The organism is Actinokineospora spheciospongiae, assembly GCF_003182415.1.
GTDB classification, from domain to species: Bacteria; Actinomycetota; Actinomycetes; order Mycobacteriales; family Pseudonocardiaceae; genus Actinokineospora; species Actinokineospora spheciospongiae.
In genome coordinates this window covers 55111-167864 of the sequence record NZ_QHCP01000009.1, presented here as the reverse complement: position 1 = coordinate 167864, position 112754 = coordinate 55111, and the positions used below count along the sequence as shown (strand labels likewise).

The window sequence follows — 112754 nt, the reverse complement described above, 5'->3', positions numbered from 1 at the left end:
GATGCCGCGCAGCGCGTAGTGCAGTTCCACGGCGGGCGCCCACTGCTCGGTCGCGGCGGGGTCGGCGGCGGGCGCGGTCAGGCTGCCCAGGTCCAGGGAGTCCTCGGCGCGCACCGTGTAGGACCAGGCGTCCAGCGGCACGGTGGCCAGGTTGGTGAAGTACTCCTGCTGCGCGGCCAGGAACGCGGGTTCGGCGGCGGGGTCGAGGGTGGCGGTGAAGGCGGCCTGGTCGCGGCGCAGCAGCGCGTCGGCCCGCCTGCCCAGCAGCTCGGCGACGGCGTCGGCGCGGCGGGCGTCGGCGGCGCCCGCGGCGGGCTGCACGGCCCCCATGGGCCTGCCCTGGCCCGCCTGTCCGCGCTGGTCGGCGGGGTGTTCGGGCAGTGCGACGACGGCGACGCCGAACAGGGCGGTCGCGGCCACCGCCGCGGCCAGCCAGCCCCGCACCCGCTCCCTGCGCACGGGGCCGATCGTAGGGGAGAACGGAACCGGGACCGGAGCCAACAGGCTCCGGTCCCGGTCGGTGCTCATCCGGCTGGGTGAAACAGCCGGGGGTCGATCGGCGGTGGGGTCACCCCACGATGCGCTTGGCACCCAGGTAGTCGCGGCCGCCACCGTCGATGCTGTCGGTCTTCACCGGCACCCCGGAGGTGGACGCGTGCACGATCTTGCCGCCGCCGATGTACATCGCGACGTGGTGGATCGAGCCGACGCTGCCGCCGTAGAACAGCAGGTCGCCGGGCTGCAGCTCGCTGCGCGAGACCGACTTGCCGTAGCCGTACTGCGCGCGGCTGGAGTGCGGCAGGCTCACGCCCGCCGCCCGGTAGGCGTAGAGGACCAGGCCGGAGCAGTCGAAGCTGCCCGGGCCCTCGGCACCCCACACGTACGGCTTGCCGCGCTGCGCGAGCGCCACGTCCATGGCCTTGCCCGCCGAGCCGGAGGGCGCCAGGTACACGCCGTCGTCGACCGGGCCGACCAGGTCGGACTTGTCCTTGGCCGAGAGCCTGCTGCGGGCCTGGTCCAGCGTGGTGAGCTGGGCCTTGAGGTCCTGCTGGGTCTTGGTGATGTCCGCGGTGAGCTTCTCCGCGGCGGCCTTGGCCTCCGCGGCGCGGCGCTGGCCGTCCTCGGCGAGCTTGCGCGCGTCGGTGGCGGTGGCGACGGCCCTGGTGTACTTGTCCAGGGCGTCCTGGTTGTCGCTGGCCAGCACGTTGAGCGCGGAGGCCCGCTCCAGGAAGTCGTCGGCCGAGGAGCCGGTGAGCAGCGCGGAGATCTTGTTGAACCGGGCGCCCTGGAAGGAGGCGCTGGCCAGCGCGTCGACCTGGCCGCGGAACTGCTCCTCGAGCGCCTTGGCCTGCTTCTCCGTCTCCGCGGCCATGGCCACGTCGGCGTTGGCCTTGTCGAAGTCGGCGTTGCGGGCCTGCAGGTCCGTCTGGGCCTTGAGCAGGTCCTCGTTCACCTGCTCCGCGCGCTTGGCGACGTCGTTGTACTGCTGCAGCGCCTCCGAGGCCGTGGTCGGCGGGGCGGGGGGCTGCGCGGGTTGGGCCAGAGCGGGGGTCGGGGAGAAGGTCACGACGGCTACGACCGCCGCGACGCTCATGGCGCCACGCACTGCACGTTTGAGTCGATGCGACGACACGGTCGCGCGTACTCCTTCGTCCGTTTTACCGCCGACGGGCCGCCGGTGCCGGGCCTGGAGATCGCACCCAGTCCTGTCGGGGGCGAGCGGGATTGCCGCTCACTTCCGAATCACTCGACGACCCCACCGTGGGGGAATCCGGTCCGGCCCACGAGCGGGTCGGATCGGCGGCGATCTCGCGTGCCACCCTCGGGGTGGGTGGCTTGCCGCCACGAGATCTCGGACAGGTTACGAAAAGTAGGACCGGCCGTCCACCAGCTCGCCGGAAAAACAGGTGTGGGTGGCCCGAAAACACCAACGGAGCAGTGAGGACTGCACGCTGTGACGACGCCTACACCTGCGCCACCCGTAAGCGTGAACCGTTCGGCGACAGAACCGACCACTCGGCGCGCGCGCGTTTCCCGCGCGGCGTCCAAGCCCCGGTCCGAGGTGTGCGCGACCGGTTCAGGCCGATTTCTCGATCGGGATCAGGCGCAGCCTCGGCACCAGGCCCGCCTCCGCCAGGGCATCGATCGCGAGCTGTTCCGCGGCGTCCAACTCCAGCCCGGGCGGCGGCCCCAGCAGCACGCTGACCACACATTCCTTGCACGCGTCGCCGCGGACCTCGCAGCTGTCGCAGTCGATGAGCATCATCGCCCCTTCCGGTGCTTTTGATCTCCTGTCGACGACAGTAGGGAAGGGGTACGACACTTTTCGCTCACCCGTTCGAAAAACTCTTCCGACCTGCGGGCGAACAGGGGGTGACGGCGGCTTTCAGGCCCCGGTGAATTCCCAGTGCCAGGGTTCCTCGCGGCCCCGGCCCGGTTGCGCCCACTGCGGGTTCGACCACCCGAACAGCGGTGCGTTGGCCACCATCCACGCGTACTGCGCCGACCCGAAGGACTGGATGCCGCCGCACAGGTCGACCGCCAGCCCCCAACCGTGGTTGCTGGTGCCCGGGACCGCCGCCAGGGCGGGTTTCACCTGGTAGAGGCGCACCTGGGCGGCGAAGGAGCGGTAGGAGTCGGTGATGCACACCGGGCCGCCGAACCTCGCCGCGTAGGCCGAGGACAGCGCCTGGTAGGCCTGCGCGGCGTCGCAGCGCAGCAGGTGCGACGCGGACCCGATCAGGCACAGCGCGGCGGGCGGGATCAGTCCGTTGGGGTAGCCGCCCCAGGCGCCCGCCGCCTCGCCCGCGCCCCGCGCCGGGACCTGCACGCCACCGCAGCGCCAGGTCAGGCCGCCGTCGGTGGCCTGCGGCACCGGCTGCGCGGGCCGCTGGAGCAGGGTCGGCCTGCCGACGCCGAGCACGGTGTCGCCGCCGGGCAGGTCTTCCACCACCACCCCGGCGAGCCGGGCGTCGGCGGTGAGCACGGTCCGGCCGTCGAGCACGATCCCCACGCCCTGCACCCCGAGCCGGGCGGGTCCGAGGAACACCACGTCACCGGGCTGGGCGTCGGCGGGGGCGACCGGCGCGAGCACGCCCATCTGCTCCCCCGCCGACCCGGGCAGGGTGATCCCGCCCGCGGCGAACGCCGAGCGCACCAGCCCGTCGCAGGAGTACGCCGTGGGCCCCTCCCCGCCCCTGCCGGGCACGTACGGCTTGCCCAGTGCGGCCACCGCGGCGTCCACCGCGCCGACGGCCTCGGCGGGCAGCACGAGCAGCCGCTCCCCCGACGGCAGCACCGCCTGGGCGACCCCGGCCTGCGGCGCGCCGGTCGACCCGGCCAACGGGGTCAGGCCCGCGGGCAGCCGCGCCGGGTCGCGCAGGGCCGCGGCCCCGGGGAGGGTGATCCCGGCGGCGGCGAGCCGGTCGGTGTAGGCCTTCCAATTGGCCGCGGTCTTGTCGTTGCGCTCCTTCTGCGCCTTCTGCTGGGCGACCACGGCGGCGTTGGTGTCGTCGACCTGCCCGCGCAGCTCCGAGGACACCGCGGCGGCCCGGTTCGACGCGTCGTCGCTGCTGCGGTCCAGGTCGGCCTTGCGGTCGGCCGCCGAGCGCTCGGCGCCCACGGCGGACTCCTCCGCGCGCCGCGCCGCCTGCTGCCTGCGGACCGAGGCCGCCAACCGGGAGTCCTGGTCGGCCCGGACGCGGCCGATCAGGTCGTTGCCGCGCAGGTAGTCCTCCGGGGTGGCGGCGGTGAGCAGCAGTTGCACCGCGCTGGGCTGCGCCAGCGCGGCGTAGAGCGCCCTGGAGTACTCGTCGACCTCGCCCTGCTGGGCGGCGACGACCCGGTCGGCCTCGGCGCGCTCGGCGCGGGCCGCGGTCACCCGCTCGGTGGCGGCGGCCAGGTCCCGCTCGGCGCCGTGCAGCCGGTCGGACAGGTCGGCCAGCTCGCGCTGCACGTCGGTGGCGGTGCGCTGCAACTCCGCGACCCGGGGGTCGGCGAACGCCTCGCCGGGCCTGGGGTCGGGCACCGGCGCGCCCGGGCCGACCCCGGCTTCCACCTGCGGCGGGTCCGACGGCACCGGCGGCTGCTCGGCCGCGACCGGGCGCACCAGCACCGCCGCCGCCAACAGCACCCCGAGCCCGACCGCTCCGGGACCCCGGCCGAACACCCTGCTGCGCACTCCCCCGACCCTCCCTGTCCAGCCGCCCGGCTCCCGCGCGCCCGGCGGCGCTGTCAGACCCGGCCGAGCCGCATCAGCAGCACGGCCGAGGGCACCGTGTAGGCGCCCCGGTCGCGCACCGCGTCCGCGACGGCCTTGTCCGAGGTGGCCACGACCAGCGGTCTGCCCCGCGGCTCGTCGGCCACCAGCGACCGGATGACGTCGTCGGCGAGGACCCCCGGGTCGCTGAACATGACCCGGACCCCGCGCGGCTTCGCCACCGGGACGACGACGACCCCCGCCCCGTCGAAAACGAGCGTGACCTCCGCTGAGGTGCGCGCGGCGAGCGCCGAGAGCTGCCGGATGAGCCGTTCGCGCTGGTCGGCGAGGGAGAGGTCGGAGTAACCGGTCTTGGTGACGTTGTAGCCGTCGACGATCAGGTGGACCGCGCGCAGCGCCAGCAGCCGCTCCAGGTGCACCGGGTCGTCGACCCGGCGGGCCCCGCCCGAGGCGGTGGTCGCCCCCGCCACCAGGTCGGCGGGCCGGGGGCCGCGGCCGTCGCCGAGCATCAGCTCGCGGCGCAGCCCGGCGACCGCGTCGTCGACGGTGTCGACCAGCAGCGCCAGCCGCACCTCGTCGGCCTGGCGGGCCTCGCGGGCGGCCTGGCGGGCCAGCGCGGCGCCCGCCTCGGCGCGGGCGGCGCGGGCGCGCTCGGACTCGGCGCGCTCCTGTTCGCGCTGCACCCGCTCGGTGAGCGCGGCGACCTCCGCGGCCACGTCCGCCCCCGCCCGCTCGGCGCTGACCTGGGCGGCGGCGGCGGCGTCCTTGGCTTCGCGCAGCCGCACACCCTGCTCACGCAAGCGCTTGCGCAACCGTTCCAGCTCGGCCTCGCCCTCGGCGCGGGCCCGGTCGGCGGCGCCCTCGGACTCGGCGACCCTGGCCCTGGCCGCGGCCAGCTCGGCCTCCAACCTGCCCACCCTGGCCAGGGCGGCGTCCCGCTCCGCGCGCAGCGCGCTGTCGTCGGCCCGCTTGGCCACCAGTTCCAGGTGCGCAGGCGCGGCGGGCTCCCCGAGGAGCAGCGCGGCGGTCGCCACCGCCACCGGGTCGTCCGGCGGGGGTTCGACCGCCTCGACCCGGTGCTCGCGGGCCCACTGCACCACCGCGGTCCGGAAGCCCACGTGGGCGCGCAGCGCGGCGACGATCGTGGGGCCGCCCAACCGGGCCCGCTTGGCCGGGGCGAACCGGGCCACCTGCCGCAGCGACGCCGGGACGTCCACCGGCGGCAGGGTGCCCACCGCGTCCGCGCCCAGCTCGGCCAGGCGCAGCCGGACCGGGTCGGGCAGGGCCTCCGGCCACACCGGCGGCTCGGCCACCGCGCACTCCGCGCCGGACCCGATCTCCGCGCCCGGCACCGGCTCCACGAGTTCCACAGTGGAACCCCCCTCGGCGGCTCCGGGCGCGACGGGGTCCGGGACGTCCGGTGTGGACGATCCCGGTCCGACCGGTCCGACCGGCTCCGACGAAGGTTGCACTCCCTAAGATTAGTCGCGAGCCCCCTGGGCGACGCGCCGAAGCCCCTCCGGGAGGCCCGCGGGGCACCGGGCAGGCGCGGGGCCCACCCCGCCCCGGCGCGGTGGCGGCCGATCCGCGACCGCCGCGACGCCTCGGCACCCGCCCCGCCGGGGCGGACCGCGCGGGCGGGCGCGGGAACTGTCGGGGGGCTGTTCTAGCGTCAGCGGCGATGAGCAAGTCAGCCGACCCCCGCCCCCAGCTCGCCTTCGACGAGCTGGGCACCCCGCTGCGCGACACGACGTTCGTGGTGTTCGACCTGGAGACCACCGGCGGCAGCCACGAGCAGGACGCGATCACCGAGTTCGGCGCGGTCAAGGTGCGCGGCGGTGAGGTGCTCGGCGAGTTCGCCACCCTGGTCGACCCCGGCCGGGGCATCCCGCCGGAGATCGTGACGCTGACCGGCATCACCGACTTCATGGTCAGCTCCGCCCCGGGCATCGAGGTGGTGCTGCCCGCGTTCCTCGAGTTCGCCGCCGGGGCGGTGCTGGTCGCGCACAACTCCGGCTTCGACGTGGGTTTCCTCAAGGCCGCCTGCCGCGAACTCGGCTACGCCTGGCCCAAGCCCGCCGTGGTCTGCACGGTCCGCCTCGGGCGGCGGGTGCTGAGCCGGGAGGAGGCGCCGAGCTGCAAGCTCTCCGCCCTGGCCGCGTTCTTCCGGGCCGAGACCACCCCGGTCCACCGCGCGCTCGACGACGCGAAGGCCACGGTCGACGTGCTGCACGGGCTGCTGGAGCGGGTCGGCTCGCTGGGCGTGCAGTCGCTGGAGGAACTGCTCGACTACATCCCCGAGGTCACCGCCGAGCAGCGCCGCAAGCGCACGCTCGCCGAGGACCTGCCGCACGAGCCCGGGGTCTACCTGTTCCGCGGCCCGTCCGAGGAGGTCCTCTACGTCGGCACGGCCTCGGACCTGCGCAGGCGCGTCCGGCAGTACTTCACCGCCTCGGAGACCCGCAGCAGGCTGCGCGAGATGGTCGCCCTGGCCATCCGGGTGGACTCGGTGACCTGCTCGCACCCGATGGAGGCGGAGGTGCGCGAGCTGCGGTTGATCTCCGCGCACAAGCCCGCCTACAACCGCCGCTCCAAGAACCCGCGCGACTCCTGGTGGGTCGTGCTCACCGACGAGCCGTTCCCCCGGCTGTCGCTGGTCCGCACCGCCCGCGACGGCGCCTTGGGGCCGTTCCGCGGCCGGGCGCGGGCCGAGGAGGCGATGCTGGCGCTGCAACAGGCCACCGGGGTTCGCCCGTGCACGGTCCGCATCCCGGCGAAGTCGCCGAACGCCAGCCCGTGCGCCCTGGCCGAGCTGGAGCGGTGCGCGGCACCGTGCGCGGGCAACCAGACCGCCGAGGAGTACGCCCCCGCGCTCCAGGCCGTCGACTCGCTGGTGGCGGGCCACGACACCCACCCGCTGCACCGCCTGGCCCTGCGGCTGTCGGAGCTGGCCGAGGCCCGCCGGTTCGAACAGGCCCGCGCCGACCGCGACCGGATGCGCACCCTGGTCCGCGGCCTGGACCGGGGTCAGCGGATGGCCGCGCTGGCCGGGATCGCCGAGCTGGTCGCCGCCCGCCCGGACTCCCTGGGCGGCTGGGAGTTCGCGGTGGTCCGGCACGGCAGGCTCGCCTCGGCCGGGGTGGCCAGGCGCGGGGTGCGGCCGATGCCGGTGGTGGAGGCGCTGGTGGCCTCGGCGGAGACGGTGCTGCCCGGCGCGGGCCCGCTGCGCGGCGCGATGGCCGAGGAGGTGGCGATCGTGCTGCGCTGGCTGGACAAACCGGGCACCAGGATGGTCCGGTGCACCAGCCCGTGGGCCGAACCCGCGCACTCGGCCGCCACCTGGCGCGGCTGGCTAGACCGCGCCGACGCCGCCCGCGACAGCGAGTTCGACCGCGACTGACCGGCCGCCCGCTGGCGCGTCCCGGGCGACACACCGCCCGGTTGCACGGACGGCCACAGAGTCTGCACGCGCGGTCACACCTGCGCCTTCCGGCCACCGCCAGTCTCCGGTAATTCTCAACCGACCTGATCTGTTTCAAGTCGGAAGGAAACATCGATGGCACTCCCGTCCCGCCGCACCCTGCGGACCGCCGCGGCAGCCCTGGTCGCGGCCACCGCGCTCGGCAACCTCGCGGCCACCACCGCCCAGGCCGACACCGTGGGCGCGCTCAGCGGCAGCGGCACGATCAGCGACCCGTGGAACCCCACGCACGCCGCGCACATCACGTGCAACTCGGCGACCCTGTTCGCGAACTACTCCCCGAGCGCGGGCCACCGCGACCCCATCGCGACGCTGTCGCAGGGCAACTACATCGGCGTCCGCTACATCACCTCGAACAACTACTCCGCCGACGTCTTCTGGCACGGCACCAGCCAGTGGGGCTTCCTGCTGCGCAGTTGCTTCTCCCTCAACTGACCCCACCCACCCCACGTCGAGGAGTTCCCGTGTCCTTCCGCCGCACCACCACCGCACTCGTCGCGGGCGCGCTGAGCGTCGCCGCCGCGATCACCACCGCCCCCACCGCCTCCGCGGGCACGGTCCACGAGATCTGCGCCGACTCCCTCTACGTCCGCACCCAACCCGCCGGGGTCATCATCGGCACCCTGTTCCGCGGCGAGCACTTCGAGCTGTCCCGCTACTCCGAGAAGGGCTGGGCCGAGGGCTACGCCATGGGCCACGTCAACCAGCGCGGCTGGGTCCAGGGCGGCTGGTTCTGCTAAATCGGTAACACACCGTCACCTTCCCCGATAGACCTGAGGGATCATTCGGGTCTATCGGGGAGAGGACGCTGGTGAAGTCGCTACACCGAGTTCTCATCTTGGCACCCCCAACCGCCACGATCGGGTCACCCGGGCCGCCCGCCCACACCTGCCCCATCAAGCCCCCACCGCCCGCCGCGTCCGCCGCCCGGTGCCGCCGCCACCACGCCAGGGCCCTCGCCACCCGCGACCCCCACCTCGCCCGCCGCCTCGGCATCGGCCGCCCCGACCTGGGCCTCGACTACGACGACGGCGGCCTGGTCGAACTCGGCGGAGCCCCCGCCGCCACCATCGCCCGCATCTGCGGCCTCACCCGCACCGAGGCCGACCGCATCGTCACCACCCGCGCCACCTCCCGAGACCTGGACGAACTCCTGGTCGCCGCCGACGTGCCGGTCAGCCAGTGGGGCATGGTCCGCGACCGAGCCCTCCTCCACCCCCAGAACCCACCCCCACCCGACGACCGTCCACTGTGAACCCCCGGTGACCACCACCCGGCCCCGACACGACACCCACCGCGAGGCGGGTGGAGATCCCAACACCACCTAGTCCATAAGGGACACTCGGAACCCCTGGGTCTCGAACGGGGAAACGCAACCGACGAACGGCCTGCGCGGCACCGGACAAGCCCCGGGCCACACCGGACACGATCAGGTAACGCGGTAACACCCTCGCCTTCCCCGTCGATCTACCCGGCGCGGGCGAGCCAGGGTCCACACAGGGCTCCCGCCGGACGGAAAGGGCGCATGGGATGGACATCGCGGAGCGCGCGCAGGCACTGGCGCAGCGGATCAAGCAGCACAAGGCGGGCATCGAGACCGAGGAGGCGACCAAGAACGCCTTCGTGATGCCGTTCATCAGCACGGTGCTCGGCTACGACGTGTTCGACCCGGCCGAGGTCATCCCCGAGTTCACCGCCGACGTCGGGACGAAGAAGGGCGAGAAGATCGACTACGCCATCGCCCACGGCGGCCAGGTGCAAATCCTCATCGAGGCGAAGAAGGTCAACGACCCGCTGCGCATCGAGCACGCCTCCCAGCTCTACCGGTACTTCGCCGCCACCAACGCCCGCATCGCGATCCTGACCAACGGCGAGGTCTACCACGTCTACACCGACCTGGACGCGCCGAACCGCATGGACGCGAAACCGTTCCTCGTGCTCGACTTCGCCGACATCGACGCCACCCTGCTGCCGGAGCTGGCGAAGCTCACCAAGGAGACCTTCGACCTCGACTCGGTGCTCAGCGCCGCGGGCGAGCTCAAGTACATCGGGCAGATCAAGCGCATCCTGGCCACCCAGTTCAAGGAGCCGGAGGACGAGTGGGTGCGCTTCCTGACCACCCGCGTCTACGAGGGCGCGTTCACCCAGCGGGTGCGCGAGCAGTTCCTGCCGCTGGTGGAGAAGGCCACCCGGCAGTTCCTCAACGAGCAGGTCAACGACCGGCTCAAGAACGCGCTGGGAAGCCCGGACATCATCCTCCCCGTTCCCACGACCCCGGTCGCGCCGGTGGTCGAGGACGGGCAGGCGAACGAGGTGGGCGGGGACGTCGTCACCACCGAGGAGGAACTGGAGGGCTTCCGGGTGGTGCGGGCCATCGTGTGCAGCGAGGTGCCGAGCGACCGGGTGGTCGCGCGGGACACCAAGACCTACTTCGGGGTGCTGTTCGACGACAACAACCGCAAGCCCATCGCCCGCTTGTGGTTCAACCGCAGTCAGAAGTACCTGGGCGTCTTCGACGAGAACAAGAACGAGACCCGCGTGCCCATCACCACGGTGGAGGACATCTACGGGCACGCCGCGCACCTGCGCGCCACCGCTGCCCGCTACGCCGGTGTGCGCGAGCCGGTCACGCCGGTGGCGTAGGCGGGTCGCGGCGCCTCAGGGCAGCCGGTCGAGCACCCACCGGACCAGCGGTTCGGTCAGCAGGCCGTGCGGCAGGTTCTCCTCCGCGCACCGGAACTCGTGGAACGGCCCGGGGAGCCCGTCGACCGGGGTGTGGGGGTTGTCCAGGGAGAGGGCGGCCGCGCTGGTCGTGGGGACGAAGCAGCCGGAGCGGTGTTCCCGGGGGATCGTCGCGCCCAGGGCGTCCGCGACCTGGCCGAAGAACTCGGCCGTTCCGCCCGGTGCGCCGTCCAGGGCCGGGACGTCGGTCGTGGTCGGGTGGCGGACTTCCAGCAGGGCGCTCATCGTCCCGATCGCCGCGTCGGTTCCCCGGTCGGGTTGGAAGCGGGCGGTCGCGGCGGCCAGGGCGCCGAGGTTCCAGTCGAAGGCGGTGGCGCCCGCCGGCAGGGGTGGGCCCACCCCGGTGCCGGTGCCGCAGGACAACCCGACCATGCGCACCCGCCGGGGGAAGTCCCCGATGCGGCGCAGGTCGTCGAGGAACTGCTTGCGCAGCGGGGATTGCACCGGCCCCGAGTACTTCGCGTCCCGGACCCAGGCCCCGAGCAGTTGTTGCGCGGCCGGGGCGCGGAGGAGTTCCGCCCTGTCCCCCGCGCCGGGGAACCGGCCGAAGAAGTGGGCCAGTTGCTGGAGGATCAGGGGAATCCAGGCGCCGTCGTGCGGGGTGTCGCAGGACAGGTAGACGTCGGTTTCGTGGTCGTGGCCGTCGGTTTCGAGGAGGGCGAGGGCGTAGCGGGCGATGAGGCCGCCGGAGCCGATGCCGCCGACGGTGAGCGGGGCGGTCCCGGTGCGCTCGGCGGCGGCCCGGCGCACGCACTCGGCGAGGGCGCCCGCGTTGGCCTGCAGGTAGGTCTGCCGCTCGGCGAAGCCCACCAGGACCACGTCGTACCCGGAGGCCAGCAGGTCGTCGACGAGCGCGTCGCCGGTCAGGCGGGTCACCGGGTCCGCGCTGGGCCCGTGGCCGTGCGCGTCGGCCAGGATGACGGGTTTGCGCGGGGTCCGGTTGCCCCGGCCGAGGTGCACCAGGGCGCGCCCGCGGGCGTGGACGCCGTTGTAGCCGCGCCCGTCGACCAGTTCCCACACCGCGTCCGGGGTGCGCGGGCGCGGGCGGGCCGCTCCGACGTCGAACCAGGCACCGGGTGCGACCGCCCGGCCGACCACCGCGATGTCGCCCGCGCCGGGCTCGGCCGGGGCGACGAGTTCCACGTCGACCCGGGCACCCGTCATCGCCACCCTGTTCCCCCCACCGGTTCCGGGCGTCGACATTAGCGACGCGGGCAGCCGGGCGCATGGAGGTCTTCGGGTGACAGCGGAACACCAATGGTCGTACCACTCGCAGCGCAGCGTCACCACGGCGAGCGGGTCACCCCACTCGGGCAGTCGACCCCACCACGTGCCGGCACCCCTTGCCGCAACCCCCTCCGATGGCGGGCAAGTCCCACCGGCTCAGCACAACACCTGGAGTTCCAGCAACTCGTCGCCACCACATGTTGTGCTTGCGTCATCTTGTTCCGAAGCGCCGCGCACCCGTGTCATCAATTCCTCATACATCTCGCGCCAAGGTGGACGTGGAGCGGCACCCGGCCGCACCGGGACGGGAGGGACACGATGTCACCGGCACCGATGTCGCAGACCGACGCTACCGCCGCACGGGCGGTGGGCGGGCGCTCGGCGTGGATTCGGCCGGAACCGGCCACGCGGCCCGACCTGGCGCGGGCCGCCGCCACCCCGCTCGGAGGGGCCGCCCCGATGGCCGCCGTCTTCCCCGAGGCGCCGGTGGACCCGGCGCCCCGGTTGACCGCCGTGAGCACCGGGGTGGACGGGCTCCTCGCCTGCGCCGCCCACGAGGTGCTGGTGCTCAGCGACCAGGCCACCGCGGCGGGCCCGTTCGGGCCGGTGCGCCGGATCGACCACTGGAACCTGCGGCGCGGCGTGCGCTACCGGGTCGTGGCCCCGGACAGCGCGCCGGGCCTGGACCCCCGGCTGGGCGCGCTGGTCGCGGCGGGCGCCGACACCCGCACGGTGCCCGAGGTGCCCGCGGTGGCGCTGGTCGTCGACGGGTCGGTGGTGGTCGTGCCCGCCGAGGGCGGCGCGGGTGCGGCCGTGGTCCGGCTGCCGGGTGTGGTCACGGCGCTGACCGCGTTGTTCGAGCGGGTGTGGGCCGGGGCGGCGCCGCTGCCGGGTCCGCCGCTGTCCGGCCCGGCGAAGCCGGGTGCGCGGGAGCGCGAACTGCTGACCATGCTGACCGACGGGTGCACCGACGAGGTGGCCGCGGTCCGGCTGGGCGTGTCGGTGCGGACGGTGCGCCGGATGGTCTCGGACCTCATGCGGCGGCTGGGCGCGCGCAGCCGGTTCCAGGCGGGCGCCAAGGCCGCCGAGCGGGGCTGGCTGCCCGGGGACTGATCCCCCGGTGCCGGGTTCAGCAGTGGACGGCGGCCAGGTCGTCGAAAACGGCGCGGTTGAGCCGGAAAGCCAGGTCCGCCTCGGCGATCAGGGCGTCGCGCTCCCCCGGCCGCCACGGCGTCTCGTCGAGCAGGGCGCGGTAGCGGTCGCGGAACGGCTTGGGCTTGCCGATGCCGTCGAAGAGGCAGTGGCGGACGCCGTCGACCTCCAGGCCGTAGGTGTCGCGCAGCCTGTGCCGGATGATCTGCCCGCCGAAGAGGTCACCGAGGTAGCGGGTGTAGTGGTGCGCCACGAAAGCGGCTCGGTCGGTGGGGCAGACCGCGCGCAACCGATCCACATAGGACGATGTGGCGTCCAGCGGGCGCAGGTGCCCGCGCCAGCCCGGGCCGAGCAGCCAGGCCAGGTCGGCCTCCAGCGCCGGGCTGCGCCGCAGCGGGTCCAGCACGAACCGGCCGACCACCGGGTCGCCGCGCCAGACCTCGCCCGCCTCCTCCAGCGCGGAGTGGAACAGGTGGCTCTGCGCGAGCAGTGCCGCGTACGCCTCGCGCCCCAGGTCGCCGCCGAGCAGCGCCTCGACGAACGGCGACCGCTCGGCCCGCTCGTGCGCGTCCCGGGTCGCCGCCCGCAGCCGCGCCGCGAAGCCGCCGCCCACCACCGTCACCGGACGAGTGCCTCGACCAGCCGGACCGCCGCCGCACCGGCCCGCGCGACGTCGCCGTCGAGCCGGTTCCGGTAGGCCGCCTGGGAGTAGAGGCCGTCGACGAGCAGCCACACCCGCTCGGCCAGTTCGCCGGACGGGTCCACCTCCCCCGCCGCGGCATCGATCGCGGCCCGGCTCGCCCCCAGGTAGTCCCGGGCGACCCGGGTGGGTGCGGCGTCGGCGTCGTCGGGGAACTCGGCGAGGTAGTTGCGGAAGGCGCAGCCGCGGAACCCCGGCTCGGCCACCTTCGCGGCGACCTCGGCCACCAGCGCCACCAGCGTGTCCGCGGGGGTGCGCGCGTCCACCAGGGCCAGCCGGGCGGCGCTGTCGCGCACGTCGCGGGCCACGGCCAGGTAGGCGGCGACCAGGTCCGCCTTCTCCGGGAAGTGCTGGTACAGCAGGTTCTTCCCGGTGCCCGCCTCCTGGATGATCCGGTTCATCCCGACCGCGCGCACACCGTGCTCGTAGAAGAGCCTGGCGGCGGCACCGAGGATGCGGTCCCGGGTGTCCGGCGCGGGGGTGCGAGCCATGCCCCCACCCTAGCGGACCGCCCGGTCCGCTTGCCCCGGCCACCGTCGACCGGCTGTCCTAAGCGGACTTGCGCACCAGGTTCGTGTACCCGGCGAGCGCCAAGGTGGCCAGCCCCCACAGCGCAGCCTGGATGACCCAGATCGCCACTGTGAACGCCTGCCCCCACCGGGTCCCGGTGTCCAGGTCGCACCGGCTGCGCAGCCCGGTCGGCCCCAGCGGCAGCCCCCGGTCGAGCCCCAACCCGACCAGCTCCACCGACGAGCACGCCACCCCCACCGCGGGCGAGGGCGACCCGGGCTGCACGGTCCGCTCGGCGGCGTGGTGCCCCGGCCGGGTGTCGACCTGTCCGGCGGCGTAGCCGAGCAGCCCGGCCGCGGTCACCGCCAGCAGCAGCGCCGCCGCCGTGCGCCGGGTCCGGTACCCGTACCCGGCGAGGGCACCCCAGAGCCGGTGGGAGAACCGGGTCACCGGACCGCCCACGGCCGCGGGCGAGCGCCGCAGCAGGTCGCCCTGCTGGGCGATGAGGATGCGCCGGGCGTTGCCGTCGTGCCCCGCCGCCCGCTCCACCGCCGCCAGCCGCTGGTACGGCGAGGCGTGGTAGGCCGTGGTGTGGCAGCGGACCAGGTGCAGCCACTGCCGCCAGTCGAGGTAGCCGATCGAGCTGAAGCCGAAGTTGTCCAGCTCGACCCGGGCCGGGTGGTCGCAGTCGTCCTCGCGCGAACCGTCCGGGCAGACCACCTCCGCGGGCAGGAAGACCGTCCCGTCCACCGTGCTCTCGTGCAGGTCGAGCACCGGTCCCGTCGGGTTCTCCAGGCGGGCGCCCGCGAACACCACCTGCCCGCCGAACCGCGACCCCACGAACCGCGCCGCCCCGCGCTCCCCCACGCCGCGGATGCGGGCCCGCCGCAGGAAGAAGCCGCCGTCCAACCGCATCCGGGTGGCGTACAGCGCGGTGCCGGAGGTGCTGGTGAACTCCGCGTCGTCGGCGTCGAACTGCCCCCCGACGTGCGCGTCGAGCAGCCGCACCTCCCCTTCGGCGCGGACGCGGCGCAGGAACAGCCCACCGTCGACCCTGGCGCCGTCGGCGACCAGCCCGGCGATCCGGCTGCCGTCGAGGGTCAGGTACGGCAGCACCGCGCGGGTGGCCCGGATGGGCTCCTCGACCACGCAGTCCGCCAGGTGCAGGCCGACGACCGCCCGGACCTGGTCGAGGTCGAGCACCCCGACGACCCGCGCGCCGCGCACCCGCACCCCGCGCGGGTCGAGTTCGCCGTGCCTGCCGAGCAGCAGCTCCCGGATCAGGCCCGCGCGCACCACCACCGGGTCATCGGCCGAACCCTCGAACCACTCACCGTCGGACATGGCCTGCACGAGGTCGTTCTCACCGTGGGTCACACCGACAATTGTCGATCACGCCGCGTACCGGGCATAGCGCGCCACGGACTCGCGCCCGTCGGGGGTGAACGGCCACGCCGGGTCCGCCAACCGCGCCAGCAGCTCCGCCCACGGCACCCACCAGCCCGCGGCCACCTCCGACGCCTGGTGCCGGATCTCCCCGCCGGGGTGATCGGCCTCGTAGACGCACGCCAGGTAGTTCGCGGAGTCGTCGGCGTACCAGTACCGGAAGCACGGGCGGACAACGGTTCGCACGCCCAGTTCCTCCGCCAGCTCCCGCGCGGCGGCCACGTCGGGCGACTCCCCCGCGGTCACCACCCCACCGGCCCACACGTCGTGCATCCCCGGGTACACGTCCTTCGTCAGCGTCCGCCGGTGCACGTACACCCGCCCCGCCCGGTCCCGCAGCAGCACCTGCGTCGCCGCGTGCGGCAGGTTCTCCGCCCGGACGCGGCTGCGCGGCGCCGTCCCGACCACCCGCCCGCCCAGGTCCCCCCGCGCGTACAGGTCCACCAGCTCATCCACCGACGACCTCCAGCGTCCGCCGCGCCAGCGCCAGCAGCGCCCGACCCGCCGGGCTGCCCGGCCCGGTCGCCCGCCACGCGAACGCCAGCCGCCCGCTGAGCGCGGGCGAGGTGATCGCCAGCGGGTGCAGGTCCGGCCGCGACCGGGCCAGCGAGTCCGGCAGGATCGCCACGCCCAGCCCCCGCGCGGCCAGTTGCGCCAGCAGCACCGGGTCGCCCGCCTCGAAGGCCACCGCGGGGGTGAACCCGGCCGCCGCGCACGCCGCGTCGAGGTGCGAGCGGATGCCCGTGCCCGGCGGGAGGCTGATCAGCGGCAGCCCGCCCAACTCGGCCAGCCGCACCGACGACCGCGCCGCCAGCGGGTGCCCGTGGCCCACCGCGGCGGCGATCGCCTCGTCGGCGACGACGAGGGTGTCCAGGTCGGCGGGCGGGTTCGGGCCGAGCGAGACGATCGCCGCGTCCAGGGCGCCCGCCCGCAGCCGCTCGACCAGCACGTCCGAGGAACCCTCCACCAGGGTCATCTCCACGCCGGGGTGCGCGTCGTGGAAGGCGGCGAGCAGCGACGGCAGGTCCACCGCGTGCGAGGTCACCGTGCCCACCGCCACGTGCCCGCGCACCAGCCCGACCAGCTCGTCGACCGCCAGCCGCGCGTCCTCGACCGCGCCCAGGGCGGCCCGCGCGTGCGGCAGCACCGCCTCCCCCGCCTCGGTCAGCCGCACCATGCGGGCCGACCGGTCCAGCAGCGGTTGGCCGAACTCCCGCTCCAGCTTGCGGATCTGCGCGCTGATCCCCGGCTGCGCCACGCGCACGCGCTCGGCGGCCCGGGTGAAACCACCCGCCTCCACCACCGCGACGAAGTACTCAAGCTGCCGAAGCTCCATAAGCACTGATTATAGAACCCAGAAGAACCATCTCTTGGACTTCTGGGCAGATTCGCCGCAGGGTGGAGGCATGACACAGAACAACGCCGAGACCCGCGCCATCGCCACCGAGCCGGAGCAGGTGGCCCGCCTCTTCGTCGAGCGGTTCAACGCCGGTGACGCCGAGGGCCTGGCCGAGTTGTACGAGCCCGACGCGGTGATGGCCTACCCGCCCGGCGCCCGCACCGAGGGCCGCGCCGCGATCCGGGCCGTCTGCGCCGAGATGATGGCCCACATCCCGGAGCTGACCCTGCTCGACGGCTTGCCCGCGGTCCGCAACGGCGACCTCGCGCTCACCTCCACCCGCTCCGCCGAGGACACCCCCGGCCGCGTCCAGCTCGTCCGCCGCCAGCCCGACGGCCGCTGGCTGCGCGTCCTCGACCGCCCCGAGGCGCCGCACGACATCTGACCGCCGGGACGCGCCCCGACACGGAACCACCGCCGCGGACGATGCGTCGGACGGGGGGAGACCGGACGAGGCAGGAGCAGTCGTGGCAGAACCGACCTTCGGGTTCGACGGGGCGCGGACCGAGCAGGAGCTGGAGCGCTGGGCGGCGGGCGTGACCGCCAAGGCCGAGCGCTACCAGGAGATGCAGCGCCAGGTCACCGGCGTCACCGGGACGGCGGTCTCGCGCGACGGCGTGGTCACCGTCGTGGTCGACTCCGGGGGCGCGGTGACCGACATCCGCTTCACCGACGGCATCCGCAACCACACCGGCGACGCGCTCTCCCGGCTGGTGTCGGAGACCATGCGCACCGCCCAGTCCCGCATCACCGACCAGGTCGCGGAGATCATGCGCACCACCGTCGGCGACGACCCGGCGACGGTGGAGGCGGTGGTGTCCAACTACCGCCAGCGCTTCCCCGAACCGGAACCCGAGGACCGCCCGCGCGAGCAGCGCCGCCGCGAGGACTTCGACGACGACGACTTCGGCGACAACCCGTTCCGGCGCTGAGAGGACCCGCGACATGCCAGACGGCTACGACGTCCTGCCGGACGAACTGCGCAACCACGCGGGCAAGCTCGCCGCCCTCGGCGAACGGCTCGGCACCGCGGTGGACGCGGCGAACCAGGTCACCCTGGGCACCCAGGCCTACGGGGTGATCTGCCAGTTCTTCGTGCCCGTCGTGCAGGCGGTCAGCCAACCCGGGGTCGACGCGCTCGCCGAGGCCGCGGGGTCGATGGACAGCACCGCGAACGGCGTCCGCGCCAACGCCGCGTCCTACGACACCACCGAGCAGGCCAACACGCAGCCGTTCACCGGGAGCCGGTGATGACGAACCCGCTGATCGCCGAACGCCAGGACTCCACCACCGCCTACAGCGGCATCGGCCTCGCCGAATCCGCGATGGACATCTACCACGGCGTCGAGGGCGGCTCCTGGGTCGAGGGCGGCCTCGGGGTCGTCGGCACCGGCCTGGAGATGCTGTCGCTGGCGCTGGACCCGGTCGGCACGCTGCTGCAGTACGCGGTGTCCTGGCTGATGGAGCACGTCAAACCGCTCTCGGACGCGCTGGACTGGCTGGCCGGTGACGGCGACCAGATCGCGGCGTACGCGGCCACCTGGAAGAACGTCGGCACCGAGACCGCCGCCATCGCCGCCGACTTCGCCACCGAGGTGGTCAACGGCACCGCGGGCTGGGAGGGCCCGGCCGCCGACGCCTACCGCGCGTTCGCCAAGGACAAGCAGGACAAGATCGCCGCAGCGGGCACCGGCGCAGGCACCATCGGCACCGTCGTCGAGGTCGTCGGGATGCTGGTCGGCGCGGTCCGCGAGATCGTGCGCGACCTGGTCGCCGAGTGCGTGGCCACGCTGATCGCCCGCATCCCGCAGTGGGTGGCCGAGATCGGCGGCACCCTGGGCGTCGCCACCCCGCACGTGGTGGCCTCTGCGGTGGCGCTGATCAGCAAGTGGGTCAACCGGATCAAGGACTTCATCACCAAGTTGACCCGCTCCCTGGACAAGCTGCGCCCCCTCATGGGCAGGCTCGGCGAACTCTGGGACTCCCTGCGCGACGCCCTGCGCAAGACCCCCGGCACCCCCGACACCACCCCGAACACCCCCGACGCGGTCCGCACCCCCACCTCGGTCTCCGACGTCCTCGACGGCGCCCCCGACGCCACCCGCTCCACCCCCGCCATCCCGGACGCCCCGTCGACCACCACCGACGCCCCGGGTTCGAGCGCCCCCACGACCACGACCCCCTCCGGCACGAGCACCCCGTCGAGCACCACGGACCCCACCGGCGGCACCCCCAGGACCCCCTCCCCGACCCCGTCGGGCACCACCACCCCGTCCCACGTCGACACCTCCACCGGCAGCGCCCCACCGACCTCGCACACACCCTCGGGCAGCACGGTCCCCTCCGGCGCCACCACCCCGTCAGCCGCCACCCCGACCGCGCCTCCCAGCGCTCCGGGCACCCACGCCCCCGGCGGCACCACCCCGTCGAACGCCCCCACCACCCAGACCGGTGGCGGCTCCGGCGGCAACAGCGGTGGCGGCGGCCAACCCCCGCCCGGCGCGCCCACCGACCCACCGCCCCCACCCAGGCCCATCCCGCCGAACCGCACCGGCTCGCAGAGCCTCGGCCACCTCCAGGGCGACCTCACCCGCAACTCCGACGGCCTGATCACCCACGTCAACGGCAAGCCCCTCGACGAGCACCTGCGCGACCTGGCGACCCAGCGCACCGACGAGATCCGCCGAATGCGCGACAACGGCGAGATCTCCGCCAAGGAGGCGGGCCCGGTCAACTCCGTCGCCGTCGACACCCGCACCGGCGAGGTCTTCGAGGGCGTCAACGGCCGCCCGCGCGACGTCATCCCCGAGGCGGACCTGCACCCGGTGCTGCGCGAACGGCTGGAGGAGATGCGCCAGAACGGCCCCTACCAGCAGTACGACCGCGACACCGGTCAGCCACTGATGCGCGACGGCCAACCGGTGATGACCGAGTTCCCGCACGGTGACAACCCGCTGCGGCACGCCGAGGTCAAGGCGGTCAACGACATGCTGTGGAAGCGCGGCGAGGACGTCGACGCGAGCGTCATGTCGGAGTTCCGGGTGGACAACCGCTTCCCGTTCGGCAAGGAGGGCCCGGGCACCGCCCCGTGCTGCGCCAACTGCAATAGGATGCTGGCAGGCACACCCAGCAACGCGGGCCGCCTCACCTTCGACCGCGGCCACCCCAACAGCGAGTTCCTCCCGGAGTGACCACCATGCGAGTCGAGTACGACGACGTCGAGACCGAGGACGACCTCCGGGTCACCCACCAGGGCAAGCCCTTCACCGGCGAGGTCGTCGAACGCGCCCCCGGCGGCCAGGTCGTCGCCCTCACCACGTACTTCGAGGGCATGGAGGACGGCCCGGCCGCGGAGTGGTACCCCACCGGCGAGCGCAAGGCGGAGGGCGCGGTCAGCTACGGGACCGCGATCGGCGTCCACCAGACCTGGCACCGCAACGGCACCCTCGCCACCCACGACGAGTTCGACCCCAAGGGCAAACTCCTCGTCCGCCGCCGCTGGGACGAGAACGGGGCCGTGCTCGAGGACAGGACCCACCACGGATAACCGGCTCACCCCCGAGGAAGCGGTGGCCCAGCAGCTCGCGCTGGCCCCCCGCGTGATCGGCCACGCCCCACCCGGCTTCGCCCCCACCACCGCCGCGGGCCTCGACGTCGCCTACGAGGGCGACACCGGCCGCCTCGCCGCCGCCGCGGTCTGCGTCGACATCGCCACCGGCGAGGTGGTCGACCAGGCCGTCATCCTCGACCAGACGGATTTCCCCTACATCCCAGGCCTTTTCGCCTACCGGGAACTGCCCTCGCTCCTCAAGGCCCTGACAGCGCTCACCACCACACCGGACCTCCTCGTCTGCGACGGGCAGGGCCGGGCCCACCCCCGCCGCTTCGGCCTCGCCTCCCACGCGGGCCTGGAAACCGGCATCCCCTCCATCGGCGTGGGCAAGAACGCCCTGGGCGAGTTCACCACCCCCGCCCCCGAACGCGGCTCCTGGACCCCCCTCACCGACGACGGCGAGGTCATCGGCCGCACCCTGCGCACGCAGGACGGCGTGAAGCCCCTCTTCGTCTCCGTCGGCCACAGGATCGACCTGGACACGGCGACGAACCTGGTGCTCACCCTGTGCCGGAAGTACCGCCAGCCGGAAACCACCAGGGCCGCCGACCACCTGTGCCGCGAAGCCCTCAAGGGCGGCTGAGGCTCACAGGTCGCTGCTCGTGGCGAACGGGTCGAAGGACTCGTCCTCCTCCACGGCGGTGGCGATGGCTTCCCGGTTCTCCTCGGCCATCCGCTCCAGGTGCCCCCGCAGCAGAGCCGCGTTGGGCGAGTCACCCGCGAAGACCGCCTGCCAACTGTCCCTCCCGGACTCGATGCGGCGGGCCAACTCGCGCATGTCCTCCCCCAGGTCACCGCGGGCGGCCGCCTCCTGGAGCGCCCGGAGGGCCTCGGGCGAAGGCTCGTTGCGGCGCTGGAACCGGTAGAGGTCCTGCTGGGCGCGGTCGATCACGCTGTCCAGCTCGGCCTTGGCGGCGCGGATGCGGTCCTCGGGGGTGGTCACCGGCCCGCCCCGGCCGGGACGGGCGCGCCCGCGGGGGCGGGCGGCAGGGACTCGGCGGTGAAGGTGGCGGCGCAGAGCTTGATCGAGTCGATGACGAGGGTGAGGAAGTTCCAGAACACGGTGATCACCTTGCGGGCGTTGTTCACCATCGTGATGGCCTCCTTGACCGACTCGATCAGCTTCCACTGCCCGTAGAGGGGGATGGAGGCGTTGCTCAGGCCCGCGGACACCACGGAGATCACGGTCTTGATGATGTCGACGACGCACTGGGCCATCTTCACGGCCTGGTCGACCATGTCGGTGAGGTGGTCCGACATCACCCGCATCTTGGCGGCCTGGTCGGCCAGCGCGGTGCCCCACTCGCCCATCTGCCCCGCGGACGCCGAGGCCGCCGCCCCGGTCCAGGTGGCGGCGATCGCCGCCGCCCCGGAGCGCAGGTTCGCCTCGACGGCCTCCACGCACGCCGCGACGCAATCCCAGGCGGCGGCCTGCATCGAGGCCTTCCGCACGTCACCGGCGATCCACTTGGTGACGTACTCGCGCGGGTCCGGCCCGCCGACCCAGACGATCAGGTCGCACACCTTGTCCAGAACCCACCCGAAGGACACCTCGGGCAGGGTGGCACCCGAAGCGCTGGGCGCGGTCAGCTTCCCCTGCGCCGAACCGACGTCGTCGAACCCGTTCGCCACGCCGTCGTCGGAGGAGTGCAGGACCCCCGTGCCACCGAGTTCGACGAACCGGTCCCGCCCCTGCGCGTCGGCGTCGCGGTAGGCCTCGGCGCAGGAGGTGAGCGCACCCTGCTCCAGGCCGAGCCCGCTGCCGTCCTCACCGAGGATGTCGTGCACCTTCGTCAGCAGGCCCGCGTAGTCGCCGGTGATCAACTCCAGGATGGCACCGAAGTCGGTGTCGGCGATGTTGCCCGTCGCGTACGCCTGAGCGGCCCCGCAGTCGGCCGACGCCCGCCCGGTCTGGGCGGCCCACCCGCCCAGGTCGGCCAGTTCCACGGTCACATCGGTCACGCCGGTTCCCCCGTCATCGTGTTTTCCAGAAGAGCACCAGGTAAGCCGCCTGCGCCACGACCACCCCGAGGATGACCGCCCACTGCGCCCCGAACGACCACTTCCGCCGCACCGCCACACCCACCAGCACCACCCCCACAACCCCGGCCACCACCCCCGCAACCGCCCACCCCACCGCACCGGACGTACCCCCCACAACGGCAACGACCAGCGAGAACAATACGGCGCCGCTCACCAGCCAGTCACGCAAAACCCCCTCGGCCAGCGCAACCGCGAACCGCGGCACCGCCCGCCACCACGCCCGCCGCCGCTCCTCCCCCACGGAATCGTCCACCTCACCGGCCGCCCGGTACGCAGCCTCGAAGAACGGCCCGTCATCCCGCTCAACCACCCCGACTCCTCTCCCCACCGACACCTCCGACGCCCACCGCCACCACCGGGTTCCCCACCACCGGTATTTTCCTCCCGCAACCGGAGGAGGCCCCCATGCGCATCATCGTCGACGACCTGAGCAGCCCGGAAATCGCCCACCTGCTCACCGAACACCTCGACGACATGCGCGCGATCACCCCACTGGAGAGCAAGCACGCCCTGGACCTAGACGGTCTCCGCACCCCCGACATCACCTTCTGGTCAGTCCTCGACGCCAATACCCCGGTCGCCTGCGGCGCGATCAAACGCCTGGACACCACCCACGCCGAACTCAAGTCGATGCGCACCACCGCCTCCCACCGCGGCCGAGGCATAGCCCAACGCCTCTTGAACCACATCCTCACCGAATCCCGAAAAATGGGCTTCACCCGCCTGAGCCTGGAAACGGGCTCGGCCGACTTCTTCGCCCCGGCGAGGACACTCTACGAACGCGCGGGCTTCACCTACTGCGAACCCTTCGCCGACTACCGCCCGGACCCGCACAGCGTCTTCCTGACCAGAATCCTCTAGGAAGTGTCACGTAGGCCGTTGATCAGCCGGTCTGCTGTTTGTGGATCATGGTCGCTCGGGTGAGGTGGCGGACAAGGCATGGGCGGTGATCGAACTGTTGTTGCCGCCTGCGTCCACCGATGGGCGCGAGTCGCGTGATCACCGCCTGTGGTGCGGGCCCATCAGCGTGCGGCGGGGGCTCGGATGAGGGGTCTGTGCTGGACCCGCGGAGACCCTTGCCGTCGACGGCGAAGACCTGGACGGGTCCCGGGGCGGGTTGAGCAGCGAGATCCACCTGGTGGTCGACGGGCGCGGGCTGCCGCTGCGTCGGCGGGGGTGCACGCGGTGGCCGCCCGCCTGTCTTCAACCCGGACCTCCGCAAGCGGCGGAATATGATCGAGCGGTCCTTCAACAGGTTGGGCCGTTCCAGGACCTGGCGACCCGCTACGCGGAGCGATCCGCCCCTACTACGCAAAATTCACCATCGCCACGACCATCCTCTGACTCCGATGGCCTTTACAGCACACTTGCCAGCCGAGTATTGACATCAGGTCAGGATTCGATGTCGATCAGCGCGGGGCAACCGCGTGCCCGCAAGCGAACCGGTGCGGCATAGGTGTCGTCGCGCAGCAGGTCGGGGGTTGTGAACGTCGCCCGCTGGACGGCACCGTCTTTCAGGAAGACCAACACGTGACCGCGTCGGGTGAACTCGTTCTCCATCGGAACGGGAACTCCGACCTGCTTCTCCACGAAGTTCCGGCTGATCGGCTCCGGGAGATGCAGACGGTGTCCCAGTCACCGCCTGCGAGATCACCCAGCAGCACCTCCCCACCGTTCTGCCGCAACTCGCGCAGACGGCCGGGAAGTTGTTCGTCCTCGGTCAACCGATGTCCTCCATTCGAGCACCCCGTCAGCAAGACGGCGAAAACGACAGCCAGGGAAACGAGCCTTCCAGTTGTCATAGGTGCCGTAGCTGTCGCCACCGGGGTTGTATCCACCTGATGTGTCGTCCTCGTACTCGCCCCGCGCTCGGGGTCATCCCCACCGGTCGCCGGATCGTCCTGGGCCCGCCCGGTCTCACCGGTGGCCACTTCGCTGCTCGGCACCAACCTGCCGTCCGAGCCGACAACGACCACCTCACCGTCACGAACCGCCTTGTCGATATACCCCTTCAACTCCCCGGGCCCCGCGTCCGGGTGCTCCGCCGCGATCCGCCGTCCGATTTCGTTGTTGTGCAGGTCCATCGCCTCAGCGGTGGCGCTGTTGGTGTCCACGCGTTCGTGGGCGGTGGTGTACTGCGCCGCCCACTCCGGTCCGAACCGATTCACCACCATCGCGTTCCAGTAGGCGTGGCGGAAGGCATCGGAATGCCCGTCGGCGATCCCCGCACCCCCGAACACGTTCTCGGCGTCGTGAATGGCGGTCTTGTAGGTGTCGTAGGCGTCCTCGGCTCCCGCCAGCCCCGATGTCATCGAGCATCGCGGCCTTTCCCGCCGAAGTGGCGTCAGCGAGCAAGGTGGCGCCCCCGTCGGTGACACCATCCGCAGCCACCCTGTCCAGCACACCGGCCAGGAAGCCGTCGGCCTCGTCAGCCAACCGCATCACCACCCGGACCCGCTCACGGAGATCGGTCACCACCGCTTCCTCATCGGTACTCCCGGCACCCGACCCGGCAGTCCGGACAACCTGTCCACCGTCGTCAACAGCCACGTCCAGCGGAGCAGCCCGCCACTGCCGGACCTCCCCGAAACCGACCATCGCCCCACCCGCCGCGGAACACGGCAGTGGCCTCGGCCTCATTCGCCTCGTACAACTCAGCCGATTCCGTGAGCTTCCACGCATACCCGTGTGTCTCCACCACCCACGCGGCCAACCGCGTCCGCCAGTGGTCCCCCGCGCCAACCGCACTCCGCGCGGCCCGAGAACCCGGCAACGCCCTGCCCACACTCCCGATGGCCGCATCGGGACTGGCCCCATCCGCAACACCGGCCGCCTCCGCCGCAGCCCCGGCAGCATGCCGGATCTCCTCGGTGACGACGTCATACCCGTTCGGTACGCAAGCCGCCTCTCAGCACCGGGACCATTCGAGGGCACGACATCCCCACCTCGAGGCCAGATCAGCACGTATCACCCGAACAGGCCAACCAGCTCAGACCGGGTAGCGTGGCGCCGAAGCCGGGGCAGCGATGCGGGACCTCCCCGCGGTCACCGGATCGCGCACGGCATCCTCTACCAGATCGTCCCCATTTTTTTCTGTCACTCGATGGGATGACGTTTCTTTCTGATGTCTTGCAACAAGCTCTCCAACGAATTCCGATTGCCAAGATCAACATGCTCGACGATCTGGTGATATTCGAGCGAGGCCCGAATCTTCAACCTTTCTGCACTTGACAAAAAGCTGAAAAAAGCGCAACACCCGTTGACGGCTTTGTCAAAGCAGTCCACGGTTGTGCCTGCACGCACCGCTCCGCTGAAAGACGGAACGAGGTAGGCTCCATGACTGCCACCCACACAGGTTGTCTCAACTCCGTGGACAGAGCGATCCACGATCTGCTGTCCACCGCGACATCCCCCCTCATCGATTGCTGGGAAATCGGTGTCGAACTCCCAGAAAGGTTCCTGACCGCGAGCGGACTCGTCGAAGTCCTCCGAGCCCGGTCGACCGACCGGTCCACCACGGCGGCGCTCTGGACCGAGACCGCCCGGCGAGCACAGGTCCAGCCCCAGCCGTGGGTGCTGCTCGCGGTGGCCGGGATGTTGCCGCGACTGCGCGCCTCCGCCTACCGGGTGCGGGAGCAGGCGGGCTGCGAGCGCGACGACATCGAATCCATGGTGATGCTGGGGTTCGTCGAGACCCTTCGGAGCTGCGATCCCGCCATGCGGAACCTGTCCCAGCACCTCGGGCGGTCCGCCGAACAACGCGCGCGCTACTCGGTCACCACCTTCGAGCTGCCGTGGGGCGACATCCCGGAACCGGGTCCGGCGGGCATCCGGCTGCTGCCGCTGTGCGGCCCCGCGGGCCACCCGGACATGGTGCTCGCGCGCCTGGCCGGGGATGGGGTGGTCACCGCCCTGCAGGCGGACATCATCGCCGCCACCCGCCTCGACGGGCTCCCCCTCTCCTTCGTCGCCGACAAGCTCGGGCTGTCGCTGCACGAATGCGGATTGCACCGCACACGCGGGGAAGGGGCGATCGCCCACGCCTTGAGATCGGAGAACTGATCCCCCACCACGACACCACCACCTCGTTGAAGACCATCCCGTGCTCGATCCTCGTTTCCCGAGCGACGGGTGAGAACCGGGCGAAAATGGAGATCTCTGTGACGTCGGAAGACCGTGCGGACCCCTGGCCACTGACCGTCGAGCTGCATCTGCGGGAACAGGGAACCCGGTGGTTGACCACCGGCCCCGACGACAAGTCGGTCGGCGTGGTGCGGCTGGCGAGCTGGCAGGTCCACCCGGTGGGCGGGACCGAGCTGCCCCCGTGGCTGGCGTGCTACCTGGTCAAGATCAATTACAGTCTGCTCGAGGTGGCGGACGGGCTGGGCATCCCGTGGTTCGAGGTGGCGCTCTCGTTCCCGGAGACCGTGAAGGTCCTCGACGCACTCCCGCACACCACCGCTCCGAACCGAGGCCACTCCTACGTCGTCAACCGGTACGCCAACCTCGTTCCCTGCCAGAGCAACACCGCCGACGTCCACCTGCCCGAGCAGGACTCGGCGGTGAGCACCTTCGGAGTGGGCACCTCCGGAGTCCGGTGGCTGCACCACGGCGGCGGGCGGCGACCGGCGGGTGACCGGGTCGCCTGGGTCGTGCTCACCGCACCGTCCGAACTCCCCCACCTCCCGGTGGAGGCGACATCGCGGTTCAACACCTCGGCTGGTGACCTCCACTCCTGGCCGGTGGCACTGCCGGTGGGGTTCACCGTCGACCTCGGCAGGCAATCCGGGATCGAGGCACTGCCCGACTCCCCGTCCCCGTCCGGTGGCAGGCAGGAGACGGCGTGGCCGTGGATTCCCCGGGTCTTCATCTCCTACGCCTACGACTCCGAAGAGCACGTCGCCATGGTGCGCGCGTTCGCGGAGTTCCTGATCGGGCAGGGATTCGACGTCCGAATCGACCATCTCGACTGCACCGTGCGCCGCGACTGGGGACTCTGGGCGCCGCGGGAGATGCGGAACGCGGACTACGTCATCGTCATCGCTTCTCCGATGTGCGCGGCGGTCGGTGACGGCGCGGTGCTGGAATCGGAACACCTGGGCATGCAGTCCGAGATGGCTCTGCTGCGCGAACTCGTGCACCGCCACCGGCAGGAGTGGACGCGCCGGACGCTCCCGGTGGTGTTGCCCGGCATCACACCGGATGACATCCCGGACTTCCTCCAGCCGTACTGCGCCGACCATTACCTCGTCACGGAGCTGACGGCCGAAGGCGCGGCAGACCTGCTGTCCGTGCTGCGGCACGACCCCCGGTCGATGGAGTCATCCCCGAGCGGCAAGTCCGGTGCGGCATGAGTGCGGAACCCGGGTTCGGCGGCCTGTTCATCGGGGTGTCGCAGTTCGCGTCGCCGGAGGCCCAGCCGGTGCGCTACGCCAAGAAGGACGCGATCGCCTTGCACGCGCTGTTCGCCGACACCTTCGGTGACGGGCGAGCGGAGTTGCTCCACGACGCCGCCGCCACCCGGGCGGCGGTCACCGCCGGTTTGCGGCGGCTCGCGGCCACGAGCACGAACAACGACGTCGTCGTCATCACCTACTCCGGCCACGGAACCCCCGACCATGTGCTGGCCACCCACGACACGGACCCGGACAACCCGACGGGTACCGGGCTCGGGTTGGAAGAGCTGGTTCGCCTGCTCAACGCCATCCCCGCCGGGGTGCTGCTGGTCGTACTCGACTGCTGCTTCTCCGGCGAACCGGGTGACCGGGTCCTGCACGCGCCCGCACCGGCATCACGGGTGGACCGCGTGCTCGCCGAGGTCGTCGGCCGCGGACGGGTGGTGCTGACCGCGAGCACCGCTGAGCAGCGGGCCAGGGAGGACCCCGTCCTCCGGCACGGACTGCTCACCCACCACCTCCTGGCCGCCCTGTGCGGAGCCGAGGAGGTCGTGGACGGGGGTCGCATCGACGTGCTCGCCCTGATCAACCACGTCCGGCGCAAGGTGACCGGGGCCCGGTCGGGAGGCGATGCCCGGCGACAGGACCCCACGTTCACCGGCCGACTCGAGGGCAGCACCACCCTGCCGATCCTGCGCCCGGGCCCCCGGTACCTGGCGGTACGTGGTGCCCACGAGCCCGGACAGGTGACAGCGCGGCCGTCGAGCCTGGTGCGAGTGGGCCTGAGCGAACCGATGGCCAGGAGGTGGGCCGAGGAAATCCCGCACTTCAATCCCCTGCAGCTCAAGGCGATCAACACCGGTGGCGCGCTGGCGGGGTTCTCAGTGGTGGTCCAGGCACCCCCGTCCGGGGGCAAGACGGCCATCGGGCGGCTCGTGGCGGACCACGCGGTGTCCCGGGGTGGCCGGGCACTCATCCTGCTGCCGACCCGAGCGCTCGTGGCCGAACTGCACGACCGCCTGCTGCGGGCACACGCGGGCATCGCGACGCGGGTGATCAGGGTGACCGGCGAACACACCGACCAGGTCGGTGCCCTGCTGACCGCGACCTACGACGTCGGCGTCCTCACCTACGAGATGTTCCTGGCCCTGCTGCTGCGGAACCCGGAACTGCTGTCCCAGGTCCGGGTGCTGGTCGTCGACGAGATCCACAACCTGGGCAACCCCTCGCGCGGTCCGGCCCTCGAGCTGACGCTGATGCTGGTCAAGCTGCACCACCTGGACCACCAGGAGCCGCAGATCGTCGGCCTGTCCGCCGCGACGGGCTCGCTGGGCGGTCTGGACACCTGGTTGCCTGCCTCCGAGGTCGTGTCCGAGGACCTGCCGGTTCCCCTGGTGGAAGGGGTGCTCACCCCCGACGGGGCGTTCCGGCACGAGGTGCCCGGCTGCCAGGAGACGACCACCACGCTGTTCTGCCCGGAACCGGGGGTGGACCTCCAGGTGGCGTTGGTGAAATCCCTGCTCGACGAGGGCGAACAGGTGATCGTTTTCCGCAGTACCAAGCACAAGGCGAAGTCCTCCGCCGCCCTGCTGGGGGATCAGCTCGGCCTCCCCGGCGCGAACACGACCCTGTCGGCGATTCCCGACGACGACTTGGGCGCCATCGGCGACCGATTGCGCGACTGCTTGCACCGCGGTGTCGCGTTCCACACGTCTGAACTGTCCACGGTGGAGCGCACCGCCGTCGAGCGGGGCTTCCGCGACCGCGACATCCGGGTGCTGGTGGCCACGACGACCCTCGCCCAGGGCGTCAACCTCCCGGTGGACACAGCGGTCATCGGTGATCTGGTGCACCCCGACGGCACGCCCTACTCCCACGGCGAGTACCGGAACATGGCCGGTCGGGCGGGTCGGACCGGGCTCTCCTCCCGGGGCAGGGCGATCATCCTGGCCCGGGACGCCGTGGACGCGTCGGCGAAGTGGAACCGCTACCCGAAAGGGACGGGTGCGCCGCTGCGCTCGGCGATGCGCGACGGGCACATCGACGCCAAGCGGTGGGTCCTGCACGCCTGCGCGGGCAGGTTGGCGAGTGGGACCAGGCCCAGCGGGACCGACGTGGCGGAGTTCCTGAAGTGGAGCTTCGCGTCCCACCAGTGCCGGACCAGCGGAGAAGCGGACCCATTCCCACCGGACGCCGTGGGACCCGTGCTGGCGGACCTGCTCGAACGGGGCTTGGTGCGCCGGGTGCACACCGGCTACGCGTTGACCCCACTGGGTGAAGTCGCCGTGACCCGGTCCGTCCGCATCGAGTCGGTGGTGGACGTGCGCGCGGCACTGGCGGGTATCCGCCCCTCGGAGATCAACCGGATGACCCTGATCGCACTCGCGCAGACGACCGCGGAGTTGGACGAGGTCCGCTTCCCAGCCGGTTCCGGAGACCCACGCGGAGAGGAAGCGGCTCTCATCGCCGCTGTCGTCAAGCAGCAGATCGCCCCCTCACTGCTGCGGCTGCTCCGGAGCAGGACAGGGTGGGCCGCCAGGGTCAGGCGCGCGATCGCCTGCGTGCTGTGGATGCAGGGCGTGCCGCTGCGCCGCATCGAGGCCGGGTTGGCCCGGCACGGCGAACAGGCCCCGCCTCCCGTGCGGCAGGCGGCGACGCGCACGGCCGAGGTGGTGGCGGCAGTGGTCGACATCGCCCACCAACTGCACCCGAGCCTGGAACTGGAGATCATGGGCACGGGCCTCCCCGCCCAACTGCGGCTGGGCGTGGTGACCGACCTCGTGCCCGTCGCGCACCGCATCGGTCCCGGGTTCCGGCGCGGCACCTTCTGCGCCCTGGCCGGAGCCGGACTGCGGACACCCGCCGCTGTGCTGGCGGCCCCGCCCGATCTGCTGCTGCGGTGCGCGGGTGGTGATCCGCACGAAGCCGACCGCGTGCGCGCAGCCGCCGACCACGTCAAGGCAAGCAGCGATCCCGTCGACTTCACCGCGCTGCTGGACGAACCGCTCAACTGACCACCGCCACGAGATGGAGTTGCGTGAAGATGAACGTATTCGGCGAAACACTGAAGCGCTTGAGGGACGAGCAGAACCTGAGCCAGGAGAGCCTGGGCAGCCTCCTCAAGTGCAGCGGCCCCACCATCAGCAGGCTCGAGAGCGGGCTTCGGGTCCCGAACCTCGAGGAAGTCGAGCGGGCCGAACGCGCGCTCGGTGCCGACGGCCGGCTCATGGCCCTCGTCCCGCACCTGCTGCAGCGGCAGTCCGACTCCGCCACCCCCCTCGGGTACCCGCCGGTGCCCAGGCGCCTGGTCGGCCGCGCGGACCTCAGCGAGCGCCTTGCCGCCAGACTGGCCGAGCCGTGGCCGGGCACGATGGTGCTGAGCGGGTTCGGCGGTATCGGCAAGTCCGCCCTCACCGCGGCGGTGTGCGCGGAAGTGCGGGACATGTACCCCGACGGGTGCGTGCGGATCGACTTCCGCGGGCACGCGACAGACGAACCCGAGCTGACCCCGGACCAGGCCCTGGAACGCTTGCTGTGCCAGATCACCGACCCGCAGGGCATCCCGGCCGATCGCGACAGCCGGACGACTCTGCTGTGGACGCGGTTGGCCAGGCGGCGGATGCTCTTGATTTTCGAGAACGTCCGAACGGCAGCGCAGGTGCGCCACCTGTTGCCGGGCCGGTCGCCGAGCGCTGTCATCATCACCAGCCGCAACCGGTTGGCATCCCTGGACGGCGCGGAGAACGTGCACGTCAAGCCACTGGCCCGGGATGCCGCGCGGGACCTGTTCGGCGTCATATCGCAGGTGACCGCGGACGAGGAGGACTGCCTGGCCGAGATCCTCGACCGGTGCGGTGGGCTGCCGCTGGCCATCCAAGCGGTGGCGGCCCGGCACCGCACGGGCTGCTGGAGCTTGGCCGAACTGCGCACCTTCCTGGAATCGCCGTCGACGCGGTTCCTCACCCTCGACGACGATGAGAACCGAGTGACCAGCGCCCTGTCGGTCTCGGTGGACCTGCTGCGCCCGGCGGAGCGGGAACTCCTCACGCTGCTGAGCCTTCACCCGAGCGGCCGGGTGGACCCGCACAACGCGGCCGCGCTGACCGACCTGCCGCGGGCGGAAGCGGAAACCCTGATTTCCGGGCTGGTCGACTCCCACCTCCTCGACCGCCACCCCGGTGGGGCCGTCGAACTGCACGACCTGCTCCGCACCCTGCTCGTCGACCGCCGCGTCCCGGACTTGGCGGAAGAGACGCGCGACCGCGCGGTCACCCGGCTCATCGAGCACACCGCCTGCACCTTGGCGAGGGCGAACGCTCTGATGGAGCCGAGGCGGTACCTGCCTGCGCTGCCCCCGGTCGCCACCGACTTCACCGATGCGGGGGGCGCGCTGACCTGGCTGAGGTCGAACTGGCCCGCGGCGATGGCCCTGTGCGAGATCGCCGCCGGATCAGGCAAAGACCACCAGTGCGTGAGCCTGGCCAACCTGCTGCGCGGGTTCTTCAGCCGCGACAAGCTGATCGAGCCGTGGATCCGGACGCATCGGTGCGCGCTGGAGGCCGCCCGCCGCACGGGCGACCCGAAGGCCTGCGCGACAACGCTCAACAACCTGGGCATGGCGCTGCTGGAATTCGGTGACCACACCGAGGCGGCGCGCTGCCACCACCAGGCGATCGCGCTGTTCACCGAGGCCGGGGACAACCACGGCGCTACCGACGCGCGGTGCAGCCTCGCCTGGGTCTGGGTCTACCAGGACAGGTCCGAGCGCGCCTTGGAGCAGTTGCGCGTGGCCGCCGCCCAGTACGAGGCAGACCGGCGCCAGCGCAACCACATGATCACCCTGCGCGGCATGGCCTTGGCCGCGGCCCGATTGGACCTGCATGCCGAGGCCACCGCCTACGCCGAGCAGGCCGTGGGGATGGCCGAGACACCGCAGGACGAGATCCTCGGGGTGAACATGCTGGGTTGGGCGCACTTCCGGGCGGGTCACCACCGCGAGGCGGAGGACTGCTACTTCAGGGCTTCGAGCCTGTCCGAACTCGAGCACGAGTACGCCGAACGCAGCCGTGCGCTCGTCGGACTGAGCAACGTGGCCTCGGCGTTGGGCAAGCAGGACGAGGCAGAGCGGTGGTGGAGCGCGGCGAACGACCAGCGGGTGGTCTTGAACGCGTCAGTCGTGCCGGAACTCGCGCACCGGCAGGCGGTCCTCGGCCAGGCCAGGCCCGCTTGGGCCGGGGAGCCAGTCGGATCGTGATGGCACCGGGGTCCGCGAGAGGCGGAACCGGACCGTCAAACCGATGACCTCTGCCAGGATCGCGGATCAGGGCCGGGAGCGGTGGAGTTCAGAGATGCGCTGGACGGCGGCCATGGAACGGCGGGCGCCCTCGGTCGCCTCGTCCAAGGTGCGGCGGAGCCGGTGGCGAGTTCGTTCAGCGTGCGGGTCATCTCGTCGAGGGATGGCGCGGCCGGGGACGACTCGACCACCGCGATGCGGGCGGCGTCGAGCGCGGCGTTGGTGGCGGCCACGACGGCGGCACCGAGGTCGGGGTCGCGCAGGGCCTCCGGTCGATGCGCAGGTCGGTCACCTGCCCACCGGTCACCTCGACCGGGTGGCCCCGTCCAACGCCTCGCCCGCGCCGGTCGGCTGCGCGGCGGGTGCACCCCCGAGGCGGGTGCGCCCGCCGCGCAGCCGACCGGTCGAGCTGGTCCTGCATGGAGTGCACGACGCCCTTGGGACGCGTTCCACGGGCCGGTCATGCCTGCACCTTTCGCACGAACGGGCGGACCAGCGCTCCGGCGTGGCGCAACGCCTCGATCGCGTCCGCCAGGCCTGACGCGTCGGTGACCAGGCTGCCCGCGAGCACGGTGCCGGTGGCGCCCGTGGCGTCCCACCCGCTCACCGGGTCGGCGTCGAAGCCGACCCGGTCGAAGGTGGCGTGGCGCAGCTTCGCGTTGCGCAGGTCGGTCCGGGAGAAGAAGGTCTTCGTCAGGTCGGCGCGGTCGAGGACGGCGTCGGCCAGCACCGCCTCGGTCAGGTCGGTGCGCAACAGCCGGGCACCGGTCAGATCGGCACCGCCCAGGTCGGCGCCCGTGAGGTTCGCCTTGCAGAGGTCAGCGGACCGCAGCGTGGCCCGCCGCAGCGTGGCGCCGATCAGTTCGGCGTGGCTGAGGTCCACCCCGGTCAGGTCGCACCCGGAGAGGTCGGCCCCGTTGAGCACCGCCCCGTCGACCCGGCGCCCCGCCAGCCGGAGCCCCATCAGGACGTGGCCGGTCAGGTCCAGCCGACCGCCCCCCTCACCGTCGTTCCACCGCTGGTGCTCGCGCAGCAGGGCGTCGAACTCGATCTGGCCCAGAGCCATCAGTGGATCACCACCTTGCTCGCCCAAGGCGACCAACCGCTCGAGGTCGTCGCGGTCCGCCGGGGACAGCTTGCTCGTGTCCGGCGCAACGCACTCCCCGGCCGCGATCTCCCCGGCGATCGACTTCTGGACCACGGGTGTCGGTCTTACAACCGTCCCGAGAGGAGTCGGACCTGCCGACCCGAGGCCGTGGTGTCACGCCTTCAGGTAGGCCAGCACGGCCAGCACCCTGCGGTGACCCGCGTCCGTGGTGGGCAGGCCGAGCTTGGTGAAGATGTTGCCGATGTGCTTGTGCACGGCGCCGTCGCTGATCACCAACAGGGCGCCGATCGTGGCGTTGGAGTGACCCTCGGCCATCAGCCCCAGCACCTCGCGCTCGCGCGGCGTCAGGCGCTGCAGGGGGTCATCGGCACGCCTGCGCACCAGGAGCTGGGCCACGACCTCGGGGTCCAGCGCGGTGCCGCCCGCGGCGACCCGCTCCAGGGCGTCCAGGAAGTCGGCCACCTTGCCCACCCGCTCCTTGAGCAGGTAGCCGACACCGCCCACGCCGTCGGCCAGCAACTCGGTCGCGTAGCTCTCCTCGACGTGCGCGGACAGCACGAGCACCGAGAGCCCCGGCCACCGCTCGCGCGCCCGGACCGCCGCGCGCAGGCCCTCGTCGCGGAACGTCGGCGGCATCCGGACGTCCACGACGGCGACGTCCGGCCGGTCGGCGTCGAGCGCGGTCAGCAGGTCGTCGGGGTTGTCGACGGCGGCGGTGACCTCCATCCCCTCGGCGCGCAGCAGGTGCGCCAGGCCTTCCCGGAGCAGGGCGTCGTCCTCGGCGATCACTATGCGCACGGCTCATGGTCCCGCGGGGATGTCCACCCGCACGACAGTGGGTCCACCCGGGGGGCTGTCGATCCTGGTCGTGCCGTCGAACGCGGCCACCCGCCCCCGAATCCCGGTCAGGCCGCTGCCGTGCGCCCGGTCGGCTCCGCCGCGGCCGTCGTCGGTGACCTCGACGACGAGCACGTCGTCCTCGTGGCGCAGGCTCACGGTGATCCGATCGGCCCCGCTGTGCTTGACGGCGTTGGTCAGCGCCTCCGCCGCGACGAAGTACGCCGCCGCCTCCACCGCCGCGGGCAGGCGCGGGATCGGGTGCTCCTCCAGGGCGCACGGGATCGCGCAGTGCGCGACCAGCGACGCCACGGCACCCGTCAGCCCCCGGTCGGCCAGCACGGGCGGGTAGATGGCCCGCACGACCTCGCGCAGTTCGGCCAGCGCGTCGGTGGCCGCCTCCCGGGCGGCGATGACCACCGGCAGCGCCGCGGCCGGGTCACGGGTCAACGCGCGCTCCACCATGCCCAGGTGCATCACCACCGCGACGATCCGGTTCTGCGTGCCGTCGTGCAGGCTGCGCTCGATGCGCCGCAGTTCGGCCCCGTGCGCCTCCAGCGCCGCCGCCCGCGTCGCGGTGACCTCGGCCAAGCGCTCGGTGAGCGTCCGCTTCGACGGCGCGAGCCTCGCCGCGCTGGTCCTCGCCCACCAGCGGGCCAGCGGCGGCACCAGCACCACGCCCAGCAGGCCGTACGCGGCGGCGACCAGCACCGCGACCCCCGCGCCCGCCCAGGACGCCACCGGGCTGTCGAACGTCGTGCTCGCGCCGGGCAGGAACGGCCAGAACGCGGCCACGAACAGGTTCTGCGCGACACCGGCTGGCGAGCCGATGGCCACCAACCCCGCGAACAGGCCGAGCGTGCCCTGCAACGCCAGCCACTGGACGTCCCTGCGGTCGTTCGGGCTGGTCACCGCCTCCGTAACGCCGGTGCCCGGGACCGCGGGCGGCGGTGGGATCGTGGTCGCCAGGTGGCGGCCGACGCGGTCCCGCTCGCCCGCGGCCAAGCGACGGGCGAACCGGACGACGTGCGGGAGCAGCGGCAGCGGGACGACCAGACCCACGCACACGACCATCGCCAGCAGCGCGGCCATGGCCTGGCACCCGACCACGACGGTGGCGGCGAGGAACCCCCACGCCCTGCGCCACTGCCGGTCCGGGGCGGGGACGGTCACGGTGGCTGCTCCTCTCGGGACGACGGGGGTGGGCAATCCTGGCACGAGCCGTGACCGGGCCACGTCAGGCGCCCGCACCGACGGGACGGCCGCGCGGTGCCCACCCGCGGGGCGCTCACGGCCGGCGTGCGGGTCATACGAGGACCTCGCTCTTCGGGGCGGTGGTGCTGGTGGCCGGGACGGGGTAGCCGAGCCTGCCGCGGGTGGCGGCGATGACCACCAGGCAGAGGGCCCCCAAGCCGAGCGCGGGCCCCCAGGCCCAGTCGGGGTTCTCGCCGGGAAAGACGTCCGAGAAGGCGATCGACTGGAAGTTGTTGATCGAGCAGTGCAGCAGCATGACCAGCGGCACGCTCTGGCGCCCCCTGTTGTAGACCAACGTGATCAGGATGCTCATCTCCACCGCCATGATCACGAACCGCCCGATCGTGACCGGCCCGACGTCCGGGCCGCCCCACGGGGTGAGGAACAGCGGGAAGTGCCACAGCGACCACAGGGCACCGAGGATGAGCGTCGCCACGAGGGGGTGGTGGCGCTGCTGCAGGCGGGTCAGCGCGAAGTCGCGCCAGCCGGGTTCCTCGGACAGACCGGTGGTGAAGAACTGGAGCACGAGCATCGGCAGGTAGAGGGCCAGCACCGCCGTCGACGGGAACCGCATGGCCTCCTCGGCGCCGGGCAGCACCGCCGTGCCCGCGACGATGGCGGTCGGCACCGCGAGCAGCGCCACCGCGTACCACCCGATCCCGGCGCGGAACCGGAACAGCCGCCCGCGCCACCGCCGCAGGCCTGCCCGCCCCTCGGTGATCGCCGTGACGGTGAACGCGGCGGTCAGCGGTCCGAGGTACGCGCCGGGCAGGATCGCGGTGAGCTGGTTGCCCATGATGAAGTCGGCGTAGCGGAAGTGCAGTACGCCGAACCCGTCGAGCGACAGGATGTACGGCGTCCACGCGAGCCAGCTGATGCCGTTGGCGAGGGCGAAGAACGTGATCAGCGGGTACCGCCGGACCAAGGCCTGCCAGCGGTCGGACGGGGCTCGGCCGGTGCGGGCGACTGGTGTCGAAGTCATGGTCAAAGGCTAGGAACGGATCTCGGGGAAAGCAGTGCAGGCGAGGGGCGTCCTCGTGGTGGAGCAGACTCCACCATGGCCGGTGCCGTTGCCGCGTGCCGACCACGGCGAAGCGGTCGCGTCGGTGTTAGCCTCACCCCGTTTTCCCTTCCCCTCGCAGGCGGGGCTGTTCCCTGAGTTCGCTCGACAAGCAACACCTCCCCGCGCCTGCGGGGCCGAGCACGCCACGGCCGCACGACCAGGGCCGGGTTCAGCGCGCCCGGGGGGAGGCGAGGCTGAGCAGGCCGCAGCCGTACGCCTTGGCCCGACCGATCCCCGAGGTCAGGGCTCCGGACAGGGCGGCGGGGTCGGTCACGACCAGGTGCCCGTCGTAGCGCACCGCGTAGACGGTGATCCTGCTCCCCTTCTTGCGGCCGGTGATCTGCGGGATCTCCGTGGTGGCGAGGTCGGGTCGACCGTCGGCAGCCGAGGGGATGACGAAGCCGTACCGCTCGGCCTGGCGGATCAGCCACGTCACCTGTGCCTCGGTCGTGCGGTGCGGCAACCGCTTGGGGGACTCGGCGGCGGTGCGGGAGAACTCGGTGGGGTTGGCCAGCAGGCGGAAGGCGAACCGGCGGCCCGGGGTGAGCGCGTCGAGCACCTGCCGCATCGACTGGGTCTCCGGCGCCCGGGCGACGTGGCCCTCGGGGAGGCGGCTCCAGTCCGGGCGGGTGGTGCTCTGCACGAGCTGGGTGATGGCGGTGCGGGCCGGATCGATCCGCCAGAGGACGCCGTGCGCCTGGCGGTAGGCGCTCAGCTCCGGCTGGTCGGGGTAGGCGGACATCAGCGTGCGGTGCATGTCGTGCACGTTGGCGATGCCGCGCTTGACGCTGGGGGCCTGGGGGTTGAGCACCAGTCGGCTCAGGTACACGGTGTTCCTCCCGCTGCGGGGGTGACGGTGTCGACGACAACGGTGCGGGTGCGGTGCTTGCGCTTGCCCTGCGCGAAGCTGACGGGGTGGTCGTGGCGCGCCTCCGCCCGCGGGTGGGTGGGGACGCAGTCGACGACGGTGCGGAACTCGGCGATCACGCCCTGGGGCGTGGTGCCCAGTCGGGGGTGCTCGGCGATCGCCTGCTCGATCGTGCCGGGCCGCGGGCCGGTGCCCGGCGGCAGCAGGGGTCGGGCGGGGACGAACGCCTTGCGCCCGAAGTACACCCGGTAGCGCGGGTCGGCCAAGGCCCCGGCGATGCGCTCCAGTTCGTCGTGCGGCCCCTCGAGGAGGACGAGGAACAGCGCGTCGGCCAGGTAGAACCGCTCGCTGACCACCGTGCGGTGGCCGCCGCCGGAGGTGGTGGGCACGTTCTGGGTGACGTGGTAGTCGCGCTCCAGCACCCCCTCCCGGTCGACCCGCACCCCGAACCGCAGCGCGGCGAGCCGGGCGACCTCCTCGTCCTGGTCGCGTTCGACGCCCAGGGCGGCGGCGAGCAGCCCGACCACCCCGGACTTCGTCGGCTCCAGCGCGGTGTCCCGGTCCACCCCGTGCGACCGGGAGCCCCACGACTGCATCGGGGCGTCGAAGCACAGCGCGAGCACGCTGGTCACTCGGGCACCTCGGCGAGCATGGCGGCCACGAGGTCGTCGACCGTCGACGCCACGGCCACCCCTTTGGTCTCGGGCAGGTTCCCCGACACCGACGCGGCCGTGGCCGAACGGATCTGGCGCGCACCGTAGAACGAGCTGAGCTGGCCGTAGTGCGCGAGCAGCCGCTTGGTGGAGCCGTCCATGACATCGCTGTCGGTGACGGGGGCGTAGAACGCGTTGGCGAGGTTCCAGGCGCCTCGGGTGCGGGTGACGCCGAGAAGGGTCCCGGGCATCGTGCGCGCGGCCATGGAGTTCTGCTTGCCGGACGGCACGGCCTCGATGAACGAGTGCAACCAGGCGGTGGCGCCGCGCCGGGCCAGTTCGGTGTCGCCGCCGAGGTTCCGCGTCAACTGGTCGACGTCGAGGTTGGCGTAGCGGTAGTAGCAGGCGGAGTTGAAGTCGACGGTGCCGATCATGTCCGCGCCGGACTCGTCGTCGGGCTTGATGTCGTCGACCGCGGTGTAGAAGTCGAACTCGTTGACCACCACGTGGGTGGAGAACGCGTGCGCCACCTGCGAGGCGGCGGTGACGTTGAGCTCCTTGTTGTCGGCGATCATCCGGCCGAACAGCGCGACGTCCACCGACCGGCGGGCGTCGAGCAGCTTCCGGACCTCTTCCTGCCCGGCCTTGTCCGCCTTGACCTTCACGGCCTTTGCCTTCGCCGTCTTCCCGGCGGCCGATTCAGCCTTGCCCGCAGTGGCGGGCTTGTCCGCCGCGGCGAGCGCGTGCAGGGCGTCCCAGTTCTCCGCGCAGTAGCGGGCCAGCCGCCCCGGCGCCTCGGCGCTGACGAACAGCAGGTACTCGGTCAGGTTGCGGCTGGTGTCGACGCCGAACCCCAGCCCGCGGAGCCCTGCGGTCACCACGCCGCGGGCCTGCTCGGCGTCCTTGCCGTCACCGACGAGGACGTCCACCGCGGCGGTCAGCAGGCGCTTGGTGCGCACACCCGTCTCCGAGCGGTCCAACCCGAAGTCCTCGAACAGCCCGCGGGCGGCCCGCTTGATGCTCTGGCTGGAGATGCGGCCGCGGGTGTGCCCGCCCATCGTGACGGTCTTGGGCTGGCCGAGGTCGTCCCGGTTGAGGTTGCTGGCGGGGAAGGACTGGAGCAGGTGCAGTTCGAGGATCACGCGGGGGTCTCCGGGAGGTCGGTGGCGGAACGGGGGTCGACGGGAACGGGTTCGGTCTGGCCGGGCTTGTTCTCGCCCGGCGGCGGGCGGTGGTAGTCGCGCGCCCAGGTCAGGCGGACGCGGGCCGCCTCGTCGCCGCGCGGGTCGGGGCCGAGCAGGTGGCGCAGGTCCGACAGCAACTGCCCGTAGTGGACGGCGACGCCGCGGTCGCCGAGCAGGCGGACCACCTGCCGTAGCTGGTGCGGCAGGCTGCCGGGGTCGCGGCCGAGTAGCTGGGTGAAGCGCCGCTCGACGGCGGCGCCGTTGCCCAGGCCGGCGAGCGCGCCCATCGACGCCCCGATGCTGCGGGAATAGCCGTTGTGCCAGGTGCCGTCGGGGTTGAGCGCGAACAGACCGCCGACCAGCACCCACACCCGCTGGTCGGTCTCGGAGGCGGGGAGGTCCTTGGCGAAGACGACCCCGTACGCCTCGGTCTGCCTGCCGTCGAGCAGGCTGTGCCGCAGCCTGGCCAGGTCCTGCCTGGCCCGGGCGGCCACGGACCGGTTGGCGGAGTCGGCGGCCTGCCGCAGGCCCAGCAGGATGCCGATGAACCGGCTCTCCGGCGTGGCGTCCTTCTCCCGCGCCGGGTCCTTCTTCGCCGCGCTGCCGCGGGGCGGGTGGTCAGCCATCGTTCTCCTCGTCGGGACCGGGATAGCGGGTCATCTTGTTCAGGAAAGTGGTCCGCTCGGCGATCAGCCGCCGGTTGAACTCGTTGTGGTGCCTGCCGAGGGCGAGCAGGGCGCGGCCTTCCTGGAGGCTGCCCCGCGACCACTGGTCGACCGAGTCGCGTGCCAGCCGGACGACCGCGTCGGCCCACGCCCGCAGCGGGACGATCTCCGGCGTGCCGCCGGTGCGGGCCGCGCCCAGGTTCCGGAGCAGGTCGTCGAACGGTCGCTGCAGCGAGGGCCAGTACGCCGTGTCCAGGTCACCCGCGGCCTTGGCGCGCATGTCCGTGCGGAAACCGGTCTGCAGTGCGCGCACGGCCGACCCGGCGTTGTCCGCGAGAGCGATCGCCGTGCCCAGCATCGCGCCCAGCCGGACGTCGCGGGCACGCAGCAGGGCCACGGGCGCGGACACGCTCTCCTCGGACCACGCCTCGATCACGCTGGCCTTGCTGTCCAGCCGTTGGCCGAACACCCGCAGGGTGTAGACGGTGCTGGCGGGAACGACCTCGTCGAACCGGTCGATCTGGTCGAGGGCCGGGGGCCGCTGCCTGGACCTGCCCTCCTCACGGGTGTCGACGACGAGCAGCTCGACACTGTGCCGCCACACCCCGCGGCGGCGGTCCAAGCGGACCGCCTGGAGCCCGTCGGAGCGCTTGAGCCTGCCCTTGGCGTCGCGCGGCGTGCGGAACGCGGCCAACTTCTCCTCCAGGGGGAGGTCGACCTTCAGCCGCTCGCCGGGGGTGATCGCCACGCCGGTCACGACCACCGCACCGTCGCGGACGGCGGGGTGCAGCACGACCCGGCGGGAGGGCCACGTCAGCAGCTCGGTCCAGCCGTGCGAGCGGCGAGCGGGGCCCGGCGTGCCTGGCGGGCTCTGCGGGCGCTCCCACGCGGGTGCGTCGTCCGAACCGGGCTCCGGCGCGTACACGAGCAGGTTGAGCAGCAGGGTCTCGCGCAGCGTGCCGCCCTCGACCAGCACCATGCCGAAGTTGTTGCCCAACGCCCGTTCTGAGGACTTGTCCTTGGCGAACGGGGTCTTCATGCCGCCGGGGTCATAGGCGTGCACGGTCACCAACCAGCGGGCGGCATCGGCCGGGGAAAGCTCGATGACGTCGGCGGAGGTGGTGTGGTCGAAGAGCGTGACGTTGTTCCCGACCGCGCGGTAGGGGACGAGCTTCGCCGGGGTCGCGGGGGCGAGCGCCCGCAGCGCCTTGCTCTGCAGGAACGGCCGCTCGGCGTCGAACAGGTCGAACGCCGCGGCGAACTCCGAGCCGTAGCGGTCCAACTCCGCGGTGGGGAACGCCTCGGCGAGCCACAACTCGTGCCAGGCTTCGTCGGTCGGCGGCCCGTAGACGCGGTGCAGCAGCGCGAGGACCAGGCGGTGCAGCGCCGCGGTCATGGTCGGGGACTCCCCCGCGATCCGGCGCAGCCGGTGCGCGGTGGCGACCAGCTCGCGCAGACCCACCGTCGTTGAGGCGCCGTCGGTGCCGACCACCGGGACCCAGGGGCGGGTCCACACGCTGAAGGTCGCCTCGGGGTCGGGTCCCTGGGGTGAGGTCATGTGATGTCCACTCCGAACACGTCGTCGTATCGGATCGTGAAGTCGCCGAGCGGGGCGCAACCGTCGCGCAGGACGACGGCCTTGTGGCCGCGCAGCCACGGCGAGCCGGCGAACAGGGTGGGCGTGGGCTCGGCGAGCAGTCGGCGCGCCGCGCCGGGCGGCAGCTCGCCGAACGAGTCGAGCACCACGGTCGAGTCGCGCAGCGCGTCCCGCTGGGTGTCGGTGAGCGGGGCGGTGCTCCCCAGGTCGATGTTCACCCCGCCGACGAGCGTGGTCGTCATCGTGTCGTGAGCGGTGAGCAGGACGATGTGAACCACCGCCCGTTCACCGTGCCTGCTGTTCAGGTTCGTGCTCATCGTCGAGGTCTGCTGTCCCGGGTTCGGCTGGGGTCCTGTGGCTGGGCGGTGAGGAGTTCCAAACGCGAGCAGGCCAGGGCCACCGGGTGCGGCACGTACCTATTGGCTGCGTCCAGTTCCTGGTTCTTCAGATTGCGTTTGAGCCGGTCGGCGGCGGCGGACCACGCGTCCGCCCAACCGGGCGGGGCGGAGAGGCGTTCGCTGTAGACGTCGTCGACGAGCGTGGGGATGTCGCCGGGGAGCGAGATGACGGCGCGGTCGCGCAACGCCGCCCAGGTGCGCATCATGATCATCGGCTCGTAGACGGTCGACAGGTAGCCGGGGAACCTCGGACCGGCCGGGGTGTCCTGCACCCCGGTGATCGCCAAGGTCAAGGTCTGCCCGTCGGCAGGCGCGCGGTGCCGGTGCAGCCGTCCGGCGCGCTGGATCATCGCGTCCACCGGGGCGACGTCGGTGCACATGGCGTCGAAGTCCAGGTCGAGCCCCAGCTCCAATACCTGGGTGCCGACGACGATCAACCCGCGGTCCGGCCTGGTGCCACCCCGGCCGAGGAGACCACGCAGGTCTTCTTCCAGTTTGCGACGGCTCCCGGCCGCGAGGCGTCCCGTGAGCACCGCCACCCGGGGCCGGTCGGCTTCGGGCACCCCCTGTTCGTCCAGGTGGGCGTGGATGGCCAGAACCGTGTCCGTCACACGTCGGACCAGGTTGTGCACGACGGCCACGGCACGGTTGGCAACGCTCTCCCCCACCGCCCACCGGGCCACCTCATCGGTTGCGATGCGCTTGAGGTGCAACGTCCTGCGCTCGTTGACCGGGGCGGGATCAGCCGGTTCGTGGCGGACGCCTGCCGCGTCCGCCACGGTGATCCGCGGGTACACGTCACCGTCCCGCGGCTCCACCGGAAGGGCGGCGTCCTGGAGCAGACCACCGCGCCACGCCCTGATCAGCCGATCGCGCCTGCCCGACGGGAGGGTGGCCGACATCAGCACGACCGGCACGCCCATCCTGCCCAGCCAGGCCAGGACCCGGTCGAGCAAGGTGGACATGTAGGTCGAGTAACCATGCACCTCGTCGATGACCACGGTCTTGTTGCTCAGCGCCAACAAGCGCACGAACACGTGGCCGGACCGGATGGCGGTCTTGAGCACCTGGTCCACCGTGCCCACCCCGATCGGCGTGAGCAGCGCCTTCTTCCGCGTGAACCACTCCCGCGCGGAGCGGTCGCCCTCCTCCGTTGCGCCGTCGACGTCAACAGAGCTCGGCTGCGCTCCCCGCCCGTCGAGGAAGTCCTTGGCAGCGGAGTGGACCAGGGCAACCGGAGCGCCGACCGCCACCGCCGGATCGATCTCCAGGTATAGCTGGTTGGTCGTGGCCTGCGTCGGATTCCCCAGGTACATCCCCGACATCCCCAGCGCCTCCGAGAACAACGCGCAGGCGTGGATCGCCGCTTTGGACTTCCCGTCCCCCGGCGGGGCTTCGATGATGACCAGCGCGGGCCCCTTCGCGCCCCGCACGCTCTTCTCGACCACTTCTTGCATCGGTCTCGGGTCCTTGCCGAACAACGCCTTGAAGCCGGTGGGCGGAGACCACGGGACCCAGTTGAGCCGGGCGATCGCCTTGGCGGCAGCACGCCGCGCACCGGTGGTGTACGCGGTGAGGTCGTCGGCGGTGCCGTAGGGGAAGTTCTCGGTGTCGGAGGCGATCCAATCGCTGATCGTCGTCAGGGCCGCCAACGCCGTGGCAGCGAGCGGGGTGAACCGCACCCGGTCCCACGCCAACCCCTCGGGCTCCGGCAACCCGACCGCGTTGATCACGGCAGTGACCAGCCGGTCGCGCCACCGCGTCCACGACGGACCACCGACACCCGTCGTCCCCAGTCCAACATGCTTCAGGATCGTGGGGGTCGGGAAGTGGCCGTGGTGTCCGCCGAGCACAACCGCGATCAACTTCGCGGTGGTCCTGTCGGCGCCCCACCGCTCCAACAAACCGACGATGTGGACAGCGGTGAGGCCCCCGTGGAAGGTATCGATCCGCTCCCCGCTCCCGCCGCGCACCTTGAGGCGCGCCAACTCCTTCGGGTCCCACGGCGCGAAGCGCTCCCGCGCGACGTCCTCCCGGAGGAGCTGGAACATGGGGGTGTGCTTGCCGATGTCGTGCAGACCCGCGAAGAGCGCGATCCACAGGTCCGCGTCTCCCAGGGGCTCGAACGCCGCGCGCAACTCGGCCAGCGGCCCAGGCCCCAAGTACCGGCAGAGCGCCAACTCCGCCACCAGAGTGGTGTCGATGCAGTGGCAAACCAAGGGATGAACCTGACCCTTCGCTGCCTTGCCCCACGGCGCAGCAGCGACACAGGCACCAGCCGGGTTGGACAGACCACTCGACATGGACGAGCTCCTGGGGAACATGGATTGATGGCGAAGATCGCGGAGGAAGCCCCGTATCTCAAGCAGACCTCGACGTGGGGGCCGACCGTACACCCTGCGGAGTAACTTGCCAATTGAGTTCGCTCAACTGCTGACCACAGGCTTCAAGGAAGAGGTCAACAGTCCGGCGAGGAGGCAGCAGCGATTCAAGCGCAGCACTGGGAGGCCCCAACACGCGATGCGGAGGGCGTGCTCAACCGCGGTGGACCTGCGGTCTCCGATGCCGGGGACTGCCTGCGGTCGACCTCAGCGGCGTCTTCTGCGGAAAGGCCCAGCGAGCGTAGCGCCATCTCGGCGGCTGAAGCAGAACGCGCACCGGTCGGGTGATGGGTGACAGTCGAGCACGGTGTGCGCGAGGATGCCGTGACAGCGCCGGTCAACGGGTGGATCGGGCAGTTGTTTCACCCGGACAACCTCGATGACACCGTTGCCGCTCTCATGGGTGCCCAGTCCGGCGCTCATGAGGCGCCGAGGACGAGCAACGCCAAGGCGCGCAAGGCGGAAGCGGAACGGCGGCTGCGGAAGCTGCAAGAGGCGATCGCGGTCGGTGTCGACCCCGCTGCGCTGGTTGAGCCGATCAACCAGGCCCAAACTGACCGAGTGGCCGCGCAGGTCGAGATGGACAACCAGCCCGCCACGGGTGACCTGGACCGGGCCGAGGTCTACGCCATGATCGACTCGCTCGGGGACGTCGGCACCACCTTGGCTGATGCCAAGCCTGCCGGGCTGGCCAGACTGTACCGGAACCTCGACCTGAACATGGTCTACCAACCAGAAGAGCAGGCCATCGATGTGACGGCCTGCCCCGGTGTAGATAGCGCGTGTGTCCGAGGGGGGACTTGAACCCCCACGCCCGTTAAGGGCACTAGCACCTCAAGCTAGCGCGTCTGCCATTCCGCCACCCGGACTTGCGAGGGGTTGTCCTCGCGGTGCGGGTGAGAGCATAGCGGACCGCTCCCCTGCCGCTCGCAGGGGTTCACCAGCGTTGGTCTTCGTCCTTGTAGATGCGGGTCGACGTGAAGTCTTCGTCCTCTGCCGGGCGGGAGGCGGGGGCGCGAGGGGCGGGCGTGGTGGGGTCAGGGGTGGGGATGCGCTGGACGATGTCGCTGTCGCCGCCGAGGGGGGTGAAGGCTGTGGCTACCTCTTGGGCGGCTTGTTGGCGGGCGGTGCGGGTGGTGGCCAGGATTTCGGCGGTGAGGGCCTCCGCTGACTTGGTCATGGCCTTGTCCGTCAGGTGGAGGTCCAGGAGGGCTCCGCTGGGGGCCACCGTGACCGTCACCGAGCCGTCGGCGGAGCGTTCGACTGCTCCGGCGGACTCGATGTTCTTCTTGAACTCGGTTGCCTTCTGCTGGAGGTCTGCCACCTTGGACTCGAAGTCGGCGAGCCATTCGTCTGGGGTTTGCATGGGGTGCCTCCTCCTCGGGTGAGGTGAGCGTAGCGTTGGGCTGCTCTAGGGTGGGCTTAGTCGACTGAGGGTAGGGGGCGGGATGATCACCGCGATCGTGTTGGTGCGGGCTGCTACGGACCGCATTCCGGAGGCCGCTCAGGCGATCGCGGACATCCCCGGGGTTGCCGAGGTGTACTCGTGCGCCGGGGACGTGGATCTGGTGGCGGTGGTGCGGGTGGCTGAGCACGAGGAGTTGGCCCGGTTGATCCCGGGGGCGATCAGCAAGGTGCCGGGGGTGCTGGACACGGACACGCACATCGCGTTCCGGTCTTACTCGAAGCAGGACACGGACGTGGCCTTCGACATCGGTGTCGACGAGAGCTGATCACTCGCCCCGGTGGCGGTACGAGATGGGCGTGAGGTTCGTCGGGGTGGCGAGCCAGGGGTGGCACACGCGGAGGGTGCCGCCTGTGGCGGTCGGCGGGGTTGTGCTGCGGTCGAGGGTGATGGGTGCGGCGACGATGAGCATGGTGTGGGTGGACAGCTGTGATGCGTCCACGGTCTTCGCCTAGGCCGAGCTCGCGTGCAACTCCGGGAGGGGGCGGGTGCACGGTCTCGCCCACCCAGATGGTGGTGCCCTGCATGAGGGTCAGGAAGACGGAATCGCCGGGTGCATCGAACAGGTAGACGACGTACCGGCCCTCGGTGGCCTTGGGGGAGCGGCTGAGCGAATGCACCCTCACCCAGGGGACTTCACTGCGACGACTAACCCCGTCGCTGGCGTCCACGGCCAGGTCGGTGAGGGTGGGGGTCCGCAGATCGGAAAGGTGAGTGCGGAGCCAGCCGACCATGTTCTTGCAGATGGGGGTGCCCCGGCGGAGCATGTGGTCTGTTGTATTCGGGCTGTAGTGCTGCTTCAGGTCTAGACTTCATGCAACACTTCTCGCATCACTTCAACATGATTGCACGCCGAGGTGGGTCAGAAGCGGCCTTCGAAGAGGAGGCGGGCTATCTCCGTGTCTGTGGCTCGGCCCTCGTCGTAGGCGCCCTGGTTGGTGAGGTTGTTCATGATGGCCAGGGTGTAGCGCTCGGCGGGGCCTGCGAAGCCGACCGTGTTCATGACCCAGCCGCCGTCTTCTTCTGACCAGCCGTCTTTGTTTCCTGGGGTGGCTGCTTTGCCCGCGCCCCAGACGCCCCACTGTTGGTTTGCTGCCACTGTGCGCATGTTCTTGACGATGTACGCCTTGTCCTCGGCGGGGGTTTTGTCCAGGACGTGGGTCATGAGGCGGTCGAGGTCCGCCGTGGTGCACTTCTGGTAGCCCCAGTAGGGGTAGGTCTGGCTGTAGCCCCTCTGCGGGGTCAGGGTGGTCATGCCGTACATCGGGAAAGCCTTGTTCCACAGGGTGTGGTCGGGGCCGCCGTACTTGGTCCACAGGGTTGTCGCGGCGTCGTCGTCGGAGCTGTGGAGCATGGCGGTGATCTTGGTGTGGTCTGTGGGGGTGAGGGTGATCGTGCCCTCTCGGTTCCTGCGGAGGAGGTCGACCACCATGGCCAGTTTGATGGTGCTGGCGGTCCAGGTGGGGTCTTCGGCGTGTTCGTTGTGCCAGACGGCGCCGGTTTGGCGGTCTCGGAGGACTATGCCGACGGTTCCGGGGCGGTGGGCCACGTAGGTCTTCACGGCGGTGATGCGGTTCTGGAAGTCGCAGTCGAAGCCGGTGGTGGGGCAGGTGGCGGTTGCGGGGGGCGCCTGGGGGGCGGGGAGAACTTGGGGGGTGGGCGGCAGGGGGGCTCCCGACGGGAGGGGGGTGTGGGGTGTCGGGGCGGGGGGCACCGGGGGTGAGGGGGGTTCCGGGGTGGCGCAGGCCGCGGTGGTGAGGATCAGGCAGATGGCCAGTGCACCGGCTTTTCCGCGGAAGTTGGCCCCGATCACCGCGGCAGGCTACCGCAACACCGTGGGCGGGCTGTTGCTCTGTTCGGCGCAACGGGCAGGAACGCGCCAGGGGCGGCACCCGGAATGGGTGCCGCCCCTGGCGGTGGTTCGCTCGCGACTACAGCTTGGCCGACGGGTCGTCCGTGGCCGTGTGCTGGCCGGTCTCGTTGCGGCCCGGTTCGATCTGGGCGTGGGCGTCGTGACCGCCGTGCTGAGCCGCGCGGGCTCGGGCCAGGGCGATGGTCTCCTCCGGGGGGTCCGGGGTGAGCCAGGAGCCCTGGACGGGAGCACCGGCCGAGCCGAGCTTGTTCATCTTCTTCGGCACCGCCGCGCCCTGGTACTCCAGCGGGATGGGGTGGCCGTGGTCGTCCACCGGGCCCAGGGGCTGGTGGACCTCGATGAACTCGCCGTGCGGGAGGCGCTTGATGATGCCGGTCTCGACGCCGTGTTCCAGCACCTCGCGGTCCGAGCGCTGCAGGCCCAGGCAGATCCGGTAGGTGATGTAGTAGGCGATCGGCGGGAGGATCAGCAGGCCGATGCGGCCCATCCAGGTGGTGGCGTTCAGCGAGATGTTGAACTTGTCCGCCAGGACGTCGTTGGCCGCCGACAGCAGGGACACCATGAAGTAGGTGATCGCCATCATGCCCAGGCTGGTGCGGACGGGGACGTCGCGCGGGCGCTGGAGCAGGTTGTGGTGGGCGTAGTCCTTGGTGAACTTGCGCTCGATCCACGGGTACATCATCGCGATGCCGCCCAGCAGCGGCAGGCCGAGGATGAACGGGAAGAAGGCCGCCGCGATCGTGTAGTTGCCCAGGTGGATCTCCCACGCGGGCCACAGGCGGATGAGGCCGTCGGTCCAGCCCATGTACCAGTCGGGGACCGTGCCCGCCGAGATGTGGGAGGCGTTGAACGGGCCGAAGTTCCAGATGGGGTTGATCTGGAACAGGCCGCCCAGCGCGGCGGTGACGCCGACGACGACCGCCATGAAGGCGCCGCCCTTGACCGCGAAGACCGGCATGATGCGGACGCCGACGACGTTGGTCTCCTTGCGGCGCACGCCGGGGAACTGGGTGTGCTTCTGGTACCAGACCAGGGCCAGGTGCAGGCCGATCAGCGCCAGCAGGATGGCCGGGATCAGCAGGATGTGCGCGGAGTAGAGCCGCGGCACGATGTCCTCGCCGGGGAACTCGCTGCCGAACAGCAGCCAGTGCACCCAGGTGCCCAGGACCGGGATCGACAGGATCAGGCCCGACATGATCCGCAGGCCCGCGCCGGAGAGCAGGTCGTCCGGCAGCGAGTAGCCCGCGAAGCCCTCGAGGGCGCCGATCAGGAACAGGTTGACGCCGATGACCCAGTTGACCTCGCGCGGGCGGCGGAAGGCGCCGGTGAAGAACACCCGGAACATGTGGGTGACCATCGCCGCCATGAACAGCAGGGCCGCCCAGTGGTGCATCTGCCGGGCGAAGAGGCCGCCGCGCACGTCGAAGGAGATGTTCAGCGCGGACTCGTAGGCCCGCGACATCTCCAGGCCGCGCAGGTTGGTGAAGGACCCCTGGTAGACGACCTCCTGCATGGAGGGGTCGAAGAACAGCGCCAGGTAGGTGCCCGTCAGCAGCAGCACGATGAAGCTGTAGAGGGCGATCTCACCGAGCAGGAAGGACCAGTGCGTCGGGAAGACCTTGTTCAACTGCTTCCGCAGACCGGCCGCCGGGTGGTAGCGGTCGTCCGCCCACTTCGCCGCACCGCCCGCTGCGCGCAGCGCGGCGTTGTTGGGCTTGGTGGGAGATGTGATGGCGCTCATGACTTCCTCTCCCAAAAGGCAGGTCCCACGGGCTCGATGAAGTCCCTCAGTGCATAAAGGTAACCCGTCTTCTCATCGACTGCGATCGGGAGCTGGGCCAGCTTGCGCGTGGCCGGACCGAAGATGGGTTTCGCGTGGTTGAGCGCGTCGAACTGCGACTGGTGGCACGGGCACAGAATCCTGTTCGTGCGCTGCTCGTACAGGGAGGTCGGGCAGCCGAGGTGGCTGCAGATCTTCGTGTACGCGTAGTAGTCGCCGTAGTTGAAGTCCTCCTGGCCCTCGGCCTTGACCACGCGGGCCGCGTCCTGCGGGCGCAGGCGGATCAGCATGACCGGGTTGTCCGAGCGCTTGAGCGCCTTGGACAGGGCCTCGTGGTCGCCGCGCTCGGACTCGCGGAACGGGAACACCGTTTCCATGGCGCCCGCGTCCAGGTCGCCCGGCTTGACCAGGTCGACGACCTCGGGGTTGCCGGTGGCGCGGCGCAGGAAGACGCGCTCGCCGTCGTCGGACTTCCAGCCGGTGTGCCACAGCGAGTTCGGGGTGTCGGTCTGCGCCCACGGGTCGCGGACCAGGCCACCGAGGGCGAACACGCCCACGCCCAGGCCCATGGCGCCCGCGCCGAGGCCCGCGGTGCGCTTGATCAGCGAGCGGCGGCCGATGGTGGAGCGGACACCGGCGTCGGCCAGGTGGGCGGCGAAGGTGGCCTTGTCGACCTCCGTCGAGCCGCCCTCGTGGCGCTGCTGGACCGCGACCTCGTGCGGGATGAACTTCTTGGTGTAGAGCAGGGCGGCCACGCCGATGGCGGCGACCGACAGGCCCAGGGTGGCGCCCAGCAGCGGGGTGTAGAGCGAGTACGCGAAGTACCCCTCCTGGTCGGGCGCCACGTAGGCCGAGGGCCAGGCGACGAAGACGACCACGAACGCCAGGCCCGCCAGGGCGGCGATCAGGAACCAGGCGGCGACCAGGCGCTCGGCGCGCTTCTCGGCGCGGGTGCCCTTGACCGGCCAGGGGTCCGGGTACTCGACGAGCTCGACGTCGTCGAGCTTCCCGCCGAGCCGGACGAGGTCTTCCCGCGACAGCTCCGCCAGCTCCGCTTCGCTCGGCAGCTTCTGCTCCGGGTCGGTCGAACTCATGACTTAGCCCCAATCCAGAGGGTCACGCCGACCAGCGCGGCGATCCCCACGATGAATGCGATCAGGCCCTCGGACTGCGGGCCGAGCCCGCCGAGCGCACTACCGCCGGGGTTGTTGTTCCCGTCGGTCACCGACTTGACGTAGGCGATGATGTCCTTCTTCTCCTCCGGCGTGAGCTGCCGGTCGGAGAACTTGGGCATGTTCTGCGGACCGGTCAGCATGGCCGCGTAGATCTCGGTCTCGGTGACCCCGTCCAGCGCGGGCGCGTACTTGCCCGAGGACAGCGCGCCGCCGCGGCCGGTGAAGTTGTGGCAGGAGGCGCAGTTGAGCCGGAACAGCTCGCCGCCGCGCGCCGGGTTCTCGCCGATGAGCTGCTCGCCGGGCACGTTGGGCAACTGGGTGCCGCCGCCGTGCGACTGGACGAACGCGCCGATCGCGTCGATCTCCTCGGGGGTCAGCTTCGCGGGCTTGCGCGGGACCTGGGCCTCCTGGCGGACCGCGGGCATCCGCCCGGTCGCCGTCTGGAAGTACACCGAGGCCTGCCCGATGCCGACCAGGCTGGGCCCGCGGTCCTGCACGCCCTCGAGGTTGGCGCCGTGGCAGGAGATGCAGGTGGTGTTGTAGATCTGCTCGCCCTTGCGCACCAGGGCGGCGTCGTCCTGGGCCTGGGCCACCGGCGGCGACGGGGCCAGCGCGGAGTAGGCGAGGCCGACCGACAGCAGGCCGAAGCCGAGGGCCAGGAGTCCGGCCAGGCGCCTGCGGAACTTGCCACGACTGCGTGGTTTCTTGGTCATTGAACGGCAACCCTTGCTGTCAGTGCGGGCTCGGCGGAGCTGTGGTGGTGAGCGGGGTCCGTCATGGCACGAGGTAGATGACGGCGAACAGGCCGATCCACACGACGTCGACGAAGTGCCAGTAGTACGAGACCACGATCGCCGAGGTGGCCTGGGCGGGGGTGAACTTGCTCAGCCTGGTCCGGACGAGCAGGTAGACGAAGGCGATGAGGCCGCCGATGACGTGCAGTCCGTGGAAGCCGGTGGTCAGGAAGAACACCGTGCCGAACGGTCCGGACGGGATCGTCAGGCCCTCGTGGACGAGGTTGTAGTACTCGTAGGCCTGGCCCGCGACGAAGATCGCCCCCATGACCAGGGTGGCCACGTACCACCGGCGCAGGCCGAACACGTCACCGCGCTCGGCGGCGAACACGCCGAGCTGGCAGGTGAACGACGAGAGCACCAGGATGATGGTGAACGGCAGCGCGTAGGGGACGTTCAGGTGGAACTCCTCCCCACCGGCCAGCGGCGGCGGCCACGCTTGGTCGCCGTTCTGCGCCTTGACGGTGAAGAACATGGCGAAGAGTCCGGCGAAGAACATCAGCTCGCTGGACAGCCACACGATGGTGCCGACGCTGACCATGTTCGGCCGGTTCAGCGAGTGCACACGCTGGCCAATGGAGGGCGCTGCTGCAGTCACGCGTCGCATTATGTCCTGCGACGACACGCCACGCCCGGGCGGGGCGCGAGTAGACCGCGTCACACCGCCGTCATCGCCGCGATATGAGCGCGGATGCGCAATTCGGGAGCCGAGATGTCTTTTCTGGACCGCGTCCGCGGCCTGTTCGGGCGCGCGGAGCCGCCGCCGCTGCCGGTCGACGACCCGGACCTGGTGGTCGTCGCCGGGAGCTTCGACCCGGCGGAGGCCGCCTCGTCGGTGCTGGCCGCCGCCGCGGGCTGGCGCGAGGGCGAGCAGGCGGTGCTGCGCCACCACCTGGAGCTGCCGCCGGAGCGGGCGGGCGAGGCGGCGGGGTTGATCGGTCAAGACGGCTACGAGCTGCGCGGTCCGGTCCCCGGGCCGGACGGGTCGACCCGGTTCCACGCCGTGCGGGCGCAGGTGGTGACGGCGCTGGAGTGCGCGCGGGAGCGGTCGCGGATGGCGAGCCTGGCGCAGCGGCTGGGCGGGGACGCCCCGGGCTGGGACGTGTTGCAGCCCCGGCGGGGTGAGACCGATAACATCGCGGGGTCCGATCTGACCTGAGCCTGAGGACGTCGAGCATGAGCACTCAGCCCCTGAAGATCCTGGTGTTCAGCCACCGGCCCGAGGTGCGGGAGAGCATCGTCACAGCCGTGGGCAGGCGACCGGCCGCGGACGTGGGCCGGGTGGTCTTCGTCGAGGTGGGCACCGTGTCCGACGTGCTGATGGAGATGGACGGCGGCGGCATCGACCTGGCGATCCTCGACGGCGAGGCGCAGCCGACCGGCGGCATCGGCCTGTGCAGGCAGCTCAAGGACGAGATCACCGACTGTCCCCCGATCGTGATCGCGGTGCGCCGCAAGGACGACCGCTGGCTGGCGACCTGGTCGCGCGCCGAGGCGGTGCTGGTGCACCCGCTCGACCCGCTGACCGCCGCCGAGACCGTGGCCGATGTGCTGCGCTCGCAGCGCCTGCCCGTCGTCCGCGGCTGAGCGGGTCGGTCCCCGTGGTCATCCCGGTCCCCACCGGCCAGCCGCCCTCGTGGCCGGGCCTGCTCAACCGCCTGATCGAACGCGCCGACCTCACCGAGGCGGACACCACGTGGGCGATGGGCCAGATCATGTCCGGCAGCGCCACCCCGGCGCAGATCGCCGGGTTCGCCGTCGCGCTGCGGGCCAAGGGCGAGACGCCGCAGGAGATCGCGGGCATGGCCGCGGGCATGCTGGCGCACGCCCGGCTGGTGCACGTCGACGGGCACGCGGTGGACGTCGTCGGCACCGGCGGCGACCAGGCGCACACCGTGAACATCTCCACCATGGCCGCGATCACCGCCGCCGCCGCCGGGGTGCCGGTGGTCAAGCACGGCAACCGGGCCGCGTCCTCGCAGTGCGGCACGGCCGACGTGCTGGAGGAGCTGGGGGTGGCGATCGAGCTGTCGCCGGACGCGGTGGCCACCTGCGTGCGCGAGGTGGGCATCGGCTTCTGCTTCGCCGCGGTGTTCCACCCGGCGTTCCGGGTCACCGGCCCGCCGCGCCGCGAGCTGGGCATCCCCACGGTGTTCAACGTGCTGGGCCCGCTGACGAACCCGGCGAAGCCGACCGCGGGCCTGGTGGGCTGCGCGAACCTGCGAATGGCGCCGCTGGTGGCGGAGGTGTTCGCCGGGCGCGGCGCGAGCGTGCTGGTGGTGCGCGGTGAGGACAACCTGGACGAGATCACCACGACGACCACGACGCGGGCCTGGGTGGTCTCCGGCGGGGTCGTGCGCGAGGAGCGGATCGACCCGGCGCGGTTGGGCGTCTCCCCCGCCACCCCGGCCGACCTGCGCGGTGGTGACGCGGCGTTCAACGCCGCGGTGGTGCGGGACCTGGTGGCGGGCAAGCCGGGGCCGGTGCGCGACGCGGTGCTGCTGAACGCGGCCGGGGCGATCGCGGCGTTCCGCGGCTTCACCGGCGACCTGCACGCGGACCTGGAGGCGGGTCTGGGGCAGGCCGCGCACGCGCTGGACTCCGGTGCGGGGGCGACGCTGCTGGACCGCTGGACGGCGACGTCGCGCAGGCTGGCCGCCAAGGAAGCCTGAGACCACGAACGAGAAGAGGCTCCACCCGATCGGATCGGGTGGAGCCTCTTGTCGTGTCTGCTGTGGTTACTCGGCGTCGGGCCGGGTGTGGTACTCGAACACCAGGCCACCGACGGTGAAGAGCACCAGGACGACGGCGATCACCAGGAGCCACACCTGCCAGAACGCCATGGCGAAGCCCGCGAGCGCGGCGGAGGCGGCCACCGCCACCGGCCAGTAGCTGCCAGGGGAGAAGAAGCCCAGCTCACCGGCGCCGTCGCTGACCTCGGCGTCCGGGTTGTCCTCCGGGCGCTGCTCCAGCCGCCGGGCGATGAAGTGGAAGTAGGAACCCACGATCAGCGACAGCCCGCCGGTCAGGATGAGGGCCACCGTTCCCACCGCCTCGCCCGCCCACAGGCCGTAGACGATCGCGGAGAGAAAGAAGAAGCCGGTCGTGACGTCGAAGAGCCTGGCTTCGACCTTCATGGTGTCCTCGCATTCACCTGTCGTACCGCCGTCGTGTCCATCGGGGCCCGCGTCCTAGTTGGACGCGGTGCGCACGGTGCGGTCGGTGTTGAACGGCTTGGTGGTCACCGCGGTCGGGGTGCACAGCTCGCCGCAGTTCATCTGCGCCAGCGCCTCACCCGCGGTGTAGTTCTTGTTCGTCTTCGGGTTGGTCTGCCCGCGCAGCCGCATGTACTGGTCGAACAGGTCGGGGGTGATCGCCCGGACCTCGAAGTTCATGACCGCGTGGTAGGTGCCGCACAGCTCGGCGCAGCGGCCCACGAAGGACCCGGTCTGGTCGATCGAGTTCTGGAAGGTGTAGTCCTGCTCGTTCTTCTCCGGCATGGGGAAGACGTCCCGCTTGAACAGGAACTCCGGGACGAAGAACGAGTGGATGACGTCGCGGGAGCGCAGGTTGTACTGGATGGTGCGGTCGGTGGGCAGCACCAGCAGCGGGATCTCGGCGCTGCTGCCGACGGTGCGCACCTTGTCGTCCTCGCTCGGCTGCACCAACTGACCGGACTCGGTCTTGTAGGAGTTGTAGCCGAACTCCCAGTTCCACTGGAAGGCGAGCACGTCGACGGTGACGTCGGGCTCCTTCTCCGCCTGCACGTAGTTCTGCGTCGTGGCGGTGAAGTAGAAGAGCACGACCACGATGACGACCGGGATGCCGGTGTAGATCAGCTCCAGGAAGTGGTTGTACTGGAACTGCTTGGGCAGCTTGTCGCCGCGCTTGCGGTGCGCGACCACCGGCCACATGATCAGCGCCCAGGTGATGAGGCCGATGACCAGGGCGGCGACGACCGACCAGGTCCAGAACTCGCGCATCCGGTCGGCCTGCGGCGTGACGCCCTCGGGCCAGCCGAAGCGCAGGACCTGCTCGGTGGAGCACCCGGAGGCGCCGAGCACGACCAGCAGCATGAGGCAGGCGAGCTTGGCCGGCCGGCCGAGCGGCGTGCGGTTCCCGTGCCCTGCGGCACCGGAGGCAGGTGTGCCCACTGCGCGACTCCTCCTCGAGGCGATCTTCCCGTGACCCCCGCGACGGGCGGGTGCTCACCGCTGGGGCAGCGGCGATCCACGCTCGTCTGGAGCCATGCGGAGCCTAGCCCAGCGACCCCGGCCACACCCTGCGAGGGGTGAGCGGACGTCGGTCACACTTCGGGGCGAGCACGACCTTGTCATCCCCGCGCAACCCCGCCCGGCATACTGGCGTCTCCGCTGAGGAGCCGCCGCCGCGACGAAGCTGTCCCGGCGACGCGGCCTGACCGCCCGGCTCCCCACCGGGCGGCTTCCCCCGGCTCGACACGAGAGGTGCGCGAGAAGCGTGTGCGGTCTGCTTGGCCTGGTCTGCCCTTCGGAGATGGACGCCGCCGCGGCCCGCGGGGCCGTCGGTGCCGCGATGCGCTGCCAGCGGCACCGCGGCCCGGACGAGAGCGGGACCTGGACCGGCGGTGAGGCCGTCTTCGGCTTCAACCGCCTGGCGATGATCGACCTGGAGCACTCCCACCAGCCGCTGGTGTGGGGTCCGCCGGAGGCTCCGGGCCGCTACACCCTGCTGTTCAACGGCGAGATCTACAACTACCTGGAGCTGCGCGCGGAGCTGGCGGAGCGGCACGGTGCGCGGTTCAGCACCGACGGCGACTCGGAGACGATCGTCGCCGCCTACCACTACCTCGGCGACGCCGCGGTCCCCCGGCTGCGCGGCATGTTCGCGTTCCTGATCTGGGATTCCCAGCGCCAGGTCCTCTTCGGTGCGCGCGACCCGTTCGGCATCAAGCCGCTGTTCTACGCGGTGGGCCCCGGCGGGGTGGCGTTCTCCAGCGAGAAGAAGTCGATCCTGGAGCTGGCGCCGGTCATCGGCGTGCGGCAGGAACTGGACCGCCGGGCGTTGCAGCACTACCTGACGCTCCAGTACGTGCCCGAGCCCGCCACGATGCACACCCAGGTGCACCGGGTGGAGTCCGGGCACTCGTTCACGCTGGTCCCCGGTGAGGAGCCGGTGATCCGGCGGTACTGGACGCCCCGGTTCGCCCCGACCCCGGTGCACGGCCAGGCCGAGGCGGATGCGCTGCACGACCGCATCGCCGACGTGCTCAGCGACTCGGTCCGGGTGCACATGCGCGCGGACGTGACCGTGGGGTCGTTCCTGTCCGGTGGCATCGACTCCACCGCGATCGCCGCGCTGGCCCGCAGGCACAACCCGGACCTGGTGACCTTCACCACCGGCTTCGAGCGGCAGGGGTACTCCGAGATCGACGTGGCCGCCGAGTCGGCCGCCGCGATCGGGGTCAAGCACGTGGTCCGCACGGTGTCGGCGGACGACATGATGTCCGCGCTGCCGCTGATCGTGTGGTACCTGGACGACCCGGTGGCCGACCCGGCGCTGGTGCCGCTGTGGTTCATCGCCCGCGAGGCCCGCAAGCACGTGAAGGTGGTGCTGTCCGGCGAGGGCGCGGACGAGCTGTTCGGCGGGTACACGATCTACCGGGAGCCGCTGTCGCTGGCGCCGTTCGAGCGGGTGCCGGGGGCGCTGCGCAAGATCATGGGCAAGGTGTCGACGAAGATCCCGGAGGGCACCCGCGGCAAGGACCTGCTGCGGCGGGGGGCGCTGTCGCTGGAGGACCGCTACTACGGCAACGCCCGGATCTTCCGGGAGGACCAGTTGCAGCAGGTGCTGCGGACCTACGACCCCCGGGTGGGTCACCGGGACGTGACCGCCGCCGCGTACCGGGAGTCGGCGGCGCTGGACCCGGTGACCCGGATGCAGCACGTGGACCTCTACACCTGGTTGCGCGGGGACATCCTGGTCAAGGCCGACAAGGTGACCATGGCGAACTCGCTGGAGCTGCGGGTGCCGTTCCTGGACCCCGAGGTGTTCAAGGTGGCGGCGACCGTGCCGCTGGAGCAGAAGATCACCAAGGAGACCACGAAGTACGCGCTGCGGCAGGCGATGCGCCGGATCGTCCCGGAGCACGTGCTCAACCGGCGCAAGCTGGGGTTCCCGGTGCCGATCCGGATCTGGCTGCGGTCGGAGATGTACGACTGGGCCCGCGACATCGTGCTGCAGTCGCAGACCGACGCGCTGATCGACAAGAACGCGGTGCTGCGGCTGCTGGAGGAGCACCGGGCCGGGACGCTGGACCACTCGCGGCGGATCTGGGCGCTGCTGGTGTTCATGCTGTGGCACGGGATCTTCATCGAGCGCCGGATCGCGCCGGTGGTGCCCGAGCCGCGCTACCCGGTCAAGCTCTGAGCGTCTTCTCGCGCTGACGGCCGCCCCTGTCCGGGGCGGCCGTCGGCGTTGTGCGGTCTTCCCGGGACGGTCCACCCCGGACAGCCGCGAGCCCCGGCCGGGTGGTGCCGGGCCGGGGCTCGCGGTCGTGGTCGCGGTCAGGGCAGGATCGGGGCGATCTCCGCCGCGGCCTCGGGGCCGAAGGCGTCGCTGAGGCGGGCGAGGGCCGCCTCCTTGCCGAAGGTCCACTCCTGGGTGCCGACGGTCTCCAGCACCAGGGTGGCGATGAGCGAGCCGAGCTGCGCGGCGCGCTCCAGGCCCAGGCCCTGGGTGATGGCGGCGACGAAGCCCGCGCGGAAGCCGTCGCCGACGCCGGTGGGGTCGACCTTGGCGGTCTCCGGGACGGCGCTGACGGTGAGGCTGGTGCCGTCCTTGCGGACGATCTCCACGCCCTTGGCGCCGAGGGTGGTGACGCGCAGGCCGACCTTCTCCATGACCTCCTGGTCGGACCAGCCGGTCTTCTGCCGCAGCAGCTCCCACTCGTAGTCGTTGGTGAACAGGTAGTCCGCGCCGGTGACGAAGTCGCGGATCTGCGCGCCGTCCATGCGGGCCATCTGCTGGGAGGGGTCGACGGCGAAGGCGTAGCCGCGCTGGCGGCACTCCTGGGCGTGGCGGAGCATGCCCTCCGGGTCGTCCGGGCCGATCAGGACCAGGTCGAGCTTGCCCGCCTTGGCCTCGATCGGGTGCAGCTCGATCTGCCGGGACTCCGACATGGCGCCCGCGTAGAACGAGGCGATCTGGTTCATCTCGTCGTCGGTGGTGCAGACGAAGCGGGCGGTGTGGGCGACCTCGGAGACGTGCACGCCCGCGCAGTCGACCCCGTGCCGCTCCAGCCAGGAGCGGTAGTCGGCGAAGTCCGCCCCGACCGCACCCACCAGGACCGGCGAGCAGCCCAGGACGCCCAGGCCGAAGGCGATGTTGGCGCCGATGCCGCCGCGGCGGACCACCAGGTCGTCGACGAGGAAGCTCAGCGACACCTTGTGGAGCTGCTCGGCGACGAGCTGCTCGGAGAACTTCCCCGGGAAGTGCATCAGGTTGTCGGTGGCGATACTTCCGGAGACTGCGACGGGCACGAGGCCTCTCCCTGTGTGGGTGGTCGACGCCCGAGGGGTCGACGGGGCGTGGGGTCTGATTCGATCAACCGGCGATCGAGATTCGATCAGCCCGCGCTCGTGCGGGCAACCACCGGTCGGGGTAGTCGTCGACCATTCGGCCCAACACTACTGGTCGGTACCCCTGGGAAGTGACGTTGATTACGTTTACCGTGCAGGGCATGAGCACTCCAGAAGCGGACACCATGGCCGAGCTGATCGCGGACTGCGCGGACCTGCCGACCGGCCTCACCGTCGACCCGGAGCTCGTCTCCGCGGGCATCCCGGCCGCCAGGGCGGCGGCGTTGTGGTGGGTCTCCGAGGCCAACGCGGCCCAGGTCATCGACCTCGACGAGTACGTGTAACCGCCGACCGGCACGCCAAGAGGGCCACGATCCGACGATCGTGGCCCTCTTGGCGCGTGGGTGCTCCCGGACTCAGTGGAACGAGTCGCCGCAGGCGCAGCTGCCGCCCGCGTTCGGGTTGTCGATGGTGAAGCCCTGCTTCTCGATGGTGTCGACGAAGTCGATCACGGCGCCGTCGACGTACGGGGCGCTCATCCGGTCCACGGCGACCTTGAGGCCGTCGTAGTCGCGGAACAGGTCGCCGTCGAGGGTGCGCTCGTCGAAGAAGAGCTGGTAGCGCAGGCCAGCGCAGCCGCCGGGCTGCACGGCGATGCGCAGGTGCATGTCGTCGCGGCCCTCCTGGTCGAGCAGCGCCTTGGCCTTGGTGGCGGCCTCGGCGGACAGCTTGACACCGTGGGTCGCCGCTTCGGTGCCGTTCTCCTGGGCGGTCGTCATGGTTCTCCCTTGGCTGGTCCTACGCCGGTGGCGGACCCAGTGGGGCCCTCGATCGGGACAACAGACGCAGGCACGGATTTTGTTCCCGCCCCATGGTGACACAGCCGGGCGCGGAGCGGACGCGCACCGCGTCACGCCCCGGTCCGCCCGCACCGCGCGTCGCGGCCCGCCCACCAGCGGTCACCGCCACTGCCGGGCCACGTGCTCGGCCAGGTCGGCGAGGGTGCCCGCCGGATCGGCCAGGGCCGCGGCCACCGACCCGGCGTGCTCGGCGGCGGAGTGCGCCTCGGCCACCCCCGCCGACGCCGCCTGCCTGCGCCCGACCGACACCTGACCGGCCAGCACCAGGCACGGCACGCCGCGCTCGGCCGCGGCCCCGGCCACCGCGGTGACCAGCTTGCCGCGCAGCGACTGCCAGTCGAAGCTGCCCTCGCCGGTGACCGCGAGCCCGGCGCGGGCCACGGCGGCGGCCAGGCCGGTGGCCCCGGCGACCAGACCCGCCCCGGAGGTCACCTCGGCGCCCAGGGCCAGCAGCGCGAAGCCCAGGCCGCCCGCCGCCCCGGCGCCGGGGTGCCCGCGCGGGTCGCGGCCGGTGCGGGCGGCCAGCTCGTCGGCCCACCCGGCCAGCCGGGCCTCCAGGCGGGCCACCGCGGCCGGGTCAGCGCCCTTCTGCGGGCCGAACACCACCGCCGCGCCGTGCGGGCCGAGCAGGGGGTTCTCCACGTCCGCCGCGGCCACCAGGCGCACCCCGGACAGGTCGAGCGCGCCGAGTCCGTCGATGAGCCCCGCTCCCCCGTCCGTGGTCGCCGAACCGCCGAGGCCGACCACGACCCGTCGCGCACCCGCCGTGACGGCGGCGGCCACCAGCTCGCCGACCCCGCGGGTGGTGGTCGTCTCGCACACCCCGGCGCGGCGGTCGGCGGGCACCAGGTGCAGGCCCGCGGCCTCGGCGGACTCCAGGTAGGCGGTCTCCCCCACCAGCAGCCAGGAAGCGTCGACCAGGTCGCCCAGGGGGCCGCTGACCTGCACTTGGTGGACCTCGCCGCCCAGGGCGCCGTGCAGCACGGGGACGAAACCGGGGCCGCCGTCGGCCAGCGGGCGCAGCAGCAGTTCGTGCGCCGGAGCACCCCGGCGCCAGCCCGCGGCGATCGCCTCGGCGGCGGCCCGGGAGGTCAGGGTGCCCCCGAAACCGTCGGGCGCGATGACGACCAGCACGGGCGCAGCGTATCCACCGAGCGGGTTGTCATACCCTGTACAGGTGAGGTTCCTCCGTCGCACCAGCGCAGACAGCCCCGAAGCCGAACAGGTGGAGGAGGCTGCCGTGACCGTGGGCGACACCACCAAGGCCCGCACCCCCGGCAAGGGCAGGCCGACCCCCAAGCGGCGCGAGGCCGAGGGCCGCAGGCGCGGCCCGGTGGCGCCGCCGCCGAAGACCACCCGCGAGGCCATGCGCCGCGCCCGCGGCAGCAAGGAGGAGCGCGCCGAGCTGGCCGCCCAGCGCAAGCTCCAGCGCATCGAGCAGCGCAAGCGGATGAACGAGGGCGACGACCGCTACCTGATGCCGCGCGACCGCGGCCCGGTCAAGGCCTACATCCGCGACCTGGTGGACTCCCGGCGCAACCTGCTGGGGCTGTTCATGCCGCTGGCGGTGGTGGTGTTCCTGTCGCTGCTGGTGCCCTCGCTGGCGATCCAGCAGTACGCGACGCTGGCCTGCCTGCTGATGCTGGTCGCCATGGTCGTCGAGGGCGTGCTCAACGGCCGCCGGATCGCCAAGCGGGTGCGGGCGAAGTTCCCGAAGGACACCAGCCGCGGCTTCTCCATCGGCTGGTACGGGTTCGTGCGCGCCACCCAGCTCCGCAAGCTGCGCGTGCCCAAGCCCCGGGTGCGCGCGGGCGACGCCGTCGCCTGACCGCCCCGGCTGCTCTGTCCACTCTCAACAGTTAGCACAACGAAGCACCTCGGATTAGGCTCGTTCCTATGGAACACCGCCGCCTGGGCCGCAGTGGCCTCAACGTCTCCGAGATCTCCTACGGCAACTGGCTGACCCACGGCTCGCAGGTCGAGGAGGACGCCGCGCAGGCCTGCGTGCGCGCCGCCCTCGACGCGGGCATCACCACCTTCGACACCGCCGACGTCTACGCCAACACCAAGGCCGAGTCGGTCCTCGGCCGCGCCCTCAAGGGGCAGCGGCGCGAGGGCCTGGAGATCTTCACCAAGGTCTTCTGGCCGACCGGTCCCGGCGGCCCCAACGACAAGGGCCTGGGCCGCAAGCACGTCATGGAGTCCGCGCACGCCTCCCTGCAGCGGCTCGGCACCGACTACCTCGACCTCTACCAGGCGCACCGGTTCGACCGGACCACGCCGCTGGAGGAGACCATGCTCGCCTTCGCCGACCTGGTGCGGCAGGGCAAGGTCCTCTACATCGGCGTCTCGGAGTGGACCGCGGACCAGATCACCCGGGGCGCGGCGCTGGCCCGGGAGCTGAACGTGCCGTTCATCTCCAACCAGCCGCAGTACTCGATGCTGTGGCGGGTCATCGAGAAGCAGGTCGTGCCCACCTCCGAGCGGGAGGGCCTGGGCCAGGTCGTGTGGTCGCCGATCGCGCAGGGCGTGCTGACCGGCAAGTACGCGCCGGGGGCCGAGCCGCCCGCCGGGTCCCGGGCGACCGACGAGACCGGCGGCAAGAACATGATCTCCCGCTGGCTGCGCGACGACGTGCTCACCGCCGTGCAGCAGCTCAAGCCGCTGGCCGAGCAGGCCGGGCTGAGCATGGCGCAGCTCGCGGTGGCGTGGGTCTTGCAGAACCAGAACGTCGCCTCGGCCATCATCGGCGCGTCCCGCCCGGAGCAGGTCGTCGACAACGCCGCCGCGGCGGGCAGGAAGCTCGACGCCGACCTGCTCAAGGCGATCGACGACGTGCTCGCCGACGTGGTCGTCACGGACCCGTCGCTGACCGTCAGCCCCTGAGCCGCACCCGCGGTCAGGGGGTGCGCAGGCCCATCGGGCCGTAGACCTCGGTCTCCCCGTCGAGCAGGGTCACCTGCTTGACGCCGGATTCCAGCAGGTCCGGCCAGGTGGTGCTGAACCAGTCCTCGGCCTCGGCCTGGTCGTCGAAGGTGACGGCCGGGCCGGGGACGGGGCCGCCGGTGGTGTCCTCGTAGCGCCAACTGAAGCTCATGCCCGGGACGGTAGCGTGCCCGGACGTGAAGACGCTGGTGCTGGGCGGGGCCCGGTCGGGCAAGTCCGCGCACGCCGAGGGCCTGCTCCCGGCCGACGGCCCGGCCACCTACCTGGCCACCGCCCGCCGGGTGCCGGGCGACGCGGAGTGGGACGCGCGGATCGCCACCCACGTCGACCGCAGGCCCGCCACCTGGCGCACGGTGGAGGTCCCGGACACCGGGTCCCTCGTCGCCGCCCTGTCCGCGGCCCGCGCGGGCGACCCGCCGCTGCTGCTCGACGACGTGGCGACCTGGCTCACCGGTGCCCTCGACGACGCCGCGGCCTGGACCACCCCGGGGATCACGGTGGCGGCCGAGCGGGCGCGGCTGGTCGACGCGGTCGCCGCGTGCGCGGCGCCGCTGGTGGTGGTGTCGGCCGAGGTCGGGCTGGGTGTGGTTCCCGCGACCCGTTCTGGCAGGCTCTTCCGCGACGAACTCGGCGCGGTCAACGCGTCCCTGGCCGAGGTGAGCACCGAGGTGCTGCTGCTGGTCGCGGGCCTGCCGCTGCGGCTGCGCTGACGCTGAACCCCCTCGGAGGCACCCCGGTGAGCACCGACTTCCCGCACGTGACCGCGCCGGACGCGACCGCCCGCCGCGAGGCCGTCGCCCGGCACGAGCGGCTGACCAAGCCGCAGGGCTCGCTGGGGCGGCTGGAGGAGCTCGGGGTGTGGGTGGCGGCCTGCCAGGGCCAGTGCCCGCCGAAGCCGTTCGCCCGGCCCAGGGTGGTCGTGTTCGCCGGTGACCACGGGGTCGCCGCGCACGGGGTCTCGGCGTTCCCGAGCGAGGTCACCGGCCAGATGGTGGCGAACTTCCTCACCGGGGGCGCGGCGGTCAACGTGCTGGCCTCGGTCGCCGGGGCGACCGTGCGGGTGGTGGACCTGTCGGTCGACACCGACGGCGCGGGGCTGCCCGAGCAGGTCACCGCGCACAAGGTCCGCCGCTCGTCCGGGTCGGTCGACCGCGAGGACGCCCTGTCCGACGCCGAGGTGCGCGCGGCGATCACCGCCGGTCGCGCGATCGCCGACGAGGAGGTCGACAGCGGGGCGGACCTGCTGGTCGCCGGTGACATGGGCATCGGCAACACCACCCCCGCCTCGGTGCTGATCGCCGCGCTGACCGGCGCGGAGCCGGTGGCCGTGGTCGGCCGCGGCACCGGCATCGACGACCGGGGGTGGATGCGCAAGGCGGTGGCCGTCCGCGACGGCCTGCGCCGGGCCCGCCGGGTGTCGGGCGACCCGGTGGCGCTGCTGCGCGCCGCCTCGGGCGCGGACATCGCGGCCATGGCGGCGTTCCTGGCGCAGGCGGCCGTGCGCCGGACACCGGTGATCCTCGACGGGTTGATCAGCGCGGCGGCGGCGCTGGTCGCCGAGGAACTGGCGCCGGGCGCGTCGGCGTGGTGGGTCGCCGGGCACCGGTCGGTGGAACCCGCGCACACCCTCGCCCTGGAACAGCTCGACCTCACGCCGCTGCTGGAACTGGACCTGCGGCTGGGCGAGGGGTCCGGCGCGCTCGCCGCGCTGCCCCTGGTCTCCATGGCGACCCGCGTCCTGGCCGAGATGGCGACCTTCGAGGACGCGGGGGTCAGCGGGCGCGACACCCCGCTGCCGACCGACGCCGGATGACCGGTCTGCGGCTGGCCCTGTCCTGGCTGACCGTGCTGCCGCTGCACGTCGACTCGGTGGACACCCGGGCGGCCCGCTCGGCGATCGCGGTGGCACCCGTGGTCGGCGCCCTGCTCGGGCTGTTGGCCGCCGGGGTGCTGTGGCTGCCGTTCCCGCCGCTGCTCGCGGGGGTGCTGGCGGTGGGCGTGCTGGCGCTGGTGACCCGGGGGATGCACCTGGACGGGCTGGCGGACACCGCGGACGGGCTCGGCTGCTACGGGCCGCCGGAGCGGGCGCTGGCGGTCATGAAGGGCGGCGACGTCGGGCCGTTCGGGGTGGTGGCGCTGATCGTCGTGCTGGGGGTCGAGGCGGTGGCGCTGCCGTCGGTGCCGTGGGCGGGGGTCGTGCTCGCGCTGGCGGCCGGGCGGACGGCGTTCGGGGCGTGCTGCGTGCGCGGGGTCCCGGCGGCGCGGTTGGACGGGTTGGGCGCGCTGGTCGCCGGGACGCAGCCGTGGTGGGTGCCCGCGGGGTGGGCGGTGCTGCTGGCCGCCGCGGGGCTGGTGGCGGTGGGGCCGAGGGCGGCGGTGGGGGTGGTGGTCGCGGCGGCGGTGGTGGCGCTGCTGGTGGCGCACACGCGGCGCCGCTTCGGCGGGGTCACCGGGGACGTGCTGGGCGCGGCCTGCGAACTCACCACGGCGGTCGTGCTGGCCGCGTGCACGCTGAGCTGAGCGGGGCGGGCCGGAGCCCGCCCCGCTGTGCCGTCAGAGGGTGCTCATCCAGCCCTGGGGGTCCTCGATCCGGCCGTACTGCAGGTCGGTGAGGGTCTGGCGGAGCCTGGTGGTGACCGGGCCGGTGGCGCCGCCGGAGACGTCGAAGGACCCGGTGGCGTGCTTGACGTGGCCCACCGGGGTGATCACGGCGGCGGTGCCGCAGGCGAAGACCTCGGTCAGCTCACCGGAGGCGGCCTTCTTCTCCCACTCCTCGGTGGAGATCGGGCGCTCCTCGGTGGTGTAGCCCAGGTCCCGGGCCAGCGACAGCAGGGAGTCGCGGGTGATGCCGGGGAGCAGGGAACCCGACAGCGCCGGGGTGACGACCTTGTCGCCCAGCACGAAGAACAGGTTCATGCCGCCCATCTCCTCCACCCAGCGGCGCTCCACGGCGTCGAGCCAGACGACCTGGTCGCAGCCCTGCTCGGCGGCCTGGGCCTGGGCGACCAGCGACGCGGCGTAGTTGCCCGCGAACTTGGCCGCGCCGGTGCCGCCGGGGGCCGCGCGGACGTACTCGGTGGACAGCCAGACCGTCACCGGCTTGATGCCACCGGCGAAGTACGCGCCCGCGGGCGAGGCGATGACCAGGTACAGGTATTCCGAGGCCGGGCGGACGCCGAGGGCCGCCTCGGTGGAGATCATGAACGGCCGCAGGTACAGCGACTCCTCGGGCTTGGTGGACACCCAGCGGCGGTCGGCCTCGACCAGCAGGCGCAGGGACTCCAGGAACAGCTCGTCCGGCAGCTCCGGCATCGCCATGCGGCGGGCGGAGGCGCGGAAGCGGGCGGCGTTGGCCTCCGGGCGGAAGGTGGCGATCGAACCGTCCGGCTGCGCGTAGGCCTTGAGGCCCTCGAAGATCGCCTGGCCGTAGTGCAGGACCGAGGCCGAGGGGTCCAGGGTCAGCGGCTGGTACGGCCCGACCCTGGCGTCGTGCCAGCCCTGCTCGCGGGTGTGGCGGACAGTCACCATGTGGTCGGTGAAGTAGCGTCCGAAACCGGGGGACGCGAGTACCTCCGCGACCCGCTCCGGGGTGGCCGGGTGGGGGTTCGGAGTGCTCGTGAACGACAACGTCGACGTCATGGGGGCACCGTATCCGGTGATCGGCCCGGCAGAGAATCGGTATCCCGACATTCGGGCGTCCGACCACCTCAGGTGACCGCCCGCGTTCGGTGCGCCCACAGCGCGCCGCCGCCGAGGAGCAGGACCCCGGCCGCGGTGGCGAGGGCGGGGATGGAGATGTTGACGCCGACGACGACGCTGAGCACGAGGCCGCAGCAGCCGGTGCGGACCCAGCTCGAGCGGTCGTGGCGCGGCAGCGAGCGGGCGGCGGAGTTGACGAACGCGGCGTGCCCGAGCAGCAGGCACGCGGCCACCTCGGCCAGCAGCGCGGGGGCCAGTGCGACCGAGGCGCCGACGGCGAGCACCGCGACCGCGAGCGCGTGGTGGCGGGCCGCGCCGGGCAGCTCGCCGTGCTCGGCCAGGTCGCGGGCGGCGCAGAGGGCACCGTCGAGCAGCGCGCGCACGACCAGCACCGCGCCCAAGGCGAGGCCGAGGGTCAGCAGCGGGTCGAGGACCGCCCCGTCGGCGGCGGCCAGGGCGTCGCGCAGCGGGGTCGGCGACAGCGCCGCGCGCGGACCGCCGAGCTGGCGCAGCACGACGACCGCCACCCCCAGCGAGACCAGCAGCGCGGCGAGCACCACCGGCACGGCCGTGCGGGCCGTGCCCGCCCGTTCGAAGCCGAGGAAGCCCAGCGTGAGCAGACCCGCGGCGGACAGCACCCCCGTCGGGTCGTCGGTGCCCGGGGCGCCCGCGCCCGCGGCGACGGTGACCGCGGCGTCGGCCGGGGCGATGGCCAGCCCGACCACCGCGAACCCGACGACGGTGAGCAGCACCACGGCCCAGGCGATCCTGGTCACCGCGGGTGGCACCGCGGGCGGCGCGACCACCAGCGCGGTGACCGCCACCAGCAGCGCGACCGCCGCGTACGCCGGGCGGGCGGGCCACAGGTAGGTGCCCGCGGCACCGGCGACAGCCGCAGCGGCGACCACCCGGCCCACGACCGAGAGCAGCCCGGAGAGCCGCGCGGGGACGAGCCCGAGGCGTTCGCGGACGTGGGCGTCGCGGTCGCCGGTGGGCGACTGGGCCAGCAGGTCGGCGTGCGACACCGCGGTCAGCACGCTCACCACCCCGGCCAGGCCCAGCGCGGCGAGCGACCACCAGCCCGCGACCGCCGCGGCCGGTCCGACCGCGACCAGCGCCGCGGTGACCACCGCACCCGCCAGGAGCGGGAGCACCCCGATCCGGGTGCCCACCGGAACGTGTCCGATCGCTGTCACGGGCGCAACCGTGTCAGATTCGTGGCCGACGCACCATCCGGCCACCGGTTGAAAGCCATGCCCAACTGGTTAGCATACGTCACCACCCGGGCCGCAGGACCCGGTCCGACCAGGCTCGGGCGACCCACGAGGCCGTCCGCCGGGTCAATCCGAAGCCAACCCCCGAGGAGCACCTGACGTGACCGCCCCCAAGCTGGCACTGGCCACCGCACCGGTGACCGAGGCCCCCGTCGACGCGATCGTGATCGGCACCGTGCAGCACGGCTCCGGCCTCGCGCTGGCGCCCGGCGCGGAGCAGGTGGACGCGGCGTTCGACGGCGCGCTCACCGAGGTGCTCGGCGCGCTGGGCGCCACCGGCAAGGCCGACGAGGTCGTCAAGCTGCCCACGCTGGGCAGGCTGCCCGCCACCGTGGTGGTCGCCGCGGGCCTGGGCAAGGCCGCCGCGGACGGCTCGGTGACCGCCGAGCAGGTGCGCCGGGCCGCCGGTGCCGCCGCCCGCGCCACCGGGTCGAGCAAGCGGGCCGCCACCACGCTGTCCGCCGTCGACCTCCAGGCCGCGGTGGAGGGCTTCCTGCTGGGCTCCTACACCTTCTCCGCGTACAAGTCCGACGCCACCGAGCGCGAACTGGCGCGGGTGGAGCTGGCCGCCCCGGCCGGGGGCACCGCCAAGGAGCACCGGGCCACCCTCAAGGCCGCCACCGCGATCGCCGAGGCCGTCACCACCGCCCGCGACTTCATCAACACCCCGCCCAACGACCTGTACCCGGCGTCGTTCGCCGAGCGCGCGGTCGCGCTGGCCAAGGACGCGGGCCTGGAGGTGGAGGTCCTCGACGAGAAGGCGCTGCGCAAGGGCGGCTTCGGCGGCATCCTCGGCGTCGGCGTGGGCTCCGCCCGCCAGCCCCGGCTGGTGCGGCTGACCTACCGGGGTCCGCGGGCGCGCAAGAAGGTCGCGCTGGTCGGCAAGGGCATCACCTTCGACACCGGCGGCATCTCGATCAAGCCCGCGGGCGGCATGGAGGCGATGACCTCGGACATGTCCGGCGCGGCGGCGGTCGTGGCGAGCGTGGTGCTGGCGGCGAAGCTCAAGTACCCGCTGGAGGTCGTGGCCACGGTGCCGATGGCGGAGAACATGCCCTCCGGGGCCGCCTACCGCCCCGGCGACGTGCTGACCATGTACGGCGGCAAGACCGTCGAGGTCCTCAACACCGACGCCGAGGGCCGCCTGATCCTGGCCGACGCCATGGTGCGCGCCGCCGAGGACGACCCGGACTACCTGATCGAGACCTCCACGCTGACCGGGGCGCAGGTCGTGGCCCTGGGCAACCGCACCGCGGGCATCATGGGCTCCGACGAGTTCCGCGACCGCGTCGCCGGGATCGCCCGCGGCACCGGCGAGGGCGGCTGGGCCATGCCGCTGCCCGAGGAGCTGCGCGCCGACCTGGACTCCCGGCTGGCCGACCTGACCAACGTCACCGGGCAGCGCTGGGGCGGGATGCTCGCCGCGGGCGTGTTCCTCCGCGAGTTCGTCCCCGAGGACCTGCCGTGGGCGCACCTCGACGTCGCGGGCCCGGCCTACAACGGCGGCGCCCCCTGGGGCTACACCACCAAGGGCGGCACCGGCCTCCCGGTCCGCACGATCGCGGCCGTCCTGGCCGACATCGCCGCGAACGGCTGACCGCACCCCCGACAGCGGCGGCGGATTCCCCGGGAACCGCCGCCGCTGTCGTCGGCCCGACCGCCGCGACCGGGTCGGGGCGTGATCAGCGCGGGCCAGGCGGGTGCTAGGCCCTGCCCTCGCGCTTCTGCCTGGCGATGTAGTCGCGCATCCGCTGGGGCAGCCCGACCCGGTTCACCTCGTACACTGGGATGGACCGCTTCTTGCCGAAGGCGAAGGCCGCGTCCAGGTCGGCGATGCGCCGCCGGGTCCACTCGCCGTCGTGCGCGACGAGGACCACGGTCGTGTCCGTCACGTTCGTCTTCGGCTCCACGTACGCCTCGACGCCGGTGCGCGCCGCCGCCCACTCGTCCAGGTGCGAGGTGTCCTGCTTGCTGGCCGCGCGCAGCACGCCGGGCTTGCCGCGCTTGCGCCGCAGCGAGTCGAAAACCCCCATCTGCCCCTCCTCTTCCCGGCCCCGCCCACGGGGCCGCGTTCCCAGTGTCCCCCGGTACCGGTCGGTAACCACGGAAGGGACGCGACGGACACCCCGACCACCTCGCAAGCCTGCCTCACGAAGTGACAAGATGGCGTGTGGTGGCTGCGCCGAACGTGTGATCGCGCACCGCCCGCCGCACTGGACGCAACATTGACAGAACGCTGTCGCACGTCGAGGAGATCCCGTGACTGACACCTCCGCTGACCTCGTGATCCTGGGTGGCGGGTCCGGCGGCTACGCCTGCGCGTTCCGCGCGGCCGAGCTAGGACTCTCGGTGATCCTGGTGGAGAAGGACAAGGTCGGTGGCACCTGCCTGCACCGGGGCTGCATCCCGACCAAGGCGCTGCTGCACGCCGCCGAGGTCGCGGACAACGCCCGCGAGGGCGACCAGTTCGGGGTGAAGTCCTCGCTCGAGGGCATCGACATGAACGGTGTGAACTCCTACAAGGACTCCATCGTCACCAACCTGCACAAGGGCCTGCAGGGCCTGTTCAAGGCCAACAAGGTCACCGTGGTCGAGGGCGCGGGCACCTTCGTCGGCCCGAACAAGGTCACCGTCGATGGGCAGACCTACACCGGCAAGAACGTGGTGCTCGCCACCGGTTCCTACGCCAAGACCCTGCCCGGCCTGGAGATCGGCCGCCGGATCATCACCAGCGACCAGGCCCTGAACCTCGACCACGTGCCGGAGAAGGTCGTCGTCCTCGGCGGCGGCGTGATCGGCGTGGAGTTCGCCAGCGTGTGGCGCTCCTTCGGCGCCGAGGTCACCATCGTCGAGGCGCTGCCCCGGCTGGTGCCGCTGGAGGACGAGTGGGCCTCCAAGCAGCTCGAGCGGGCCTTCCGCAAGCGCGGCATCAAGTTCAAGACCGGGGTGCGGTTCACCGGCGCCACCCAGAGCGACACCGGCGTCTCGGTGTCGCTGGAGTCCGGTGAGTCGATCGACGCCGACCTGCTGCTGGTCGCGGTCGGCCGCGGCCCCAACAGCGCGGGCCACGGCTACGAGGAGGCCGGGGTCACCATGGACCGCGGTTTCGTGATCACCGACGAGCGGCTGCGCACGAACCTGCCCGGCGTCTACGCCGTGGGCGACCTGGTGCCCGGCCTGCAACTGGCGCACCGCGGCTTCCAGCAGGGCATCTTCATCGCCGAGGACATCGCCGGGCAGAACCCGAAGGTGATCGACGAGGCGGGCATCCCGAAGGTGACCTACTGCAAGCCGGAGGTCGCCTCGGTCGGCCTGTCCGAGGCGCAGGCCAAGGAGAAGTACGGCTCGGCGGAGACCCTGGTCTACGCCCTGTCGGGCAACGGCAAGAGCCAGATCCTCAAGACCTCCGGCGGCGTGAAGCTGGTCAAGGCGCCCGACGGCCCGGTCGTCGGCATCACCCTCGTGGGTGAGCGCGTGGGCGAGCTGATCGGCGAGGCCCAGCTCATCTACAGCTGGGAGGCCTACCCCGAGGACGTGGCACCGCTGATCCACGCCCACCCCACCCAGACGGAGGCCCTCGGCGAGGCGTTCCTCGCCCTCGCGGGCAAGCCGCTACACGTGCACGGCTGACCGGAAGCTCAGCCCACGTCCCGCCAGCCATGCCAGAAAGCACGAGGAGTCCAGGAAACCATGGCGTTCTCCGTTGAGATGCCGGCGCTCGGAGAGAGCGTCACCGAAGGAACAGTCACCCGCTGGCTCAAGCAGGAGGGCGACACGGTCGAGGTCGACGAGCCGTTGCTCGAGGTCTCGACCGACAAGGTCGACACCGAGATCCCGTCGCCCGCCGCGGGCGTGCTGACGAAGATCCTCGCCCAGGAGGACGAGACGGTCGAGGTCGGCGCCGCGCTCGCCGAGATCGGGGACGCCTCCGAGTCGGGGGGCTCCGACTCCGGCGGTTCCGCCGAGCAGGCGGCCGAGCCGGAACCCGAGCCCGAGCCCGCGCAGGAGGCGGAGCCCGAGCAGGAGGAGGCCCCCTCGTCTGGCCCGCAGCCGTCGTCGGACGCGTCGTCCGGGGGCAGCGGCAAGGGCACCCCGGTGACCATGCCCGCGCTGGGCGAGAGTGTCACCGAGGGCACCGTCACCCGCTGGCTCAAGCAGGTCGGCGACGCGGTCGAGGTCGACGAGCCGCTGCTGGAGGTGTCCACCGACAAGGTCGACACCGAGATCCCGTCGCCGGTGGCGGGCACGCTGCTGGAGATCAGCGCGGGCGAGGACGCCACCGTCGAGGTCGGCGGCAGGCTCGCCGTCATCGGCGACGCGGGTGCCGCGCCGCGGTCGGGCGGGGACATCGAGTCGAAGCCCGCGTCCGGCGGGGACGTGGAGGCCGCTCCCGAGCAGCCGGAGCAGGAGGCCCCGAAGGCCGAGCCGAAGCAGGAGGCTCCCCAGAAGGAAGCCCCCAAGCAGGAGGCGCCGAAGCAGGACGAGGCCCCCGAGCCCGCGCAGGCCGAGACCAACGGCAGCGCCCCGTACGTGACCCCGCTGGTGCGCAAGCTGGCCGGTGAGCACGGCGTGGACCTGTCCTCGCTCAAGGGCACCGGCGTCGGCGGTCGCATCCGCAAGCAGGACGTGCTGGCCGCCGCCGAGGCGAAGAAGGCAGAGAAGGCCAAGCCCGCCGAGCCCGCTCAGCCGCAGCGCCGCCCGGACCTGACCGCCGCCGCCTCGACGGCCTCGACGCCGTTGGCGCCGAGCAAGCCGGGGTCGGTCGACACCTCGCTGCGCGGCACGACGCAGAAGATGACCCGCCTGCGCCAGACGGTGTCGCGCCGGATGGTGGAGTCGCTGCAGACGGCAGCGCAGCTCACCCAGGTCGTCGAGGTCGACGTGACCCGGATCGCCAAGCTGCGCTCGCGGGCCAAGGCGGCGTTCGAGGCGCGCGAGGGCGTCAAGCTGACGTTCCTGCCGTTCTTCGCCAAGGCCACCGTCGAGGCGCTCAAGCAGCACCCGAAGCTCAACGCCTCCATCGACGAGGAGGCCAAGGAGGTGACCTACCACGGCGCCGAGCACTTGGGCATCGCGGTGGACACCGAGCGCGGCCTGCTCACCCCGGCGATCCACGACGCGGGCGAGCTGAACCTGGCCGGGCTGGCGCACAAGATCACCGACCTCGCGGACCGGACCAGGGCCAACAAGGTCACCCCGGACGAGCTGTTCGGCGCGACGTTCAACCTGACCAACCTGGGCAGCCAGGGCGCGCTGTTCGACACCCCGATCATCCAGTTGCCGCAGGTCGGCATCCTGGGGGTCGGCCTGGTCGTCAAGCGCCCGGTCGTGATCACCGACGAGAACGGCGACGACACCATCGCCGTTCGCTCGATGGTGTACCTGGCGCTGACCTACGACCACCGCCTGGTCGACGGCGCGGACGCGGGCCGGTTCCTCTCCACGGTGAAGAACCGCCTGGAAGAGGGCGCCTTCGAGGCCGACCTGGGTCTCTGACCGGTTCCTCCGGCCAGAGTGGACACGAGGAGGGCCGCCCCGCCGGGGCGGCCCTCCTCCGTCATCGCCCTCGGGTAACCGCCGTCACCCGGGCGTGCGCGCCGACCGGATGTTCGGGACGATCACCCCATGCGCGTAGTCGTCGCCGGGTCGTCCGGCCTCATCGGGACCGCTCTCGTGGCCAAGCTCCGACACGACGGCGACGAGGTGCTGCGACTGGTCCGCCGCGAGCCGCAGGCCCCGGACGAACGCCGCTGGGACCCGCCGTCGGGCACGCTGCAGGAGGGCACCCTCGACGGCGTCGACGCGGTGGTCAACCTGTGCGGTGCCGGGGTCGCCGACCGCCGCTGGACGCAGGCGCGCAAGCAGATGCTCCTCGACAGCCGCGTCGAACCGACCGAGGTGCTCGCCGCCGCGGTGGCCGAGGCGGGGGTTCCGGTGCTGCTCAACGGCTCCGCCGTCGGCTACTACGGCACCATCCCGGCGGGCCCGGCCGACGAGGACGAGCCCGCGGGCCGCGGTTTCCTGGCGGAGCTGTGCGTGCGCTGGGAGGCGGCGACCGCGGCAGCCGCGGCGGCGGGCGCCCGGGTCGTGCTGGCCCGCACCGCGCAGGTCCTGTCCCCCAGCGGCGGCCTGCTCGGCCCGCTGCGCCCGCTGTTCTCCCTCGGCCTGGGCGGCAAGCTGGGCAGCGGCAGGCAGTACCTGCCCTGGATTCACCTGGACGACGAGGTCGACGCGCTGGTGTTCCTGCTGCGCGAGGACATCTCCGGCCCGGTCAACCTGGTGGGCCCGAGCCCGGCGACGAACGCCGAGTTCACCCGCGCGTTCGGCCGCGCCCGCAACCGCCCGGCCCTGTTCCGGGTGCCGAAGGTGGCGCTGCAGGTCGCGCTGGGCGAGTTCGCCGAGGAGATCCTGCGCAGCCAGCACGTGGTCCCGAGGGTGTTGCAGGACCACGGTTTCGCGTTCCGCCACGACACCGTCGACGACGCCCTGGCCGCGCTCGAACAGCGGTGAGGCGGCTGCTCGGCGTCGGCCTGCTGCTGGTCGTCGCCTTCGTCGCGCTGGGCCTGACCGTGTCCGGCGTCACCCCGGGGGTCGACCGGTTCGTGGCCGAGTCCCTGGGCGGCGGCTTCGCCGGGGACGTCGGCGCGGTCGCCTCGGTGGTCAGCGACGTGTTCGGCCCGGTCCTGCCGATCGTCCTGGGCGCGGGGCTGCTGGTGCGGGCCGCGGTCGTGCGGACCGCCGACCGCGACCGGTCCCGCCTGCTGCTCAAGGCGGTGGTGGTATTGGTGCTGTGCAGGCTGGTGTCGTTCGTGAAGCCGCTGTTCGCCAGGGCCAGGCCGCGCGAGTACCCGGACTTCAGCTTCCCGAGTGGACACGTGACGTCGGTGGCGGCGGTGGCGTTCACCGCCGCCGTGCTGTGCGCCTGGCTGGCCCGGTCCCGGCTGCGCGCCTGCGTCTTCTGGGGCGGGTTGGCGGTGCTGGTGGCCGCGCTCTGCCGCATCCTGCTGGACGTCCACTGGCTCACCGACACCGTCGGCGCCGTGGTGGGCGTGCTCGGCGTGGGCCTGCTCGCCTCGGCCGCCCTGGGCCTGCTCCCGCCCCCGGCCGGGGAAGCGGGGTCCCGACCGGGACCGTGATCGGGTACGGGCCCGTTCTTCGCACCCCGCGCGACTCTGGGATCGGAGCACGCCCGCTCGTCCGGGACGGCCGGCCGGACGAGGCGTAGTGTCGTCGCGTGAGCGCTGTTGAGGTCTCCTGCCGGGCGAGCGCGGACCCGGTCGACGTTCGTCCGATCGGGACGGTGGACTACCTGCGCACCTGGCGGTGGCAGCGGGAACTGGCCACTGCCCGCGCCGACGACGCGGGCCCGGACACCCTGCTGCTGCTGGAGCACGACCCGGTCTACACCGCGGGCAAGCGGACCACCCCGGAGGAGCGGCCGGACGACGGCACCCCGGTGATCGACGTCGACCGCGGCGGCAAGATCACCTGGCACGGGCCGGGGCAACTGGTGGGCTACCCGATCGTCAAGCTGGCCGACCCGGTCGACGTGGTGCGGTACGTGCGCCGGGTCGAGGAGGCCATGATCGCCGTGTGCGCCCACTTCGGCCTGGCCACCGGCCGCGTCGAGGGCCGCAGCGGCGTGTGGCTGGCCGCCGACGGCGTGCGCCCGGAGCGCAAGATCTCCGCGGTGGGCATCCGGGTCCAGCGCGGGGTCACCATGCACGGCTTCCAGCTCAACTGCGACGCCGACCTGACCCCGTTCGACCACATCGTCCCCTGCGGCATCCGCGACGCCGGGGTGACCTCCCTGACCCTGGAACTGGGCCGCCCGGTCACGGTCTCCGAAGTCCTCCCCCTGGCCCGCGACGCCGTCCTGGCCGCCCTGGAGGGCACGCTGCCCGTCCGCGACCACTGGCTCGCCCAGGAGCAGCCCGCACTGCCCGGCGTCACCTTCGCCCTGCGCTGACCCGCCCTAGGCGACCCGGGCGACAGACACCGGCGGGTACCCGGGGTGTCCCACGGCCAGCGTCGTCCCGGGGTCGGGAGCGGCGCTGAGCCAGGCCGCGCCGGTGTCCCAGATGGTGCCCAGCAGCTCCACCGAGGCACCGGGGAGCAGCAGCGTGCGAGTGCTGCCGTCGGACAGCCGCACGGTCGCGCTGGCCTTCGCGGTGCCGTCGCGACGGGCCTTCCACGGCGCGAGGCTGAGTTCGACCCGGGTCCACTCGGCGGCCCCGACCAGCGCGGGCAACCGCAGGTTGACCCGGGCGTGCCACACGGTGAGCCCCAGGGCCAGCCCCACGCACAGCAACCAGGACGCCAAGCTCACCAGCATCGTGGTCGGCCGCATGCCGACCACCAGCCAGGCGCCCACCGTGATCGCGAGCCCGAGGAGGAACAGGGCGACCATGGAGACCGTGTTCACCGACAGGGTGCGCGCGGTCAGCACGGCGGGATCGGCCGCGGGTGCCTTGGCGGTGCCTGGCGGAACGGCGGCCAGTGCCCACGCGGGCAGGGCCTCGTGCGTGCCGTCGACGCGCAGCGCGGCCCACCCGGTCTCGTCCGGGCCGACGACCCAGGCCCGGCCGGTGCGGGCGATCACGGCGTGGTGCGCCTCGGTCAGGGCGGTGACCCGCACGGCGGTGCTCGCCGCGCCCTCCCCCAGCGCGACGACCGAAGCCCAACCCGACGACCGGCGCCGCACCACCCTGGCAGGCACGGGCCGCCACGGCGCCGCGTGCAGCAGCCGGGGTCCGCGCGCCGACCGCAGCCACCGGCCCCACAGGTACTGCCGCGAGGCGACCAGGCCGAGCACGCCCAGCATCACCGCGAGGTGCAGCGCGAACAGGACCGACGCCCCGCTCCAGGCGAGGACGAAGGCGCTGCTGAAGACGAAGGCGAGCAGCACGACCACCATGGCCAGGCCGAAGCTCTGGTCCTGGCGCACCCGCAGCAGGATGGCGGTGGTCGGGTCGGTGATCGCCGGGCGGTCGAGGGCGGGATCGCGGACGACCGGCGCGGTCGACTCCATCAGCAGCTCCCCCAGGGTCAGGCCCGGGAACCCGGGTCTCGCTGGGGGCATCGTCCCAGGCGCGGGAGCCGTTATCGCAGCCTGGTCACCCGCATTCCCTCCAGCACGCGGGTGATCGTCAGCGAGACCTCCGCGCCCGCCCGCTCGGGGTCCTCGGCGGTGGCGATGATGGTGGCCCCGGTGGACAGCGCGCCGAACAGCACCCTGGCGGTGACCTCGACCGGCAGCGCCTCGATCTCCCCCGCCGCGATCAGCGCCTCCAGCGCGGCCTTCACCAGGCCGTAGCTGAAGTGCTCCTCGGCCGCGCGCCAGCGCTCCCAGCCCATCACCACCGGGCCCTCGTGGATCACGATGCGCTGGTAGTCCGGCTCCAGGCAGACGCCGACGTAGCCGCGCAGGGCGCTCATCGCCCGGTCCCAGGCGTCGCCGGGGCCCGTCACGACCTGGCCGAGGCGGGCGATGACACCGGACTCGACCGCGTCGAAGGCGGCCTCGAACAGCGCTTGCTTGCCGCTGAAGTGGTGGTAGAGCGCGCCCTTGGTGACCCTGGTGCGGCGGGCGATGGCGTCCAGCGAGGTGGCGGCGTACCCGTGCTCGGTGAACAGCGCGACGGCCGAGTCGACCAGGGCGTTCCTGGTCGACTCGCTGTAGTCCACCCGCCTGGACTGCGCTGTCGTCATCACCACACCGTAACTTAATCGGACGGACATACCGGAGGTATGGCCAGTGCTAGATTGTTGACCATACTGACGGTATGCCGCAAACCCACGGTATGGCGAAGGTCACGGGGAGGAGTCCATCACCATGAGCTGGAACGACTACTACCGCAGACAGGCGGCGCTGGACGCGGTCTTGGCGCACGTCCGGCACAACCCGGAAGGACCGCTGTCGGTGGCCGACGTGCCACTGGCGGCGGAGGTGTTCACCGACACCGACGAACTGCTGCTCGCCCTGCACCACCGGTGGATGCTGCGGCTGACCGGCCGCCTCGAGGTGGCGGCCGCCGAGGCCGACCGCGCTCCGGCACCGGACCGGGTGGGCGCCGCGTCGGCCGCCTGGCGCGCGGCCGCCGAGGAGTCCCCGGTGCTGCACCGGCTGCTGGAGGCGCACGACACCGAGGTGCTGCGCCCGGTGCGCGAGGCCGAACAGCGCCTGCTCGCCCTGTCGTCCGGCCTGGCCGACGACGACGAGTCCCCCGAAGAGGCCACCCGCATCGGTGCCGCCCACCTGGCACTGCTGCGCAGCACACCGGCGGAGGTGGCCGCGCCGCCGCGCAGGCCGTCCGCGGTCGGGCTGCTGCGCAGGCTGGTCGCCAGCGCCTGACACCCCCTGCTCGAGGAGCGCAGCGCCGCGCCCCCGAGAAGGCGTCCCCGCGGTCTGTGGCGGCAAACCGGACACCGCCCGGACATTTCGGGGGCGAACAGTGGCGTTGACCGGCGTTTCGCCGGACCCCGCGCGTTTCCACCCCTCGCCGGGGAGGCGTAGCCTGAGCGGGTGACGGTAGCGCCTGAGGGTCGGAAGATGCTGCGCCTCGAAGTGCGCAACAGCGAGACCCCGATCGAGAGAAAACCCTCCTGGATCAAGACCCGCGCCAAGATGGGCCCCGAGTACCGCGAACTCAAGGGCCTGGTCAAGCGCGAGGGCCTGCACACGGTGTGCGAGGAAGCGGGCTGTCCCAACATCTTCGAGTGCTGGGAAGACCGCGAGGCCACCTTCCTCATCGGCGGCGAGCAGTGCACCCGCCGCTGCGACTTCTGCCAGATCGACACCGGCCGCCCCGCCGACCTCGACCGCGACGAGCCCCGCCGGGTCGCCGAGTCGGTCCAGGCGATGGGCCTGCGCTACTCCACCGTCACCGGCGTCGCCCGCGACGACCTGGCCGACGGCGGCGCGTGGCTCTACGCCGAGACGGTCCGCCAGATCCACGCCCTGAACCCGGGCACCGGCGTCGAACTGCTGATCCCCGACTTCAACGCCGAACCCGACCAGCTCGCCGAGGTGTTCGGCTCCCGCCCGCAGGTGCTCGCGCACAACCTGGAGACGGTCCCGCGCATCTTCAAGCGCATCCGCCCCGCGTTCCGCTACGAGCGCTCGCTGAAGGTGATCACCGAGGCCCGCGGGCACGGCCTGGTGACCAAGTCCAACCTGATCCTCGGCATGGGCGAGACCCCCGACGAGGTCACCGCCGCCCTCCAGGACCTGCACGACGCGGGCTGCGACATCATCACCATCACCCAGTACCTGCGCCCCAGCCTCCGCCACCACCCGATCGACCGGTGGGTCAAGCCGGAGGAGTTCCTGGAGCACAAGGAGGCCGCCGAGGCGATGGGCTTCGCCGGGGTGATGGCCGGGCCGCTGGTGCGCTCGTCCTACCGCGCCGGGCGGCTCTACACCCAGGCGGTCGAACACCGGGGCGAGGTCGTCCCGGAGAACCTGCGCCACCTGGCCGAGGCGGGCGCCGCCAGCCAGGAGATCAGCGCGCTGCTGCAGCGGTAGCCACCCCGGGCGTTACGCCCTTCGAGTGGCGGCGATATACACATCCGGGGGGAACCGGGAGGAAACGGGCTCCCTCTGATGGGAAGTCGCCGCCACCCGAAGGAGTACCCCCGTGGGCCTGATGACCGATGTCCTGGACTGGCTCCAGGCACTGCCGCAGCCCGGCCTGGTCGCCGCGACCGGGGGCCTGGTCCTGGCGGAGTGCACCATCGGCCTGGGCTTCATCGCCCCCGGCGAAGCGGGCCTGCTGGTCGCCGCCACCACCGCGATCACCCCCACCCGCTTCCTGGTCCTGTGGGGCGTGGTGACCCTCTGCGCGGCCACCGGCGACTCGCTCGGCTACCTGATCGGCCGCCGCTACGGCCCCCGGCTGCGGGAAACCCGGCTGATCCAGAAGTACGGCGTCGGCGGCTGGGACAAGGCCACCGGCATCCTCCGCCGCCGCGGCGCCTGGGCGGTCTTCTTCGCCCGGTTCCTGCCCGTCGTGCGCACCCTGACCCCGGCCGCCGCCGGGACCTCGGGGCTGCCGTACCGCAAGTTCCTCCCGGCCGCCGCGGCCGGGGCCGCCTGCTGGTCGGCCCTGCACATCGGCATCGGCGCGGCCCTGGGCGAGGCCGCGAAGCGGCTGGAGAGCGCCATGAGCACCGGCGCGCTCGCCGTCGTCGCCGCGGTGGTCGCGGCCGTCGTGATCGCCCACGTCGTCAAGAAGCGCCGCGCGAAGGCCACCCCCGCGACAGCGGTCGAGGACGACCTCGAACCCGTCGCCTGACGGGGCGGTGGAGCGACCACGTCCCGCCGACGGGGGCGGGACGTGGTGCGGGTGGGACCTGGTGGGCGCAGCAGGATTCGAACCTGCGACCGCTCGGGTGTAAACCGAGTGCTCTTCCGCTGAGCTATGCGCCCCGGGAGCGCGCCGGGACCCGGCACGCCCGCCGAACGGCCTACAGGGCCGCGACGGCCTTCTTCCAGGCGGCCTGGTCGCGGGCCTCGCCGGGCTGGTTGACCTGGGCGTAGCGGACGACGCCCTCGGTGTCGATGAGGAACGTGCCGCGGTTGGCCAGGCCCGCGGCCTCGTTGAACACGCCGTAGGTCTTGGCGACCTCGCCGTGCGGCCAGAAGTCCGACAGCAGCGGGAAGGTGTAGCCCTGCTGCTCGGCCCACGCCTTGAGGCTGAACGGGGTGTCGACCGAGACGCCGACGACCTGGACGTCGTTGTCGGTGTACTCGGCGAGTTCGTCGCGGACCTGGCAGAGCTCGCCCTGGCAGATGCCGCTGAAGGCGAACGGGTAGAACACGAGGAGGACGTTCTTGCCGCCCCGGAAGTCCGACAGCTTCACCGGCTGCTTGTTGTAGTCGTTGAGCGTGAAGTCCGGAGCCTGGGAACCGACCTCGACAGCCATGCCCGACATCCTCCTGATCAGTGGTGACCCGTGCGCGGACAGCCTAGGGCACCCGGGCGGCCCGCCACCCGGGTGATCGGCCCGGCGGCGTCAGCGCCTGGTCTTGGCGGACTTCGGGGACACCAGCCTGGTGCCCGCCCAGTCCTTGCCCACGCTGACGCTGGAGGTCTGGGCCAGTCCGGCGGTGGGCACCGCCTCGGCGATGTCCGACGGCTCGACGTGCCCGTCGCGCCCCGGCTTCGGCGTCAGGACCCAGATCACGCCGTTGTCGGCGAGCGGGCCGATCGCGTCCACCAGCGCGTCGACGAGGTCGCCGTCGCCGTCGCGCCACCACAGCAGGACGACCTCGACCACCTCCTCGGCGTCCTCGTCGAGCAGGTCGGCGCCGATGCGGTCCTCGATCGCGGCACGCAGGTCGTCGTCGACGTCCTCGTCCCAGCCGATCTCCTGGACGACTGCGCCCCCAACGATCCCCAGCTTGTCGGCGATGCCGATGCTCCCGGCATCTCCCGCGGCCACCACGGTGTCACTCCTCCATCTGCGCTGTCACGGGGGCGCGGGTCGCTGACCGGCCCGTCCACCGCGTCCTGCCTGTTCGGTTAGGCGACAGCGAACACTGACAGTGGCCACCTGCGCAACCGTCCTGTCCCCGACACGCCGGGAACCGTGACCCCCTCGACGCCCGGCCGTGGCCACGCACACCCCTACTGACCAGTAAGGATGACGCGGGCTTCGATTCAGACGAACATGGCAGAGTGAGTCTCGCGCGCGTGTCACCCGCGCGCGCGATGCAACCCGACCTCGACCCAGGCTGGAGCTCCACCGTGGCCACCCACAACGACAGGTCCGGCGCACCCGAACGGGTACGCGTCATCCGCGACGGCCTCGCCGCGCACCTCCCCGACATCGACCCGGAGGAGACCTCGGAGTGGCTGGAGTCGTTCGACGCCGCCCTCGCCGAGGGCGGCCAGCAGCGGGCCCGCTACCTGATGCTCCGGCTGCTCGAGCGGGCCAGGGAGAGCCACGTCGGCGTCCCGTCGCTGACCAGCACCGACTACGTCAACACCATCGCCACCGACCGGGAGCCGTGGTTCCCCGGCGACGAGGAGGTGGAGCGCCGGTACCGGGCGTGGATTCGGTGGAACGCGGCGATGACCGTGCACCGCGCCCAGCGCCCCGGCGTGGGCGTCGGCGGGCACATCTCCACCTACGCCTCCTCCGCGGCCCTCTACGAGGTGGGCTTCAACCACTTCTTCCGCGGCAAGAACCACCCCGGCGGCGGTGACCACATCTACGTGCAGGGCCACGCCTCCCCCGGCATCTACGCCCGCGCGTTCCTCGAGGGCCGCCTGTCCACCGACCAGCTCGACGGGTTCCGCCAGGAGCTGTCGCACGCGGGCCCCGGCGGCGGGCTGCCGTCGTACCCGCACCCGCGGCTGATGCCGGACTTCTGGGAGTTCCCGACCGTCTCCATGGGCCTGGGCCCGATGAACGCCATCTACCAGGCCCGGTTCAACCGGTACCTGCGCGACCGCGGCATCAAGGACACCTCCGACCAGCGGGTGTGGGCGTTCCTCGGCGACGGCGAGATGGACGAGCCGGAGTCGCGCGGGCTGATCCACGTCGCGGCCAACGAGCAGCTCGACAACCTCACCTTCGTGATCAACTGCAACCTGCAGCGCCTGGACGGCCCGGTGCGCGGCAACGGCAAGATCATCCAGGAGCTGGAGTCCTACTTCCGCGGCGCGGGCTGGAACGTCATCAAGGTCATCTGGGGCCGGGAGTGGGACGCGCTGCTGCACGCCGACCGCGACGGCGCCCTGGTCAACCTGATGAACACCACCCCCGACGGCGACTACCAGACCTACAAGGCCAACGACGGCGCGTTCGTCCGCGAGCACTTCTTCGGCCGCGACCCGCGCACCAAGGCCCTGGTCAACCCGATGAGCGACCAGGAGATCTGGAACCTCAAGCGCGGCGGCCACGACTACCGCAAGGTCTACGCGGCCTACCAGGCGGCCACCGAGCACCACGGCCAGCCGACGGTGATCCTGGCCAAGACGATCAAGGGCTACAACCTCGGCCCGCACTTCGAGGCGCGCAACGCCACCCACCAGATGAAGAAGATGACCCTGGACGACCTCAAGGCGTTCCGGGACACGCTGCGCATCCCGATCGAGGACGCGGAGCTGGAGAAGGACCCGTACCTGCCGCCGTACTTCCACCCGGGGCAGGACGACGAGGCGATCCAGTACCTGCAGGAGCGGCGCCGCCAGCTCGGCGGGTACCTGCCCGAGCGCCGCACCAAGGGCAAGGCGCTGGTGCTGCCCGGCGACAAGCTCTACGACGTGCTCAAGCGCGGGTCGGGCAAGCAGGAGGTCGCCACCACCATGGCGTTCGTCCGGCTGGTGCGCGACCTGGCCAAGGACCCGGAGATCGGGCCGCGGCTGGTGCCGATCATCCCGGACGAGGCGCGCACGTTCGGCATGGACTCGATGTTCCCCACGCAGAAGATCTACAACCCCAACGGGCAGCTCTACACCTCGGTCGACGCGTCGCTGATGCTCAGCTACAAGGAGTCCGAGCAGGGCCAGATCCTGCACGAGGGCATCAACGAGGCCGGGTCGACCGCGTCGTTCACCGCGGCGGGCAGCTCCTACGCCACGCACGGCGAGCCGATGATCCCGATCTACATCTTCTACTCGATGTTCGGCTTCCAGCGCACCGGCGACGGCCTGTGGGCCGCGGCCGACCAGATGGCGCGCGGGTTCGTCCTGGGCGCCACCGCGGGCCGCACCACGCTGACCGGTGAGGGGTTGCAGCACAACGACGGGCACTCGCTGCTGCTGGCGGCGACCAACCCGGCCGTGGTGTCCTACGACGCGGCGTGGTCGTTCGAGATCGCGCACATCGTCAAGGACGGGCTGCGCCGCATGTACGGGGAGCAGGCCGAGGACGTCTTCTACTACCTGACGGTCTACAACGACCCGTACCAGCAGCCCGCCGAGCCCGAGGACCTCGACGTCGAGGGCCTGCTGCGCGGCCTCTACCGCTACCGGCAGGCGGAGTCCTCCACCGGGCTCAAGGCGCAGATCCTGGTCTCCGGCGTGGCCATGCCGTGGGCGATCAAGGCGCAGGAGATGCTGGCGGCGGACTGGAACGTCAACGCGGACGTGTGGTCGGCGACGTCCTGGTCGGAGCTGCGCCGCGAGGCGGTCGAGATCGACCGGCACAACCTGCTGCACCCGCAGGCCGAACCGCGCGTGCCGTACGTGACCACCGCGCTCAGGGGCAAGCAGGGCCCGGTCGTGGCGGTGTCGGACTGGATGAGCGCGGTGCCGGACCTGATCCGCCCGTGGGTGCCCACCGACATGACCACGCTCGGCACCGACGGGTTCGGCTTCTCCGACACCCGCCCGGCCGCCCGCAGGCACTTCCTGGTCGACGCCGAGTCGATCACCGTGGGCGTGCTGGCGGCGCTGGCCCGGCGCGGCGAGGTCGACCGGTCGCTGGTCGTCGAGGCGGCGCGCCGCTACAAGATCGACGACGTGACGGCGGCGGGCCCCCAGGTGGGTGACCCCGGCGTCGCCTGAGGCCCGGCCGTGGCCGTGTGGGCACCGCTCACACGGCCACGGTGGCCTGCTGCCGCGCCGACCGGAACCAACTGACCCAGCCGTAGACCACCAGCCCGGCGAACACGATGTACACCGAGGCGCTGAACACCAGCCCCGACGACAACTGCAACGGCACGCCGATCGCGTCCACCACCAACCAGACGACCCAGAACTCGACCAGCCCGTAGGCCTGCAACGCGAACGCCAGCACGGTCCCGATGAAGATCGCCGAATCCGGCCACGGCGCCCACGAGGCGTCCAGCGCGTCGAGCACCAGCGCGAACACCACGGTCCCGACCACGAACGCCGCCGCCGTCGCCACCAGCTCCCACCGGCTCGCCCGCCGCACCGCGACCCCGAACACCGGGTCCCGCCTGCGCGCCCACGCCCACCAGCCGTAGACCGCGATCAGGCCCACGGCCACCTGCCGCACCGCCAACCCGCCCAGGTGCGCCGACAGGTACACGGTGAACAGCAGCACCACCGAGACCAACTGCACCGGCCAGGTCCACAGCGTGCGCCGCTGCGCCAGGAACACCACGGCCAGCGCGAACACCTGCCCGATCAACTCCGCCCAGGCGATGCGCTGCCCGAACACGGTCACCCCGTAGTCCACCAGGACGTGCATGGCGTCCCCCTTCCCATGGTCGATCCAACCCCCCACCACAAGTCGTTTGTTCCACACCCGGTGTGACCGGCCGAACGGGTGGTGCACGGCCACCGCGTCGCACGAACGAGGGAACTGGACCGTTTCACCTAGCCGCGATACGGCCGGGCAGTCCATAGTGGAACTACCGGTGGGGACCGGGGAGAAGGGCCGCCCAGCATCGAGCGCACCGAACATGCTGGGCGGCCCGCCCCATTCCGAGTCCTGTTCGCACTCGTGCTTCCCAGGCGGATGGGGCGTCATTGAACCTGGGGGGCGACCCCCCAGACCCCCACGGTGCGGTGGGTTCCTGAACCAGCGTGGGCCGCCTTCGGCGAGCAGGACCGTTTGGGCGCGGTGGGTGCGGTGGGCTCAGTGGGTGCGGTGGGTGCTTGGGCGCGGCTTGGGCTGGGTCGGCGGGGGGCGTGGGATTCTTTGGGGTATGAGTGGTCGGGGATCGGTGGGGTTGTCGGCGGGGACTTTGGATTCTGTGGGGCGGGCTTCGGGGAAACTTGCGGCTGCTGCGGTGGCTGCGATGGATGAGCAGTTTGCTTGGTTTGGGCGGATGCCTGCTGATCAGCGGGCCAGTGTGTTGTTGGTGGCGCAGAACGGGGTGGCGGGGTTCACCGCTTGGTTGCGGGACCCTCGGGAGGCGCTGCGGATGACGACCGACACGTTCCGGGGGGCGCCCCGGGACCTGTCGCGGTGGATCAGCCTGCGGCAGACGGTGGAGATGGTGCGGGTGTCGTTGCAGGTGTTCGAGGACATGGTGCCGGACCTGGCCGCCGACGAGGCCGAACGGGCGGTGCTGTCGGAGGCCGTGCTGCGGTACGGGCGGGAGGTGGCGTTCGCCTCGGCCATGTCCTACGCGTCCGCCGCCGAGGCGCGGGGGGCGTGGGACGCGCGGCTGGAAGCGCTGGTCGTGGACGGGATCGTGCGCGGCGACGCCGAGGAGTCGCTGCTGTCGCGGGCGGCGGCGCTGGGGTGGGACCCGGCGGCCGAGGCCACCGTGCTGGTCGGGAACCCACCCTCGGACGACCAGCCGACCGTGGTCTACGAGGTGCGCAGCCGGGCCGCGCGGGCGAGCAGGCCGGTGCTGCTCGGCGTGCAGGGCTCCCGGCTGGTGGTGGTGCTGGCCGGGCCGACCACCGACCCCGTCGACCGGGAGGCCCTGGTGCGGATGGCCTCGGCGTTCGGGGCGGGGCCGGTGGTCGCCGGGCCCACCATGACCAGCATCGCCGAGGCGCACCGCAGCTCCTCCGACGCGCTGTCCGGGCTGCGCGCGGTGGTCGCGTGGCCGGACGCGCCGCGGCCGGTGCGCTCGGCCGACCTGCTGCCGGAACGGGCGCTGGCGGGCGACCCGGAAGCCGAGTGGCAGCTCATCGACCGGGTGGCCCGACCGCTGGAGGAGGCAGGAGGAGCCTTACAAGAGACCGTGGAGGCGTACCTCGCCGCGGGCGGGGTGCTGGAGTCGTGCGCGCGGCAGCTTTTCGTGCACCCGAACACGGTGCGCTACCGGCTGCGGAAGGCGACCGACGTCACCGGGCACAACGCCAACGACCCCCGGGACGCGCTGGTCCTGCGGGTGGCGCTGGCGGTCGGGCGGTTGTCCCGGGCCCGGGGACTCTGGTAGACCGTCAATTCCAGGCAACGCTTCGGTGTCCCACACCACAACGCACAAGGAACTGCCGCGGTGGCGGTTCATAACGGCTTAACCTTTGTAGGGTCTCCACAACAGGTGTGCCGGAGCTTGGTGAGCTGGCGGCATGCTCACCGGGCGGGCGGACGGTGTCTAGTTAGCACTGTGATCGCATTGCTCGCACCCGGACAGGGTTCCCAGGCACCGGGGATGCTCCTCCCCTGGCTCGAACTGCCCGACACCGCCGAGCGGCTCGCGGGCTGGTCCGAGGTGGCCGGGCTCGACCTCGCCCGGCTCGGCACCACCGCCGACGCCGACGAGATCAAGGACACCGCGATCACGCAGCCGCTGATCGTGGCCTCAACCCTGCTGGCCTACGAGGAGCTGGCCCGCCGGGTGGAGATCCCCGCCGACGTGCTGGTGGCGGGCCACTCGATCGGCGAGTTCGCCGCCGCCGCGATCGCCGGGGTGCTGGCGCCGGAGGACGCGGTGGCGCTCGCCGCGGTCCGCGGCCGGGAGATGGCCGCCGCCTGCGAGCTGGAGCCCACCGGCATGTCCGCCCTGGTCCGCGGCACCGAGGAGGGCATCCTGGCCCGCCTGGCCGAACTGGGCCTGGTGCCCGCCAACCGCAACGGGGCGGGCCAGATCGTCGCCGCCGGTTCGACCGCCGCGCTGGAGAAGCTCGCCGCCGAGCCGCCGGAGGGCGCCAAGGCGATCACCCTCAAGGTCGCGGGCGCCTTCCACACCCGCTACATGGCCCCGGCCCAGGACGCGCTGCGCGCGCACGCCGCCACCCTGGCCACCCCCGCGGACCCCACCCGCACCCTGCTGTCGAACCGCGACGGCGCGGTGGTCACCGACGGCGCGGACGTGCTGGAGCGGCTCATCGACCAGGTCACCAACCCGGTCCGGTGGGACCTGTGCATGGCCACCATGGCCGAGCGCGGCGTCACCGCGGTCGTCGAGTTCCCGCCCGCGGGCGCGCTCGTCGGCCTGGCGAAGCGCGAGCTGAAGGGAACCCCCTTCTTCGCGCTCAAGACACCGGACACCCTCGACGCCGTCGTCGAGCTGATCGGGAGCACGTCATGACCACGCTGAACCAGACCACCGGCCCCACCGCCACCCGCATCCTGGGCGTGGGCAGCCACCAGCCCGAGCGGATCGTCACCAACGACGAGCTGTCGCTGCACATGGACACCACCGACCAGTGGATTCGCGAGCGCGTGGGCATCGCCGAGCGGCGGTTCTCCGCCCCGGACGAGAAGCTGGTCGACATGGCGGTCATCGCCGGGTCCAAGGCGCTCGCCGACTCCGGGCTGAGCCCGTCCGACGTCGACACCGTGATCCTGGCGAACTGCACCATGCCGCACCCCATCCCCAACGGCGCCGCGCAGGTGGCCGACCGGATCGGGGTCAAGGCGGCGGGCGCGTTCGACCTCAACGCCGCCTGCGCCGGCTTCTGCTACAGCCTGGGCACCGCCTCGGACCTGGTCCGCGCGGGCTCGGCGAAGCGGGTGCTGGTGATCGGCGCGGAGAAGCTGACCGACTGGGTGGACCCGACCGACCGGTCCAACGCGATCATCTTCGCCGACGGCGCGGGCGCCGCGGTGGTCGGCCCGTCGGACACCCCCGGCATCGGCCCGGTGGTCTGGGGCAGCGCCGGTGACCTGGTCGACACGATCGGGATGAACCCGAACCCGGCGGGCGGCAACAAGGTGCTCTACCAGGAGGGCCAGTCGGTCTTCCGGTGGGCGACGACGAAGATCGCGCCGATCGCGCTGCGCGCGCTGGAGGCCGCGGGCATCACCCCGGCCGAGGTGGACGTGCTCATCCCGCACCAGGCGAACCTGCGCATCGTCGAGTCGATCGCCAAGAAGCTGCGGGCCAACGGCGCCCGGGAGGACATGGTCGTCGCCGACGACATCGTGCACTCCGGCAACACCTCCTCGGCATCGATCCCGATGGCGATGGACCACATGCGCGCCGCGGGCCGGATCAAGCCCGGTGACGTGGCGCTGCTCGTGGGCTTCGGAGCGGGCCTGTCCTACGCGGGACAGGTCGTGATCTGCCCCTGACCCAGGGGCCGCAACAACGCCGGTCGGGCGCGGTGCCCGGCCGGTGGCAACGCACACCACGGAAGGACACCAAGCACATGGCGGACAAGCCCAGCGACGCAGAGATCCTCGAGGGCCTCTCGGAGATCGTGGAAGAGGTCGCGGGTGTCTCCCCCGACGACGTGACCGCGGACAAGTCCTTCGTGGACGACCTCGACATCGACTCGCTGTCCATGGTCGAGATCGCCGTGCAGGCCGAGGACCGGTTCGGCGTCAAGATCCCCGACGACGAGCTGGCGAACCTCAAGACCGTGGGTGACGCCGTCACCTACGTGTCCAGCCACGCCTGATCGCGGCACCGACCGCTCCACCCGCACGAAACCCCGGGTCCCCGTGCCGCCCGGCACCCGGTCAGGCACACCACCCGCTGTGAAGGAACCGCCATGAGCAACGTCGATGTCGTCGTCACCGGGCTGGGCGCCACCACGCCGCTCGGCGGGGACGTCACGTCCACCTGGGATGCCCTGCTCGCGGGCGAGAACGGCATCCGGCGCAACGACAACGAGTGGGTCGAGAAGTACGACCTGCCCGCGCGCTTGGCCGCTCCCCTCGCCGTCGAGCCGACGGACGTGCTGCCGCGCGTGCAGGCCCGCCGCCTGGACCGCTGCGAGCAGGTGGCCCTGATCGCCGCGCGGGAGGCCTGGGCGGACGCCGGGTTCGACCTGCCCTCCGACGGCAGCGAACCGGTGGACCCGGACCGGCTCGGGGTCAGCATCGGCACCGGGGTCGGCGGACCGCTGACCCTGCTGGGCCAGGACGACCTCCTGGAGCAGCAGGGCCTGCGCAAGGTCTCGCCGCTGACGGTGCCGATGCTGATGCCCAACGGCCCGGCCGCGCACGTCGGGATCGAGCTGCGCGCCAGGGCGGGCGTGCACTCCCCGGCCTCGGCCTGCGCCTCCGGCGCCGAGGGCATCGCCACCGCCTGGCAGATGATCCAGAACGGCCGCGCCGACGTCGTCGTGGCCGGTGGCGCCGAGGCGTGCATCCACCCGATCACCGTGGCGGGCTTCTGCCAGTCGCGGACGCTGAGCACCCGCAACGACGCCCCGGACCGGGCCTCGCGGCCGTTCGACACCGACCGGGACGGGTTCGTCCTCGGTGAGGGGGCGGGCGTGCTGGTGCTCGAGCGCGCCGACCACGCCATCGCCCGCGGCGCGCGGATCTACGGCCGGGTCGCCGGGTACGGCATGACCTCCGACGCCTACCACATCACCGGCAACCACCCCGAGGGCCTGGGGCAGGTCAAGGCCATCGAGAACGCGGTGCGCGTGGCCGGGCTGACCGCGGCCGACATCGGCCACGTCAACGCGCACGCCACCTCCACGGTGGTCGGCGACGTCGGCGAGGCCGCCGCGATCCGCAAGGCCATCGGCGACCACCCGGTGCTCACCGCGCCGAAGTCCGCCATCGGCCACCTGGTCGGCGGTGCGGGCGCGGTGGAGAGCATCTTCACCCTGCTGTCGCTGTACTACGGGGTCATCCCCGCCACCCGCAACCTGGAGAACCTGGACCCGCGGGTCGAGCTGGACGTGGTCACCGGGCAGCCGCGCAAGGTGGAGATCACCGCCGCGGTGAACGACTCGTTCGGCTTCGGCGGGCACAACGTCGCCCTGGTCTTCACGACCGCCTGACCGGCGCCCGCCGCGGCGAGGAGGACCCGTCCCGGGTGGGGCGGGTCCTCCTGTCGTTCCACTGAGGACTGATCAGCAGGAGTCGTGCTGGGGGCTGGCGCCGGTGGCGGTCATGTCGAGGCGCCACTGCCCCCCGGTGAGGATCAGCGGGTAGACCACGCTCCAGCGGATGCAGTCGACCGGCAGCTCCGGCGGGGCGTCGGCCGGGTCCTGCTTGCTGACGAAGGTGAGCAGGACCCTGGCGGTGTTCGGCGGACCCGTCTCGATGCGGTAGACGACGATGGTGCCGTCGGTCGTCGTGGCGTAGTTGCGCTGCCAGTCGGGTTCCGGCATGGCCTTGACGCGGTCGTCGGTGACCGTGGTCTTCCAGCGGTCGTAGTTCTTGCCGTTGATCGCGTCGAAGTGGGTCTGCAGGAGTTGGCGGGTGGTCTCGTAGAGGGGGTGGCCGACGGCGTCGGCGGTGCCCCGGACGTCGCGGGGACCGGGTTGGGCGGCGGCGGGGACGGCGGACTCGGTCGGCACGACCGCCGACGCGGGCGGGGAGGTCCTGGTGACCGGGTCGAGGTAGAACTCGCGGGCCAGCAGCCCCGCCACCGCGGTCAGCACGACCGCGACCAGCACCACCGGCAGCACCCACCGCTGCCCACCACCCGACTCGCGCACGGGTGCCAGCGTGCCACAGCGGGCCCGCTGCCCGGGCGCGGCCGAGCGGGGCCGCGGCGGGCTAGCCGACGCGGTGCAGCCAGGTGATGGGGGCGCCGTCGCCCGCGCGGCGGTAGGGTTCCAGGGCTTCGTCCCAGGAGGCGCCGAGCAGTTCGTCGACCTTGAAGGCGAAGGACTCGCCGCCCCGGGCGGTGGCGGCGACGGCGCGCAGTTGGTCCTCACCGACGACGATGTCGCCGTTGGCGCCGGTGCGGGCGTGCCACAGGCCCAGGGCCGGGGCGTAGCAGAACCGCTCGCCGTCGACACCCGCGCTGGGTTCCTCGGTGACCTCGAAGCGGATCATCGGCCAGGCCCGCAGCCCGGCCGCCAGCTTGGCACCGGTGCCCGCGTCGCCGGTCCACGCGCACTCGGCGCGCAACTGGCCGGGGGCGGCGGGCTGCGCGGTCCAGCGCAACTCCGCGCGGACCCCGAGGGTGCCCGAAATCGACCACTCGACGTGCGGACACACCGCAGACGGCGACGAGTGGACGTACACCACACCTTGGGTGTTTCCACGGGTGCTCACTGCTGACCTCCGCTGCTCGACGAGGATCGTCTTCCCCTACGTCCATCGCGCTCAACGGTTGACCGGCGGTGATCGCCCGCGATCATTGTGCCCTGCCGCCGGACTCCTTGGCCACACGAACGGCGAAAGACACCGCCCGGTGCGCGGATTCCGTCGGCCGGTGACGAACAACGGGTGTCCACCGCGAACTCCCCGCACCCGATCACTCACGAAGCGGCGTCACCAGGGGGCGGAGCACCGATGGCGAGGCACCACCGCGTTCGACCAAGATCCGCGAATCGAGGTCGCCGGTCCGCGGAATGGCCACCGGGGATACCGTGTCGCACACTGGCCGTGGGGGGTTCCACGTGATCAGGCCGCGACTGGTGGAGGTGCCGCGTTGCGCACACTGCGACTCGGTGACACGGCGTCGTCCGTCGGCAACGACCTGCGGGCCGCGTTGGCCTCCTGGGGGCGCGGCGACGGCGTCGCGGGTGGGGTGGCGCTGATCGGGTACCGGCCGCCGGACCACCCCGAACCGCTCGAAGCGGTCATCCTGCTGCCCCGCGCGGTCCTGGTGGTGGTCGGCGTCGACCTGCCCGACCCGGCGATGCGGCTGGAGGCACCGCTGTCGGGGGTGTGGAAGACCGACGGCTGGCCGCTGACCCGCCAGGACGGACCGGTGAACCCGGCGGTCGACGCGCTCGGAGCGACCTCGGCGGTGTCCGACGCCCTGGAGTCCGCCAGGGCCGAACCGCTGCCGACCGGCACCGTGGTCGCGGTCGGCCCGTACGTCGGGCAGGTCTCGCAGCCCAGCGCCGACCTGGTGCGCGGCGTGCGCATCCTGCACCCGGAACCCAAGTCGCTGCTGACCGCCGCGCGCGAGCTGTCCACGCACACCCGCGTCTGCCCGGCCACCGACGCCCGCCGGATGCTGACCGCGCTCGGCGTGGAACTCGACCACGCCGACCTGGTCGCCGAGGGCTTCGGCGACGTGGTGGCCCCCGCGGTCGCCGCGGCGAGCACCACGTTCATCCCCAAGATCGCCCTGGAGGCGAACCGGCCCGAGCCCGCCCAGGCGCGGCAGCGGTCGCTGCGGTGGCTGCCGATCGCCGCCGTGCTCCTGGTGGCGGTGCTGCTGATCACCGGCATCGCGGTGGCCATCAGCTCCGCCGACGAGGACCCCGGCGGCGGGCAGGCCCCCCACTCCTCCGGCTCGGCGGTCCCGGTCGAGGGCATCGGCTACACCGCCCGCGGCACCGCGGAGGCCACCGACTGCGCCGCACACGCGTTCGGCGACGTGCAGGCGTGGTTGCAGGCCAACCGGTGCGCCCGGCTGATCCGGGCCCGCTTCGAGGCCGCGGACCGCGACGGCAGGCAGGCCGCGGTCCTGGTGTCGGTGCTGCGCTTCGCGGGCAGCACCTCCGGGGCGGAGCTGCGCGCGGTCGCCGACCGACCGGGTGCGGGCGGCGTGCGCGACCAGGCCGCCGAGGGCGTGCCATGGCCGGGCGATCGCCAGCCCGCGTTCACCTCCGCCGCCTACGCCAGCGGCCGCGAGGGCAACAGCGTCAAGCTGGTGCAGGCGGTGTGGCTCGACCAGGCCTCGACACCGGAGGACCCGGCACTGCGCGAGATCGCGACCAGAGCGCTGCGGTTGGGCACCGGCACCTGAGGGCCAGGTCCTGCCCGCACAGCAAGCCGCCCACCCCCACAACCACCGACCCGGCAAGCGAATGCCCGCATGAGTGGATGTGCTGCTTGGTCAGCCGACCGCCCCGAGAACCGGCGGCCCGGCCAAGCAGAGGCCGGGTGGGCGGATGCCCTGAACGCAGGCCGACCACCCCGAAACCGCCGGCCCGACCAAGCAACTGCCCGGGTGGGTGGATGTGTTTGGCCGGGGGTGGCGATCATGTGACAGCCTGCCTGGGCGGTGGGGCATCTTTTCAGCCCCACCTGACGCACTGGAGCACATGATCGCCATAGGGGCCCCGGCCAAACACATCCACCCAGCCGGGCACCACCAACCAAAGACCGGGCTTTGAACCGACAGCACACGGCCCGGGTTCAGCGAAGCGGACCCACCCACGCCCACAAAGCCCGGGCCTAGGAACCCGCGCGGGCCAGCAGGTCCGGCGCGTAGGCGAACAACCCGGGCAACCCGCCGGTGTGCAAGAACACCACCGTCTCCCCCGGCGCGATCTCACCGGTGCGGACCCGGTCGACCAGGCAGGCCGCGGCCTTGCCGGTGTAGACGGGGTCCAGGGTCACGCCCTCGGTGCGCGCGAACAGCTCCAGCGCCCGCCACATCTCCTCGGTGGGCACCCCGTAGGCCGGTCCGACCGCCCGGTCGTCGACCACCAGCTCCGGCAGGGCGGGCTCGGCCGCGCCCAGCAGCCCGGCCGCGGCCCCGGCGAGGCGGGTGATGTCGGCGCGGGACTCCTCGGCGGTGTGGGAGACGCAGGCGGCCTCGACCCGCGTGGTGCGGCAGAGCAGTTCGGCGCCCAGGGCGACCCCGGCCGCGGTGCCCGCGCTGCCGACGGGCACCACCAGGGTGCCCACGTCCAAGCCGAGCGAGTCGACCTGCTGGAACAGCTCCACGGTGGCCGCCACGTAGCCCAGCACGCCGACCTCGTCGGAACCGCCGACCGGGAAGGTGGCGACGGTGCGGCCCTGCGCCTCGGCCTCGGCGAGCAGCCGGTTGTAGACGGCGGCGGTCTCCTCCGCGTCCGCGCAGAGGTGCACGTTCGCGCCGTAGAGGTGGTCGAGGACGATGTTGCCGGATTCTTCGTAGGCCTGGCCGGTGCGCGCGACGCTGCGGGTCAGCACCAGTTCGCAGCGCAGGCCCAGGCGGGCGCAGGCGGCGGCGGTCTGGCGGCCGTGGTTGGTCTGCACGGCGCCGAAGGTGATGACCGTGTCGGCGCCCCGGTCGAGCGCGGCGCCGAGCAGGAACTCCAGTTTCCGCAATTTGTTCCCGCCCGCGCCGACACCGCCGACGTCGTCGCGCTTGAGCAGGAGCTGAATGCCGAGCTCGGCACCCAGCCGGGGGCACTCGTCCAACGGGGTGGGCCAATGGCCGAGCGCGACGCGCGGGAAGGCGCTCAGGTCGATGGTCATGGTCGCACCCTATCCGGGTGGCGGGCGCATTCCCACGCGCCACCCGAGGTCGCGGCGGAGTGCCGAATACCAGCACCGCGCACCCGACAGCGGTGCACTTCGGGTAAGAACACCCCGAAATTCACCCACGACCGCCCCGGGCCGCAATAGGCGCACCGGCTGACCAGTGCCGATGGGCCTCATACGATCGCGTGACCGCGCGCGGGGCACCGGCCGGCGGCGCGAATCGGGCAGGTCGTTTTCCCGCCGACCGCCGCCGGGGGCGGCGCATGCGGCAATATGACTCGTACGACACACGGCACCGCCTGACGTCGACCCGACGGCGATACCGATACCCTTCTGGACGACCGGGCCGCATTAGTGGGCCCACGCCGGGAGAGCACCGGGGAATTCACCGGGTTCCCGTGCCGTAAACGACTCACATCACGCGGAGGAAACCGTGGCCCAGAAGACCGTTGTCGAACTCGTCGACGACCTAGACGGCGGAACGGCCGACGAGACCGTCACCTTCGCCCTCGACGGTGTGGACTTCATGATCGACCTTTCCCGGGACAACGCCGCCCGGCTGCGCGACTCGCTGGCCGAGTTCGTCGGGCACGCCCGGCGCACCGGTGGCCGCAAGGGCACCAGGGCCGTCGCGGTGAACGGCGCCCGCAAGTCCGCCACCGCGGGCGAGAAGGCCGACAACCAGGCGATCCGCGAGTGGGCGCGCAGCCAGGGCGAGAACATCGCCGAGCGCGGCCGCATCCCGCAGGCGCTGGTGATCAAGTTCCAGGAGGCGCACGGGGAGTGATCCCCTGACCGGCCGGGCCCGCGGGCGCGGGTCCGGCACCGCGGTCGGCGGCTCCGGCAGTTCCGGCGACCCCGGCGTCAGCAGGCAGGCAGGCGGTCGAGCGAGGGCGCGGCCCAGTCGCCGAGCCTGCGCACGGCGTCGACGAAGGCGGGCTGGGCCGAGCTGTCCTCGCGGCGCAACCGGGGCAGCACCACCTGGGCGGTCGCGCGCAGCCCGCGGGCGGCGGCGGTGGTCAGCGCGGGCGGGTAGCCGCGGCGGCCGTGCAGCCTGCGGGCCCAGCCGGGCAGCAGCGAGTAGGCCAGGTGCGAGACGGTCGGCTCGTAGACGCGCACGCCCAGCGCCAGCCAGCCCCGCACCGGGGGCCGGTGCAGGAAGTCGTAGATCACGTCACTGCCCGCCGTCCGCCGCAGCACCGGGTACACGCCGCGCAGGTAGGCCGACATCTCCGCGAGCGACCCGGGCACCTCGGCGGGGTCCAGGCCGACGAGCGCGGCCACCTGGCGCTGCTCGTGCAGGTAGCGGTCGGCCTGGGCGCGCGTCAGCGGGCAGCCCGCGCGGCCCAGTGCGGTCAGGAACGACGACACCTCCGCGCAGTGCACCCACAGCAGCAGTTCCGGGTCGTCGACCCGGAACACCTCCCCCGTGTCCGGGTCGGTGGCCCGCAGCGCCCGGTGGACCCGGCGCACCGCGGCCCCGGCGGCGCGGGCCTGGGTGAGCGTGCCGTAGGTGCTGGTGCCGACGAACTCCGCCGTGCGGATGAGCCTGCCCAGCGGGTCGGTCCGGAAGTCGGAGTTCTGCACGACCCCGGCGACCGCGCGCGGGTGCAGCGCCTGCAGGTACAGGCTGCGGACGCCGCCGAGCCACAGCGCGGGGTCGGCGTGCACCTGCCAGGTCACCGAGTCGGGGCCGAACAGCCCCAGCTCCTCGGCGTCGATCGCGACCGGCCTGCTCATGGCCCCAGTCTCCCCCGCCGCGCCCGGGTCCGCTGGTGCGGCGGTCGCTAGGAGGTGGACTGCTCCTGCCGGGGCCGCCCGCCGCGCGACCCGTCGGCGTCCGCGGGCTCCCGGTCGGACTCGCCCGGCTCGTCCGCGACCCGGTCGTCCTCGTCGAGGTCGTCCTGGTCGTCCTGGTCGTCCTGGTGGTCGCCGTTGTCGGATTCGTCGTGATCGTCGTGGTCGCTGTCGTCGTGGTCGACCGATTCCTCATCGTCCACTTCGTCGTCCGCTTCGTCGTGGTCGTCGTCGTCGAGGTCGGTGTCCTCGATGTTCTCGGCGTCCTCGTCGTCGAGGTCGGTGAAGTCGTCGAAGTCCTCGGCGTCCTCGTAGTACTCGTCGGCGCCGTCGTAGGCCATCTCCTCGACCGTGTGCCGCAACCTGCCGATCCGGGAGGGCGCGCGCTCGCGGCCCAGGCTCAGGAAGGCCAGCGAGTACAGCGAGAGCCGGTCGCCGTCGCGGGTGAGCAGGACCGGCCTGCGCACGACCCGCCCGGCGGGCACCTCCATGCCGACGACCTCGTCCCACTCCACCATCCAGGAGCGCACCAGGATCGACCGCTCCTCCACGGCCTCGGTGGTGACCCGCACGCCGGAGTTGTAGAAGGTGTCGATCAGCACGAAGCCGAGCACGATGAACACCGCGGCCAGCACGAACCCGAGCACGTCGTCGAGGCCGAGCACCGCCAGGGAGACCAGCAGGATCAGCGAGCCGAGCACCACGCCGATCCACCGCCAGCGCGCGTGCAACTGGTACGGCAGGTCGGCGGCCGTGTTCGCGGCTGTCCTCGCGCCCATGTCCGCCACGCCCTCTCGCTCGGCCGCCCGCTGCGCCACACCGCTAGGCAACATAGTCCGCGCGGGCGCCCGGCGACACCGTCGGTGCGGCACAGTCTGGGAACGACCCGAAATTGCTCACCTCGTGCGATGTTTTGCCGCGCGCAATGAACAGCCTTGATGACAATGGCCAAAATAGTCGCGGAAATCCGGATGAACCGTCCACACCGTGTTGGCTATCACAGCATTTGTGTACTATTCAGTCCGACCGCGGCGCAGTGGAGCGCCGAGCAACCGGTGCAATTCAGGGACGGCGCCAGTGGGCCATGCCGAGCGCGATCAGCCGCAGTTGCTGCTCGGCGACCGAGACCACCTCGGCCTCCGCCCTCGGGTCGCCGGACACGTCGAGCAGCGCCGTGACCACGGACAACATGGCTCCGACCATCAGGTCGGCGACCATCCGCAGGTCGTCGGCGTCCCAGTCGGCCATGCCGGGGTAGCGGGCCAGGTCGGTGGCCAGCTCGCTGCCGAGCAGCCGCAGCTCCCCCGCGATGGACTTGCGCACCTCGGCCACACCGCCATATCGCTCGCGGATGAGAAAGCGGAAATGCGAAGGAGACCGACCGACTTGCTGGACCAGAATGGCCACCGAGCCGCGAATGGCGTCGTCGGCCGGTTTGCGCCGCGCCGAGCGCAGCATGGCGCGCAGGGTCCGCATGCTCTCCTCGACCAGCGCCACGCCCAGCTCGCCGATCGACGGGAAGTGCCGGTAGAAGGCGGTGGGCACGATGCCCGCCTCGCGGGTGACCTCGCGCAGGCTCAGGCCTGCGAGGCTGGTGTCGGCGAGGAGCCGCAGCGCGGAGTCGAGCAGGGCCTGCCGCGTGCGGCGCTTGCGCTCCTGCCGGGTTCCGACCGCACCGGACACGTCCTCAGCCACGGCACCGACCCTATCGCCCCGCCGCGTCCCGGCCTCCCGCATCGGTCCTCCCACACGCACTGTTCGTCACATCACACGGCCATCCGGTTGACAGCGACCAAGATCCGCGTTGCACTTTTCAGTGTACGCACGTTCACTGAAATTGGAGGCACGCGGTGACGGCCCAGCTGGAACGCAAGCGCCGATTCCGTGGGTTGCACCTGTTAGAGGCCCTGGCGACGCCACACAGCATCGACCGGTACCTCGAACTCCTGCATCCGATGCTGGTTCTCCGCGAAATTCGTGGTGAGGTGACAAGTGTGCACCGAACGACCCGCGACTCGGTGACCCTCACGATCCGCCCGAACAGGCGCTGGCGCGGTTTCACCGCCGGTCAGCACGTGCGGGTGGGCGTCGAGATCAACGGTGTGCGCCACACCCGCTACTACTCCCCCGCCACCTCCGAGCGCAGCCGCGACGGCCGGTTCGAGCTGACCGTCAAGGCGCACGACAGCGGCCGGGTGTCGCGGTGGCTGCACGCCAACGCCCGCCGGGGCCTGGTGCTGCACCTCTCGCCCGCCGAGGGTGAGTTCACCCTCCCCACCACCCGCCCGGACCGGGTGCTGCTGGTCAGCGGCGGCAGCGGCATCACGCCGGTGATGTCGATGCTGCGCACGCTGACCGACGAGGGCCACCGCGGCGAGATCGTCTTCCTGCACTACGCCTACACCGAGGCGGACGTGCCCTACCTGAACGCGCTGCGCGAACTGGCCGCCCGCCACGACAACGTGCGGCTGCTGCTGGCCTACACCGACGTCGAGGGCGGTGACCTGCACGGGTTCTTCACCGAGGAGCACCTGCGCGCGGCGGCGCCGTGGTTCGCCGAGACCGACACCTACCTGTGCGGCCCGCCCGGGCTGATGGCCGGGGCCCGGCAGGTGTTCGACCGGCTCGGGGTCGCCCACCGGCTGCGCACCGAGGACTTCGCCCCGCCGCCGATCACCGTCGACGCCGAGGACGCGACCGGGGAGGTCACCTTCGGCCGCAGCGCCACCACCGCGCCCAACTCCGGGCGGACGCTGCTGGAGCAGGCCGAGGCCGCCGGGCTGAAGCCGGAGTTCGGCTGCCGGATGGGCATCTGCTTCACCTGCACCAGCGTCAAGACCAGCGGGTGCACCCGCGACGTGCGCAACGGCGAGCTGTCCACCGACCCGGAGGAGGAGATCCAGATCTGCGTCTCCGTACCGGTCGGCGACGTCGCCATCGACATCTGACCCCTCCTGGAGCATCGGACATGACCACCAAGACCCCCCGACTGACCCCGCAGCAGTTCGAGGAGCTGGGCAAGGACCTCGACGCGCTGCGCCAGCGCCTGCTCGACGACCTGGGCGAGGAGGACCGCAAGTACATCTACGACGTGGTCAAGGTGCAGCGCGCCCTCGAGGTCGCGGGCCGCGGCCTGCTGATGGCCAGCTCCTTCCCGCCCGCCTGGATCGCCGGGACCGCGGCGCTCTCCCTGTCGAAGATCATCGACAACATGGAGATCGGCCACAACGTCATGCACGGCCAGTACGACTGGATGCGCGACCCGGCCATGAACTCGAAGATGTTCGAGTGGGACAACGTGGCGCCCGGGGAGAACTGGAAGCACTCCCACAACTACATCCACCACACCTACACCAACATCCTCGGCAAGGACCGCGACATCGGCTACGGCGTGCTGCGGATGGACGAGGGCCAGCGGTGGAACCCGTACTACCTGGGCAACCCGGCGTACGCGTTCGCGCTGATGGTGTTCTTCGAGTGGGGCGTGATGCTGCACGACCTGGAGGTCGACAACCTGCGCACCGGCCGCAAGAAGTGGTCGGAGACCGCGGGTGTGCGCCGCCGCATGTGGCACAAGGGCCTCAAGCAGGTCCTCAAGGACTACGTGCTGTTCCCGGCGCTGACCGGCCCCCAGTTCGTGGCCACCGCGACGGCCAACGCCACGGCGAACCTGGTCCGCAACATCTGGGCGTTCTCGATCATCTTCTGCGGCCACTTCCCCACCGGGGTGGAGAGCTTCACCGAGGACGAGACCAAGGACGAGACCCGCGGCGAGTGGTACTTCCGGCAGATGCTGGGCTCGGCGAACATCTCCGGCAGCCCGCTGTTCCACATCATGACCGGCAACCTGTCGCACCAGATCGAGCACCACCTGTTCCCGGACATCCCGGCCCGCCGCTACCCGCAGATCGCGGGCGAGGTCCGGGCGATCTGCGAGAAGTACGGCCTGCCCTACAACACCGGCGGCCTGACCAAGCAGCTCAGCTCGGTCGCGGCGAAGATCGTCAAGCTGGCGCTGCCGGACCGGTTCTGGCGCAAGCCGTCGAACCCGGGTACCCGTAACGTCAAGGAGGGCCGCGCGCTCCGCGTGGCATGACCGGGATGGGGACTGCACATGGTCAGTGAGTTCGAGAGCACCAAGGACACCGTCCAGGAGATCACCGAGTCGGCCGCCGTGCACGTCGGCCGCATCGCCCAGATCGTCACCGGGGCGATCGTCGACATCGCCCGCGAAATCGGCGACCTGGCAACCGACGTGTTCGAGATGCGGGAGGCCAAGGAGCGGGCAGCAGCAGACCGCGAGCCCCTCCCGACGGTGGTCGACCCGACCCCCTGACAGGAAAGAACCACAACGGTGGCGCACCGCGACTTGGTCGCGGTGCGCCACCGCCGTTTCCGGGCCGCCCCGGTGGACCACAACGGCCACCAGCCGACCCCCACCGGCGCAGCCACAAACCAGCCACCCCATCCACCACCAACCCGGCGGCCAGCCACACCCCGACCCCCATCGGCGCGGTCACCGACCACCCCACCCACCGCCGACCGGGCAGCCAGCCACACCCAACCCCACCAGCACAGCCGCCAACCGCCCCGCCAACCGCCAGCCAAGCGCCAGCCACACCCACCCCCCCCCACCACCAGCACAGCCGCCAACCACTCCGCCAACCGCAGCCCAAGCGGCCAGCCACACCGGCCCCACTGTGCGCAGCCGCCGACCACCCAACGAACCGGCGGCCCGGCTACGGACATGCCCGGGTGGGTGGATGTGCTTGGGTGGGGGAGACGATCATGTGCAAGCCTGCCTGGGCTGTGGGGCATCTCTTCAGCCCCACTCGGTCACACTGGGCGCATGATCGGCGTAGGGGCCCCGCCCAAGCAGATCCACCCACCCGGGCACGCCCCCAAAAATCCCGGGCCCTTAAACCACAGCCACGGCCGAACACCCGGCACCCAAGCCCAAGCCCCAACCTCCAAGCCCACCGCGCGTCACCGCTGTCCCCCGGTGCACCGCACCGGGGGACAGCGGTGACGCGAACACGCCCGCCGACCCTGACCCCTCGAACCGGAACCGGCGCCACCTCCGCGCCCGGAAAAACGACCCGTCGCCCCCGACGGGTCTAGGCGGCTTCCCGGTTCCCCTCCGGCAGGTGCTCCCCCACCTGCCCCAGGGTCGACGTGCGTGGGCGGGGGCGGCCGGGCGGGTCGGTTCCCCGCGCCGGTGCCACCCCGAGGACGACCACGGCGACGGGGCCGCCGAGGCCGGAGAACGCGGCGCGCCAAGCGCCGTGCAGCAGGGCGGGGATGAGCAGCACCGCCGCCCGCAACCGCCGCGCCAGCCGGGCCACCCCGTCGGAGACGGCCGGGCCCGCGCCGCCCGGGCGGGTGGCGGGGTCGACCGCGGCCAGCAGGGCGGTGGTGATCCGGTCGGAGTCGCGCCGGGTGGGCGACAGCGTCCAGGGCGCGGGGTCCCCGGGCCGGACGCGGCCCGCGGGCGGTTCCTGGCCGCGGGTGCGGTGCGCTGTGCTGTGCATGTCGGTGCCCAGTCCCTCGGTTCGGCTTTCCCGGTGGCGGCGGAGCCGGTGCCCGGTGTCGGTCGAATCGCTCCGCGGTGGGTGTTGCCACAATCTCCACTGAAGAGTGAAATGGAGCCGAAACCGCACGTCGAGCGCCGGGTGGTCCGCCGTCTACGGCGAACGGTAGTCGATCCTCCGGGCGAACCGAAATCCGGACCGGGTCCGGATTATTCCCTTGTTCAAACAAATGATCATCATCCGGAAAAGCGATTAATCCACCCTTGTCGCGCGGACTCCCGACTGACCCGGGGAAGACAGGGGATGATCTGAGGATCGGGTAATCGTCGTCACTCTCAGCGCGGATCGCATCACGGTGTGTTGCACTTCGATTATTCCGCTGGCAGGATTAATCCCATCGGACCTCACCCGAACGAGTGGAGACACACCATGAGCGAGAACGGGTTCAGTCACGGGGGACGCCCGGCGAGCGCGGGCGACTGGCGCACCTCGAGCCGGTGCGAGCCGAACGGCGACTGCGTCGAGGTCCGCTTCACCGCGTTGACCGGCGCCGATGTCCGCGATTCCAAAAACCGCGGACTCGGCGGACTGTCCTTCCGGCAGACCGCGTGGACTCGTTTCCTGGGTACCGTCGGCGACAGGTGACCTGACGGCCCGCGGGTGTCCACCGGTTCGAGCCGGTGGCGGACCTGACCCAGGGTGGTTTCGGATTAATCCGAAACCACCGCGGCGGTTCCGGGCTCGCCCAACCGAGCAGGGTGCGGACACGCACGGTCGGATACGCTGATTCGGCTTCCCACAGCCGGACCGAAGAGGTGGAAACCGGGTGCAGGACAACGCCGCACGCCGTGCGCTGGCCCGGCGCATCCAGTCCGCCCGCCAGAGCGCCGGGCGGACCCAGGCCGAAGTGGCCGATCACCTCGGCTGCACGCAGAGCAAGATCCAGAAGATCGAGGCGGCCAAGGTCGGGGTCAAGGCCGACGAACTGCGCCGGATGCTCCAGGTCCTGGCCACCCCGGACGACGAGGCCAAGGAGATGGTGCTGCTCGCGGAGCGGCTGACCGAGCGCCGGATTCGCTCCGGCCTGCAGGAGACCGACGAGTTCGCCCTGCTGGTCGACCTGGAGTCGGAGGCGGAGACCATCCTGGGCTGGCACACCGAGCGGATTCCGGGCCCGTTGCAGTCCGAGCGGTACATGCTCAAGCAGTTCCAGTTGGCCTGGCTCCCCGGCGTGGTGGCGCAGACCGAGATCACCGAGCGCTTCCGCAGGCGCAGGGCGCGCACCGAGATCTTCACCGTGGCCGACCCGCCCGCCTACCGCGCGGTGCTCAGCCCGTCCTGCCTGGAGCGGCTGCCGGGCGGCCGCACGCGCGACCTGGTGGTCGACCAGGTGGAGCACCTGCTGACCATGATCGGCACCCACGACAACCTGGACCTGCGGTTCCTGCCCTACGAGGCCCCGCTGTCGCACGTGCACTCCGGCTTCACCGTGCTCGACTTCGCCGACGACCTGCGCGAGAGCTTCGCCTACATCGAACTGCCCGGCGACGCCCGCACGGTCACCAGCGCGGCCAAGCTCACCGCCTACCGGGCCGAGTGGGCCCGGATCTCCGAGGCGGCGCTGGACCGGGACGGCACGGTCGAGTACCTGCGCTCGCTGCTCGTCGCGCGCACCACCTGACATCCCGCAGACCGACCGAACCCGACCAGGGGAGCCCACCTTGTCCGACGCCCTCTCCGACCCGATCCCGCCGCAGGGCATCGACCTGGACCGCCCCAGCGTGGCCCGGGTGTACGACTACTACCTGGGCGGCACCGCCAACTGGGCCATCGACCGCGAGTTCGGCCAGCGGGTGGTCGAGCGGTTCCCCCTGGTCCGCAACATCGCCGTCGCCAACCGCCTGTTCCTCAACCGCCTGGTCCGCCACCTCACCAACCGGGGCATCCGCCAGTTCCTCGACATCGGCGCCGGGGTGCCCACGGCGGGCGCCACCCACCAGGTGGCGGCGGAGATCACCGGCGACGCCAGGGTGGTCTACGTCGACAACGAGCCGGTGGCCGTGGCCCACGCCGAGATCCTGCTGGACGAGGAGGGCAACACCGACCGCAACGCGGTGATCTACGGGGACCTGCGCGACCCGGACGAGCTGTGGTCGGAGGCGATGGCGACGGGCATCCTCGACCCGGAGGAACCCATCGCCCTGCTCATGATCGCCGTCCTGCACGTGTTCCAACCCGACCGGCGGACCGGCGAGGACATCGGCGCCCAGTGCGTGGCCCGCTACCGCGAACTGCTCCCCCGGGGCTCCTACCTCGGCATCTCCCACATCACCGACGACGGCATCCCGCCGGAGGTCGGCCCGAAGCTGGCCGAGCTCAAGGCCATGTACGACAGCTCCTCCAGCAGCAACGCCATCTGGCGCTCCCGCGCCGACATCACCGCCCTGATGGGCGACTTCGAGCTGGTCGAACCCGGCATGGTCTGGACCCCGGAGTGGCACCCGGAGGAGACCGGCCCCAACGCCAAGCAGATCCACTTCACCCAGCCGAACGAGGCGGTCATCTGGGCCGGGGCGGGCCGCAAGCCGTGACCCGCCGCGCGACGACGGGGGCCTGACCGGATTTCCGGTCAGACCTCCGCCGTCGTCAGGTCAGCACGGGCAACGGGTCAGATCAGCGAGGGCACCAAGGCGTCGATCAGGTGCGGCCCCGGTTCGGCCAGCGCGGCGGCGAACTGCTCGGCCAGCTCCTCGGCGGTGGTGGCCCGGGTGGCGGGCACCCCCATCCCCTCCGCGAGCTTCACGAAGTCCAGGTCCGGCCCACCGATGTCCAGCAGCGACCGGGCCACCGGCCCGGCACCCTCGGCCCCCACCCGGCCCAGCTCCATCCGCAGGATCGCGTAGGCCCGGTTGTTCAGGATCACCGTGGTCACGTCCAACTGCTCCCGGGCCATGGTCCACAGGGCCGAGATGGTGTACATGGCGCTGCCGTCGGCCTGCAACGCCACCACGGGCCGGTCCGGGCAGGCGACGGCCGCGCCGACCGCGACCGGCAGCCCCTGCCCGATGGACCCGCCGGTCAGGGTCAGCACGTCGTGCCGGGGCCCGCCCGCGGTCACCATCGGGATCATCAGCCCGGAGGTGTTCGCCTCGTCGGAGACGATCGCCCCCTCCGGCAGCAGCGCCCCGATCACCTCGGCCCAGTTCTGCGGGGTCAGCTCCCCCGACGGCAGCGCGGGCCGGGAGGGTTCCTGCAGCACCGGCGCCACCCCGGGGGCCACCGACTCGGCCAGCCGCTCCAGCGCGTCGACCACGTCGGACCCCAGCGCGGCCAGGGTGTGCACAGCGCAGCCCTCTGGGGTCAGCTCGGAGGCCTTGCCCGGGTAGGCGAAGAACGACACCGGCGCGGTGGCCCCGGCCAGCACCAGGTGCCGCACGTCGGTCAGTTGCCACTGCACCTGCTCGGCGAGGTACCCCAGCCGCTCCACGGCGGGCAGCCCGGCGCCGCGCTCCAACCGGGCCGGGAACGTCTCCACCAGCACCTTGACCCCGGTCGCGGCGGCGATCCGCGACGCGGCGACGAGCCCGCGCTCCAGGGTCGCCCCGGAACCGAGCAGGAGCACGGTGGACTCGCCGGACCCCAGGACCTCGGCGACCGCGGCCAGCGCGGAGTCCGGCACGGCGTCGGGCGCCGGGACGGGGGCGGGCGCGGCGGCGACCCCGCCCTCGCCCCAGGACACGTCGGCGGGCAGCACCAGGTTCGCCGTCCGGCCGGGCAGCGCCCGCGCGGCGGCGACGGCCTCGGCGGCGTCGGCCCCGACCTTCCCGGTGTCGGTGGAGGTGCGGCTCCACCCCTCGGTCCACCCGGTCAGCGAGTCGATGTCCGACTCCAGCGGCGCGTCGAAACCCTTGTGGTACAGCGCGTGGTCGCCCACGACGTTGACCAGCGGCGTGTGCGCGCGGCGGGCGTTGTGCAGGTTCGCCCCGCCGTTGGCCAGGCCCGGCCCCAGGTGCAGCAGCGTGCACGCGGGCTTGCCCGCCATCCGCCCGTACCCGTCCGCGGCACCGGTGACGACCCCCTCGAACAGGGCGAGCACGCCCCGCATCTCCGGTACCGAGTCCAGCGCGGCGACGAAGTGCATCTCCGAGGTCCCCGGGTTGGCGAAGCACACCTCGACCCCGGAGTCGACGAGCGTGCGGATCAGTGACTGTGCGCCGTTCATGTCATCCTTCACTTGCCGGGTAACGGGTCCTCGGAACAGGTCGCTAGAACAGGACGCCGGGGTTGAGCACGCCCGCGGGGTCGAACGCCTGCTTGACCCGCCGCATCAGCTCGACCTTCGTCGGGTCCTCCGACGCCAGGAAGTGCGACCGCTTCGCCCGGCCGATGCCGTGCTCGCCGGAGATGGCCCCGCCCAGTGCGATCGCCGCGGCGAACAGCTCGCCCAGCACGGCGGAGCGCTGCTCGGCGTCCTTCTGGAACACCGCGAGGTGGACGTTGCCGTCGCCCGCGTGCCCGCACCCGATCACGAACGTCCCGTGCGCCTGGGCGATGCCGGTGACCGCGGCCATGAAGTCCGGCAGGGCGGCGCGCGGCAGCACGGTGTCGATCACGTCGTCGGCACCGGCGGCCTTGGCCGTGTAGAACGCCCGCTCCCGCGCCTCGATGAGCCGCCGCGCGGACCCGCCGGGCAGCACGTACGCGTCGACCGCGCCCAGCCCGGCGAGCATTTCCCCGGTCTCGGCGACGTCGGAGTCCAGGCGGTCGGCGGAGCGGTTCTCCAGCATCACCACCAGGTATGCCTGCGCGGTCTCGCGGACCGCGTCCGGGATGCCCAGTTGCAGGTCCGCGGTGTGGGTGATCGCGCCCATGGTCATGCCGTCGATGTACTCCAGGATCAGCGGCCCGATCCCACTGGCCACCACCCGGGGCACCGCCGCGACGACGGCGGCCAGGTCGGCGAACGGCGCGAGCACGGTCGCCTGGTGCGCGACGCGCGGTTGCAGCTTGAGGATCGCCTCGGTCACCAGGGCCAGCGTGCCCTCAGAGCCCACGATCAACTGGGTGAGGTCGTAGCCGGTGCTGGACTTGACGAACCGGCCGCCGGTGCGGATCAGCTCCCCGGTCGCCAGCGCGGCCTGCACCCCCAGCACGTGGTGGCGGGTCACGCCGTACTTGACCGCGCGCATCCCGCCCGCGTTGGTGGCCACGCTCCCGCCGAGGCTGGCGCTCAGCTCCCCGGGGTAGACCGGGTACACCAGCCCCGCCGCGGCGGTGCGCTCCTCCAGCTCCTGCAACGTCACCCCGGGCTGCACGACCGCCACGTGGTTCTCCGTGTCGATCTCCAGCACCCGGTTCATCTTCTCGAACGACACCACGATCCCGTCGGCGCGGGGCACCGCCGCCCCGGACAGGCCGGTGCCGGAACCGCGGGCGGTGACCGGGGTGGCGTGCTCGGTGGCGGCTTCGAGGATCGCCGCGACCTGCTCGGCGGTCTCCGGGCGCACCACGTGGGCGGGCTGCTGGGCGGGGACGGTCAACGACTCGTCGTGGCCGTGGTCCTCGACCACCTCGGTCAGCCCGACGATGTCGGCGAGCCTCGCTCCGATGTCCGCCATGGGACTCCCTCCGCTACCGGTCGCCCCACGATAGCCGTCAGCCGACCGGCGCAGCACGGCCCGCGAGGTACCGCTTCAGCTCGGCGACGGCGGCCCGCCCGGCGCGGGTGGCGCCGATGGTGCTCGCCGAGGGGCCGTAGCCCACCAGGTGCAACCGCGGGTCGGCGGCGACCCGGGTCCCCGCCACGGTGATGCCCCCGCCGGGGCCGCGCAGCCGCAGCGGCGCGAGGTGGTCGAGGGCGTGCCGGAAGCCGGTCGCCCAGAGGATCGTGTCGGCGGGCACGAACCGCCCGTCGTCCCAGGCGACGCCGTCGGCGGTGAGCCGGTCGAACACGGGCAGCCGGTCCAGGACACCGGAGCGCCGCGCCTCGACCACCTCGGGGGTCAGCATCAGCCCGGTCACGCTGACCACGCTCTCCGGCGGCCTCCCGGCCTCGACCGCCTCGGCGACCCGGGCCACCGCCGCACGCCCGACCTCCGGGGTGAACGGCCCCTCCCGCCACACCGGCGGCCTGCGGGTCACCCACGTGGTCGCGGCGGCCCCCGGCGCCAGCTCGATCAACGCCTGCACCGCCGAGGCGCCGCCGCCCACCACGACCACCCGCTTGCCGACGAACTCCTCCGGCCCCCGGTAGTCGGCGGTGTGCAGTTGCCGCCCGGCGAACTCCGCCTGCCCGGGGTACCTCGGCCAGAACGGGCGGTCCCAGGTGCCCGTGGCGTTGATCAGCGCCCGGGTCTCCCAGGTGCCGCGCGCGGTTTCCACCCTCAGCGTCGACCCGGTGTCCCGCACGGCCTTCACCGCCACCGGGCGCAGCACGGGCAGGTCGAACTCCCGCTCGTAGCGCCCGAAGTACTCCGCGACGACCTCCGACGCGGGCCGGTCCTCGTCGGTGTGCGGCAGGGCGAGGCCGGGCAGGTCGTGGATGCCGTGGACAGTGCCCAGCCGCAGCGTCGGCCAGCGGTGCCGCCACGCCCCGCCCGGCCCGGGGTTGGCGTCGAGCACCGCGAAGTCCAGCCCGGCCCGGCGCAGGAAGTACGCGCTCGACAGACCGGCCTGCCCCGCTCCCACCACCACGACGTCCACCACCGGGTCCATGCCCCGATCAACACCGGGGACGCCGAATCCTTTCCCGTGGGTCCGCCGGGTCACACCGGCGGGCCGTCAGCCCCCGGTGGCGGCGCGCTCGGCGGCGCTGCGGAGCACGCAGAACTCGTTGCCCTCCGGGTCGGCGAGGACGGCCCAGCCGGTGCCGTCCGGTTTCCGGAGGTCGGAGACCAGGGTCGCGCCGCGACCGAGCAGGCGCTCGACCTCCTCGTCGCGCGGGACGTCGGGTTGCAGGCAGATGTGCACGCGGTTCTTGACCGCCTTGGGTTCGGGGACGCGGTTGAAGATGAGCGTGGTGCCGTTGGGCAGCTCGATCCACGTCTCCTCCTCGCCCGGCTCGATGTCCGGGTCCAGCGGCAGGCCGAAGACCTCCGACCACCAGGTGACCAGGGCGTAGTTGTCGCTGCTGTCAATGCAGATGTTCAGGAGCGTCGATGCCATGGCGGCCAGCGTGCCAGGCGCCACACCCGGCGGCGCCCCGATTTCCCGGCCGGGCTCAGCGGGTGACCAGCCCCGCGTCGTAGGCGAGCAGGCCCGCCTGGGTGCGGTTCTGCACCTCCAGCTTCACCAGCATCCGCGACACGTGGCTCTTGACCGTGGCCTCGCTCAGCGACAGCCGGGCGGCGATGCGGGCGTTGGACAGCCCCTCGCCCAGGCCGGTCAGCACCTCGGTCTTGCGCTCGGTCAGCGACCGCACCCGGCGCAGCGCCCGGTCGCGGGTGGCCTGCTCCCCTCGGGCAGGCAGGCGATCCGCTCGATGGCGGTCAGGCCGTCCACGCCGGGCATCCGCAGGTCCATCAGCACCACGTGCGGGCGGTGCCGGACCACCGACTCGACCGCGGCGGCGCCGTCGTGCGCGGTGTCGACCACGTCGAGGTCCGGGGCGGAGGACAGGATGTCGGTCAGGTGCGCGCACACCATCGGCTCGTCGTCGACCAGCACGACCCGGATCACCGCTCGGCGCCCGCGGGCACGTAGGCGGGCAGCACCACGTCGACCTCGAAGCCGCCCCCGGCGCGCGGCCCAGCGGTCAGGGTGCCGCCGACCAGCTCCACCCGTTGCCGCAGCCCGGCCAGCCCGGCGCCGGAACCGGTGCGCGACAGGCCCCGGTCGACCGGGGCGGTGGCGCGGTCGTTGCGGACGGTCAGCCGCACCCGGTCGCCGCCGTAGCGCACGTGCACCCTGGTCGGGGCGCCCGGGGCGTGCTTGCGGATGTTGGTCAGCGACTCCTGCACCACCCGGTAGGCGGTGCGCCCGACGGCGGGTGAGGTGAGCGCCGGGTTGCCCTCGCGCACCAGCTCCACCGGCACCCCGACCGAGGCGGACTCGGCCAGCAGCGTCGACAGGTCCGGCACGGCGCCCGGGTCCACCTCCCCGGGTTCATCGGTGTCGGTGTCGGTGTCGGCGCGCTCGTGGTTGCGCAGCACACCGACCAGCTCGCGCAGCTCGTCGAGCGCCTCGCAGCCCGCCGCGCGCAGCCCCTCGGCGGCGGCGCGGACCCGCTCGTCCGGCGCGGTCACCCCCAGGGCGCCCGCGTGCAGCACCATCAGGCTCACCCGGTGGGTGACCACGTCGTGCATCTCCTCGGCCAGCCGCACCCGCTCGTCGGCGCGGGCCCGCTCGGCCAGCAGGTGCTGCTCGCGCTCGGCCCGCTCGGCGCGGTCGGTCAGCGCCCGCACCAGGGTGCGGTGGGCCCGCAGGTACAGGCCGATCAGCGCGGGGAGGACCACCATGGTGACGGCCCCCAGGATGACGTCCGTGGAGACCTCCCACGGCCGCGCCGCGACCAGGTACAGCGCCGCGGCCAGCGCGGTCCCGACGACCGGACCCGCGTGCAGGACGGCGTTGTAGACGATCACCGGGGTCGCCAGGGGGACCCAGGGCGAGGCGAAGTCGAGGTCGGGGGAGAAGAACCCGGCCCCCCAGGTCATCAGGACCAGGTACAGCGCGCTGACGGCGAGGGTGGCGGCCAGCAGCGCGGTCGGGTGGCGGCGGCGCACCCAGAGCAGGCCGATCAGTACGAGCGAGACCACGGTGTCGAGCGCGTCCACGGGGGTGTCGGGCAGCCCGGCGTCGACCACGAACAGGACCGAGAGCGCCAACGCCACCCCGACGGGCAGCAGGTAGAAGAATGCCTCCCGGCGGGTGTGCCACAGGGGGGCGTCGGCGTGGCGGCTCACCTCCCCACGGTAGCGAGGCGGGGGCCGGTGAAGAGGGCTTCCACACCTTTCGGTGGACCCGCGGCGCAACCTAAGTAGCCTCTGCGCCGAGATGAACGCTTACACCAGCCTCGTGGCCCTCGGCGACTCCTTCACCGAGGGCCTGTCCGACGACCTGCCCGACGGCACCTCCCGGGGCTGGGCCGACCTCGTCGCCGCCCGGCTCGCCGTGGAGACACCCGGCTTCCGGTACGCCAACCTGGCCGTGCGCGGCAAGCTCGTCGGCCAGATGGTCGACGAGCAGCTCGCCCCGGCCGCGGCGATGCGCGCCGACGTGGCCTGCTTCGCGGGCGGCATGAACGACGTCCTGCGCCCCGGCTGCGACCTGGCCGAGGTGACCGCGCACATCACCCGCATCGCCGACACGCTGGCGGAGTCCTCCGGGCGGCTGCTGCTGTTCCGGGTGATCGACCCGTCGCGGCGGATGCGCGGCAGCACCCGGCTGCTCCCCCGCGTCAACGCCCTCATCGCCACCGTGGACGCCCTGGCCGAACGGCACGACGCGATCGTGGTCGACCTGTTCTCCTCCCGGGTGTTCGACTCCGGGCGATTGTGGGCCGAGGACCGCATCCACCTCAACGCCGAGGGCCACCGCCGCGTCGCCGAGGCCGTCCTGCGCGCCCTGGGCCTGCCCCCGGAGTTCGACTGGGACGAACCGGTCCCGCCGTCCCCGGCCGCCCCGTGGCACGAGCGCGCCCTGGCCGACCTGCGCTGGGTCCGCAGGCACGCCGCCCCCTGGATCGGCCGCCGCCTCGCGGGCCGCTCCTCCGGCGACGGCCGCGCCCCCAAACGCCCGCACCTGGCGCCGTTCGACTGATCGCGCGCTGCCCCGTTCGCCTGCCACAGCGGGAAAAGACACTCGAACGGTCGAGCTGTGGACGGCGCACCGGTTGTCAGCCTGGGTCCACTCGCCACTCCCACCGGACAGAGGG

Annotated in this window: 113 protein-coding genes, 2 tRNA genes and 2 pseudogenes (1 of these 117 running past the window's edge); 53 read left to right on the top strand and 64 right to left on the bottom strand. The window is 72.2% G+C overall.

Annotated elements, in window-relative coordinates:
- The 5 genes from DFQ13_RS34055 to DFQ13_RS23075 all read right to left on the bottom strand — a co-directional run.
- Positions 1-459, bottom strand: partial view of a gluzincin family metallopeptidase gene (locus DFQ13_RS34055; protein WP_152551949.1) — the beginning only. The gene continues 882 nt to the left of window position 1, outside the view; only the first 459 of its 1341 coding nucleotides appear in the window; its start codon is at positions 457-459; the stop codon falls past the left edge of the window.
- 109 nt (positions 460-568) lie between these two features.
- Complete coding sequence (locus DFQ13_RS23090) at positions 569-1594, bottom strand: C40 family peptidase (RefSeq protein WP_052020567.1); 1026 nt, start codon at positions 1592-1594, stop codon at positions 569-571.
- Between the two features lie 483 nt (positions 1595-2077).
- Positions 2078-2266, bottom strand: coding sequence for a hypothetical protein (locus DFQ13_RS23085; RefSeq protein ID WP_035278461.1), 189 nt, complete (start codon positions 2264-2266; stop codon positions 2078-2080).
- Positions 2267-2386: 120 nt separating this feature from the next.
- Complete coding sequence (locus DFQ13_RS23080) at positions 2387-4180, bottom strand: D-alanyl-D-alanine carboxypeptidase family protein (protein ID WP_233438538.1); 1794 nt, start codon at positions 4178-4180, stop codon at positions 2387-2389.
- Between the two features lie 53 nt (positions 4181-4233).
- Complete coding sequence (locus DFQ13_RS23075) at positions 4234-5589, bottom strand: NYN domain-containing protein (RefSeq protein ID WP_110081318.1); 1356 nt, start codon at positions 5587-5589, stop codon at positions 4234-4236.
- 311 nt (positions 5590-5900) lie between these two features.
- On the opposite strand from DFQ13_RS23075, the gene DFQ13_RS23070 reads away from it, so the two are divergent.
- The 5 genes from DFQ13_RS23070 to DFQ13_RS23050 all read left to right on the top strand — a co-directional run bounded on the left by DFQ13_RS23070 (position 5901) and on the right by DFQ13_RS23050 (position 10343).
- Complete coding sequence (locus DFQ13_RS23070) at positions 5901-7619, top strand: DEDD exonuclease domain-containing protein (RefSeq protein WP_110081317.1); 1719 nt, start codon at positions 5901-5903, stop codon at positions 7617-7619.
- 156 nt (positions 7620-7775) lie between these two features.
- On the top strand, positions 7776-8135 hold the full coding sequence (locus DFQ13_RS23065; protein ID WP_110081316.1) for a hypothetical protein: 360 nt from the start codon (positions 7776-7778) through the stop codon (positions 8133-8135).
- 29 nt (positions 8136-8164) lie between these two features.
- Positions 8165-8440: a hypothetical protein gene (locus tag DFQ13_RS23060; protein WP_035278469.1), complete on the top strand. Its 276-nt coding sequence runs from the start codon at positions 8165-8167 to the stop codon at positions 8438-8440.
- A gap of 98 nt (positions 8441-8538) precedes the next feature.
- Positions 8539-8955, top strand: coding sequence for a hypothetical protein (locus DFQ13_RS23055; protein ID WP_052020569.1), 417 nt, complete (start codon positions 8539-8541; stop codon positions 8953-8955).
- A gap of 275 nt (positions 8956-9230) precedes the next feature.
- Entirely contained in the window at positions 9231-10343 is a 1113-nt protein-coding gene (locus DFQ13_RS23050; RefSeq protein ID WP_110081315.1) for a type I restriction endonuclease, read from the top strand.
- Positions 10344-10358: 15 nt separating this feature from the next.
- Here the strand turns inward: DFQ13_RS23050 and DFQ13_RS23045 are convergent, their stop codons facing one another.
- Complete coding sequence (locus DFQ13_RS23045; protein WP_110081314.1) at positions 10359-11606, bottom strand: lipase family protein; 1248 nt, start codon at positions 11604-11606, stop codon at positions 10359-10361.
- Positions 11607-12002: 396 nt separating this feature from the next.
- On the opposite strand from DFQ13_RS23045, the gene DFQ13_RS23040 reads away from it, so the two are divergent.
- Positions 12003-12782, top strand: coding sequence for a helix-turn-helix transcriptional regulator (locus DFQ13_RS23040; RefSeq protein ID WP_233438537.1), 780 nt, complete (start codon positions 12003-12005; stop codon positions 12780-12782).
- Positions 12783-12798: 16 nt separating this feature from the next.
- On the opposite strand, the gene DFQ13_RS23035 is transcribed toward DFQ13_RS23040, so the two are convergent.
- The 5 genes from DFQ13_RS23035 to DFQ13_RS23015 are packed head-to-tail and all read right to left on the bottom strand — an operon-like array spanning position 12799 to position 16813.
- Positions 12799-13443 carry a biliverdin-producing heme oxygenase gene (locus DFQ13_RS23035; RefSeq protein WP_110081313.1) on the bottom strand — a complete coding sequence of 215 codons (645 nt, stop codon included), beginning with the start codon at positions 13441-13443 and terminating at the stop codon, positions 12799-12801.
- Positions 13440-14012 (bottom strand): TetR/AcrR family transcriptional regulator, encoded by a 573-nt coding sequence (locus DFQ13_RS23030; protein WP_052020573.1) that lies wholly within the window; start codon positions 14010-14012, stop codon positions 13440-13442. Before DFQ13_RS23030 ends, DFQ13_RS23035 begins: the two co-directional genes overlap by 4 nt.
- Positions 14013-14070: 58 nt before the next feature.
- On the bottom strand, positions 14071-15408 hold the full coding sequence (locus tag DFQ13_RS23025; RefSeq protein WP_110081312.1) for a hypothetical protein: 1338 nt from the start codon (positions 15406-15408) through the stop codon (positions 14071-14073).
- Positions 15409-15423: 15 nt separating this feature from the next.
- Positions 15424-15933 carry an NUDIX hydrolase gene (locus DFQ13_RS23020; RefSeq protein WP_110081311.1) on the bottom strand — a complete coding sequence of 170 codons (510 nt, stop codon included), beginning with the start codon at positions 15931-15933 and terminating at the stop codon, positions 15424-15426.
- Positions 15926-16813, bottom strand: a complete 888-nt coding sequence (locus DFQ13_RS23015; protein ID WP_110081310.1) for a LysR substrate-binding domain-containing protein — start codon at positions 16811-16813, stop codon at positions 15926-15928. The genes DFQ13_RS23020 and DFQ13_RS23015 overlap by 8 nt, the downstream gene beginning before the upstream one ends.
- A gap of 70 nt (positions 16814-16883) precedes the next feature.
- Between DFQ13_RS23015 and DFQ13_RS23010 the strand changes: the two genes are divergently transcribed.
- The 6 genes from DFQ13_RS23010 (at position 16884) to DFQ13_RS22985 (ending at position 21072) form a co-directional block, all read left to right on the top strand.
- Complete coding sequence (locus DFQ13_RS23010; RefSeq protein WP_110081309.1) at positions 16884-17261, top strand: YybH family protein; 378 nt, start codon at positions 16884-16886, stop codon at positions 17259-17261.
- 82 nt (positions 17262-17343) lie between these two features.
- Positions 17344-17808, top strand: coding sequence for a YbaB/EbfC family nucleoid-associated protein (locus DFQ13_RS23005; protein WP_110081308.1), 465 nt, complete (start codon positions 17344-17346; stop codon positions 17806-17808).
- Positions 17809-17821: 13 nt separating this feature from the next.
- Positions 17822-18127: a type VII secretion target gene (locus DFQ13_RS23000; RefSeq protein WP_110081307.1), complete on the top strand. Its 306-nt coding sequence runs from the start codon at positions 17822-17824 to the stop codon at positions 18125-18127.
- The gene (locus DFQ13_RS35670; protein WP_110081306.1) at positions 18127-20067 is read left to right on the top strand and encodes a YwqJ-related putative deaminase; all 1941 of its coding nucleotides are present in this window, start codon (positions 18127-18129) and stop codon (positions 20065-20067) included. The genes DFQ13_RS23000 and DFQ13_RS35670 overlap by 1 nt, the downstream gene beginning before the upstream one ends.
- Positions 20064-20423 (top strand): toxin-antitoxin system YwqK family antitoxin, encoded by a 360-nt coding sequence (locus DFQ13_RS22990; RefSeq protein WP_052020578.1) that lies wholly within the window; start codon positions 20064-20066, stop codon positions 20421-20423. Before DFQ13_RS35670 ends, DFQ13_RS22990 begins: the two co-directional genes overlap by 4 nt.
- Positions 20424-20445: 22 nt before the next feature.
- Entirely contained in the window at positions 20446-21072 is a 627-nt protein-coding gene (locus DFQ13_RS22985) for an endonuclease V (RefSeq protein WP_110081305.1), read from the top strand.
- A gap of 3 nt (positions 21073-21075) precedes the next feature.
- Here DFQ13_RS22985 and DFQ13_RS22980 read toward each other — a convergent pair whose 3' ends face one another.
- Genes DFQ13_RS22980 through DFQ13_RS35665 form a run of 3 tightly spaced genes read right to left on the bottom strand, consistent with a single transcriptional unit; the run spans position 21076 to position 22842 of the window.
- Positions 21076-21432, bottom strand: coding sequence for a hypothetical protein (locus DFQ13_RS22980; protein WP_035278481.1), 357 nt, complete (start codon positions 21430-21432; stop codon positions 21076-21078).
- Positions 21429-22451, bottom strand: coding sequence for a hypothetical protein (locus DFQ13_RS22975; RefSeq protein WP_110081304.1), 1023 nt, complete (start codon positions 22449-22451; stop codon positions 21429-21431). The genes DFQ13_RS22980 and DFQ13_RS22975 overlap by 4 nt, the downstream gene beginning before the upstream one ends.
- A gap of 13 nt (positions 22452-22464) precedes the next feature.
- Positions 22465-22842, bottom strand: coding sequence for a hypothetical protein (locus DFQ13_RS35665; protein WP_219994601.1), 378 nt, complete (start codon positions 22840-22842; stop codon positions 22465-22467).
- A gap of 95 nt (positions 22843-22937) precedes the next feature.
- Between DFQ13_RS35665 and DFQ13_RS22965 the strand changes: the two genes are divergently transcribed.
- A complete protein-coding gene (locus DFQ13_RS22965) occupies positions 22938-23393 on the top strand; it encodes a GNAT family N-acetyltransferase (protein WP_110081302.1) in 456 nt (151 codons plus the stop codon).
- A gap of 531 nt (positions 23394-23924) precedes the next feature.
- Here DFQ13_RS22965 and DFQ13_RS33250 read toward each other — a convergent pair.
- Entirely contained in the window at positions 23925-24062 is a 138-nt protein-coding gene (locus DFQ13_RS33250) for a hypothetical protein (RefSeq protein WP_181400118.1), read from the bottom strand.
- Entirely contained in the window at positions 24047-24844 is a 798-nt protein-coding gene (locus DFQ13_RS22960; protein ID WP_181400117.1) for a DUF6973 domain-containing protein, read from the bottom strand. The genes DFQ13_RS33250 and DFQ13_RS22960 overlap by 16 nt, the downstream gene beginning before the upstream one ends.
- A gap of 1024 nt (positions 24845-25868) precedes the next feature.
- Here DFQ13_RS22960 and DFQ13_RS22955 point away from each other — a divergent pair.
- The 4 genes from DFQ13_RS22955 (at position 25869) to DFQ13_RS22940 (ending at position 33182) form a co-directional block, all read left to right on the top strand.
- Positions 25869-26594: a helix-turn-helix domain-containing protein gene (locus DFQ13_RS22955; protein ID WP_146241335.1), complete on the top strand. Its 726-nt coding sequence runs from the start codon at positions 25869-25871 to the stop codon at positions 26592-26594.
- Between the two features lie 173 nt (positions 26595-26767).
- A complete protein-coding gene (locus DFQ13_RS22950) occupies positions 26768-27886 on the top strand; it encodes an SEFIR domain-containing protein (RefSeq protein ID WP_181400116.1) in 1119 nt (372 codons plus the stop codon).
- Positions 27883-30942 (top strand): DEAD/DEAH box helicase, encoded by a 3060-nt coding sequence (locus DFQ13_RS22945; RefSeq protein ID WP_110081299.1) that lies wholly within the window; start codon positions 27883-27885, stop codon positions 30940-30942. The genes DFQ13_RS22950 and DFQ13_RS22945 overlap by 4 nt, the downstream gene beginning before the upstream one ends.
- A 29-nt stretch (positions 30943-30971) precedes the next feature.
- Positions 30972-33182 carry a helix-turn-helix domain-containing protein gene (locus tag DFQ13_RS22940; RefSeq protein WP_110081298.1) on the top strand — a complete coding sequence of 737 codons (2211 nt, stop codon included), beginning with the start codon at positions 30972-30974 and terminating at the stop codon, positions 33180-33182.
- A gap of 499 nt (positions 33183-33681) precedes the next feature.
- Here DFQ13_RS22940 and DFQ13_RS22935 read toward each other — a convergent pair whose 3' ends face one another.
- The 11 genes from DFQ13_RS22935 to cas3 form a co-directional block, all read right to left on the bottom strand.
- Positions 33682-34422 (bottom strand): pentapeptide repeat-containing protein, encoded by a 741-nt coding sequence (locus DFQ13_RS22935; protein WP_110081297.1) that lies wholly within the window; start codon positions 34420-34422, stop codon positions 33682-33684.
- A gap of 60 nt (positions 34423-34482) precedes the next feature.
- Positions 34483-35127 (bottom strand): response regulator, encoded by a 645-nt coding sequence (locus DFQ13_RS22930; protein ID WP_110081296.1) that lies wholly within the window; start codon positions 35125-35127, stop codon positions 34483-34485.
- Between the two features lie 3 nt (positions 35128-35130).
- A complete protein-coding gene (locus tag DFQ13_RS34515; protein WP_110081295.1) occupies positions 35131-36339 on the bottom strand; it encodes a sensor histidine kinase in 1209 nt (402 codons plus the stop codon).
- Positions 36340-36472: 133 nt separating this feature from the next.
- The gene (locus tag DFQ13_RS22920) at positions 36473-37402 is read right to left on the bottom strand and encodes a type II CAAX endopeptidase family protein (protein WP_110081294.1); all 930 of its coding nucleotides are present in this window, start codon (positions 37400-37402) and stop codon (positions 36473-36475) included.
- 250 nt (positions 37403-37652) lie between these two features.
- The gene (gene cas6e, locus DFQ13_RS22915; protein ID WP_110081293.1) at positions 37653-38312 is read right to left on the bottom strand and encodes a type I-E CRISPR-associated protein Cas6/Cse3/CasE; all 660 of its coding nucleotides are present in this window, start codon (positions 38310-38312) and stop codon (positions 37653-37655) included.
- Positions 38303-38983 (bottom strand): type I-E CRISPR-associated protein Cas5/CasD, encoded by a 681-nt coding sequence (gene cas5e / locus DFQ13_RS22910; protein WP_110081292.1) that lies wholly within the window; start codon positions 38981-38983, stop codon positions 38303-38305. Before cas5e ends, cas6e begins: the two co-directional genes overlap by 10 nt.
- Positions 38980-40146 (bottom strand): type I-E CRISPR-associated protein Cas7/Cse4/CasC, encoded by a 1167-nt coding sequence (gene cas7e / locus DFQ13_RS22905; RefSeq protein ID WP_110081291.1) that lies wholly within the window; start codon positions 40144-40146, stop codon positions 38980-38982. The genes cas5e and cas7e overlap by 4 nt, the downstream gene beginning before the upstream one ends.
- Complete coding sequence (casB, locus tag DFQ13_RS22900; RefSeq protein WP_110081290.1) at positions 40143-40814, bottom strand: type I-E CRISPR-associated protein Cse2/CasB; 672 nt, start codon at positions 40812-40814, stop codon at positions 40143-40145. Before casB ends, cas7e begins: the two co-directional genes overlap by 4 nt.
- On the bottom strand, positions 40807-42411 hold the full coding sequence (casA, locus tag DFQ13_RS22895; RefSeq protein ID WP_110081289.1) for a type I-E CRISPR-associated protein Cse1/CasA: 1605 nt from the start codon (positions 42409-42411) through the stop codon (positions 40807-40809). The genes casB and casA overlap by 8 nt, the downstream gene beginning before the upstream one ends.
- A complete protein-coding gene (locus tag DFQ13_RS22890; RefSeq protein ID WP_110081288.1) occupies positions 42408-42767 on the bottom strand; it encodes a hypothetical protein in 360 nt (119 codons plus the stop codon). The genes casA and DFQ13_RS22890 overlap by 4 nt, the downstream gene beginning before the upstream one ends.
- Positions 42764-45151, bottom strand: a complete 2388-nt coding sequence (gene cas3, locus DFQ13_RS22885) for a CRISPR-associated helicase Cas3' (protein ID WP_233438536.1) — start codon at positions 45149-45151, stop codon at positions 42764-42766. The genes DFQ13_RS22890 and cas3 overlap by 4 nt, the downstream gene beginning before the upstream one ends.
- Positions 45152-45520: 369 nt before the next feature.
- On the opposite strand from cas3, the gene DFQ13_RS22880 reads away from it, so the two are divergent.
- A complete protein-coding gene (locus tag DFQ13_RS22880; protein ID WP_110081286.1) occupies positions 45521-46033 on the top strand; it encodes a hypothetical protein in 513 nt (170 codons plus the stop codon).
- On the opposite strand, the gene DFQ13_RS22875 is transcribed toward DFQ13_RS22880, so the two are convergent.
- Both DFQ13_RS22875 and DFQ13_RS22870 read right to left on the bottom strand, forming a co-directional pair.
- Positions 46015-46098, bottom strand: a tRNA-Leu gene (locus DFQ13_RS22875). The two genes, DFQ13_RS22880 and DFQ13_RS22875, sit on opposite strands and share 19 nt — an antisense overlap.
- Before the next feature lie 68 nt (positions 46099-46166).
- On the bottom strand, positions 46167-46595 hold the full coding sequence (locus DFQ13_RS22870) for a YbaB/EbfC family nucleoid-associated protein (RefSeq protein ID WP_035283590.1): 429 nt from the start codon (positions 46593-46595) through the stop codon (positions 46167-46169).
- An 82-nt stretch (positions 46596-46677) separates the two neighbouring features.
- Here DFQ13_RS22870 and DFQ13_RS22865 point away from each other — a divergent pair, with 82 nt between their 5' ends.
- Positions 46678-46962 carry an Lrp/AsnC family transcriptional regulator gene (locus DFQ13_RS22865; RefSeq protein ID WP_035283591.1) on the top strand — a complete coding sequence of 95 codons (285 nt, stop codon included), beginning with the start codon at positions 46678-46680 and terminating at the stop codon, positions 46960-46962.
- On the opposite strand, the gene DFQ13_RS35215 is transcribed toward DFQ13_RS22865, so the two are convergent.
- From DFQ13_RS35215 to ctaE, 7 genes and pseudogenes are all read right to left on the bottom strand, one after another.
- Positions 46963-47136, bottom strand: coding sequence for a hypothetical protein (locus DFQ13_RS35215; RefSeq protein ID WP_233427648.1), 174 nt, complete (start codon positions 47134-47136; stop codon positions 46963-46965).
- 76 nt (positions 47137-47212) lie between these two features.
- Positions 47213-47428, bottom strand: a pseudogene (locus tag DFQ13_RS36005) (MrcB family domain-containing protein); the annotation flags it as partial.
- Between the two features lie 128 nt (positions 47429-47556).
- Positions 47557-48507: a serine hydrolase gene (locus tag DFQ13_RS22855; RefSeq protein ID WP_233438535.1), complete on the bottom strand. Its 951-nt coding sequence runs from the start codon at positions 48505-48507 to the stop codon at positions 47557-47559.
- A gap of 118 nt (positions 48508-48625) precedes the next feature.
- Positions 48626-50308, bottom strand: coding sequence for a cytochrome bc1 complex cytochrome b subunit (qcrB, locus tag DFQ13_RS22850; RefSeq protein ID WP_035283281.1), 1683 nt, complete (start codon positions 50306-50308; stop codon positions 48626-48628).
- A complete protein-coding gene (qcrA, locus tag DFQ13_RS22845) occupies positions 50305-51441 on the bottom strand; it encodes a cytochrome bc1 complex Rieske iron-sulfur subunit (RefSeq protein WP_035283283.1) in 1137 nt (378 codons plus the stop codon). Before qcrA ends, qcrB begins: the two co-directional genes overlap by 4 nt.
- The gene (gene qcrC / locus DFQ13_RS22840) at positions 51438-52235 is read right to left on the bottom strand and encodes a cytochrome bc1 complex diheme cytochrome c subunit (protein WP_035283284.1); all 798 of its coding nucleotides are present in this window, start codon (positions 52233-52235) and stop codon (positions 51438-51440) included. The genes qcrA and qcrC overlap by 4 nt, the downstream gene beginning before the upstream one ends.
- A gap of 61 nt (positions 52236-52296) precedes the next feature.
- Positions 52297-52923: an aa3-type cytochrome oxidase subunit III gene (ctaE, locus tag DFQ13_RS22835; protein ID WP_084175659.1), complete on the bottom strand. Its 627-nt coding sequence runs from the start codon at positions 52921-52923 to the stop codon at positions 52297-52299.
- A gap of 105 nt (positions 52924-53028) precedes the next feature.
- On the opposite strand from ctaE, the gene DFQ13_RS22830 reads away from it, so the two are divergent.
- From DFQ13_RS22830 to trpD, 3 genes are read left to right on the top strand one after another with little or no spacing between them, the layout of a single operon-like run.
- Positions 53029-53475 (top strand): hypothetical protein, encoded by a 447-nt coding sequence (locus DFQ13_RS22830; RefSeq protein ID WP_052021235.1) that lies wholly within the window; start codon positions 53029-53031, stop codon positions 53473-53475.
- 17 nt (positions 53476-53492) lie between these two features.
- Positions 53493-53903, top strand: a complete 411-nt coding sequence (locus DFQ13_RS22825) for a hypothetical protein (RefSeq protein WP_110081285.1) — start codon at positions 53493-53495, stop codon at positions 53901-53903.
- Between the two features lie 14 nt (positions 53904-53917).
- Positions 53918-54988, top strand: coding sequence for an anthranilate phosphoribosyltransferase (trpD, locus tag DFQ13_RS22820; RefSeq protein ID WP_233427609.1), 1071 nt, complete (start codon positions 53918-53920; stop codon positions 54986-54988).
- Between the two features lie 66 nt (positions 54989-55054).
- On the opposite strand, the gene DFQ13_RS22815 is transcribed toward trpD, so the two are convergent.
- Complete coding sequence (locus DFQ13_RS22815) at positions 55055-55453, bottom strand: cytochrome c oxidase subunit 4 (protein ID WP_035283287.1); 399 nt, start codon at positions 55451-55453, stop codon at positions 55055-55057.
- Positions 55454-55507: 54 nt separating this feature from the next.
- Positions 55508-56392, bottom strand: coding sequence for an aa3-type cytochrome oxidase subunit II (gene ctaC, locus DFQ13_RS22810; RefSeq protein WP_035283289.1), 885 nt, complete (start codon positions 56390-56392; stop codon positions 55508-55510).
- A gap of 403 nt (positions 56393-56795) precedes the next feature.
- Between ctaC and asnB the strand changes: the two genes are divergently transcribed.
- Positions 56796-58724, top strand: a complete 1929-nt coding sequence (gene asnB / locus DFQ13_RS22805; protein WP_110081284.1) for an asparagine synthase (glutamine-hydrolyzing) — start codon at positions 56796-56798, stop codon at positions 58722-58724.
- 137 nt (positions 58725-58861) lie between these two features.
- Here asnB and DFQ13_RS22800 read toward each other — a convergent pair whose 3' ends face one another.
- Positions 58862-59794, bottom strand: coding sequence for a carbohydrate kinase family protein (locus DFQ13_RS22800; RefSeq protein WP_110081385.1), 933 nt, complete (start codon positions 59792-59794; stop codon positions 58862-58864).
- Positions 59795-60036: 242 nt separating this feature from the next.
- Between DFQ13_RS22800 and DFQ13_RS22795 the strand changes: the two genes are divergently transcribed.
- Positions 60037-60219 (top strand): hypothetical protein, encoded by a 183-nt coding sequence (locus tag DFQ13_RS22795; protein ID WP_110081283.1) that lies wholly within the window; start codon positions 60037-60039, stop codon positions 60217-60219.
- A 72-nt stretch (positions 60220-60291) separates the two neighbouring features.
- Here the strand turns inward: DFQ13_RS22795 and DFQ13_RS22790 are convergent, their stop codons facing one another.
- Both DFQ13_RS22790 and DFQ13_RS22785 read right to left on the bottom strand, forming a co-directional pair.
- The gene (locus DFQ13_RS22790) at positions 60292-60654 is read right to left on the bottom strand and encodes a HesB/IscA family protein (protein WP_035283294.1); all 363 of its coding nucleotides are present in this window, start codon (positions 60652-60654) and stop codon (positions 60292-60294) included.
- A gap of 180 nt (positions 60655-60834) precedes the next feature.
- Positions 60835-61869 (bottom strand): glycerate kinase family protein, encoded by a 1035-nt coding sequence (locus DFQ13_RS22785; protein WP_110081282.1) that lies wholly within the window; start codon positions 61867-61869, stop codon positions 60835-60837.
- A gap of 43 nt (positions 61870-61912) precedes the next feature.
- Between DFQ13_RS22785 and DFQ13_RS22780 the strand changes: the two genes are divergently transcribed.
- Complete coding sequence (locus DFQ13_RS22780; protein ID WP_035283343.1) at positions 61913-62563, top strand: DUF3043 domain-containing protein; 651 nt, start codon at positions 61913-61915, stop codon at positions 62561-62563.
- Between the two features lie 68 nt (positions 62564-62631).
- Positions 62632-63621 carry an aldo/keto reductase family protein gene (locus tag DFQ13_RS22775; RefSeq protein WP_110081281.1) on the top strand — a complete coding sequence of 330 codons (990 nt, stop codon included), beginning with the start codon at positions 62632-62634 and terminating at the stop codon, positions 63619-63621.
- Positions 63622-63634: 13 nt separating this feature from the next.
- Here the strand turns inward: DFQ13_RS22775 and DFQ13_RS22770 are convergent, their stop codons facing one another.
- On the bottom strand, positions 63635-63832 hold the full coding sequence (locus DFQ13_RS22770) for a hypothetical protein (protein ID WP_110081280.1): 198 nt from the start codon (positions 63830-63832) through the stop codon (positions 63635-63637).
- Here DFQ13_RS22770 and DFQ13_RS22765 point away from each other — a divergent pair.
- The 3 genes from DFQ13_RS22765 to cobS are packed head-to-tail and all read left to right on the top strand — an operon-like array spanning position 63831 to position 66201.
- Positions 63831-64391 (top strand): bifunctional adenosylcobinamide kinase/adenosylcobinamide-phosphate guanylyltransferase, encoded by a 561-nt coding sequence (locus DFQ13_RS22765; protein WP_110081279.1) that lies wholly within the window; start codon positions 63831-63833, stop codon positions 64389-64391. The two genes, DFQ13_RS22770 and DFQ13_RS22765, sit on opposite strands and share 2 nt — an antisense overlap.
- A gap of 26 nt (positions 64392-64417) precedes the next feature.
- Positions 64418-65494: a nicotinate-nucleotide--dimethylbenzimidazole phosphoribosyltransferase gene (cobT, locus tag DFQ13_RS22760; RefSeq protein WP_110081278.1), complete on the top strand. Its 1077-nt coding sequence runs from the start codon at positions 64418-64420 to the stop codon at positions 65492-65494.
- Positions 65491-66201, top strand: coding sequence for an adenosylcobinamide-GDP ribazoletransferase (gene cobS / locus DFQ13_RS22755; protein WP_110081277.1), 711 nt, complete (start codon positions 65491-65493; stop codon positions 66199-66201). Before cobT ends, cobS begins: the two co-directional genes overlap by 4 nt.
- 33 nt (positions 66202-66234) lie before the next feature.
- Here cobS and DFQ13_RS22750 read toward each other — a convergent pair whose 3' ends face one another.
- On the bottom strand, positions 66235-67320 hold the full coding sequence (locus DFQ13_RS22750; protein WP_035283303.1) for a branched-chain amino acid aminotransferase: 1086 nt from the start codon (positions 67318-67320) through the stop codon (positions 66235-66237).
- A gap of 68 nt (positions 67321-67388) precedes the next feature.
- A complete protein-coding gene (locus DFQ13_RS22745; protein WP_146241334.1) occupies positions 67389-68576 on the bottom strand; it encodes a hypothetical protein in 1188 nt (395 codons plus the stop codon).
- A 178-nt stretch (positions 68577-68754) separates the two neighbouring features.
- Between DFQ13_RS22745 and DFQ13_RS22740 the strand changes: the two genes are divergently transcribed.
- A complete protein-coding gene (locus DFQ13_RS22740; RefSeq protein ID WP_035283307.1) occupies positions 68755-70251 on the top strand; it encodes a leucyl aminopeptidase in 1497 nt (498 codons plus the stop codon).
- Positions 70252-70357: 106 nt separating this feature from the next.
- On the opposite strand, the gene DFQ13_RS22735 is transcribed toward DFQ13_RS22740, so the two are convergent.
- Complete coding sequence (locus DFQ13_RS22735) at positions 70358-70687, bottom strand: oxidoreductase (protein ID WP_110081275.1); 330 nt, start codon at positions 70685-70687, stop codon at positions 70358-70360.
- A gap of 226 nt (positions 70688-70913) precedes the next feature.
- On the opposite strand from DFQ13_RS22735, the gene lpdA reads away from it, so the two are divergent.
- The 5 genes from lpdA to lipB all read left to right on the top strand — a co-directional run bounded on the left by lpdA (position 70914) and on the right by lipB (position 76623).
- A complete protein-coding gene (gene lpdA, locus DFQ13_RS22730) occupies positions 70914-72284 on the top strand; it encodes a dihydrolipoyl dehydrogenase (protein ID WP_110081274.1) in 1371 nt (456 codons plus the stop codon).
- A 60-nt stretch (positions 72285-72344) separates the two neighbouring features.
- Positions 72345-74150 carry a 2-oxoglutarate dehydrogenase, E2 component, dihydrolipoamide succinyltransferase gene (gene sucB, locus DFQ13_RS22725; RefSeq protein ID WP_110081273.1) on the top strand — a complete coding sequence of 602 codons (1806 nt, stop codon included), beginning with the start codon at positions 72345-72347 and terminating at the stop codon, positions 74148-74150.
- 129 nt (positions 74151-74279) lie between these two features.
- Positions 74280-75164, top strand: coding sequence for a TIGR01777 family oxidoreductase (locus DFQ13_RS22720; protein ID WP_110081272.1), 885 nt, complete (start codon positions 74280-74282; stop codon positions 75162-75164).
- Positions 75161-75790 carry a phosphatase PAP2 family protein gene (locus tag DFQ13_RS22715; RefSeq protein WP_110081271.1) on the top strand — a complete coding sequence of 210 codons (630 nt, stop codon included), beginning with the start codon at positions 75161-75163 and terminating at the stop codon, positions 75788-75790. Before DFQ13_RS22720 ends, DFQ13_RS22715 begins: the two co-directional genes overlap by 4 nt.
- A gap of 98 nt (positions 75791-75888) precedes the next feature.
- Positions 75889-76623, top strand: a complete 735-nt coding sequence (gene lipB / locus DFQ13_RS22710; RefSeq protein WP_110081270.1) for a lipoyl(octanoyl) transferase LipB — start codon at positions 75889-75891, stop codon at positions 76621-76623.
- A 6-nt stretch (positions 76624-76629) separates the two neighbouring features.
- Here the strand turns inward: lipB and DFQ13_RS22705 are convergent, their stop codons facing one another.
- Both DFQ13_RS22705 and DFQ13_RS22700 read right to left on the bottom strand, forming a co-directional pair.
- The gene (locus DFQ13_RS22705; protein WP_146241333.1) at positions 76630-77736 is read right to left on the bottom strand and encodes a hypothetical protein; all 1107 of its coding nucleotides are present in this window, start codon (positions 77734-77736) and stop codon (positions 76630-76632) included.
- Between the two features lie 20 nt (positions 77737-77756).
- Positions 77757-78365 carry a TetR/AcrR family transcriptional regulator gene (locus DFQ13_RS22700; RefSeq protein ID WP_035283319.1) on the bottom strand — a complete coding sequence of 203 codons (609 nt, stop codon included), beginning with the start codon at positions 78363-78365 and terminating at the stop codon, positions 77757-77759.
- Positions 78366-78489: 124 nt separating this feature from the next.
- Here DFQ13_RS22700 and DFQ13_RS22695 point away from each other — a divergent pair, with 124 nt between their 5' ends.
- The 3 genes from DFQ13_RS22695 (at position 78490) to DFQ13_RS22685 (ending at position 80950) form a co-directional block, all read left to right on the top strand.
- Positions 78490-79008 (top strand): hypothetical protein, encoded by a 519-nt coding sequence (locus DFQ13_RS22695; protein ID WP_110081268.1) that lies wholly within the window; start codon positions 78490-78492, stop codon positions 79006-79008.
- A 171-nt stretch (positions 79009-79179) separates the two neighbouring features.
- Positions 79180-80181 (top strand): lipoyl synthase, encoded by a 1002-nt coding sequence (lipA, locus tag DFQ13_RS22690; RefSeq protein ID WP_110081267.1) that lies wholly within the window; start codon positions 79180-79182, stop codon positions 80179-80181.
- 112 nt (positions 80182-80293) lie between these two features.
- Positions 80294-80950, top strand: a complete 657-nt coding sequence (locus DFQ13_RS22685; protein ID WP_035283322.1) for a DedA family protein — start codon at positions 80294-80296, stop codon at positions 80948-80950.
- Positions 80951-81009: 59 nt separating this feature from the next.
- Here the strand turns inward: DFQ13_RS22685 and DFQ13_RS22680 are convergent.
- The 3 genes from DFQ13_RS22680 to DFQ13_RS22670 all read right to left on the bottom strand — a co-directional run bounded on the left by DFQ13_RS22680 (position 81010) and on the right by DFQ13_RS22670 (position 82103).
- Positions 81010-81084, bottom strand: a tRNA-Val gene (locus DFQ13_RS22680).
- A 38-nt stretch (positions 81085-81122) separates the two neighbouring features.
- Positions 81123-81581: a peroxiredoxin gene (locus DFQ13_RS22675; protein ID WP_110081266.1), complete on the bottom strand. Its 459-nt coding sequence runs from the start codon at positions 81579-81581 to the stop codon at positions 81123-81125.
- A 90-nt stretch (positions 81582-81671) separates the two neighbouring features.
- Complete coding sequence (locus DFQ13_RS22670; protein WP_035283325.1) at positions 81672-82103, bottom strand: DUF3052 domain-containing protein; 432 nt, start codon at positions 82101-82103, stop codon at positions 81672-81674.
- A 302-nt stretch (positions 82104-82405) separates the two neighbouring features.
- Here DFQ13_RS22670 and aceE point away from each other — a divergent pair, with 302 nt between their 5' ends.
- Positions 82406-85174 (top strand): pyruvate dehydrogenase (acetyl-transferring), homodimeric type, encoded by a 2769-nt coding sequence (aceE, locus tag DFQ13_RS22665; RefSeq protein WP_035283345.1) that lies wholly within the window; start codon positions 82406-82408, stop codon positions 85172-85174.
- A 28-nt stretch (positions 85175-85202) separates the two neighbouring features.
- Here the strand turns inward: aceE and pnuC are convergent, their stop codons facing one another.
- On the bottom strand, positions 85203-85823 hold the full coding sequence (pnuC, locus tag DFQ13_RS22660) for a nicotinamide riboside transporter PnuC (protein ID WP_035283327.1): 621 nt from the start codon (positions 85821-85823) through the stop codon (positions 85203-85205).
- A 460-nt stretch (positions 85824-86283) separates the two neighbouring features.
- On the opposite strand from pnuC, the gene DFQ13_RS22655 reads away from it, so the two are divergent.
- The 5 genes from DFQ13_RS22655 (at position 86284) to DFQ13_RS22635 (ending at position 91225) form a co-directional block, all read left to right on the top strand.
- Positions 86284-87474 carry a PucR family transcriptional regulator gene (locus DFQ13_RS22655; protein WP_035283328.1) on the top strand — a complete coding sequence of 397 codons (1191 nt, stop codon included), beginning with the start codon at positions 86284-86286 and terminating at the stop codon, positions 87472-87474.
- 171 nt (positions 87475-87645) lie between these two features.
- Positions 87646-88569: an ACP S-malonyltransferase gene (locus DFQ13_RS22650; protein WP_110081265.1), complete on the top strand. Its 924-nt coding sequence runs from the start codon at positions 87646-87648 to the stop codon at positions 88567-88569.
- Positions 88566-89555, top strand: coding sequence for a beta-ketoacyl-ACP synthase III (locus DFQ13_RS22645; protein ID WP_110081264.1), 990 nt, complete (start codon positions 88566-88568; stop codon positions 89553-89555). The genes DFQ13_RS22650 and DFQ13_RS22645 overlap by 4 nt, the downstream gene beginning before the upstream one ends.
- Before the next feature lie 77 nt (positions 89556-89632).
- A complete protein-coding gene (locus tag DFQ13_RS22640) occupies positions 89633-89884 on the top strand; it encodes an acyl carrier protein (protein WP_035283331.1) in 252 nt (83 codons plus the stop codon).
- Between the two features lie 93 nt (positions 89885-89977).
- A complete protein-coding gene (locus tag DFQ13_RS22635; RefSeq protein WP_035283332.1) occupies positions 89978-91225 on the top strand; it encodes a beta-ketoacyl-[acyl-carrier-protein] synthase family protein in 1248 nt (415 codons plus the stop codon).
- A 72-nt stretch (positions 91226-91297) separates the two neighbouring features.
- Here the strand turns inward: DFQ13_RS22635 and DFQ13_RS22630 are convergent, their stop codons facing one another.
- Both DFQ13_RS22630 and DFQ13_RS22625 read right to left on the bottom strand, forming a co-directional pair.
- Entirely contained in the window at positions 91298-91888 is a 591-nt protein-coding gene (locus tag DFQ13_RS22630) for a hypothetical protein (protein WP_110081263.1), read from the bottom strand.
- 61 nt (positions 91889-91949) lie between these two features.
- Positions 91950-92453: a DUF3145 domain-containing protein gene (locus DFQ13_RS22625; protein WP_110081262.1), complete on the bottom strand. Its 504-nt coding sequence runs from the start codon at positions 92451-92453 to the stop codon at positions 91950-91952.
- 379 nt (positions 92454-92832) lie between these two features.
- Here DFQ13_RS22625 and DFQ13_RS22620 point away from each other — a divergent pair, with 379 nt between their 5' ends.
- On the top strand, positions 92833-94104 hold the full coding sequence (locus DFQ13_RS22620; RefSeq protein WP_110081261.1) for a hypothetical protein: 1272 nt from the start codon (positions 92833-92835) through the stop codon (positions 94102-94104).
- Between the two features lie 431 nt (positions 94105-94535).
- Here the strand turns inward: DFQ13_RS22620 and DFQ13_RS22615 are convergent, their stop codons facing one another.
- Positions 94536-95546, bottom strand: coding sequence for a D-cysteine desulfhydrase family protein (locus DFQ13_RS22615; protein ID WP_035278995.1), 1011 nt, complete (start codon positions 95544-95546; stop codon positions 94536-94538).
- A 439-nt stretch (positions 95547-95985) separates the two neighbouring features.
- Between DFQ13_RS22615 and DFQ13_RS22610 the strand changes: the two genes are divergently transcribed.
- Positions 95986-96339 carry a histone-like nucleoid-structuring protein Lsr2 gene (locus DFQ13_RS22610; RefSeq protein ID WP_035278997.1) on the top strand — a complete coding sequence of 118 codons (354 nt, stop codon included), beginning with the start codon at positions 95986-95988 and terminating at the stop codon, positions 96337-96339.
- A gap of 77 nt (positions 96340-96416) precedes the next feature.
- On the opposite strand, the gene DFQ13_RS22605 is transcribed toward DFQ13_RS22610, so the two are convergent.
- The 3 genes from DFQ13_RS22605 to DFQ13_RS22595 all read right to left on the bottom strand — a co-directional run bounded on the left by DFQ13_RS22605 (position 96417) and on the right by DFQ13_RS22595 (position 99044).
- Positions 96417-97292 (bottom strand): oxygenase MpaB family protein, encoded by an 876-nt coding sequence (locus DFQ13_RS22605; protein WP_110081260.1) that lies wholly within the window; start codon positions 97290-97292, stop codon positions 96417-96419.
- A gap of 47 nt (positions 97293-97339) precedes the next feature.
- Positions 97340-98167: a hypothetical protein gene (locus DFQ13_RS34045; protein WP_181400113.1), complete on the bottom strand. Its 828-nt coding sequence runs from the start codon at positions 98165-98167 to the stop codon at positions 97340-97342.
- 244 nt (positions 98168-98411) lie between these two features.
- The gene (locus DFQ13_RS22595) at positions 98412-99044 is read right to left on the bottom strand and encodes a TetR family transcriptional regulator (RefSeq protein WP_233438534.1); all 633 of its coding nucleotides are present in this window, start codon (positions 99042-99044) and stop codon (positions 98412-98414) included.
- 299 nt (positions 99045-99343) lie between these two features.
- Between DFQ13_RS22595 and DFQ13_RS22590 the strand changes: the two genes are divergently transcribed.
- From DFQ13_RS22590 to DFQ13_RS22580, 3 genes are read left to right on the top strand one after another with little or no spacing between them, the layout of a single operon-like run.
- On the top strand, positions 99344-100297 hold the full coding sequence (locus tag DFQ13_RS22590; protein ID WP_233438533.1) for a ferredoxin reductase: 954 nt from the start codon (positions 99344-99346) through the stop codon (positions 100295-100297).
- A gap of 20 nt (positions 100298-100317) precedes the next feature.
- Positions 100318-101445 (top strand): fatty acid desaturase family protein, encoded by a 1128-nt coding sequence (locus DFQ13_RS22585; RefSeq protein WP_035279004.1) that lies wholly within the window; start codon positions 100318-100320, stop codon positions 101443-101445.
- Positions 101446-101463: 18 nt separating this feature from the next.
- A complete protein-coding gene (locus DFQ13_RS22580; RefSeq protein ID WP_035279005.1) occupies positions 101464-101685 on the top strand; it encodes a hypothetical protein in 222 nt (73 codons plus the stop codon).
- A 781-nt stretch (positions 101686-102466) separates the two neighbouring features.
- Here the strand turns inward: DFQ13_RS22580 and DFQ13_RS22575 are convergent.
- Entirely contained in the window at positions 102467-102880 is a 414-nt protein-coding gene (locus DFQ13_RS22575) for a hypothetical protein (RefSeq protein WP_110081258.1), read from the bottom strand.
- 429 nt (positions 102881-103309) lie between these two features.
- On the opposite strand from DFQ13_RS22575, the gene DFQ13_RS22570 reads away from it, so the two are divergent.
- The 3 genes from DFQ13_RS22570 to DFQ13_RS22560 all read left to right on the top strand — a co-directional run bounded on the left by DFQ13_RS22570 (position 103310) and on the right by DFQ13_RS22560 (position 105471).
- Positions 103310-103525: a DUF397 domain-containing protein gene (locus DFQ13_RS22570; RefSeq protein ID WP_035288683.1), complete on the top strand. Its 216-nt coding sequence runs from the start codon at positions 103310-103312 to the stop codon at positions 103523-103525.
- Positions 103526-103706: 181 nt separating this feature from the next.
- On the top strand, positions 103707-104561 hold the full coding sequence (locus tag DFQ13_RS22565; RefSeq protein ID WP_110081257.1) for a helix-turn-helix domain-containing protein: 855 nt from the start codon (positions 103707-103709) through the stop codon (positions 104559-104561).
- 40 nt (positions 104562-104601) lie between these two features.
- Positions 104602-105471 carry an SAM-dependent methyltransferase gene (locus DFQ13_RS22560; protein WP_035288689.1) on the top strand — a complete coding sequence of 290 codons (870 nt, stop codon included), beginning with the start codon at positions 104602-104604 and terminating at the stop codon, positions 105469-105471.
- A gap of 77 nt (positions 105472-105548) precedes the next feature.
- On the opposite strand, the gene DFQ13_RS22555 is transcribed toward DFQ13_RS22560, so the two are convergent.
- The 6 genes and pseudogenes from DFQ13_RS22555 to DFQ13_RS22530 form a co-directional block, all read right to left on the bottom strand.
- On the bottom strand, positions 105549-107102 hold the full coding sequence (locus tag DFQ13_RS22555) for an acetolactate synthase large subunit (RefSeq protein WP_110081256.1): 1554 nt from the start codon (positions 107100-107102) through the stop codon (positions 105549-105551).
- A 43-nt stretch (positions 107103-107145) separates the two neighbouring features.
- Positions 107146-108498 (bottom strand): FAD-binding oxidoreductase, encoded by a 1353-nt coding sequence (locus DFQ13_RS22550; RefSeq protein WP_110081255.1) that lies wholly within the window; start codon positions 108496-108498, stop codon positions 107146-107148.
- Between the two features lie 37 nt (positions 108499-108535).
- Positions 108536-109594, bottom strand: a complete 1059-nt coding sequence (locus DFQ13_RS22545; RefSeq protein WP_110081254.1) for an FAD-dependent oxidoreductase — start codon at positions 109592-109594, stop codon at positions 108536-108538.
- A gap of 66 nt (positions 109595-109660) precedes the next feature.
- The gene (locus DFQ13_RS34040; RefSeq protein WP_181400112.1) at positions 109661-110044 is read right to left on the bottom strand and encodes a VOC family protein; all 384 of its coding nucleotides are present in this window, start codon (positions 110042-110044) and stop codon (positions 109661-109663) included.
- 55 nt (positions 110045-110099) lie between these two features.
- Positions 110100-110557 (bottom strand): annotated as a pseudogene (locus DFQ13_RS22535) (response regulator transcription factor).
- Positions 110554-111783: a sensor histidine kinase gene (locus tag DFQ13_RS22530; protein ID WP_233438532.1), complete on the bottom strand. Its 1230-nt coding sequence runs from the start codon at positions 111781-111783 to the stop codon at positions 110554-110556. The pseudogene DFQ13_RS22535 and the gene DFQ13_RS22530 overlap by 4 nt, the downstream one beginning before the upstream one ends.
- A 91-nt stretch (positions 111784-111874) precedes the next feature.
- On the opposite strand from DFQ13_RS22530, the gene DFQ13_RS22525 reads away from it, so the two are divergent.
- Positions 111875-112639, top strand: coding sequence for an SGNH/GDSL hydrolase family protein (locus DFQ13_RS22525; RefSeq protein ID WP_110081252.1), 765 nt, complete (start codon positions 111875-111877; stop codon positions 112637-112639).
- The last annotated feature ends 115 nt before the right edge of the window (positions 112640-112754 follow it).

Coding starts and splice junctions, on each gene's coding strand:
- cobS (WP_110081277.1), top strand. CDS start 65,491: ATGACCGGTCTGCGGCTGGCCCTGTCCTGGCTGACCGTGCTGCCGCTG.
- DFQ13_RS22635 (WP_035283332.1), top strand. CDS start 89,978: ATGAGCAACGTCGATGTCGTCGTCACCGGGCTGGGCGCCACCACGCCG.
- DFQ13_RS23015 (WP_110081310.1), bottom strand. CDS start 16,813: ATGGAGCTTCGGCAGCTTGAGTACTTCGTCGCGGTGGTGGAGGCGGGT.
- pnuC (WP_035283327.1), bottom strand. CDS start 85,823: ATGCACGTCCTGGTGGACTACGGGGTGACCGTGTTCGGGCAGCGCATC.
- DFQ13_RS22825 (WP_110081285.1), top strand. CDS start 53,493: ATGAGCACTCAGCCCCTGAAGATCCTGGTGTTCAGCCACCGGCCCGAG.
- qcrA (WP_035283283.1), bottom strand. CDS start 51,441: ATGAGTTCGACCGACCCGGAGCAGAAGCTGCCGAGCGAAGCGGAGCTG.
- DFQ13_RS22615 (WP_035278995.1), bottom strand. CDS start 95,546: ATGACCATCGACCTGAGCGCCTTCCCGCGCGTCGCGCTCGGCCATTGG.
- DFQ13_RS22870 (WP_035283590.1), bottom strand. CDS start 46,595: ATGCAAACCCCAGACGAATGGCTCGCCGACTTCGAGTCCAAGGTGGCA.
- ctaC (WP_035283289.1), bottom strand. CDS start 56,392: ATGCTGCTGGTCGTGCTCGGCGCCTCCGGGTGCTCCACCGAGCAGGTC.
- DFQ13_RS23065 (WP_110081316.1), top strand. CDS start 7,776: ATGGCACTCCCGTCCCGCCGCACCCTGCGGACCGCCGCGGCAGCCCTG.
- DFQ13_RS22545 (WP_110081254.1), bottom strand. CDS start 109,594: ATGGACCCGGTGGTGGACGTCGTGGTGGTGGGAGCGGGGCAGGCCGGT.
- qcrB (WP_035283281.1), bottom strand. CDS start 50,308: ATGAGCGCCATCACATCTCCCACCAAGCCCAACAACGCCGCGCTGCGC.
- DFQ13_RS22765 (WP_110081279.1), top strand. CDS start 63,831: ATGCCCGGGACGGTAGCGTGCCCGGACGTGAAGACGCTGGTGCTGGGC.
- DFQ13_RS22605 (WP_110081260.1), bottom strand. CDS start 97,292: ATGAGCAGGCCGGTCGCGATCGACGCCGAGGAGCTGGGGCTGTTCGGC.
- DFQ13_RS22775 (WP_110081281.1), top strand. CDS start 62,632: ATGGAACACCGCCGCCTGGGCCGCAGTGGCCTCAACGTCTCCGAGATC.
- DFQ13_RS23050 (WP_110081315.1), top strand. CDS start 9,231: ATGGACATCGCGGAGCGCGCGCAGGCACTGGCGCAGCGGATCAAGCAG.
- DFQ13_RS23030 (WP_052020573.1), bottom strand. CDS start 14,012: ATGGCTCGCACCCCCGCGCCGGACACCCGGGACCGCATCCTCGGTGCC.
- DFQ13_RS22795 (WP_110081283.1), top strand. CDS start 60,037: ATGAGCACTCCAGAAGCGGACACCATGGCCGAGCTGATCGCGGACTGC.
- cas3 (WP_233438536.1), bottom strand. CDS start 45,151: ATGTCGAGTGGTCTGTCCAACCCGGCTGGTGCCTGTGTCGCTGCTGCG.
- DFQ13_RS22705 (WP_146241333.1), bottom strand. CDS start 77,736: ATGCCCCCAGCGAGACCCGGGTTCCCGGGCCTGACCCTGGGGGAGCTG.
- casA (WP_110081289.1), bottom strand. CDS start 42,411: ATGACCTCACCCCAGGGACCCGACCCCGAGGCGACCTTCAGCGTGTGG.
- DFQ13_RS22945 (WP_110081299.1), top strand. CDS start 27,883: ATGAGTGCGGAACCCGGGTTCGGCGGCCTGTTCATCGGGGTGTCGCAG.
- DFQ13_RS23000 (WP_110081307.1), top strand. CDS start 17,822: ATGCCAGACGGCTACGACGTCCTGCCGGACGAACTGCGCAACCACGCG.
- DFQ13_RS22965 (WP_110081302.1), top strand. CDS start 22,938: ATGCGCATCATCGTCGACGACCTGAGCAGCCCGGAAATCGCCCACCTG.
- DFQ13_RS35670 (WP_110081306.1), top strand. CDS start 18,127: ATGACGAACCCGCTGATCGCCGAACGCCAGGACTCCACCACCGCCTAC.
- DFQ13_RS22525 (WP_110081252.1), top strand. CDS start 111,875: ATGAACGCTTACACCAGCCTCGTGGCCCTCGGCGACTCCTTCACCGAG.
- DFQ13_RS22585 (WP_035279004.1), top strand. CDS start 100,318: ATGACCACCAAGACCCCCCGACTGACCCCGCAGCAGTTCGAGGAGCTG.
- DFQ13_RS22790 (WP_035283294.1), bottom strand. CDS start 60,654: ATGACGACCGCCCAGGAGAACGGCACCGAAGCGGCGACCCACGGTGTC.
- DFQ13_RS22695 (WP_110081268.1), top strand. CDS start 78,490: ATGAGCTGGAACGACTACTACCGCAGACAGGCGGCGCTGGACGCGGTC.
- DFQ13_RS22550 (WP_110081255.1), bottom strand. CDS start 108,498: ATGGCGGACATCGGAGCGAGGCTCGCCGACATCGTCGGGCTGACCGAG.
- DFQ13_RS23040 (WP_233438537.1), top strand. CDS start 12,003: ATGTCGCAGACCGACGCTACCGCCGCACGGGCGGTGGGCGGGCGCTCG.
- DFQ13_RS22890 (WP_110081288.1), bottom strand. CDS start 42,767: ATGAGCACGAACCTGAACAGCAGGCACGGTGAACGGGCGGTGGTTCAC.
- qcrC (WP_035283284.1), bottom strand. CDS start 52,235: ATGACCAAGAAACCACGCAGTCGTGGCAAGTTCCGCAGGCGCCTGGCC.
- DFQ13_RS23070 (WP_110081317.1), top strand. CDS start 5,901: ATGAGCAAGTCAGCCGACCCCCGCCCCCAGCTCGCCTTCGACGAGCTG.
- DFQ13_RS22640 (WP_035283331.1), top strand. CDS start 89,633: ATGGCGGACAAGCCCAGCGACGCAGAGATCCTCGAGGGCCTCTCGGAG.
- DFQ13_RS22655 (WP_035283328.1), top strand. CDS start 86,284: ATGAGTGGTCGGGGATCGGTGGGGTTGTCGGCGGGGACTTTGGATTCT.
- DFQ13_RS22800 (WP_110081385.1), bottom strand. CDS start 59,794: ATGCACTTCCCGGGGAAGTTCTCCGAGCAGCTCGTCGCCGAGCAGCTC.
- DFQ13_RS22700 (WP_035283319.1), bottom strand. CDS start 78,365: ATGACGACAGCGCAGTCCAGGCGGGTGGACTACAGCGAGTCGACCAGG.
- DFQ13_RS22815 (WP_035283287.1), bottom strand. CDS start 55,453: ATGAAGGTCGAAGCCAGGCTCTTCGACGTCACGACCGGCTTCTTCTTT.
- DFQ13_RS22555 (WP_110081256.1), bottom strand. CDS start 107,102: ATGAACGGCGCACAGTCACTGATCCGCACGCTCGTCGACTCCGGGGTC.
- DFQ13_RS22940 (WP_110081298.1), top strand. CDS start 30,972: ATGAACGTATTCGGCGAAACACTGAAGCGCTTGAGGGACGAGCAGAAC.
- sucB (WP_110081273.1), top strand. CDS start 72,345: ATGGCGTTCTCCGTTGAGATGCCGGCGCTCGGAGAGAGCGTCACCGAA.
- DFQ13_RS22575 (WP_110081258.1), bottom strand. CDS start 102,880: ATGCACAGCACAGCGCACCGCACCCGCGGCCAGGAACCGCCCGCGGGC.
- DFQ13_RS22955 (WP_146241335.1), top strand. CDS start 25,869: ATGACTGCCACCCACACAGGTTGTCTCAACTCCGTGGACAGAGCGATC.
- casB (WP_110081290.1), bottom strand. CDS start 40,814: ATGGCTGACCACCCGCCCCGCGGCAGCGCGGCGAAGAAGGACCCGGCG.
- DFQ13_RS22570 (WP_035288683.1), top strand. CDS start 103,310: ATGAGCGAGAACGGGTTCAGTCACGGGGGACGCCCGGCGAGCGCGGGC.
- DFQ13_RS22770 (WP_110081280.1), bottom strand. CDS start 63,832: ATGAGCTTCAGTTGGCGCTACGAGGACACCACCGGCGGCCCCGTCCCC.
- DFQ13_RS22750 (WP_035283303.1), bottom strand. CDS start 67,320: ATGACGTCGACGTTGTCGTTCACGAGCACTCCGAACCCCCACCCGGCC.
- DFQ13_RS22830 (WP_052021235.1), top strand. CDS start 53,029: ATGTCTTTTCTGGACCGCGTCCGCGGCCTGTTCGGGCGCGCGGAGCCG.
- DFQ13_RS23090 (WP_052020567.1), bottom strand. CDS start 1,594: ATGAGCGTCGCGGCGGTCGTAGCCGTCGTGACCTTCTCCCCGACCCCC.
- DFQ13_RS22920 (WP_110081294.1), bottom strand. CDS start 37,402: ATGACTTCGACACCAGTCGCCCGCACCGGCCGAGCCCCGTCCGACCGC.
- DFQ13_RS22645 (WP_110081264.1), top strand. CDS start 88,566: ATGACCACGCTGAACCAGACCACCGGCCCCACCGCCACCCGCATCCTG.
- DFQ13_RS22865 (WP_035283591.1), top strand. CDS start 46,678: ATGATCACCGCGATCGTGTTGGTGCGGGCTGCTACGGACCGCATTCCG.
- DFQ13_RS34040 (WP_181400112.1), bottom strand. CDS start 110,044: ATGGCATCGACGCTCCTGAACATCTGCATTGACAGCAGCGACAACTAC.
- DFQ13_RS22580 (WP_035279005.1), top strand. CDS start 101,464: ATGGTCAGTGAGTTCGAGAGCACCAAGGACACCGTCCAGGAGATCACC.
- DFQ13_RS22960 (WP_181400117.1), bottom strand. CDS start 24,844: ATGACATCGGGGCTGGCGGGAGCCGAGGACGCCTACGACACCTACAAG.
- DFQ13_RS22675 (WP_110081266.1), bottom strand. CDS start 81,581: ATGGCTGTCGAGGTCGGTTCCCAGGCTCCGGACTTCACGCTCAACGAC.
- ctaE (WP_084175659.1), bottom strand. CDS start 52,923: ATGCGACGCGTGACTGCAGCAGCGCCCTCCATTGGCCAGCGTGTGCAC.
- DFQ13_RS23085 (WP_035278461.1), bottom strand. CDS start 2,266: ATGATGCTCATCGACTGCGACAGCTGCGAGGTCCGCGGCGACGCGTGC.
- DFQ13_RS22735 (WP_110081275.1), bottom strand. CDS start 70,687: ATGGGGGTTTTCGACTCGCTGCGGCGCAAGCGCGGCAAGCCCGGCGTG.
- DFQ13_RS22720 (WP_110081272.1), top strand. CDS start 74,280: ATGCGCGTAGTCGTCGCCGGGTCGTCCGGCCTCATCGGGACCGCTCTC.
- DFQ13_RS23010 (WP_110081309.1), top strand. CDS start 16,884: ATGACACAGAACAACGCCGAGACCCGCGCCATCGCCACCGAGCCGGAG.
- DFQ13_RS23045 (WP_110081314.1), bottom strand. CDS start 11,606: ATGACGGGTGCCCGGGTCGACGTGGAACTCGTCGCCCCGGCCGAGCCC.